This is a genomic window from Nisaea acidiphila (genome assembly GCF_024662015.1).
GTDB classification, from domain to species: Bacteria; Pseudomonadota; Alphaproteobacteria; order Thalassobaculales; family Thalassobaculaceae; genus Nisaea; species Nisaea acidiphila.
Map to the genome: position 1 here is coordinate 566,305 of NZ_CP102480.1, position 115,343 is coordinate 681,647.

100 protein-coding genes (1 of these 100 running past the window's edge) are annotated in these 115,343 nt (G+C 62.2%); 37 read left to right on the forward strand and 63 right to left on the reverse strand.

Annotated features, from left to right (window positions below):
- From NUH88_RS02785 to NUH88_RS02805, 5 genes are all read right to left on the reverse strand, one after another.
- On the reverse strand, positions 1 to 129 hold the 5' portion of the coding sequence (locus tag NUH88_RS02785; RefSeq protein ID WP_257769825.1) for an ABC transporter ATP-binding protein. 1,026 nt of this gene lie to the left of the window's left edge; only the first 129 of its 1,155 coding nucleotides appear in the window; its start codon is at positions 127 to 129; its stop codon lies off the left edge, out of view.
- 84 nt (positions 130 to 213) lie between these two features.
- Entirely contained in the window at positions 214 to 3,072 is a 2,859-nt protein-coding gene (locus NUH88_RS02790; protein WP_257769826.1) for a FecR domain-containing protein, read from the reverse strand.
- A 56-nt stretch (positions 3,073 to 3,128) separates the two neighbouring features.
- Positions 3,129 to 4,493, reverse strand: coding sequence for a hypothetical protein (locus tag NUH88_RS02795; RefSeq protein WP_257769827.1), 1,365 nt, complete (start codon positions 4,491 to 4,493; stop codon positions 3,129 to 3,131).
- 203 nt (positions 4,494 to 4,696) lie between these two features.
- Positions 4,697 to 5,734 (reverse strand): NADPH-dependent curcumin/dihydrocurcumin reductase, encoded by a 1,038-nt coding sequence (gene curA / locus NUH88_RS02800; RefSeq protein ID WP_257769828.1) that lies wholly within the window; start codon positions 5,732 to 5,734, stop codon positions 4,697 to 4,699.
- Positions 5,735 to 5,843: 109 nt separating this feature from the next.
- Positions 5,844 to 6,734: an EamA family transporter gene (locus tag NUH88_RS02805; protein ID WP_257769829.1), complete on the reverse strand. Its 891-nt coding sequence runs from the start codon at positions 6,732 to 6,734 to the stop codon at positions 5,844 to 5,846.
- Between the two features lie 88 nt (positions 6,735 to 6,822).
- Between NUH88_RS02805 and NUH88_RS02810 the strand changes: the two genes are divergently transcribed.
- On the forward strand, positions 6,823 to 7,284 hold the full coding sequence (locus NUH88_RS02810; protein ID WP_257769830.1) for an Lrp/AsnC family transcriptional regulator: 462 nt from the start codon (positions 6,823 to 6,825) through the stop codon (positions 7,282 to 7,284).
- Here NUH88_RS02810 and NUH88_RS02815 read toward each other — a convergent pair.
- The 3 genes from NUH88_RS02815 to NUH88_RS02825 are packed head-to-tail and all read right to left on the reverse strand — an operon-like array spanning position 7,281 to position 10,838.
- A complete protein-coding gene (locus NUH88_RS02815) occupies positions 7,281 to 7,910 on the reverse strand; it encodes an ATP-binding cassette domain-containing protein (protein ID WP_257769831.1) in 630 nt (209 codons plus the stop codon). The two genes, NUH88_RS02810 and NUH88_RS02815, sit on opposite strands and share 4 nt — an antisense overlap.
- Entirely contained in the window at positions 7,907 to 9,592 is a 1,686-nt protein-coding gene (locus NUH88_RS02820) for an ABC transporter permease (protein ID WP_257769832.1), read from the reverse strand. The genes NUH88_RS02815 and NUH88_RS02820 overlap by 4 nt, the downstream gene beginning before the upstream one ends.
- A gap of 25 nt (positions 9,593 to 9,617) precedes the next feature.
- Positions 9,618 to 10,838, reverse strand: coding sequence for an ABC transporter substrate-binding protein (locus NUH88_RS02825; protein WP_257769833.1), 1,221 nt, complete (start codon positions 10,836 to 10,838; stop codon positions 9,618 to 9,620).
- Positions 10,839 to 11,107: 269 nt separating this feature from the next.
- Here NUH88_RS02825 and NUH88_RS02830 point away from each other — a divergent pair, with 269 nt between their 5' ends.
- The 4 genes from NUH88_RS02830 to NUH88_RS02845 all read left to right on the forward strand — a co-directional run bounded on the left by NUH88_RS02830 (position 11,108) and on the right by NUH88_RS02845 (position 15,460).
- Positions 11,108 to 11,923 carry an IclR family transcriptional regulator gene (locus NUH88_RS02830; protein ID WP_257769834.1) on the forward strand — a complete coding sequence of 272 codons (816 nt, stop codon included), beginning with the start codon at positions 11,108 to 11,110 and terminating at the stop codon, positions 11,921 to 11,923.
- Positions 11,924 to 11,970: 47 nt separating this feature from the next.
- Complete coding sequence (locus NUH88_RS02835; RefSeq protein ID WP_257769836.1) at positions 11,971 to 13,524, forward strand: class I adenylate-forming enzyme family protein; 1,554 nt, start codon at positions 11,971 to 11,973, stop codon at positions 13,522 to 13,524.
- Positions 13,525 to 13,781: 257 nt separating this feature from the next.
- Entirely contained in the window at positions 13,782 to 15,173 is a 1,392-nt protein-coding gene (locus NUH88_RS02840; protein WP_257769838.1) for a DEAD/DEAH box helicase, read from the forward strand.
- 77 nt (positions 15,174 to 15,250) lie between these two features.
- Positions 15,251 to 15,460, forward strand: a complete 210-nt coding sequence (locus tag NUH88_RS02845) for a cold-shock protein (RefSeq protein WP_257769840.1) — start codon at positions 15,251 to 15,253, stop codon at positions 15,458 to 15,460.
- Positions 15,461 to 15,521: 61 nt separating this feature from the next.
- Here NUH88_RS02845 and NUH88_RS02850 read toward each other — a convergent pair whose 3' ends face one another.
- From NUH88_RS02850 to NUH88_RS02860, 3 genes are all read right to left on the reverse strand, one after another.
- Complete coding sequence (locus NUH88_RS02850; protein ID WP_257769842.1) at positions 15,522 to 16,577, reverse strand: dipeptidase; 1,056 nt, start codon at positions 16,575 to 16,577, stop codon at positions 15,522 to 15,524.
- Between the two features lie 394 nt (positions 16,578 to 16,971).
- Positions 16,972 to 18,969 carry a TRAP transporter permease gene (locus NUH88_RS02855; RefSeq protein ID WP_257769843.1) on the reverse strand — a complete coding sequence of 666 codons (1,998 nt, stop codon included), beginning with the start codon at positions 18,967 to 18,969 and terminating at the stop codon, positions 16,972 to 16,974.
- 92 nt (positions 18,970 to 19,061) lie between these two features.
- On the reverse strand, positions 19,062 to 20,222 hold the full coding sequence (locus NUH88_RS02860) for a TAXI family TRAP transporter solute-binding subunit (RefSeq protein WP_257769844.1): 1,161 nt from the start codon (positions 20,220 to 20,222) through the stop codon (positions 19,062 to 19,064).
- A 283-nt stretch (positions 20,223 to 20,505) separates the two neighbouring features.
- Here NUH88_RS02860 and NUH88_RS02865 point away from each other — a divergent pair, with 283 nt between their 5' ends.
- Positions 20,506 to 21,288: a DUF2189 domain-containing protein gene (locus NUH88_RS02865; protein WP_257769845.1), complete on the forward strand. Its 783-nt coding sequence runs from the start codon at positions 20,506 to 20,508 to the stop codon at positions 21,286 to 21,288.
- Here the strand turns inward: NUH88_RS02865 and NUH88_RS02870 are convergent.
- A complete protein-coding gene (locus tag NUH88_RS02870; RefSeq protein ID WP_257769846.1) occupies positions 21,285 to 24,485 on the reverse strand; it encodes a response regulator in 3,201 nt (1,066 codons plus the stop codon). The genes NUH88_RS02865 and NUH88_RS02870 overlap by 4 nt on opposite strands.
- A 221-nt stretch (positions 24,486 to 24,706) precedes the next feature.
- On the opposite strand from NUH88_RS02870, the gene NUH88_RS02875 reads away from it, so the two are divergent.
- On the forward strand, positions 24,707 to 25,192 hold the full coding sequence (locus tag NUH88_RS02875; protein ID WP_257769847.1) for a VOC family protein: 486 nt from the start codon (positions 24,707 to 24,709) through the stop codon (positions 25,190 to 25,192).
- A 3-nt stretch (positions 25,193 to 25,195) separates the two neighbouring features.
- Here the strand turns inward: NUH88_RS02875 and NUH88_RS02880 are convergent, their stop codons facing one another.
- The 6 genes from NUH88_RS02880 to NUH88_RS02905 all read right to left on the reverse strand — a co-directional run bounded on the left by NUH88_RS02880 (position 25,196) and on the right by NUH88_RS02905 (position 31,037).
- On the reverse strand, positions 25,196 to 25,735 hold the full coding sequence (locus tag NUH88_RS02880; RefSeq protein WP_257769848.1) for a cysteine hydrolase family protein: 540 nt from the start codon (positions 25,733 to 25,735) through the stop codon (positions 25,196 to 25,198).
- A gap of 19 nt (positions 25,736 to 25,754) precedes the next feature.
- A complete protein-coding gene (locus NUH88_RS02885; protein ID WP_257769849.1) occupies positions 25,755 to 26,960 on the reverse strand; it encodes a CaiB/BaiF CoA transferase family protein in 1,206 nt (401 codons plus the stop codon).
- Positions 26,961 to 26,967: 7 nt separating this feature from the next.
- On the reverse strand, positions 26,968 to 27,603 hold the full coding sequence (gene upp / locus NUH88_RS02890) for a uracil phosphoribosyltransferase (protein WP_257769850.1): 636 nt from the start codon (positions 27,601 to 27,603) through the stop codon (positions 26,968 to 26,970).
- A gap of 109 nt (positions 27,604 to 27,712) precedes the next feature.
- Positions 27,713 to 28,627, reverse strand: coding sequence for a DMT family transporter (locus NUH88_RS02895; protein ID WP_257769851.1), 915 nt, complete (start codon positions 28,625 to 28,627; stop codon positions 27,713 to 27,715).
- A 103-nt stretch (positions 28,628 to 28,730) separates the two neighbouring features.
- Positions 28,731 to 30,230: a glycerol-3-phosphate dehydrogenase gene (glpD, locus tag NUH88_RS02900; RefSeq protein WP_257769853.1), complete on the reverse strand. Its 1,500-nt coding sequence runs from the start codon at positions 30,228 to 30,230 to the stop codon at positions 28,731 to 28,733.
- Between the two features lie 12 nt (positions 30,231 to 30,242).
- Positions 30,243 to 31,037, reverse strand: coding sequence for a DeoR/GlpR family DNA-binding transcription regulator (locus tag NUH88_RS02905; RefSeq protein WP_257769855.1), 795 nt, complete (start codon positions 31,035 to 31,037; stop codon positions 30,243 to 30,245).
- Positions 31,038 to 31,404: 367 nt separating this feature from the next.
- On the opposite strand from NUH88_RS02905, the gene NUH88_RS02910 reads away from it, so the two are divergent.
- From NUH88_RS02910 to NUH88_RS02935, 6 genes are all read left to right on the forward strand, one after another.
- Entirely contained in the window at positions 31,405 to 33,141 is a 1,737-nt protein-coding gene (locus NUH88_RS02910) for an ABC transporter substrate-binding protein (RefSeq protein WP_257769857.1), read from the forward strand.
- 176 nt (positions 33,142 to 33,317) lie between these two features.
- Positions 33,318 to 34,400, forward strand: a complete 1,083-nt coding sequence (locus NUH88_RS02915) for an ABC transporter ATP-binding protein (RefSeq protein WP_257769859.1) — start codon at positions 33,318 to 33,320, stop codon at positions 34,398 to 34,400.
- 10 nt (positions 34,401 to 34,410) lie between these two features.
- Entirely contained in the window at positions 34,411 to 35,496 is a 1,086-nt protein-coding gene (locus tag NUH88_RS02920; RefSeq protein WP_257769860.1) for an ABC transporter ATP-binding protein, read from the forward strand.
- Entirely contained in the window at positions 35,493 to 36,356 is an 864-nt protein-coding gene (locus tag NUH88_RS02925) for a carbohydrate ABC transporter permease (protein WP_257769861.1), read from the forward strand. The genes NUH88_RS02920 and NUH88_RS02925 overlap by 4 nt, the downstream gene beginning before the upstream one ends.
- Position 36,357: 1 nt before the next feature.
- Positions 36,358 to 37,167: a carbohydrate ABC transporter permease gene (locus tag NUH88_RS02930; RefSeq protein WP_257769863.1), complete on the forward strand. Its 810-nt coding sequence runs from the start codon at positions 36,358 to 36,360 to the stop codon at positions 37,165 to 37,167.
- A 19-nt stretch (positions 37,168 to 37,186) separates the two neighbouring features.
- Positions 37,187 to 37,468 (forward strand): DUF2160 domain-containing protein, encoded by a 282-nt coding sequence (locus NUH88_RS02935; RefSeq protein WP_257769864.1) that lies wholly within the window; start codon positions 37,187 to 37,189, stop codon positions 37,466 to 37,468.
- A 135-nt stretch (positions 37,469 to 37,603) separates the two neighbouring features.
- On the opposite strand, the gene NUH88_RS02940 is transcribed toward NUH88_RS02935, so the two are convergent.
- Both NUH88_RS02940 and NUH88_RS02945 read right to left on the reverse strand, forming a co-directional pair.
- Positions 37,604 to 38,455, reverse strand: coding sequence for an alpha/beta fold hydrolase (locus NUH88_RS02940; protein ID WP_257769866.1), 852 nt, complete (start codon positions 38,453 to 38,455; stop codon positions 37,604 to 37,606).
- A gap of 89 nt (positions 38,456 to 38,544) precedes the next feature.
- Positions 38,545 to 40,098: a trimethylamine methyltransferase family protein gene (locus tag NUH88_RS02945; RefSeq protein ID WP_257769868.1), complete on the reverse strand. Its 1,554-nt coding sequence runs from the start codon at positions 40,096 to 40,098 to the stop codon at positions 38,545 to 38,547.
- A gap of 268 nt (positions 40,099 to 40,366) precedes the next feature.
- Between NUH88_RS02945 and NUH88_RS02950 the strand changes: the two genes are divergently transcribed.
- Both NUH88_RS02950 and NUH88_RS02955 read left to right on the forward strand, forming a co-directional pair.
- Positions 40,367 to 40,954, forward strand: coding sequence for a carboxymuconolactone decarboxylase family protein (locus NUH88_RS02950; protein ID WP_257769870.1), 588 nt, complete (start codon positions 40,367 to 40,369; stop codon positions 40,952 to 40,954).
- Between the two features lie 77 nt (positions 40,955 to 41,031).
- Positions 41,032 to 41,856 carry an ion transporter gene (locus NUH88_RS02955; protein WP_257769871.1) on the forward strand — a complete coding sequence of 275 codons (825 nt, stop codon included), beginning with the start codon at positions 41,032 to 41,034 and terminating at the stop codon, positions 41,854 to 41,856.
- A 130-nt stretch (positions 41,857 to 41,986) separates the two neighbouring features.
- Here the strand turns inward: NUH88_RS02955 and NUH88_RS02960 are convergent, their stop codons facing one another.
- Together NUH88_RS02960 and NUH88_RS02965 are read right to left on the reverse strand one after the other, a co-directional pair.
- The gene (locus tag NUH88_RS02960; protein ID WP_257769872.1) at positions 41,987 to 42,262 is read right to left on the reverse strand and encodes an HU family DNA-binding protein; all 276 of its coding nucleotides are present in this window, start codon (positions 42,260 to 42,262) and stop codon (positions 41,987 to 41,989) included.
- Between the two features lie 320 nt (positions 42,263 to 42,582).
- Positions 42,583 to 43,434, reverse strand: a complete 852-nt coding sequence (locus NUH88_RS02965) for an amidohydrolase family protein (protein ID WP_257769873.1) — start codon at positions 43,432 to 43,434, stop codon at positions 42,583 to 42,585.
- Positions 43,435 to 43,560: 126 nt separating this feature from the next.
- Between NUH88_RS02965 and NUH88_RS02970 the strand changes: the two genes are divergently transcribed.
- Both NUH88_RS02970 and NUH88_RS02975 read left to right on the forward strand, forming a co-directional pair.
- Positions 43,561 to 44,346 (forward strand): enoyl-CoA hydratase, encoded by a 786-nt coding sequence (locus NUH88_RS02970; protein WP_257769874.1) that lies wholly within the window; start codon positions 43,561 to 43,563, stop codon positions 44,344 to 44,346.
- A gap of 22 nt (positions 44,347 to 44,368) precedes the next feature.
- Positions 44,369 to 44,797 carry a PaaI family thioesterase gene (locus NUH88_RS02975; protein ID WP_257769875.1) on the forward strand — a complete coding sequence of 143 codons (429 nt, stop codon included), beginning with the start codon at positions 44,369 to 44,371 and terminating at the stop codon, positions 44,795 to 44,797.
- Between the two features lie 7 nt (positions 44,798 to 44,804).
- Here the strand turns inward: NUH88_RS02975 and NUH88_RS02980 are convergent, their stop codons facing one another.
- The 3 genes from NUH88_RS02980 to NUH88_RS02990 all read right to left on the reverse strand — a co-directional run bounded on the left by NUH88_RS02980 (position 44,805) and on the right by NUH88_RS02990 (position 47,188).
- On the reverse strand, positions 44,805 to 45,359 hold the full coding sequence (locus tag NUH88_RS02980) for a PAS domain-containing protein (RefSeq protein WP_257769876.1): 555 nt from the start codon (positions 45,357 to 45,359) through the stop codon (positions 44,805 to 44,807).
- An 88-nt stretch (positions 45,360 to 45,447) separates the two neighbouring features.
- Entirely contained in the window at positions 45,448 to 46,344 is an 897-nt protein-coding gene (locus NUH88_RS02985; RefSeq protein ID WP_257769877.1) for an alpha/beta fold hydrolase, read from the reverse strand.
- 1 nt (position 46,345) lies between these two features.
- Positions 46,346 to 47,188 carry an alpha/beta fold hydrolase gene (locus NUH88_RS02990; protein ID WP_257769878.1) on the reverse strand — a complete coding sequence of 281 codons (843 nt, stop codon included), beginning with the start codon at positions 47,186 to 47,188 and terminating at the stop codon, positions 46,346 to 46,348.
- Positions 47,189 to 47,385: 197 nt separating this feature from the next.
- Between NUH88_RS02990 and NUH88_RS02995 the strand changes: the two genes are divergently transcribed.
- Positions 47,386 to 48,480, forward strand: a complete 1,095-nt coding sequence (locus tag NUH88_RS02995; protein ID WP_257769879.1) for an isocitrate/isopropylmalate dehydrogenase family protein — start codon at positions 47,386 to 47,388, stop codon at positions 48,478 to 48,480.
- Positions 48,477 to 49,130 (forward strand): GntR family transcriptional regulator, encoded by a 654-nt coding sequence (locus NUH88_RS03000; RefSeq protein WP_257769880.1) that lies wholly within the window; start codon positions 48,477 to 48,479, stop codon positions 49,128 to 49,130. Before NUH88_RS02995 ends, NUH88_RS03000 begins: the two co-directional genes overlap by 4 nt.
- A gap of 41 nt (positions 49,131 to 49,171) precedes the next feature.
- Here NUH88_RS03000 and NUH88_RS03005 read toward each other — a convergent pair whose 3' ends face one another.
- Positions 49,172 to 49,636, reverse strand: coding sequence for a hypothetical protein (locus tag NUH88_RS03005; RefSeq protein ID WP_257769881.1), 465 nt, complete (start codon positions 49,634 to 49,636; stop codon positions 49,172 to 49,174).
- Between the two features lie 116 nt (positions 49,637 to 49,752).
- Positions 49,753 to 50,736: a glucosaminidase domain-containing protein gene (locus NUH88_RS03010; protein ID WP_257769883.1), complete on the reverse strand. Its 984-nt coding sequence runs from the start codon at positions 50,734 to 50,736 to the stop codon at positions 49,753 to 49,755.
- 194 nt (positions 50,737 to 50,930) lie between these two features.
- Between NUH88_RS03010 and NUH88_RS03015 the strand changes: the two genes are divergently transcribed.
- Positions 50,931 to 52,451, forward strand: coding sequence for a BCCT family transporter (locus NUH88_RS03015; protein ID WP_257769885.1), 1,521 nt, complete (start codon positions 50,931 to 50,933; stop codon positions 52,449 to 52,451).
- 99 nt (positions 52,452 to 52,550) lie between these two features.
- Here NUH88_RS03015 and ureG read toward each other — a convergent pair whose 3' ends face one another.
- From ureG to NUH88_RS03055, 8 genes are all read right to left on the reverse strand, one after another.
- A complete protein-coding gene (gene ureG / locus NUH88_RS03020) occupies positions 52,551 to 53,177 on the reverse strand; it encodes an urease accessory protein UreG (RefSeq protein ID WP_257769887.1) in 627 nt (208 codons plus the stop codon).
- A gap of 11 nt (positions 53,178 to 53,188) precedes the next feature.
- Positions 53,189 to 53,911 carry an urease accessory protein UreF gene (locus NUH88_RS03025; RefSeq protein WP_257769889.1) on the reverse strand — a complete coding sequence of 241 codons (723 nt, stop codon included), beginning with the start codon at positions 53,909 to 53,911 and terminating at the stop codon, positions 53,189 to 53,191.
- Positions 53,862 to 54,383, reverse strand: coding sequence for an urease accessory protein UreE (gene ureE / locus NUH88_RS03030; protein WP_257769890.1), 522 nt, complete (start codon positions 54,381 to 54,383; stop codon positions 53,862 to 53,864). Before ureE ends, NUH88_RS03025 begins: the two co-directional genes overlap by 50 nt.
- A 25-nt stretch (positions 54,384 to 54,408) precedes the next feature.
- On the reverse strand, positions 54,409 to 56,121 hold the full coding sequence (ureC, locus tag NUH88_RS03035; protein ID WP_257769892.1) for an urease subunit alpha: 1,713 nt from the start codon (positions 56,119 to 56,121) through the stop codon (positions 54,409 to 54,411).
- A gap of 1 nt (position 56,122) precedes the next feature.
- Positions 56,123 to 56,449, reverse strand: a complete 327-nt coding sequence (locus NUH88_RS03040; protein WP_257769894.1) for an urease subunit beta — start codon at positions 56,447 to 56,449, stop codon at positions 56,123 to 56,125.
- A 9-nt stretch (positions 56,450 to 56,458) separates the two neighbouring features.
- A complete protein-coding gene (locus NUH88_RS03045) occupies positions 56,459 to 56,761 on the reverse strand; it encodes an urease subunit gamma (protein WP_257769895.1) in 303 nt (100 codons plus the stop codon).
- A gap of 25 nt (positions 56,762 to 56,786) precedes the next feature.
- Positions 56,787 to 57,650, reverse strand: a complete 864-nt coding sequence (locus NUH88_RS03050) for an urease accessory protein UreD (protein ID WP_257769896.1) — start codon at positions 57,648 to 57,650, stop codon at positions 56,787 to 56,789.
- A 242-nt stretch (positions 57,651 to 57,892) separates the two neighbouring features.
- On the reverse strand, positions 57,893 to 58,543 hold the full coding sequence (locus NUH88_RS03055) for a glutathione S-transferase family protein (RefSeq protein ID WP_257769897.1): 651 nt from the start codon (positions 58,541 to 58,543) through the stop codon (positions 57,893 to 57,895).
- Positions 58,544 to 58,706: 163 nt separating this feature from the next.
- Here NUH88_RS03055 and fabI point away from each other — a divergent pair, with 163 nt between their 5' ends.
- Both fabI and NUH88_RS03065 read left to right on the forward strand, forming a co-directional pair.
- Positions 58,707 to 59,471, forward strand: coding sequence for an enoyl-ACP reductase FabI (gene fabI / locus NUH88_RS03060; protein WP_257769898.1), 765 nt, complete (start codon positions 58,707 to 58,709; stop codon positions 59,469 to 59,471).
- Positions 59,472 to 59,776: 305 nt separating this feature from the next.
- Positions 59,777 to 61,678: a PAS domain-containing sensor histidine kinase gene (locus NUH88_RS03065; RefSeq protein WP_257769899.1), complete on the forward strand. Its 1,902-nt coding sequence runs from the start codon at positions 59,777 to 59,779 to the stop codon at positions 61,676 to 61,678.
- Here the strand turns inward: NUH88_RS03065 and urtE are convergent.
- The 5 genes from urtE to urtA form a co-directional block, all read right to left on the reverse strand.
- Positions 61,675 to 62,370, reverse strand: a complete 696-nt coding sequence (gene urtE / locus NUH88_RS03070; RefSeq protein ID WP_257769900.1) for an urea ABC transporter ATP-binding subunit UrtE — start codon at positions 62,368 to 62,370, stop codon at positions 61,675 to 61,677. The genes NUH88_RS03065 and urtE overlap by 4 nt on opposite strands.
- Before the next feature lies 1 nt (position 62,371).
- Positions 62,372 to 63,136: an urea ABC transporter ATP-binding protein UrtD gene (urtD, locus tag NUH88_RS03075; protein WP_257769901.1), complete on the reverse strand. Its 765-nt coding sequence runs from the start codon at positions 63,134 to 63,136 to the stop codon at positions 62,372 to 62,374.
- Positions 63,133 to 64,311 carry an urea ABC transporter permease subunit UrtC gene (gene urtC / locus NUH88_RS03080; RefSeq protein WP_257769902.1) on the reverse strand — a complete coding sequence of 393 codons (1,179 nt, stop codon included), beginning with the start codon at positions 64,309 to 64,311 and terminating at the stop codon, positions 63,133 to 63,135. The genes urtD and urtC overlap by 4 nt, the downstream gene beginning before the upstream one ends.
- Before the next feature lie 4 nt (positions 64,312 to 64,315).
- Positions 64,316 to 65,977, reverse strand: coding sequence for an urea ABC transporter permease subunit UrtB (gene urtB / locus NUH88_RS03085; protein WP_257769903.1), 1,662 nt, complete (start codon positions 65,975 to 65,977; stop codon positions 64,316 to 64,318).
- A gap of 85 nt (positions 65,978 to 66,062) precedes the next feature.
- The gene (gene urtA / locus NUH88_RS03090; RefSeq protein ID WP_308220104.1) at positions 66,063 to 67,307 is read right to left on the reverse strand and encodes an urea ABC transporter substrate-binding protein; all 1,245 of its coding nucleotides are present in this window, start codon (positions 67,305 to 67,307) and stop codon (positions 66,063 to 66,065) included.
- 714 nt (positions 67,308 to 68,021) lie between these two features.
- Between urtA and NUH88_RS03095 the strand changes: the two genes are divergently transcribed.
- The 3 genes from NUH88_RS03095 to NUH88_RS03105 are packed head-to-tail and all read left to right on the forward strand — an operon-like array spanning position 68,022 to position 71,615.
- The gene (locus tag NUH88_RS03095; RefSeq protein ID WP_257769905.1) at positions 68,022 to 69,713 is read left to right on the forward strand and encodes a methyl-accepting chemotaxis protein; all 1,692 of its coding nucleotides are present in this window, start codon (positions 68,022 to 68,024) and stop codon (positions 69,711 to 69,713) included.
- The gene (locus tag NUH88_RS03100) at positions 69,700 to 70,539 is read left to right on the forward strand and encodes a CheR family methyltransferase (protein ID WP_257769906.1); all 840 of its coding nucleotides are present in this window, start codon (positions 69,700 to 69,702) and stop codon (positions 70,537 to 70,539) included. Before NUH88_RS03095 ends, NUH88_RS03100 begins: the two co-directional genes overlap by 14 nt.
- Positions 70,536 to 71,615 (forward strand): CheB methylesterase domain-containing protein, encoded by a 1,080-nt coding sequence (locus NUH88_RS03105; RefSeq protein ID WP_257769907.1) that lies wholly within the window; start codon positions 70,536 to 70,538, stop codon positions 71,613 to 71,615. Before NUH88_RS03100 ends, NUH88_RS03105 begins: the two co-directional genes overlap by 4 nt.
- 6 nt (positions 71,616 to 71,621) lie before the next feature.
- Here NUH88_RS03105 and NUH88_RS03110 read toward each other — a convergent pair whose 3' ends face one another.
- The 3 genes from NUH88_RS03110 to NUH88_RS03120 are packed head-to-tail and all read right to left on the reverse strand — an operon-like array spanning position 71,622 to position 76,181.
- Complete coding sequence (locus NUH88_RS03110; protein WP_257769908.1) at positions 71,622 to 74,828, reverse strand: chemotaxis protein CheA; 3,207 nt, start codon at positions 74,826 to 74,828, stop codon at positions 71,622 to 71,624.
- A gap of 4 nt (positions 74,829 to 74,832) precedes the next feature.
- Positions 74,833 to 75,762, reverse strand: coding sequence for a chemotaxis protein CheW (locus NUH88_RS03115; RefSeq protein ID WP_257769909.1), 930 nt, complete (start codon positions 75,760 to 75,762; stop codon positions 74,833 to 74,835).
- Positions 75,759 to 76,181, reverse strand: coding sequence for a response regulator (locus NUH88_RS03120; protein WP_257769910.1), 423 nt, complete (start codon positions 76,179 to 76,181; stop codon positions 75,759 to 75,761). Before NUH88_RS03120 ends, NUH88_RS03115 begins: the two co-directional genes overlap by 4 nt.
- Before the next feature lie 218 nt (positions 76,182 to 76,399).
- Between NUH88_RS03120 and NUH88_RS03125 the strand changes: the two genes are divergently transcribed.
- Complete coding sequence (locus NUH88_RS03125; RefSeq protein WP_257769911.1) at positions 76,400 to 77,089, forward strand: DUF7666 domain-containing protein; 690 nt, start codon at positions 76,400 to 76,402, stop codon at positions 77,087 to 77,089.
- 3 nt (positions 77,090 to 77,092) lie between these two features.
- On the opposite strand, the gene NUH88_RS03130 is transcribed toward NUH88_RS03125, so the two are convergent.
- The 10 genes from NUH88_RS03130 to NUH88_RS03175 form a co-directional block, all read right to left on the reverse strand.
- Entirely contained in the window at positions 77,093 to 78,829 is a 1,737-nt protein-coding gene (locus NUH88_RS03130; protein WP_257769912.1) for a hypothetical protein, read from the reverse strand.
- A 439-nt stretch (positions 78,830 to 79,268) separates the two neighbouring features.
- On the reverse strand, positions 79,269 to 80,606 hold the full coding sequence (locus tag NUH88_RS03135) for a porin (protein WP_257769913.1): 1,338 nt from the start codon (positions 80,604 to 80,606) through the stop codon (positions 79,269 to 79,271).
- Positions 80,607 to 80,713: 107 nt separating this feature from the next.
- Positions 80,714 to 81,697, reverse strand: a complete 984-nt coding sequence (locus NUH88_RS03140) for an ABC transporter ATP-binding protein (protein WP_257769914.1) — start codon at positions 81,695 to 81,697, stop codon at positions 80,714 to 80,716.
- Positions 81,694 to 82,701, reverse strand: a complete 1,008-nt coding sequence (locus NUH88_RS03145) for an ABC transporter ATP-binding protein (RefSeq protein ID WP_257769916.1) — start codon at positions 82,699 to 82,701, stop codon at positions 81,694 to 81,696. The genes NUH88_RS03140 and NUH88_RS03145 overlap by 4 nt, the downstream gene beginning before the upstream one ends.
- Positions 82,701 to 83,897, reverse strand: a complete 1,197-nt coding sequence (locus tag NUH88_RS03150; RefSeq protein WP_257769917.1) for an ABC transporter permease — start codon at positions 83,895 to 83,897, stop codon at positions 82,701 to 82,703. The genes NUH88_RS03145 and NUH88_RS03150 overlap by 1 nt, the downstream gene beginning before the upstream one ends.
- A gap of 4 nt (positions 83,898 to 83,901) precedes the next feature.
- Positions 83,902 to 84,912: an ABC transporter permease gene (locus NUH88_RS03155; RefSeq protein WP_257769919.1), complete on the reverse strand. Its 1,011-nt coding sequence runs from the start codon at positions 84,910 to 84,912 to the stop codon at positions 83,902 to 83,904.
- 102 nt (positions 84,913 to 85,014) lie between these two features.
- Positions 85,015 to 87,063: an ABC transporter substrate-binding protein gene (locus tag NUH88_RS03160; RefSeq protein WP_257769920.1), complete on the reverse strand. Its 2,049-nt coding sequence runs from the start codon at positions 87,061 to 87,063 to the stop codon at positions 85,015 to 85,017.
- 293 nt (positions 87,064 to 87,356) lie between these two features.
- Positions 87,357 to 90,293, reverse strand: a complete 2,937-nt coding sequence (locus NUH88_RS03165) for a response regulator (RefSeq protein WP_257769922.1) — start codon at positions 90,291 to 90,293, stop codon at positions 87,357 to 87,359.
- Positions 90,294 to 90,463: 170 nt separating this feature from the next.
- Positions 90,464 to 90,949, reverse strand: coding sequence for a bacterioferritin (locus tag NUH88_RS03170; protein ID WP_257769924.1), 486 nt, complete (start codon positions 90,947 to 90,949; stop codon positions 90,464 to 90,466).
- 125 nt (positions 90,950 to 91,074) lie between these two features.
- Positions 91,075 to 91,686, reverse strand: a complete 612-nt coding sequence (locus NUH88_RS03175) for an HD domain-containing protein (protein WP_257769926.1) — start codon at positions 91,684 to 91,686, stop codon at positions 91,075 to 91,077.
- Positions 91,687 to 91,860: 174 nt separating this feature from the next.
- Here NUH88_RS03175 and NUH88_RS03180 point away from each other — a divergent pair, with 174 nt between their 5' ends.
- Entirely contained in the window at positions 91,861 to 92,730 is an 870-nt protein-coding gene (locus tag NUH88_RS03180) for an HAD family acid phosphatase (RefSeq protein ID WP_257769927.1), read from the forward strand.
- 67 nt (positions 92,731 to 92,797) lie between these two features.
- Here the strand turns inward: NUH88_RS03180 and NUH88_RS03185 are convergent, their stop codons facing one another.
- Positions 92,798 to 94,240: a sensor histidine kinase gene (locus NUH88_RS03185; RefSeq protein WP_257769928.1), complete on the reverse strand. Its 1,443-nt coding sequence runs from the start codon at positions 94,238 to 94,240 to the stop codon at positions 92,798 to 92,800.
- Complete coding sequence (locus NUH88_RS03190) at positions 94,237 to 94,632, reverse strand: hypothetical protein (protein ID WP_257769929.1); 396 nt, start codon at positions 94,630 to 94,632, stop codon at positions 94,237 to 94,239. The genes NUH88_RS03185 and NUH88_RS03190 overlap by 4 nt, the downstream gene beginning before the upstream one ends.
- A gap of 371 nt (positions 94,633 to 95,003) precedes the next feature.
- Here NUH88_RS03190 and NUH88_RS03195 point away from each other — a divergent pair, with 371 nt between their 5' ends.
- From NUH88_RS03195 to NUH88_RS03210, 4 genes are read left to right on the forward strand one after another with little or no spacing between them, the layout of a single operon-like run.
- Complete coding sequence (locus tag NUH88_RS03195; RefSeq protein ID WP_257769930.1) at positions 95,004 to 95,690, forward strand: haloacid dehalogenase type II; 687 nt, start codon at positions 95,004 to 95,006, stop codon at positions 95,688 to 95,690.
- A gap of 3 nt (positions 95,691 to 95,693) precedes the next feature.
- Positions 95,694 to 96,353, forward strand: coding sequence for a GntR family transcriptional regulator (locus tag NUH88_RS03200; RefSeq protein WP_257769931.1), 660 nt, complete (start codon positions 95,694 to 95,696; stop codon positions 96,351 to 96,353).
- Positions 96,354 to 96,367: 14 nt separating this feature from the next.
- Positions 96,368 to 97,198, forward strand: coding sequence for a GNAT family N-acetyltransferase (locus tag NUH88_RS03205; RefSeq protein WP_257769932.1), 831 nt, complete (start codon positions 96,368 to 96,370; stop codon positions 97,196 to 97,198).
- A gap of 13 nt (positions 97,199 to 97,211) precedes the next feature.
- A complete protein-coding gene (locus tag NUH88_RS03210) occupies positions 97,212 to 98,378 on the forward strand; it encodes an NAD(P)/FAD-dependent oxidoreductase (RefSeq protein ID WP_257769933.1) in 1,167 nt (388 codons plus the stop codon).
- A gap of 4 nt (positions 98,379 to 98,382) precedes the next feature.
- Here NUH88_RS03210 and NUH88_RS03215 read toward each other — a convergent pair whose 3' ends face one another.
- From NUH88_RS03215 to NUH88_RS03240, 6 genes are all read right to left on the reverse strand, one after another.
- Positions 98,383 to 99,762, reverse strand: coding sequence for an alpha,alpha-trehalose-phosphate synthase (UDP-forming) (locus NUH88_RS03215; RefSeq protein WP_257769934.1), 1,380 nt, complete (start codon positions 99,760 to 99,762; stop codon positions 98,383 to 98,385).
- Entirely contained in the window at positions 99,759 to 101,561 is a 1,803-nt protein-coding gene (locus NUH88_RS03220; protein WP_257769936.1) for a glycoside hydrolase family 15 protein, read from the reverse strand. Before NUH88_RS03220 ends, NUH88_RS03215 begins: the two co-directional genes overlap by 4 nt.
- Positions 101,548 to 102,324, reverse strand: coding sequence for a trehalose-phosphatase (otsB, locus tag NUH88_RS03225; RefSeq protein ID WP_257769938.1), 777 nt, complete (start codon positions 102,322 to 102,324; stop codon positions 101,548 to 101,550). The genes NUH88_RS03220 and otsB overlap by 14 nt, the downstream gene beginning before the upstream one ends.
- A gap of 130 nt (positions 102,325 to 102,454) precedes the next feature.
- Positions 102,455 to 103,114, reverse strand: a complete 660-nt coding sequence (locus NUH88_RS03230) for a PAS domain-containing protein (protein WP_257769940.1) — start codon at positions 103,112 to 103,114, stop codon at positions 102,455 to 102,457.
- An 87-nt stretch (positions 103,115 to 103,201) separates the two neighbouring features.
- Entirely contained in the window at positions 103,202 to 104,788 is a 1,587-nt protein-coding gene (locus NUH88_RS03235; RefSeq protein WP_257769941.1) for a globin-coupled sensor protein, read from the reverse strand.
- A gap of 325 nt (positions 104,789 to 105,113) precedes the next feature.
- On the reverse strand, positions 105,114 to 106,064 hold the full coding sequence (locus tag NUH88_RS03240) for a homocysteine S-methyltransferase family protein (protein ID WP_257769942.1): 951 nt from the start codon (positions 106,062 to 106,064) through the stop codon (positions 105,114 to 105,116).
- Between the two features lie 313 nt (positions 106,065 to 106,377).
- Between NUH88_RS03240 and NUH88_RS03245 the strand changes: the two genes are divergently transcribed.
- From NUH88_RS03245 to NUH88_RS03255, 3 genes are all read left to right on the forward strand, one after another.
- On the forward strand, positions 106,378 to 106,968 hold the full coding sequence (locus NUH88_RS03245) for a TetR/AcrR family transcriptional regulator (RefSeq protein WP_257769943.1): 591 nt from the start codon (positions 106,378 to 106,380) through the stop codon (positions 106,966 to 106,968).
- Positions 106,969 to 107,056: 88 nt separating this feature from the next.
- Positions 107,057 to 108,241, forward strand: a complete 1,185-nt coding sequence (locus NUH88_RS03250; protein WP_257769944.1) for an efflux RND transporter periplasmic adaptor subunit — start codon at positions 107,057 to 107,059, stop codon at positions 108,239 to 108,241.
- Between the two features lie 12 nt (positions 108,242 to 108,253).
- Positions 108,254 to 111,379 carry an efflux RND transporter permease subunit gene (locus tag NUH88_RS03255; RefSeq protein ID WP_257769945.1) on the forward strand — a complete coding sequence of 1,042 codons (3,126 nt, stop codon included), beginning with the start codon at positions 108,254 to 108,256 and terminating at the stop codon, positions 111,377 to 111,379.
- Between the two features lie 9 nt (positions 111,380 to 111,388).
- Here the strand turns inward: NUH88_RS03255 and NUH88_RS03260 are convergent, their stop codons facing one another.
- Positions 111,389 to 112,006, reverse strand: a complete 618-nt coding sequence (locus NUH88_RS03260; RefSeq protein WP_257769946.1) for a TetR/AcrR family transcriptional regulator — start codon at positions 112,004 to 112,006, stop codon at positions 111,389 to 111,391.
- Between the two features lie 134 nt (positions 112,007 to 112,140).
- On the opposite strand from NUH88_RS03260, the gene NUH88_RS03265 reads away from it, so the two are divergent.
- Positions 112,141 to 112,884, forward strand: a complete 744-nt coding sequence (locus NUH88_RS03265; protein WP_257769947.1) for an SDR family oxidoreductase — start codon at positions 112,141 to 112,143, stop codon at positions 112,882 to 112,884.
- A gap of 78 nt (positions 112,885 to 112,962) precedes the next feature.
- Positions 112,963 to 113,613 carry a polysaccharide deacetylase family protein gene (locus NUH88_RS03270; RefSeq protein WP_257769948.1) on the forward strand — a complete coding sequence of 217 codons (651 nt, stop codon included), beginning with the start codon at positions 112,963 to 112,965 and terminating at the stop codon, positions 113,611 to 113,613.
- Between the two features lie 6 nt (positions 113,614 to 113,619).
- On the opposite strand, the gene NUH88_RS03275 is transcribed toward NUH88_RS03270, so the two are convergent.
- The gene (locus NUH88_RS03275) at positions 113,620 to 114,027 is read right to left on the reverse strand and encodes a GFA family protein (protein WP_257769949.1); all 408 of its coding nucleotides are present in this window, start codon (positions 114,025 to 114,027) and stop codon (positions 113,620 to 113,622) included.
- Positions 114,028 to 114,179: 152 nt separating this feature from the next.
- On the opposite strand from NUH88_RS03275, the gene NUH88_RS03280 reads away from it, so the two are divergent.
- Entirely contained in the window at positions 114,180 to 115,226 is a 1,047-nt protein-coding gene (locus NUH88_RS03280; protein WP_257769950.1) for a DUF2817 domain-containing protein, read from the forward strand.
- The last annotated feature ends 117 nt before the right edge of the window (positions 115,227 to 115,343 follow it).

Here is a 115,343-nt window from a genome sequence, read left to right on the forward strand (position 1 = left end):
GACACCGGAGACAGCTTCGAACAGCCCGAAGCGCTTGACGATCCCACGCAGGCGCACGACCGGCTTATGCCGCTCGGGGTGCTCCCACGGTTTTTCCGCATATGCATCGACAATCGCTCGCTCGGACATTGCCCCCGCCCCGGCCCTGACGCTTGATTGCGTCCACGGTCAGGTGTCGGAGCGGCGCTGTCAATTGTCCGCGTTGCGATCCTGTTATTTCTTGCCGCCGAAGACGCCGGCCGCATGGTAATTCGTGCCTGTGATTTTGAAGTCGCCGCCGAGTTCTGGAGGCGGAGTTCCTCCAGCAGGCCCAAACGTCGCGCCATTCATGATCAAAGTCTGCGTCAGGCTGGTATTGCTCGTGCTATCCGTAATGGTGAAACCATTCTGGGAAGCTTGTGTGAACGTGGCATCCACACTACCCGGCCCCGTAAACGAATTCGGATTGTTTGTCGTATCAAAATTGAAGCTCAGCAGATCGACATCCGCAGTGGAAGCACCGAACGTTATCTTTGCGGAGAAATCTCCTGTTTGGAGAGACGTCGCGCCACTCGAATCAATGACTGTTCCAATCACGTTGCCCGAATATGTGGCATTTCCGGAGGTCACACCTCCCAAGTCGCCGATTGTCGTTGCAACCCCTGCCACCCAGGTCGCCATATGCAGAGTTGCATTCTGGTCATCCATGCGTAACCCCCAGAATCCCCATTTCAGGTAATCACAAGAAGCGCATAGATCGAACGAGGCCGAGTTGTCTCCATGTGTCGCGAACACACCCTCAATGTTCGCCTCCGAGCCTGTTGAGATCGTCCCTGCTGTCAGTTGAGACGCGAATACATCATCAGAGATGTAGCCAGAGACAGAACTGCTGGTTGATGTGCTTATCGTTGTCCCCGTGTTTCCCGCGAGAGAAACAGAGACGTCGATCGTGTCGTTTGACGAGGAAACCGTGAAAAGGCTCGTGTTGCCGGTAGCCGTCGTCGTCGTGAACGCCTCGGCTGTGCCGCCGACCGTCCCGGCGCCGGCGGTGAATCCCGTCACGGTGTTGCTTGCGAAGGTCCGGTCGGAACCGGAAACCGTGACCGTGCCGGACTTGAGAACGGGAACGACGGGGTAATAGGTCGTCCCGACCCCGGTCTGATCTACCATCCCAGCAGGCACACTGTTCGATGTGTCGGCATCCTCGATCGTCGACAGGACGAAATAGTCCGGTGACGTACTGCCGAAGAAATCCCGGCCGCCGGAGGTATCTGCCGAAAACGCCCCTCCCTTGTAGAATTCCGGCGCAGCAGTTCCGGCCTCGTCCGACATGCCGTATCCGAAGCCGGACACATGCAGACCGCCCGCATTGTTCCCGACCCGCCCGATCACCACGCTGCCGATCGAAGTCCCACCGCTCGCATTGAACTCGAAAGAGCTGGAAACGAAGGGCTTGGTCCCGGCCGAGCTGTCCCAATAGATAACTCCGGCCGGCTCCTTGTTGGTGGCGAGACCGCTGACCTCGCTCCGAGCGAACGGCAGACTGTCGGCGAAAAACGGGTCGCTTGCGAGCTTGTACTTGGTCGCGCCGCTGGAGAACGCACCGGTGTAAGCCTGACCGACCGCGATGATTTCCTTTTCGCTGTCGACATCCAGCATGTAACCGACGAATACGGGGTCGTTCTCGTGTTCGATTTTGCCGCTGAGCGACGATGGCGTCGTACCGGCAATCTGCGACGAGCAATCGAGGCTGCTCGGACAGCTCGTGATCGAAGTCGGTGCGCTCGCGGTCGGCGCGGCGTAGAACAGCCGATAACTGCCCGCCGTCGACGAGCCGGTCAGGATACCGCCGACATCCTGGTCGCTGCCGGAAACGCTCACCGACGAAAGCCGCCGGTCCGTCAGAGGCGTGATGCCGTTCGTCACATTCGCGCCTTGGGTCGCGAAGGAGCTGTTACCGCGGAAGGCAAAGCCGGAGTAGGACCGCGAGAACGACGTCGGCGGAGTGGTCGTTTCGGTCGTGGTTTCGATAGGTTCCACGGGCGCAACAGGCGCAACCGGCGCCACTGGAGCCGGCGCGACCGGAGTCTCCTCGACTTCAGGCGTCGGGGTAACCATCACAAAATCCTGCGGCCGGTCCGCTTCCGGCCGCGGTGGCGGAACTTCAAGGACATCCCGGTCCTGTTCGACGCTTTCGCCATTCGTCAAACCTCCGGAAGGGGCATCGAAGCGGGCCGGTGCCAGCTCCTCCTGCTGTCGCTCGAAAGTGGCAAGCTCGGCAACTTGCGTTTCGATCTGTGTCGCCAGTTCCCGACCGGAACCGGCGGCCTGCTGAGCCGTCTGGCTCTGGACCGCGACTTGACCCGCTGTCTGGCCCTGGTTGGGATCGGCGGACTGGCCGGAGCTCTCCGGCGTTCCCCCGTCGGCCGCTGCCCCCGACGATCCCGCCTCGAATGCCTGAAGGCGCTGGTTCAGCGCTTCGGGAGACCGGCGTTGCGGCTCGGACGGGGCTGAACCAGCGCTTGCCACGGAAATGAAGGTTCCGGGCGTCGTGGTCGTTTGCACCGTGCCGTTGACCTCGAGGGTCATCTCCTGCCCGAAGAGGAAATCGACCTCTATTCCGCCCGTCGGCTCCACGGAGATAACCGCGATCCCCCCGCGGATTCCCATGGTCCCGACCGGTGTCTTGAATTGGACCGCCCTCTTCTTGCTGATCCGGCCACCGACAAAGCGGACGATCCCCTTCGTCAGACTGACCGCCATCTCGCCGGTCCGAGAGTCCGGATCGTAGACGAAGCGGTCGATCACCAGATCGGATTTCGGACCGATCGTCATCGAGGAACCGTCTTCGAAGAGCAGTTGCGCCCGGCCGGTCGGATCAGTAACGACCTTCTCCTCGTAGTACATCTTCGTTCCGGTATCGAGGAGACGCTCATCCGCATTCGGCGGCGTACCGAGTGCGCGCGTCGTCGCACCGGACGCAACCCCGACCTGGCGGTTCGAAGCCGTGGCGGAGCCGTCCGCCAAGACGGTTGCGAGCACCGTCAATGCGGTCGTCTTCAGAGCCAGATTGAGAAGGCTGTTCTTCGCCATGTTCACTTCCTCTCTTCCGAGGCGCACCGGTCAGGCCGCACCTGTCAGTCCCCGCGTCAAAACTGGACCGCCACCCCCATGGAGAATGCCCAGTTATCGTATTCGTAATTCGAAATGGTGGAGTCGACCTGCTTGAAGAGACCGCTCGCGACGAGCGAGACATTGTCACGCACGCGCACGCTCCCCACGAGCTGGACCTGCCATTCGGTATCGTCCCGCGTCACGTCCGGATCGATGGAATCGAGCGGCTCGTCATAGGGTACCGCGGCGAGTTTGCCGATCGCCGACAGGCTCCACGGACCTGTATGTTCGGGAAGCGGAGATTCGAATATCCGGGTTACGCTCGCGGAACCTTCATAGCGCCAGTATCGACGGCCTGCCGCATCGGAACTGTCCCGCGTTACCGCACCGGTGAATGACATTCGCGTGTTTGATGACAGAATGTGGCTGACGGTCACCCCGCCGTATCCTCGCGGCCCGTTCAGCTCTTCCTTGTTTGTCGGATAGGTCGCGGTGTTGTTGTAGTTCCGGCGCGTCATATAGGTCTCGAAAAAGAGACCCGTTTCGGAACTGATCACATAATTGCCGTCAAAACCTGCCCCGTAGGACGTGTAATAACGGCTGTCTTCGAGGTTTACGATATCGGCTCGTACAAAAGGCCGGATATCGAGCCCCCTCAGAAAATCGGGATCCATCGTAAATCTCGGTCCCGAGCGAAATTGCAGGATCGATGTGTCCAGCTGGTCCTGAGTGACCTGGTTGGACAGATAGCCGACCACCTCGTTCTCAAGCTGGATCCGCGGCTCCACGCCGTAATCGTAGAAATGCAGGAGTCTCGCCGAGACGAATTGGTCGACATCCGCCTGATCGGTGAAAGTGCTGTCCAGATCCGCATCCAGGCCAAGCACGCGAACCTTGCCGCTTGCGGGACCCGCATTTGCATTGCTCTGGTGCCGCAGGCCGGCAAAAACGGATCCGCGGAAACGATGTGGAGACGTCTGGTCATCGATCGCCTCCAGAAACTCGGCGACACGGGACTTCACCAGATCCGGCGCTTTCGGGTCATCCCGGACCTGTTCCAGATACCCCTTCGCGACCTGATAGGATTTCAGCCGGAAATAGAGAACCCCGAGCTCCATCTTCACCCGGGGTAATTCCGGGTCGATCAGCAGCATTCGTTCAAGTGTGGCGATCGCGCCTTCATAGTCACCGAGCCGGATGGCGAGCAGCGCGAAAGCGAAAGATTTGTCGAGGTCCCCGGGGTCCTCGAACATCGTCCGGAAAGCCGCATCGTAGGCTTTCTCGATATCCGAGCGGTCGGGCGCCGGGGGCGCCGCATACTGAGCCTCTGCCGGATGGGAGGAAAGCAGGTCAAAAAACAAGAGCGCCAGAACGACGGTGAAGAATACGCCGAACTTCATATGGCAAGCGCCTCAGCCGTACACGCGCTACTCGCCGCGATCGTCAGTTCTACCTTCATTAGCCCCATCATCGCCCCACGACAGCACGCGATCGTAAATTGGCCGCAAATTAAAATTAAGTACGACCGACCGCCGACGCCGTGGCGAACCCCACAAGCCTCAATACTCCCCTAGCCAGACTATTACAGAATTTCCCTTACGGTTTATGACCGCGTTGGGTCTTGGCCTACCTTGACCACGAGTTTGCCGAAATTGCCGCCTTTGAGCAGGCCCATGAAGGCCACGGGTGCCCGGTCCAAACCGTCGACTATGTCCTCGCGGTACGTCACATGCCCATCCGCGATCCAACCGGCCATGTCGCGCGCGAAATCCGGATAATCCGCGGCAAAGTCGTAAACAATAAATCCCTGAATTCTAATACGTTTTGTCAGAATCGCCCGCATCAAAGCGGGCACCTTGGTCTCCATTTCGGGAAAGCTTGTCGCGTTGTAAAACGCGATTGTCCCGCATACCGGCATGCGCGCGAAGGGGTTGAAGAGCGGGAACACGGCGTCGAAAACCTTGCCGCTGACATTCTCGAAATATACGTCGATCCCGTCCGGGCAGGCCGCCGCGAGTTGGGCTGCAAAATCAGGGGCGCGATGGTCGATGACCGCATCGAATCCGAGCTCGTCCTTCACAAAGGCGCATTTCTCCGGACCGCCCGCAATACCGACCGCGCGGGCGCCGCGGATCTTCGCGATCTGCCCGACGACGGATCCAACCGCGCCCGAGGCCGCTGCGACCACGACCGTCTCGCCTTCTTTCGGCTGGCCGATGTTCTTCAGTCCGGCATAGGCTGTCAGGCCCGGCATCCCAAGCACGCCGAGAGCGGTCGAGATCGGTGCCGCCCCCGGGTCGAGCTTGCGCAACCCGGTCCCGTCGGAGAGGCCGAAGCTCTGCCATCCGATACGGTTCAGCACGACGTCGCCAACCGCGTAATCCGGGTGATTGGAGACAACCACCTCGCCGACCGTCTCGCCCTCCAGAACGCCGCCGATCGGCACAGGAGCGGCATAGGATTTCGCGTCGCTCATCCGCCCCCGCATATACGGGTCGAGCGAAAGGTAGATCGTTCGGATCAGCAATTCGCCCGCCCCGGGCTCCGGCACCGGAGCTTCTTCCATACGGAAATCGGCGGCCTTCGGTTCGCCTTCGGGCCGCGAGGCCAGCAGCCAGCGACGGTTCACGAGATCGGTCATGGGTTTATCTCCCCTTCAACTACCCGAACTCTGGATAGCCTTTGGGGCAAAGCGGGGTCCAGCGCTGAACCGTGATATCTCTCCTGCGATCGCCCGAAGAACGGACGCTCTAAGCCGCGTCACTCTGACGATGGATGACGATACCGGTCATGACGAGTGCGAGGCCGGCGAGATCCAGCGACGACGGGAACTGCGCCAGCACCAGCGCCGCGATCACCGTTGCCGTCGCCGGCAGCAGCGCCAGAAGAAGCGCGAAGGAAGCCCGCGGTAGCCGCGCCATGGCGAACTGGTCGCAGATATAGGGGATGACGGAGGAACAAAGGCCGACACCGATCCCGGCCAGCACCAGTTCCGGCACAGTGAGGACGGCCCAGGCCTCGGAGAGCCCCACCGGAAGCAGAAAGATGAACGCCACTGCCATCGCCGCGCCGAGACGCTCGACGCCGTTCCCGGCGCCTTCAGAAGCCAGCCTGTGCCCGAGAATGACGTAAAGTCCGAACAGGGCCGCGTTCAGGGCGGACCAGAAAAGCCCCACCGGATCGCTCTGCCAGCGCACATCGATCAGCAGCAGCACGCCCAAGACCGTCAGCATCAGCGCCGCCAGATTACGAAGGCTGCGGGTGCCGGCAAGGGCGATGGCGATGGTGGCGACGAACTCCATCGCCGCCACAAGGCTCATCGGCAGGCGGTCGAGGGCGAGATAGAAGGAGGTGTTCATAACCGCGAGGCAAAGCCCCATCGCCAGCAGGATCAGGCGCATGCGCCGGTCCGCGCGGGCGAAGACGCGCCAGGGCCGGGTCATCGGAGCGAAGATCAGCGCCGCGGACCCGATACGGAACCAGGCTACGCCGAGCACGCCGACATGGGGGAACAGGAGCACCGCGAAGGACGGTCCGAGATAATGAAAGACGGCACTGATCATGAACCAGAGATGCGGCGGAGGCGCGACCGGCAATGCGCGGCGGAAGCCCGTCCGGGAAATCTTCTCGACATCTGACATGCCGAAAGATTGAAACCGCTCTGGCCAATTCTCTATAGTCGATGATAGGTTTATGAATCTTTTTTCCTTTTGTAATTAGGAAAAACTGTTGAGACGACTTCGATACGAAAACGGCCCTCTTGACCGGACCGACGAACAGCTTCTTCTCGCCCTTTCGGAAAATGGCCGGGCAAGTATCGCCGACCTCGCCCGCCGTGTCGGGCTCTCCTCCCCGAGCGTGTCCGAGCGGCTGAAGCGGCTCGAGGAAGCGGGTATCGTCACCGGTTATGCGGCACGGATCGACGCCGCCGCGCTCGGCTGCAGAATCGGCGCCTGGCTGCGCATCCGGCCCATTGCGGGAAAGCTGAAAGAGACTGCCGCTATCCTCGAGGCGGCGCCGGAGATCGTCTCCTGCGACCGCATCACCGGCGATGACTGCTTCCTTGCCAAGGCTCAGGTCCCGGATATCGCCGATCTCGAGCCGCTAATCGACAAGATCAACCAGGTCGCCTCGACCAACACGTCGATCATCCAATCGACGATTGTCGCGCCGCGCCTGCCGTCTTTCTAGAAGGTCAGCTCCACCACAGGCCCGCCCGCCGCTTCGGCGTCCTCCGGATCGTGGGTCACCAGAACCGTCGGCAGTTGTGCTTCCCGCAAACGATCGAAGGTGAACGTCCGGATATCGGCCCTGAGATGTCTGTCGAGCTTCGAGAAAGGCTCGTCCAGAAGCGCGGCGCGCGGCTCCGAAAGCAGCAGCCGCAACAGGGCGACGCGGGACGCCTGCCCGCCGGATAAGGTCGCAGGATCCCGCCCGGCAAACCCCTCCAGGCCGAACCGGGCCAGCGCGTCGGCAGCCCGCGCGCGGCGCCCGGAGAGGCCCGGCGGCATCCCGAACAGAAGATTGCCGCCGACGCTCAGATGCGGAAACAGCATCGGATCCTGAAACAGCAACCCGACATGCCGCTGTTCCGGAGCCCGGTCCGTGATGTCCTCGCCATCGAGCAGCACCCGGCCCTCGGCCGTAAACGGCTGGGTCAGGAAGCCGGCAATGTAAGAAAGCAGCGTCGACTTGCCGGAACCTGACGGCCCCATCACGGTCAGCACCGTGCCCGGGCGCACGCTCCGCTCCAGCGACAGCAACTCTGTGTTGCCGAGCCTGATCCGGACCCGGTCGAGGGCCAGCCCTTCGCTCATTGCGTCTCTCCCAACATGCCGCGACGATGGCGCCAGACCAGACGCGGCACGGCGAGCGCCAGTCCGAAACCGAGGATCGGCAGCACCGCCTGGGTCAGGGCCCAGGCCCCGATCAGCCTGCGGTCGCCGCCGGCGGCGAGTGCGATCGCCTCCGTCGTGACGGTATCGATCCGCCCGGCGCCGAGAAGACGGGTCACGAGATACTGCCCGATGCTAACGGCGAGGCCGACCGCGAGCGCCGCAAGCGCCGGTGTCAGAAGCATCGGCAGCGTGACTTTCCAGAATACCGCACCTTCGCCTTTGCCGAGGGTTCGTGCGAGACGGCTCCAGGCGGGGTCGAGACGACGGTAGGATTCCGACAGGGTCAGGTAGACATAAGGCAGCACGAAGACGACATGTCCGGCCGCGACGAGCCCCCCACCCGGCATGAGACCGGCGAGCTCCGCAAGCAACACCAGCCCGAACAGAAACCCGATCTGAGGCACCAGCAACGGGACATAGAAGAGAAACTCGAGCGGCCGGCCCGCCCTCTTCCCGGCACGGCGCTCGTTCTCCAGCATCGCGAGAACGAGCGCAAGGGAGAGTCCGGCAGCAACGGCAGCGATCCAAATCGTCGCCCAGACGGGCTCGGCCGACGTCTCGGCAACTTTCTGCCAGTGATCGAAAGTCCAGCGGCGCGGCAAGGCGTCGGGAAAACGCCAGACCCGCGTGAAAGCGCTGAGGGCGAGCGCGACGACACCGAGAGCGGCGGCGAGCAACAGCGCCGGAAACAATGTCCGACCGGCGACCCGCAGCCCTCCTTCTGCGAAGGTGCGCTTGCCGCTTTCCAGCCAGCCGCGCCCCGTCGCCATGAGGAGCCGCTCAATACCAACCCAGAGCGCGATGGCGCTTGCGGTCACGCCGAATTGCAGGACCGCACCGGCGGCCGCGAGCAGGCGGTAATCCAGCTCGGGATCATTCGACCAGCGCAACACCTGGACGGCGAGCAGCGGCGGCGCGACCGGACCGAGAATGAGGGCGACATCGATATTGGCCGAGGAATAGGCAATTACCGCGTAGACCGGCAGGCGCAGAAGCGGATAAAGCGCCGGCACCACGGTCTTGAACCATGCCGAGATCCGGCCGTATCCGAGCGCACGCGCCATATGCATGTTTTGCTCTGCGCGGATCTGCGCCAGCGGCGCCAGCGCCATGAGCAGCAGGAACGGCACTTCCTTCATGACAAGGCCCGCCATCAGGGAAAGCCCGAGTTCGTCCTGCACGATCAGCAGATCCGGCGGACGCTGCCAGCCCGTCGCCCAGGGAGAGAGCAGCCGGGCGAGAAAGCCGGACGGCGCGATAAGAAAGGCGAGCGCGAAGGCCGCCGCCGCGTGCGGCACCGCGAGCAGAGGTGCGATCGCCTTCCGCAGCCAGCCGAAAGCCCGAGTCTCGAAAAAGACCGCGAGGAAAAGCATCGCCAGCCCGAGCGAGACCCCGGCCGTGACCAGTCCCGAGGCGAGCGACAGCAGGACCGAGCCGCCAAGGCCGGGCCAATCGAACAAGCGCCGCCAGACGTCGAGGCCGAAATCGGCATGACCCAGTACCGGCAGGTACCCGAAGGACGGCACCAGCGCGCCGAGCGCCCCGGCAAGCACCGGTCCGGCGAGAATGGCGGCGACCAGATACGGAGAAGCTCTCAGCATGGATCCGGACAGGTTGCGATAAACGTCACCGTACTGCGTAACGCCGGTTCCATTCCTCCTCAAGCGCGTCGGTCCAGCTCGGGTACGGTTCCGCCAGCATGCTGCCGAGCCGGTCCGCCGGGAGCGCCGCAGGCCCAAGATCCATCGATCGGAAGGCCTCCGCCTCGTCGGCCGTCAGCGCGTCCAGTGCCAGGACCGTCGCCGACCCCCAAAATTCCGGATCCTGCTTGCGCAGCTGCGCCTCCGGCGAGAGCAGGAAGTTGGCCAGAACGCGCGCTCCCTCGCTGTGCGCGGCATTGAAGGGAATGGCGACAAAGCTGACATTGCCAATGGTCCCGACATCGAAGACGTAGTTCCGAACGGTCTCCGGCAGCTCGCCGCTCTCGATCCCCGCCGTCGCCTCCGACTGGCTGAAGGCGAACGCGATCTCGATCTCTCCGTCGCTCATCAGGCGCCGCATGGCGCCGGCGTTTTCCGGAAAGCTCCGCGCCTTGCGCCAGAGCAGCGGATGCAGCGCATCGAGATAGTCCCAGAGCGGTGCCGTGACCGATGCGAAATCCGCCTCGCCGGCCGGCCGGTAGAGCGCATCGCGGTTTGCCGCACGCTCCAGGAGAACCTGTTTCAGGAAGGTCGTTCCGAGAAAGGACGGCGGCAGCGGATAGGTGAAACGCCCTGGATTTTTCTTGGCCCATTCGAGCAATGCCGCGCTGCTGCGCGGCGGCTCGGGAAGGGCTGCCTCGTCGCGATAGAAAACGAGCCGCGCCCGCGACCAGGGCATCTCCAGGCCGTCCACCGGCACGCCGAAATCGAGCGCGAGATCGGGGTTGTTGGCCTGATCTGTCAGCGCGAAATTCGGCAGTCCTTCAGTCCATGGCTCCAGAAGCAAGCCGTTGCGTTTCATCGCGGCGAAATTCTCGCCGTTGATCCAGATGAGGTCGACGGCCCCGCCTTCGATACGGCCAGCGGTTTTCTCCGCCAGGACCCGGGAGACGGCCTCGGCCGTGTCCGTCAGTTTCACATGCACGACTTCCAAGTCGTAACGCTCGGCGACCTGCTCCCCCGCCCAGGCGATATAGGCATTGATCCGCGTGTCGCCGCCCCAGGCGTTCCAATAGACCGTCTGTCCCTTGGCGGCTGCGACAATCTTGTCCCAATCCGCTTTGGAGCTGCCGGCCGTTGCCGGAGTGAGGAGCGGCAGAAGGAAAACAGTCAGCGCGAGGAGGGCGAGGCGAAGCAGGACGGGCACGGCAGAAACTCCATGAAAGCCACCAGGGCAAATGCGGCGCGCACGCTAATACAGCTTTCCGCCCACCAGAAATGACATCGCCGCGAGGGTGGGGGAAAACGCACATTCGGCAAGGGCCCCGGGCCGGTTCAGTTTCGACACGCGGAACAGCGTTCCGCAAATTGACCTCTTCACGCCCTCCATGGCATATTTCACGAAACCCGCCCGAGACCAGAGGCGGGGCCGCGGTCAGGGGCCGCGGCATGGAAAGAAGGAAACGGCCAGACACGATGTCCCGCGACAACGATCCGACAGAAGACGGAAAAGACCGCCAGTTCGTTACCGCCCTTGCCCGCGGCCTCGAAATTCTGCGCGCCTTCGAACCTGGCGACGGCGGGCTCGGCAATCAGGAACTGGCCGAGCGCACCAAGCTTCCGAAGCCAACCGTCTCGCGGCTGACCCATACACTGAAGACCCTTGGCTACCTCACCTTCGACGACTCGACCGGGCTTTATCAACTTGGGCCAAGCGTGTTGTCGCTCGGCTACTCCTTCCTCGCCAATCTCGACATCCGCTCGCGGGCCCGCCCGCTTATGCAGGAGATGGCGAACGACGTGGATGCCGCCATCTCGCTCGGCACACGCGACCGGCTGACGATGCTCTATCTTGAGACCTGCCGGGGCGACGGCGCGTTGACGCTGCGCCTGGATGTCGGCTCCCGCATCCCTATTGCGGAAACGGCGATGGGCCGGGCATTCCTCGCCGCCCTGCCGGAAGAGGAGCGCGGTTATCTGATGGACCATATCGAGCGCAAGGACCCCGAGCGGTTTTCCTTCCTGAAAGACGGTGTCGATCAGGCGGTCGAGGACGTCGCGACCCGCGGTTTCACCCTCTCGCTGGCAGACTGGCATAAAGACGTGCACGCGGTCGGCGTGCCTGTGGTCCTGCCGGACCGCTCGGCGGTGTTCGCCCTCAATTGCGGCGGCCCGCGCTTTCTTCTGACCAAGGAGCTGCTTGAAGAGGACCTCGGCCCGCGCCTGGTTCGTCTGGCAGAGACCCTGACCATGGGCGGACAAAGCTTCCGCGTTGTCGCCGCCAATCCCTGAGACCCTGATCGGGCAGCTTGCCCGCCCCGCACGCTTACGGACCGGAAATGACCAGTACTTTCGAACGCAGCTTTCCCGAAGGCTCGTACCTGCACGCGATCGTCGACCGCCGGGCGGAGGACTCCGCGGACCGTCCGCTGCTGACAGATGACACGGTAAGTCTCGACGGCCAGGGCCTGAAGGCGGCGGTGCTGAAGGCTGAGACGGCATTGCGCGACTACGGCGTGCGCGGCGGTGACCGGGTTCTTCTGGTCAACGAAAACTCCGTCGCACTGCAGGTCATGATTTTCGCGCTGTCGCGGATCGGGGCATGGACCGTTCTCATAAACGCGCGTCTGACCGAAGCCGAGATCGCCAAGATCGCGGAGCATTCCGGCGCGCGCACCACGATCTTCACGACCGGCGTCTCGCCCGATGCGGCGGCGCATGCGGCGAATGCCAACGCGGTTCCGTTCGATGCCGGGCAAATCGGCGATCTGATGATCGCGCCGCTGAACGAGGCGGCCCAGGCGGAACCGCTCGATGCCGACGGCACCAAACAGGTTGCGGCCCTGATTTATACCTCCGGCACCACGGGCCAGCCCAAAGGCGTCATGCTGACCCATGGCAACCTCCTGTTCATCGCCGAGGCCTCAGGCAGCATCCGCAAGATCGGGCCGTCGGATTTCGCCTATGGCGTACTCCCGACCTCGCACGTTTTCGGCCTCGCCTCGGTCTTTCTCGGCACGCTCGCCCATGGCGGCCATCTGCGCACCGTCTCCCGCTTCGTGCCGATGGAAGCCGCGCGTGCGCTCGAGGAAGACGGCGTCACCATCTTTCAGGGCGTGCCGGCCATGTATGCCCACCTGCTCGAACTCTCGGCAAAGCGGGGGGCACCGCTTCCAGCGCCGAAGCTGCGCTATCTTTCGGCCGGCGGCGCCCCCCTTGATCTCGCCATCAAGGAACGCGTCGAGAAAATGTGGAACCAGCCATTGCATAACGGCTACGGGCTGACGGAGACCTCCCCGACCGTCACCACGACGCGGATGGAAAGTCCGGTATCCGACGAATCTGTCGGCCCTGTCCTGCCTGGGGTCGAATGCCGTATCGCGGATCAGGAGACCGGACTGCCGCGCAAGGCGGGAGAGGTCGGGGAAATCTGGGTGCGTGGCGCAAATGTCATGAAAGGCTATTACCGCGACCCGGAGCAGACCGCCAAAGCGGTGACCTCGGACGGCTGGTTCAAGACCGGCGATCTCGGCCGCATGGACGGAGACGGCAACCTCTATGTTGTCGGAAGACTGAAGGAACTGATCATCCGTTCCGGGTTCAATGTCTATCCGGCGGAGGTCGAGGGCGTGCTCGCCGCGCATCCGGATATCGCACTCTCCGCCGTCGTCGGACGCGTTGTCGGCGACAACGAGGAAGTCGTCGCTTTTGTGCAGCCCATCGCAGGCCGGATCATCGAGAAATCCGAGCTCGAAGCACATATGCGAGCAAACCTCGCGCCCTACAAATGCCCGAGCCATTACGTTTTTCTTGAGGCGCTTCCAGCAACGGCGACAGGCAAAATTCTGAAGGCCCAGCTTAAGAAAACAGCGGAAAATCTCAGCATCGTGTGAGGCGTTCACGGATCCGTGAACAGCGTCCCTCAAGCCCGCCGGGTGAAATCAAGTCCTTGACTTCTCGGACATTAACCACCATTCCTATGGCGATGTGGCGGTGATCGCGCGACGGCTTCGGTAACGGTAGCTTTCTGTCACCCCGCAATTGGATGAAACTCCGTTGGCTCCAGGTGCGCGTGGAAGACGGCAAATACGATGCCCTGTCTATGGTTTCACGACCCGATAGCGCCCGTTGCGATGGACTTTAAGACTCAGTGACTTGTAAGACTTTCTCCGAGCTCGCCCTGTGCGAGCCGCTCCTGCGTTCCCTACAGGACGCAGGGTTCGAAACCCCGACCCCCATTCAGCAGCAATCCATTCCCCTGGTTCTCGATCGGCGCGACCTGCTCGCGATCGCCCAGACCGGGACCGGCAAGACTGCAGCCTTCTCGCTGCCGATCCTGCAGCATCTCTGGGAAAGCGATAAGGATGGCCGCAGGCGCCTGCCTGCGAAGACGGTCCGGGTATTGATTCTGGCCCCAACCCGCGAACTCGCCGTTCAGATCGGCGAGAATATCGCGACCTTTACCCGCCACCTGAAGATGAAACAGGTCGTCATCGTCGGCGGCGTCAGCTTCGGCCCGCAACGCGCGGCCCTCGGCCGCGGCGCCGATGTGCTCGTTGCAACCCCCGGCCGCCTTCTCGACCTCGTGCAGCAGAACGCCGTCATTCTTGACGCGGTCTCTCACCTCGTGCTCGACGAGGCTGACCGGATGCTCGATATGGGCTTCGTCCACGATGTCCGGAAGATCGCCCGGCTGGTTCCCGAGGCGCGGCAGACCCTGCTCTTCTCGGCCACAATGCCGCCGAAGGTTGAACAGCTTGCCCAGTTCCTGCTCGATGAGCCGGCACGGGTCGAAGTGACCCCGGAAGTGGTGACGGTCGACCGCATCAAGCAAACAGTCCACCATGTCGAGGCGCCGGCGAAAAAGAACCTGCTGCTGCAGGTCATGTCGGACCCGGATTATGCCAAGGTGATCATCTTCACCCGGACCAAGCACAAGGCGGACCGGATCTCGAAGATGCTGACCGCCTCCGGCATCGAGTCCGAGGCTCTGCACGGCAACAAGACCCAGAGCGCCCGCCAGCGCGCGCTCGGCCGCTTCAAGCAGGGTGCGGTCCGTGCCCTTGTCGCGACCGATATCGCGGCCCGCGGCATCGATGTCAGCGACATCTCCCACGTGATCAATTTCGAGCTCCCGAACGAGCCGGAAAGCTACGTCCACCGGATCGGCCGGACGGCGCGGGCCGGCACCGACGGCAGTGCGCTCTCGCTCTGCGCGCCGGACGAGTTCGCGTATCTGAAGGATATCGAACGTCTGATCGGGCAGCGCATCGAGGTTGTGGGCGGCACCGCACCGGAAGGCTCGGCCGCGAACGATGGCGGCCAGCCGAAAAACGGCCGAGGAAACGGCGCCCGCAAGAGTCGCGGTCGCAAACGGAATGGAAAGCCGTTCGCAAAGGGTCCTTCGGACAAGCCGCCGCAACAGCAGCAGCGCGCACCGAAAGGCAAGCCGCAAAACAACAAGACACGGCCGCAGAAACCGGCTGCCGGAGGAGACGGGAAGCTCCGCCGGAAGTCCAGGGATCGCCGCGAGGCCGCGTAGGAGAGAGATACAGTCACCGCCGCCCCGGGGCACCGGGGTGGCCCCCAAAATGGCATTGCATTACGAAGGAGACGACTATGCCGACAGGGACAGTGAAGTGGTTCAACACCACCAAAGGCTATGGCTTCATCAAACCGGATGACGGCGGGTCCGATGTGTTCGTGCACATCACCGCTCTGCAGACCGCCGGCCTGACCGATCTGCCGGACGGCACGAAGATCACCTACGAGCTGGAAGAAGATTCCCGCCGCGGCCGGTCTTTTGCCGCCGACCTGAAGGTCGACTAACAGACTTTTCGTCCCGGACCTCCGCCAAGGGGGTCCGGGATCTCCTCTTCCGGCTGCGGGCTCAGATCCCGGTACGCGCCAAGAGTGACAGCCAGTTCTCCGCAGCGATCTTGCGGATCAGTTCCTCGCCATATCCCGCCAGACGATACCGGTCGATGAGATGCGGCAGGCCGGTCACGTCGCCGATCCCGTCCGGAACGGTGCAGCCGTCGAAGTCGGATCCGAAAGCGACCCCGTCCTCGCCGAGCTTTTCCAGCAGATAGTCCGTATGGGCGACGATCTGATCCAGATCCGTCGCCGCATTCTGTTGGCCGTCGGTCCGCAGGAACCCGACATGGAAATTAACCCCGACGAGGCCGCCGCTGGCCCTGATCGCCTCAAGCTGCGCGTCTGTCAGATTGCGCGGCGACGGGCAGATCGCATGCACGTTCGAGTGCGACGCGACGAGCGGCTTGGTCGAAAGGCGCGCGACGTCCCAGAACCCCTTCTCGGTGATGTGCGAAAGGTCGACCATTATGCCCATCGTGTTACAGGCCCTGATCAGATTCTCGCCCGCCTCGGTCAGGCCGCTGCCTGTATCCGGCGAAGACGGGAAACTCATCGGCACACCGTCCCCGAAATCGTTCTTCCTGCTCCAGACCGGTCCAAGCGAGCGCAGGCCCGCCTGGTAGAGGCCGTGCAGGTTCGAGAGGTCCGTCTTCAGGCATTCGACGCCCTCGATATGCAGGATGACCGCGAGCTTGCCGTCGGACATCGCCCGCCGCGCCTCGGCTATCGAATGAGCGATCACGACGGTTCCCCGGGAGCGTTCCTCGAGCGACCGCGCCATATCGATCATGCGCTGCGTGAATGGCTCGGCCACAGCTTGCGATACGGGGGCGAAATTGGCCGGATCCCGCGGCGAGAGTTCCAACTCTTCGCCTTCCGAAATCCGGGACGGCGTGAACATCGCGAAAAGACCGCCGCAGAAGCCGCCCTTGCGCGCCCGCGGAAGATCGATATGTCCCCGTTCCCCCTGCTCGAAGAAGCTCCCGGCACCGCCCCCGGTCTTCCCGAGCACCAGTCGGAGAAGCGTGTCGTTATGGCCGTCGAAAATCGGAATGAGAGTATCGGTCAATTTCAATCCAGGCAGATCACGTGAAGCACGGAGGGAACTGGGCGGGGACCGCCCTGGCGCGATGAGATGTCCCCCACCGGCCTTGGGAATCGGAGCGGCATCTTCGCGCCCGCCCGCGCATATTTCCACCCTCATTTCGGATCAGGCGGCGGGCGCCCGGTCATATCAGCGGATCTTGCCCGGAAAATGCGCGGAAAACGAAACGAAGCGACATCAGAAAGTCATGTAAAAGCAACGGCTTCGTTACGCGACTCACTTAGAGAAACCCTGCGGCGCGGTAGACGCGGCGGATGGCATCGGAGGCGCAGGGTTCACCAGCACAAGCGATGCCTTTCGTTGCGGAAAGGGCGGGTCAACGAAGACCCGCCCCCCGCCGCACCAGATTGCGACGACCTCAGCCGACCGCACTTTCCCGACGCCGGTTCATCCGGGCATAGATCAGGACTGGCGCCCCGAGAAGCGCGCCGATCAGCCCCATCTGAAGATGCGATACTCCTGGGATCACATCGCCCGGGGCCGCGAAGAACAGGCCGCCAAGCAGCAACAGGATCTTGGCGCCGAGCGCCACCGGCCCCGTTCCGATCCGCCCGAAGCCGGCAACATAACCCTGCAGAGCGCTGCCGATCAGGTAGACGCCGAAGACCGCCGTCGCGAAAACGACCGCGACTTCAACCCAGCTGCCTTCCCCGATCAGTGCCGGGTTCAGTACGAAGAAGAACGGCACGAAATAGATGATGCTGCCGAGGCGCATCGCTTCAACGCCCGCGGAAAGCGCATTCGTGCGCGCCATCGTGGCCGCGGCGAAGGCACCGAGGGCCACAGGCGGAGTGATGTAGGAGACCATGCCCCAATAGAGGATGAAGAGGTGGACCGCCAGTTCGTTGAGGCCGGCCTTCACAAGCGCCGGCGCGAGAACCACCGCCAGGAAGATGTAGCAGGCGGTGACCGTCATCCCCATACCGAAGATGAAGCTCGTGATCGCGCCCATGATCAGCAGCATGAAGACGGAGCCGCCGGCCAGGAAGATCAGGTCGTTCACCAGGGTACCTGCGAGGCCCGTCGCCGAGAAAGCGCCGACGATGAGACCGATGCCGAGCAGCACGGCCACGAGCTCGGTCAGACCGCGGCCGATGCTGTAGATCAGATTGAAGAAGCCTTTTATGTCGAAGCGATGCTTCTTCGAGGCCTGATTGATCACCAGCAGCAGGGCGGTGGCGAAGAACGGTGCCCAGGTTTCCTGGCGCAGGAACATCATCAGGAAGATGAGCAGCGCGAAGACGAAGAGGTAATACCAGCCTTCTTTCATCGTCTCCCAGATCGACGGCAATTGCTCGCGCGGGATGCCCTTGAGGTTATGTCGCGCGGCATAGGCGTCGATCTGCACGAAGAGGCCGAAATAGTAGAGGATGGACGGCACCGCCGCCGCGGCCGCGATTTCCAGGTACGGCCGGCCGAGGAACGAAGCCATGACGAAGGCCGTCGTGCCCATCACAGGCGGCATCAGCACGCCGCCCGTCGAGGCGCAGGCCTCGGTGCCCGCCGCGTACCGGGCCGGGAAACCGGTCTTCTTCATCGCCGGAATTGAGATCGCACCTGTCGTCAGCACGTTGGAAATCACGCTGCCGGAGAGCGAGCCCATGAAGCCGGAGGCGAAGATCGCGACCTTTGCGGCGCCTCCCCGCAGACCGCCGACAAGCGCCAGCGCCAGGTTGTTGAAGAAGGCCCCACCGCCGGTGTACTGCAGCGCCGCGCCGAAGATGATGAAGCCGATCACCAGGTTCCCGAAGGCCCGCATCGGAATGCCGAAAGAACTCTCGGAGGAAATGATGTGATAGGGGATCACGTCCAGAAACGGCTGCGCAAATCCGGAAATCGGTCCCGGCAGAACGTCGGCAAACGTCGGATAGAGCGAGAAGACGAAAACGATCAGGAAGATCACCAGACCGCCCGCGCGGCGGGTGGCTTCCAGGATCAGCAGCCAGAACAGGATCGAGATCCAGCGCGCCGTTTCCGGCGGGGCATATTCCCAGCCCTCCTCAAGACTGAGATCGGCGGTGTAGGCGAAATATCCGGCCACGCCGGCGCCAAGTGCGGCCAGGAACCAGTCATACCAGGCAACCGAGGCACCCGGCTCTCCTTTCAGCGGAAAGGAGAGGAATGTCAGCGACAGGAACAATCCCGCCAACAGGAAGAGATAGCGTCCCTCGAGGATGACGACACCGGCGAAGAACTGGAGATTGAAGAGCTGGTTGATGGACAGCAGGACCGCTGCCGCCGTGAACAGAACGAACACCCATTTTGCGATGCCATGCAGAGACCGCGTGCGTTGCTTTTCGCCTGCCTCGGCGTCTTGATCGTCCACACCGGACGACGGGGAAATCTGCTCACTCATCGGAGCGCCTCAACCTGAAAATCTTGCTGACGGGAATCGGTAAGGGACGGCGCGACCGGCGCCGTCCCGAGACCGTAAGGTGGAGTGCGGCCTTAGAAAACCGCGTTGAAGCCCTTGGCTTTCAGAGCGGCATGACGCGCGGCCCGCCATTCGGCGTTCCAGGCATCGTCCGACGCCCCCTTGGCAAGGAAGTCCTTCCAGGCCGTCGCAAGCACTTCCTGGCGCTCGATCAGCTTGTCGTTATGGGCCTGCTCTTCAGCGCCCCACTTGCCGATCTCCTTGTAGTAGCGGACGGCACCGGCATGGTACGGCACGACCCATTTCAGGTTCTGCTTGTCCAATGCCCAGCCGTTGATGCCAGGCGCCTTGCCGGCATAATCGTCGAATAGCTCAACCATCGCCTTCGTCATATTGTAGACGAGGTCCTCTTCCTGTTCCGGATAGGCAACCAGAACCGGATAGGGATAGGCAGCGGTCGGAACCGGGGACTCTTTCTTGATGGTCGCGCCGACGCTGGCCATGGTCGGCTGGAAGAACGGCGCGATACCGGACATACGATCCAGACCGGCCTTGTTGCCGGCATCGATCGGCGGCCAGAGCAGCCCGCGCGGGCTGGCTTCCATCTCGTAAGCCTTGCCGGAGCTGGTGGAGGCGAAAGCTGCATCGACCTGTCCGTTCACCATGCCGGCCCAGGAAGCGCCGAAGCCGCCGAACTCGACCTTCTCGACATCGTCCCACGTCAGCCCGCCATAGGCGAGATAGGCTTCGGTATTCACGTTGAGGGACGGCGAGCCCTTGACCCACGCAACCCGCTTGCCCTTGAGATCGCTGTATTCCTTGACCCCGATATCGCCTGCGACACCGACCGCGAGACCGATGGCACCGTTATTCATCATCAGCGTACGGATTTTCTGCGGGCCCCAGCGCTTGGCGCCGAAATCGAACGCCCCTTCCTGCGCCATGAAGCTCGCGCCGACGCCGGTCGCGGAGAACTGAACCTTGTTCTGACGCAGCGGCTCGGTCCGGGAAACGTCGTTCTTGCCCGGCAGGACACGAAGGTTGACGCCCAGTTTTGACTTCAGCGCGCCACCGATCGCGACCGACTGGTTATAGCCGGCGGTACCGGTTCCGTACGCCGTCCAGGCAAGCTGTTTCGGCAAGTTGGCGTCCGCAAGAGCAGTCCCGCCGAGAGCGACCGAAAGGACCGCTCCGGCAAGCGCGGCGCGCCGGATTGAATGCAAAGAAATGCCCATGAAATTCCTCCTCTAGGCTCCCTGACGACCCGGTTTCGCATGGTTCATGCGGTCCGGACCCCTTGCAAAGAGCGGCTTATAGCGTCCGCCGCTCATTTGCGAAATTGCGTTTCGCAAACACAATATCCGTTAACGACCCTCGGTCAAGAAGTTGCTCGCAACTGGCGCTGACGAACTGGAACGAAACCGTTCTGGCGTGCGAACGGACGGTCGCGTGAAGCGCTTTCGCAAATCGGCCCGGCGGCGTAGACTCGCCGAAAAAAGATGTTGGGGAGGATGAGCAGTGACAGCAGACACCATATATCCGCCAAAAATAGTGGTCAGGGCCGCCACATTCGCGGATATCGGAGCGGCTCTCTCCGCCGGCTGGGGCGATTTCCTGGCAACGGCCCGTTTCGGCCTGTTTTTTGGCGCCTTCTTCGCGTTCGGAGGAATCGGGATCCTGGCCATGGCCTGGGCGCTCGACCTCTCCTACCTCGCCTACCCGACGGCGGTCGGCTTCTCCCTGATCGGCCCCTTCGCCGCAGTTGGTCTCTATGAGGTAAGCCGCCGCCACGGCGCCGCCCAACACCTCGTCTGGAGGGATATCCTCGGCGTGATCTTCGCCCAGCGGCGGCGTGAACTCGGCTGGATGGCCTTTGTGACCATGTTCATGCTGATCATGTGGATGTACCAGGTCCGCGTGCTGCTCGCGATCTTCCTCGGGTTCCAGTCCTTCACCAGCTTCGAGGGATTCCTGCAGGTCATTTTCACGACGTTTGACGGGCTGATGTTCCTCGGCCTCGGTCACATCTTCGGCTCCGTGCTCGCACTGATCCTCTATTCCGCGACAGTCATCTCGTTCCCGCTGCTGCTTGAGCAGGAACACGATTTCATCACCGCAATGATCACGAGCTTCAAGGCCGTCACCATGAGCCCTGTCGTGATGATCGGATGGGCCGCAGTGATCGGCTTCACACTCTATATCTCAATGATTCCGGCATTTCTCGGACTGATCGTCACGCTGCCAGTGCTCGGACACGCGACCTGGCACCTCTACAAGAGGCTGATCAGCTTCGAGGCCTAACTCTTCGTGGTGAGATAGGCCTCGATATAACCCATTTCGGTTTCGATGAGGGCGAGCAGCGTTTCCAGCTCCGATGACAGATCGCCGGAAAGCGAGTCCGCTTCCTTCAGGCTGCTCTCGACCTTCTGCGCCTGCTCGTAAACATCGTTCAGGCGCAGGTTCCCAGAAACGCCTTTGATCTGGTGCGCATAGCGCGAGGCTTCCTCGAGTTCCCCCGCCGCGACATGTCCGTCAATCACAGTGCGGGCTTCGGAAAAACTCTCGCGGAACTGGCCGAGAAACCTGCCGACCATGGACTCGTCCCCGATCATCTTCGCGATCGGCTCATAGCGCTGTGCAAGCTCTTCCGGAGACATAACGGCACTCTCTTCAACTTCGGTTTCTCCGGATCTCGCCGGACGTTCTTTTTGCGCCTCTGCAATCCCGCCGTTCCCTGACGCAGGATGCATTTTAGTGCCGCCCATCGTGCACCAGCGGGCAAGGGCGGTGAACAGTTTTTTGTTGTCCACCGGCTTGGCGACATGATCCTGCATGCCGACCGCGAGACATTTCGCCCGCTCGTCGGAAAGCGCGTTGGCCGTCATCGCGATGATCGGCAGATCGTCGAATTCGGGCTCTCCACGAACGATCTCCGTCGCCGCGTAGCCGTCAAGCACAGGCATTTGAATATCCATCAGAACGGCATCGAAGGCGGCACGACCGGAAGACCGCAGAAGACTAACCGCAACGGCACCGTTCTCGGCCTGGCTGACCGCTATTCCCGCCTTCCCGAGAACGGCCGTCGCAATTTCGCGATTAATCTCATTATCCTCGACGAGAAGTACCTTGAGGCCGGAGAGACTCTCCGGCCGAGCGTCGGTATGAGTGCCGCGTCCGGCGGAAAAGTCAGAGCCCGCGAGCGCGGCCACGATACCGTCATGTAATGTTGAGGAACTGATCGGTTTGGCCAGCATGCCTCTCGCACCGGACGCACGGGCTTTCTCCCTGATCTCTTCACGTGCCTCGGCGGAGAACAGCAGGATTTTCGGCGGGACATTTCCGGCCGCCTCGTCATTCTCGATTATCTGCCGGCAGGCACTGAGCCCGTCGAGCTTCGGCATGATCCAGTCCAGAAGCACAATATCGAACGGCCCTTGCTGCCGCGCGGCGGCAACAGCCTGTTCACCGTCCACGACCTGCACGCAACCGATCCCCATTGCGCCGAGCATTTCCGCCACAACGAACCGTGCAGTGTCGTTGTCGTCCGCGACAAGCGCGCGCAGCTGCTCGGGAAGCTCGGCTTCGTCCGGGCCGACGCCGATCTCCAGCGGAACGCAGAAATGAAACGAACTCCCCTCACCGGGTGTGCTCTTAACCCAGATCTCGCCTCCCAGAAGATCCGCCAGCGACGCGCTGATCGAAAGCCCGAGGCCGGTTCCCCCGAACTTGCGCGTCGTCGAGGTATCGGCCTGGGTGAATGAACTGAAGACCTTGGCCGCCTGCTCCTCGGTCATGCCGATGCCGGTGTCGCTGGCCTCGAAATGCAACAGGGCTTTCCCGTTTTCGACGCTTTCGGTCCGGACAGAGAGCGTGATCTTGCCACGGGGGGTGAACTTCACTGCGTTGCTGAGGAAGTTCAGGAGAATCTGACCGATACGGACCGGATCGCCGCGCAGGCTCCCCGGCGTGTTCGGATCTATGAACGTCTCGAACAACAGCCCCTTTTCCGCAGCCCGCAGGGATATGATGTCGTCGATCCGCTTGATCTCGTTCTGGATATTGAAATTGACGGTCTCAATCGTCATTTCGCCGGCCTCGATCTTCGAGAAATCGAGAACGTCGTTGATGATCGCGAGAAGACTCTCTGACGAAGCCTCGATCTTCCGCATATAGTCGCGCTGCTGATCGTTGAGCGGTGTATCTGCGAGCAAACGGCTGAGACCGATCACACCGTTCAGCGGTGTCCGAATTTCGTGACTCATATTTGCGAGAAACATCGACTTCGCGCTATTTGCGAGTTCGGCTTCTTCGCGCGCCCGGCGAAGTTCCTCCTCCTGCGCCTTGAGCTCGGAGATGTCGACCCGCAGACCGACGCGGCCGCCGTCGCTGGTACTGTTCTCGATGATGCGCACCCAGCCACCGTTGAAATACTGGTCGACGCGCGCGACATCCTTCGAGCGATGCCGCGCTAGGCGCTCCTGGATCCACTCCTCCTCGTCCTGGTCCGTTATTGCGTGAAAGCCCGACCTGACCCCGGCCCGCAGCGCTTCCTCGAACGGGATCCCGACCTTCGCTTCCATACCAAATTGCCGGAAGAAATCCGCATATCCCTTATTGAACAACATCAACCGGTCATCAGAATCGTAGTAGGAGAAGCTGTCCGGAAGCGCTTCGATAGCTTCGTTCAATTGTCGGTTCAGTTCATCGGCCCGGCGTTCCGCATTCTTGAGCTGCGTAATGTCCAGGCCAATCCAGACCACCGCGCCGTTGGAGAGCCTCTCCTCATGGATCATTAAATGCCAGTTGCCCCCGATCTCGGTGGCGTAGGAGAATTGCGGCAATTGATGCTGGGCGGACCGTTCCGCGATCCACGCTTCCTCGCGGCCGGCCGCGGCCGCGACTGTTCCCTGGTAGGCGACGGCACGAAGCACCTCGTCGAACGCCGCGCCGGGAACAAGCATGTCCCGGATCCGGTCGTTTAGCTCGAGATAGGCGTCGTTGCAGACGACGAGTCTGTCGTCCGGCCCCCAGAGAACGAAGGGATCCCGGATCTGCTGGATCGCTTCCCTCAGAAGGTGCGCCTCGCGGCGGGCAAGCATCTCATCGGTCACATTGGACGCAAACCCGCTATACCCGAGAAATTGGCCTTCGGAACCGAATCTCGGCTTGCCGCTGGTCCGCATCCAGATCTCGCCATCCGGAAGCGTCCTGTGGAAAACCAAATCCTCAAACGGGCGCCTGGCCGCCAAATCTTCGAGATGTGCCTTCCAGACTTCAGGCGACAGGTTCTGCCCGCCGATCTCCGCCCGCGACTTGCCGTAGTGCCATTCCGGAGGCCGGCCAACGAGCCGTTCCACGGAGCGGGACATGTATGTGAAGCAGTGGTTTTCGTCGGTTTCCCAGAACCAGCCGTTCGATACGTCGGCAAAAGTCTCAAGACGCTCTTGCACCTCGTGGCAATCGTCTGGGCCTGACTTTGCCTGTTTATCTCGGTTCATTCCCTCGACCGCGCGAAAAAGCTGTGAAACAGCAGCGCAGTTAAAGTAATCGCGCATTCTTAGCGGATAGTTAATTTTAATAAACCCACCACCGAAGTCGGGTATTGTTTCTCCAATTCAAAAGTCTGTTCGTAGGAGACAACTGGAACATGGGACCAAATTGATCGATCTATTGAACGAACAAGCGACATACGACAGACACTGAGCGAAGGGAGGACATCATGATCAAAGGGCTGCACCACAACGCCTATCGCTGCCGGGATTCGGAAGAGACCCGCGCCTTCTACGAAGATTTCCTGGGCCTGCCCCTGGTGCATGCCTTCGAGATCAAGGAAACGAAGAGCGGCCGCGCAACCAGCACGCTGCATTCCTTCTACAAGATGGAAGACGGGTCCGCGCTGGCCTTTTTCGAGGCCCCCGACAGGCCTTTCGAGTTCAAGAACCAGCACGATTTCGACCTGCATATCGCGCTCGAAGTCAGCATGGACGACCTGAAGGCGATGTACGAGAAAGGCAAGGCCGCCGGCATCGAGACCCGTGGCGTGGCCGATCACGGCTTCATCGACTCAATCTATTTCCGCGATCCGAACGGCTATGTGATCGAGCTGACGGCGAAACGCGAAGGCCATGACGAGGCAATGGACGGCAGCGACGGCCATGCGCATGCCGCCTTGAAGGATTGGCAGGCGAAAAAGGCCAGCGCCTGATCGTCAGTCGAGCCTGACTTCCGCCGCGGGGATGACGGTCGCCGGACCGATCGGCGAGAGAAAGTTCGACCAGATCGCATTGTGGTGCTTGATGATGCTCGGAGCATCGAGATGCGGCCGGTTGGCGGTCGTGTGTGTGTCGGACGGGACGACGGTCCGGATCTTCCGCGCAAGTGCCGCGCGCACCGTCGTATCGATACAATAGTCGGACGCGCAGCCGGTCACGATCACTTGTGCCACCGCCTCCCGCTCCAGCACTTCGGCCAGATCGGTTCCGAGAAAGGCATCGCACGACGTCTTGCGCACGACCGGATCACCCGGACGAACATCAAGCTCCGGCAGCATGTGCCAGCCCGCCTCGTCTGGATGATGAGGATCCCCCTCCGGCCCGTCATGCTGGACGAAGATCACCGGCATGCCCCTGGCTCGCACTTTTCCCGCAAGGTCGTTAATACGGGCGACCGTCCCGAGCGTGTCATGACGAGCGCTGTAAGGCGTGAAAGAGCCGAGCTGCATGTCGATCACGATCAATGCGGTTTGCATCGCCCCCCCTTTCCCTTTCTCAGATTGCGCCGCCGGACCTGAGATCCGCGATCTCCTCGTCCGAATAGCCCAGATCGGCAAGGATCTCCTCGGTATGCACGCCGAGTTCGGGCGGCGGGGCATCGACCCTCGGTGCGGCACCGTCGATCTTAACACCCGGCACCACGACGCTGACATCCCGTCCGGTCCCCGGGACCGCGTCGAAGGTTTCCATCAGTCCCCGGTTCGCGATCTGGGGAGACGCGAGGACTTCCGGCACCGTCAGTACCCGTCCCGCAGGTACTCCGGCCGCGTTCAGCCTGGTCTCCCACGCGGCTGCCGTATCGGCTCCGAGCGCTTCCGTCAGCAGGTCCGCAAGTTGGGCCCTGTTCTCCAGCCGCGCAAGACGCGTCGCGAAGTGCGGATCCGCGATCAGATCCTTCCGCCCGACGATGCGGCAGACCGCCTCGAACTGTTCCTGCTTGTTAGCGGCGATGTTCAGCAATCCGTCGGCGGTCGTGAAGGTTCCCGACGGACTCGAGGTCACGTTGTCGTTGCCGACCGGCTTCGGCGGATTGCCCGCGATCAGGTAGTTGGAAACCGCCCAGCCCATCGTTGCCAGAACGGCTTCCAGCATGGCGACGTCGATGAAACGCGGCTCCGTCCGGTGCTTCTCGGCAAGCGCCGCGGAGACCGCCATCGCCGCGGTCAGGCCACCGATCGTGTCGGCCACGGGAAACCCCACCCGGTACGGCGCGGTGTCCGGTGCGCCGGTGATGCTCATGATGCCGGAAAGCCCCTGCACGATCTGGTCATAGGCCGGCAAATCGCGCATCGGCCCGTCCTGGCCGAAGCCGGAGATGGCGCAATAGACGAGATCTTTGCGGACCGTCTTCAGGATCTCGAAGCCGAGCCCGAGCCGGTCCATGACGCCGGGGCGGAAGTTCTCCACCACGACGTCCGCCGTGCCGACGAGCCGCAGTAAGGCTTCCTTTCCGGCAACCGATTTCAGATTGAGGGTGATCGAGCGCTTGCCGGCATTCTGCGCCAGAAAGGAGACCCCCATCAGGGCCTCGTTCAGCTTCGGGTCGGAGCCGAGCTGACGTGCGAGATCGCCGCTCCCCGGCACCTCGACCTTGATCACCTCGGCGCCGAGATGGGCGAGCTGGTGGCAGCAGAACGGGCCCGCCAGCACGTTGGTCAGGTCGAGGACCCGCCTTCCCCCCAAAGGCTTCGGAGCTGTCATCTCCGACTTACTTGGTGCCGTACATCCGGTCCCCGGCATCGCCGAGCCCCGGCATGATATAGCCGTGATCGTTCAGTTCACGGTCGATCGACGCGGTGAAAATCGGCACATCCGGCAGCGCCTTCTGGAAGGTTTCGATACCTTCCGGCGCGGCCAGAAGGCAGACGAATTTGATGTTGGTCGCCCCCGCCTCGCGCAGCCGCTCGATCGCGGCCACCGCGGAATTGCCGGTCGCCAGCATCGGATCGACGACGATGAAAAGCCGTTCGTCCCGGTGCTCAGGGAGCTTCAGGTAATACTCGACCGGTTTCAGCGTCTCCGGATCCCGGTAAAGGCCGATATGGCCGACACGGGCGGATGGAACCAGATCGAGCATGCCGTCAAGCAGGCCGTTGCCGGCACGCAGGATGGAGACGAAGCAGAGCTTCTTCCCCTCGAGCCGGGGCGCCATCATGGTCTCGATGGGGGTCTCGATCTCGATCCGCTCGAGCTCAAGATCCCGCAGCACCTCGTAGCAGAGCAGGTGCGCGATCTCCTTCAGGAGATGGCGGAACTTGGAGGTGGCCGTATCGGCCTTGCGCATGATGGTCAGCTTGTGCTGGACCAGCGGATGATCGACGACGGTGACGGGTTGTGCGCTCACGGAAACTCTCTCCTCAGGCTCCGGCGGCAAATTGCAGTCCGGCCGGACATTCAATCTTTGCCCAGTCATACGCAGTCGCCTGAAAAGGGCAAGCCCGTGCTGGCGGAATCTAGCTCTTGGTCCGGTTCGCGAGCGCGATACCGCCGAGAACGAGGACGAGAGCCGCCGCATGAAACCAGGCGAAGACCTCGCCCAGGATGACGACGGCGAAGGCCGCGGCGAAGATCGGTACCAGATTGACGAAGACCCCTGCCCGGCCGGGGCCGATCAGGTCGACGCCGCGCAGGAAGAAGATCTGCGCCAGGAAGGACGGGAACAAGGTGACGAAGAGCACGATCCCCCACCCCTTGGGCGTCGGCCACTGGAAATCGCCGAGATAGACCTCGATCGCGGCGAGCGGCAGCGCGGTGACGAAGGCGGCGCCCGCCATCACCGTGAACATGGCAATCCCGGATACGTTCGGACGCTTGCGCAGCGCCACCGTGTAGCCGGCATAGAGGGCGCACGCTCCGACCATCAGCAGATCGCCCCGATTGAACTGGAGTGCGGCGAGCCTTTCCAGTTCGCCCTGAGAGGCGATAAGCGTGATCCCGACCATGGTCAGCAGGACGCCCCCGGCCTGCACGAGGGAGACCCGCGTGCCGTAGACCGTGAGTGCACCTAGCAGCACGAAGACAGGGATCGCGCCCTGCAAAATCCCCATATTGATCGCGACCGTGGAATGGGCCGCGACATAGAAAAGACCGTTGAACAGCGTGAAACCGCAGGCCCCGAGAGCGAGCAGAAACCAGATCCTCTCGCGCATCACCGGCCATTCGGCCAAAACCTTCTTGCGCGAGACAAATCCCATCAGGACAACGACACCGGCCCAGCGCAGCAGAACGAGCGCCATCGGCGAGATTTCGCCGATCGCCATTCTGCCCGCGATCGCGTTGCCGCCCCACATCATCGTGGTCAGCGCGAGCAACACATACGCGTTCCCGTAGAAGGCGGCTCCGATGCCACCCGCTCTCGGCCCGGTCATCTCTGGGCTCCCTCCCAAGGGATTGATTTGCCGGCCGGATGGCCGGGGAAGCAGCATGCGGACGGCAACCGATAGCGGCAAGAAGATTACATGCAAAGCAGCGTCACGCTGCGCGGGAGGCTGCCTCCGACATGAAGCCCTGAAGCGCTGCGGCCTGATCCTTGTCGAGCCGGAGGCCAAGCTTGCTGCGGCGCCAAAGCACGTCCTCGGCCGTCACCGCCCATTCCCGGTGCATCAGATAGCGCACCTCGGCCTCGGTCAGGCCGGCGCCGAAATCGCGGCCGAGATCGGCCATGCCCGCCGCCTCGCCGAGAACCTCCGGCACGAGCGTCCCGTATTGCCGGGTGAGCCGGAGCGACGTGCCGTCGTCCAGGAACGGATAGCGCGCACGCACGGCATCGAGCTGTTCGGAGAAGTCCAGCGCCGGGAAGTCTCCGCCCGGCAGCGGCTCGGTCCCGCTCCAGACCGGTCCCTTCGCACCGAGCACGGCCTCGATCTTCGCCATCACCGAATTGGCAAGGCGCCGGTAAGTCGTCAGCTTGCCGCCGAAGATATTCACCAGAACGCCGGTCGCGGGATCGCCTTCCTCGCGCAGAACGTAATCCCGCGTCGCCTCCTGCGCTTTCGAGGCGCCGTCGTCGAATAGCGGCCGGACGCCGGAATAGGTCCAGACGATGTCCTCGACCTTGACCTGCCGCTTGAAATACTCGCCCGCGGCGCGGCAGAGATAGGCTTTCTCCTCCTCGGTGATCGCAACCTCGCCCGGGTCGCCGTCGAAATCCCGGTCGGTTGTCCCGATCAGGGTGAAGTCCTGCTCGTAGGGAATGGAGAAGAAGATCCGGCCGTCTGCATTCTGGAAGATGTAGCAGCGGTCGTGATCGTAGAGTTTCGGCACCACGATATGGCTGCCCTGGACGAGCCGGACATTGTGTGCCGCATTCCAGCCCGCAGCCTCCGAGAGCACCTTGTCGACCCACGGACCGGCGGCATTGACCAGCAGGCGCGCCTCGACATCGCGCTCGGTCCCGGTCGCCAGATCGCGCAGGGTCACGCGCCAGTGACCGACCTCTCGCACGGCCTTCACGACCCGGGTACGGGTCATGATGTCGGCCCCTCGGTCGGCCGCATCTCGCGCGTTGAGCGCAACCAGCCGGGCATCGTCGACCCAGCAGTCGGAATATTCGAACCCCTTGCGGAACATGTCCTTCAGCGGAGCCCCGGCCTCGTCCCGCGTCAGGTCAAGCACCCTCGTCGGCGGCAGGAGTTTGCGCCCGCCGAGATGGTCGTAGAGGAACAGCCCGAGCCGGAGCAGCCAGGCCGGGCGCAGGCCCTTGTGATGCGGCAGCACGAAGCGGAGGGGGCGCACGATATGCGGCGCCATGGCCCAGAGCACCTCGCGCTCCTCCAGCGACTCGCGCACCAGACGGAACTCGTAATGCTCGAGATAGCGGAGTCCGCCGTGGATCAGCTTGGTCGACCAGGAGGAGGTGCCGCTCGCGAGATCGGACATCTCGGCAAGGCAGACAGAATACCCGCGGCCGGCCGCATCGCGCGCGATGCCGCAGCCATTGATGCCGCCGCCAATGATGGCGATATCGTACATAAGCGTTCCTTCTTAACTCTGGTCGTTGGCGGCCGACGGGTCGAGTGGCGGCAGCGCGATCGCGACACCGTGCGCGCTGCAGATCTCCCGCACGCTCTCCGGAACCTCGCCGTCCGTGACGAGCACATCGATCTCGCTCAGATGGCCGATCCGCACCGGCGCATTGCGGTCGAATTTCATGTGATCGGCGACCAGGATGGTGCGCCTCGCATGGGAGATGATCTCCTGTGCCACCCGGACCTCGCGATAGTCGTAATCGAGGATCGTGCCGTCCTCGTCGATCGCGGAGGCCCCGATCACCGCGTAATCCACCTTGAACTGGCGGATGAAATCGACCGTCGCCTCGCCGACAATGCCGCCATCCGAGCGGCGCACCAGCCCACCAGCGATGATTACTTCGGTCGAGGCCGACTCGCGCAGTATGTTGGCGACGTTGATGTTGTTGGTGATGACCATCAGCCCTTCGCGGTCACGCAAGGCGAAAGCCACCTGCTCCGTCGTGGTGCCGATATTCAGAATTACCGAGCTGTTGTCCGGGATAAGTGCAGCAGCGCGTTCTCCGATCCGGCGTTTTTCCTCCGCCGCGAGCGAGCGGCGCGCATCGTACGCGTAGTTGATCGCGCCGGAAGGATAGACCGCGCCGCCGTGCACCCGCTGCAGCAGACCGGCGTCGCAGATCTCGTTCAGGTCCTTGCGGATGGTCTGCGGCGTGACATCGAACTGAAGCGCGAGATCGTCAACCTCGACACGCCCGACTTGGCGGGCCTTTCTGAGGATATCGGTCTGCCGCGGCGAAACCGGATCCATCTCGCATCCTTTCGTTTAAGTTCGTTATCGAAGATTCGGAGCAGGAACCAACACTCGAATGCGAAAACGAAACCGCACAAACACGTAATTCGCCCGCAAACTCACCCTATATTCGTTTTCTTTCGATTGCCTGACAAGCCCACAGTCCTCAAACCCCCAAGGAATACGAGTGTATGAGGCTGCTTTCCCGAACTCAAACCAGGCCAATTAGTTGAAAAAAGGGTGATTCTCTGAGAGGGCAACCCGCCCGTCCAGTCCCTCCAAACCTGCAAGCCAAGACTTTCGCATCAGATTCGATTGGCATCGCTTGACCTTCGCTTTTTTTCGCTTGATAGTCGCCCAAGCTTTCAAGCTGGGAGGAAAAGCAATGAAAAAAGCTCTGATGGCCGCCGTTGCGGTCACGGCGCTGCTCGCTTTGCCGGGCGCTGCCGTGGCGGGCATGGCCGAGGCCGAAAAATGGATCGACAATGAGTTTCAGCCCTCCACTCTCTCAAAGGACGCGCAGAAGTCCGAGATGGAGTGGTTCATCAAGGCGGCCGAGCCGTTCCAGGGCATGGAAATCAACGTCCTGTCCGAGACGATCCCGACCCACGAATATGAGTCGAAGACCCTCACCAAGGCGTTCGAGGAGATCACCGGCATCAAGGTGAACCACCAGCTGCTCGGCGAGGGCGAGGTGGTGCAGGCGGTTCAGACGCAGATGCAGACGAACCGGAACCTCTATGACGCCTATATCAACGATTCCGACCTGATCGGCACCCATTCGCGCCTGCAGCTCGCGGTCAACCTCACCGACTGGATGGCCGGCGAAGGCAAGGACGTCACCAACCCGACGCTCGATGTCGACGACTTTATCGGCAAGTCCTTCACCACCGGCCCGGACGGCAAGCTCTACCAGTTGCCGGACCAACAGTTCGCGAACCTCTACTGGTTCCGCTACGACTGGTTCAGCAAGCCGGAGCTGAAAGCCAAGTTCAAGGAAATGTACGGCTACGAGCTCGGCGTTCCGGTGAACTGGTCGGCCTATGAGGACATCGCAGAATTCTTCACCGATCACGTGAAGGAAATCGACGGCGTCCGCGTCTACGGCCACATGGATTACGGCAAGCGCGCGCCCGACCTCGGCTGGCGCATGACCGATGCCTGGCTCTCCATGGCCGGTGCCGGCTCCAAGGGCTTGCCGAACGGCCGTCCGATCGACGAATGGGGCATCCGGATGGAGGAAGGCTCCTGCAATCCGGCAGGCGCATCCGTCACCCGTGGCGGCGGCACCAACGGCCCCGCCGCGGTCTACGCGATCCGCAAATGGGACGAGTGGCTGCGGAAATACGCTCCTCCGGGCGCGGCCGACTACGACTTCTATCAGTCGCTTCCGGCCCTGAGTCAGGGCAACGTCGCCCAGCAGATCTTCTGGTACACCGCCTTCACCGCCTCGATGGTGGCGCCGAAGAGCGAAGGCAACAACACCGTCGACGAGAATGGCAATCCGCTCTGGCGCATGGCTCCGTCACCGCACGGCCCGTACTGGGAAGAAGGACAGAAGCTCGGTTATCAGGATGCCGGATCCTGGACGCTGTTCAAGTCCACTCCGGTCGATCGCCGCAAAGCTGCCTGGCTCTATGCCCAGTTCGTGGTTTCCAAGACCGTCTCGCTGAAGAAGAGCCATGTCGGTCTGACCATCATCCGGGACAGCGACATCAACCACGCCTCCTTCACCGAACGCGCGCCGAAGCTCGGTGGCCTGGTCGAGTTCTATCGCTCCCCCGACCGGGTGAACTGGACCCCGACCGGCGTGAACGTGCCTGACTATCCGAAACTGGCCCAGCTCTGGTGGCAGCAGATCGGTGACGTCAATTCCGGCGCGTTCACCCCGCAGGAAGCGATGGACCGTCTCGCCAGCGAGATGGACCAGGTGATGGCCCGCATGGAACGCGCGGACAAGGGCGCCAACACCTATGGCGGCTGCGGCCCGCGTCTGAACCCGGAGAAGGATCCGTCCGAATGGCTCGGCAAGGGCGGCGCGAAAGCCAAGCTCGCCAACGAGAAGCCGCAAGGCGAGACCGTCTCCTATGACGAACTGGTGAAGCGCTGGGCGCAGAACTGATCTCATCTCCCTAGCTCGGAGACTTCACTCCCGGGGCCGTATCCCTCGATCCGGCCCCGGACTTTTCTCTGGACCCTGGCGCGGTTCCTGAAGATCCGCTTCCGGGCTAGAATTCCTTAGATATGCGGATACTGCGGGATGGCCCGCGACGAGATCCGCCGACCTCTCGACAGGCCATGGCACTTACACTCAAAGGCGTATCCAAGCGTGTCGGAAACGCGGTGCATATTCACCCGACCGACCTGACGCTCGAGCCCGGAAGCTTCAACATCCTGCTCGGCTCTACGCTTGCCGGAAAAACCACGCTCATGCAGCTGATGGCCGGGCTTGAACGCCCGCTTGAGGGCGAAGTCTGGTTTGGCGAGAGGAATGTCACAGGCACGCCCGTGCAGCAGCGCAACGTGTCGATGGTCTATCAGCAATTCATCAATTACCCGAACATGAGCGTGTACGAGAACATCGCCTCGCCGCTCCGGGTGGCGCGCGCGCCGGAGGCGACGATCCGCGAACGGGTCGGCACCATGGCGGAGCTGCTGCGCCTCACCCCGATGCTGGACCGGCTGCCCGGCGCGCTTTCCGGCGGTCAACAGCAGCGCACCGCGATCGCCCGTGCGCTGGTCAAGGATGCCGATCTCGTCCTGCTCGACGAGCCGCTCGCCAATCTCGATTTCAAGCTGCGCGAGGAACTCCGGGACGAACTTCCCCGTCTCTTCGCCGACCGCAACTGCATCGTCGTCTATGCGACGACGGAGCCGACCGAGGCGCTGCTCTTCGGCGGTCAAACCGCGACGCTCTTCGAGGGCGCGGTCACCCAGTTCGGCCCGACCCGCGAGATCTACCGCAAGCCCAACAACCTCGTCAGTGCCAAAGTCTTCTCCGATCCGCCGATCAACGTGATGGGATGCGAAAAGAAAGGCGGCCAGTTCGAAGACAGCGACGGTACGCACTGGACCGCCAAGGGGGCAACCGCCAACCTCGCCGACGGAGCCTATACACTCGGCATCCGCCCGCATTTCGTGACCCCGGCGGCAGCCGGCGCGGACCCGGTCCCGGTCTCCGGCCGCGTCCTGGTGACCGAACTCAGCGGCTCCGAAAGCATTATCCATTTCGCGCGCGGCGGAGAGACCTGGGTCTCTCAGTCGCACGGCATCCACGCCTTCGAGGTCGGCACCGAGGCGCGACTCCATGCCGACCTTTCGCAGGCAATGTATTTCGCCCCGGACGGCAGCTTCGCCGCTTCCGGCACCACGCAGAGCTAGGAGACAGAGGATGGCAAAGATCACCCTCGACGATCTCCGGCACGCTTATGTGCCGAACCCGCAAGGTCCCGACGATTACGCCCTGAAGCAGCTCGATATCAGCTTCGAGGACGGCGGCGCCTATGCCCTGCTCGGCCCGTCCGGTTGCGGCAAAACCACCTTGCTCAACATCATTTCCGGCCTGCTGACGCCGAGCCACGGCAAGGTGCTGTTCGACAGCAAGGATGTGACCGGGCTCGCGCCGGACCAACGCCATATTGCGCAGGTCTTCCAGTTTCCGGTCGTCTACGACACGATGAGTGTCTACGACAATCTCGCCTTCCCGCTCCGCAACCGCGGCGTCGCGGAAGCCGATGTCGACAGGAAGGTGCGCGAGATCGCGGCCATGATCGATCTAGAGGACACGCTAGAGAACCGTGCCTCCGGTCTCACCGCAGACGGCAAGCAGAAGATCTCCCTCGGCCGTGGCCTGGTGCGCGACGACGTCAATGTCATCATGTTCGACGAGCCGCTCACGGTGATCGACCCGCACCTGAAATGGCAGCTCCGCTCGAAGCTAAAGGAACTGCACCAGCGCGTGGCGCGGACGATGATCTACGTCACCCACGACCAGACCGAGGCACTGACTTTCGCCGACAAAGTGGTGGTAATGAATGTCGGCCAGGTGGTGCAGATCGGAACGCCCGTCGAGCTCTTCGAGACCCCGGCTCATGAATTCGTCGGCCATTTCATCGGCTCGCCCGGCATGAACATCCTCGACTGCGAGGTGAAGGGCGGAAAGGCGTTCTTCCGAGGTCAGGAGGTCGAGACCGCCAATGCCGGCGCGGTGAAGGACGGCGAGAGCGGCCCGCTCCGTCTCGGTGTACGCCCAGAATTTGTCAGCCTCGCCGAGCGCGGCATCGAGGCCGAAGTGGTGAAGGTGAGTGACAGCGGCCGCTACCAGATCGTCGAGACGCGCGTCGGAGACGCGCCGGTGAAGCTGCTGGTGAACGAAGGCGTCGAGATCCCGACAGGCAGGACCGCCCTTTCCTTCCGCGCCGACCGGACCCGGATCTACCGCGACGGCTGGCTCGTAGCCTCGGGAGAGACGCGATGAACAAGCTGCAGAACAACAAGGCCTGGCTCTTCGTTCTCCCGGTCTTCGCGCTGGTCGCCTTCAACGCGATCATCCCGCTCATGACCGTGGTCAACTATTCGGTCCAGGAAACCTTCGGCAACAACGAGTTCTTCTGGGCCGGGGTGATGTGGTTCGAGGAGATCCTGAACTCCGAACGGTTCCATGCGAGCCTCGGGCGGCAGGCGATCTTCACCGCAAGCATCCTCGCCATCGAGATGCCGCTCGGCGTCGCCATCGCGCTGACCATGCCGCGCAAGGGGCCCTGGGTCTCGGTCTGCCTCGTGCTCATGGCGCTGCCGCTGCTGATCCCCTGGAACGTGGTCGGCGCGATGTGGAACATCTTCGCGCTGCCCGATATCGGTTTCCTCGGCTACACGCTGAATTCGCTGGGCATCGACTTCAACTTCACGCGCCAGCCGGAAGACGCCTGGTTCACGCTGATCCTGATGGATGTCTGGCACTGGACCTCGCTCGTCGTGCTGCTCGCCTATGCGGGCCTGAGCTCGATCCCGGATGCCTATTACCAGGCGGCGAAGATCGACGGCGCTGGAAGCTGGGCGATCTTCCGCTACATCCAGTTGCCGAAGCTGAAACGGGTGCTGACCATCGCCTTCCTGCTGCGCTTCATGGACAGCTTCATGATCTATACCGAGCCCTTCGTGCTGACCGGCGGCGGGCCCGGCAACTCGACCACCCTGCTCTCCATCGATCTGGTCAAGATCGCGCTCGGCCAGTTCGATCTCGGCCCGGCGGCGGCGATGTCGCTGATCTACTTCCTGATCATCCTGCTCCTGAGCTGGGTCTTCTACACCGTGATGACGCGGAACGAGGAACAGTGAGATGAACGCGAACAAGACCGCCGGACGCGTGGTTCCGACCCTCTACATCCTCTTCCTGCTGCTGCCGATCTACTGGCTCGTGAACATGTCGTTCAAGACGACGAACGAGATCCTCGGCAGCTTCACGCTCTATCCGCAGGAATTCACCCTCGACAATTACATCACCATCTTCACCGACCCGACCTGGTACATGGGCTATGTGAACTCCATCGCCTACGTCACCCTGAATACGGTGATCTCGGTCGCGGTGGCGCTACCGGCCGCCTATGCCTTCTCGCGCTACCGCTTCATCGGCGACAAGCACCTGTTCTTCTGGCTGCTGACCAACCGCATGGCGCCGCCGGCGGTTTTCGCCCTGCCCTTCTTCCAGCTCTATTCGGCCGTCGGCCTCTTCGACACCCATATCGCGGTCGCGCTGGCCCACACGCTCTTCAACATCCCGCTCGCGGTCTGGATCCTTGAGGGCTTCATGTCGGGCGTACCGCGCGAGCTGGACGAGACCGCCTATGTCGACGGCCATTCCTTCTGGAGCTTCTTCCTGAAGATCTTCGTGCCGACCATCGCCGCCGGCATCGGCGTCGCCGCCTTCTTCTGCTTCATGTTCTCCTGGGTCGAGCTGCTGCTGGCGAAGACACTGACCGCTGTGGATGCGAAACCGATCGCGGCGACCATGACGAAGACGGCGAGTTCGTCCGGCTACGAGCTAGGGCTACTTGCAGCCGCCGGGACGCTGACCATCATTCCCGGCGCCTTCGTGATCTATTTCGTGCGCAACTACATCGCCAAGGGCTTCGCCCTCGGGCGGGTCTGACGGACGGGAGGAGACAACCATGCTGCTGAGCTGGATGGCCTGGACCTGGCCCACCGCCGCCTTCTTCGCCTTCATCGCCTGCTGCCTTGCGACCATGACGATGCTGGAGCTGCGCAATCCCGGAGGCGCCCCGCGCGACGGCGTGCTCGGCCTGACGACGACCCGCGGCGACCGCCTCTTCATCTGGCTGCTCGGCAGCGCCTTCATCTTCCTGGCCTGGCTGGGGCTCGCCGGGACCGTACTCTGGGGGCCGCTCGGGATCGCGCTAGTCTATGGGGTGCTGGTGTTCCGGTACGTGTGAGTCCCGTCCCTTACCTAGCTTAAAAGGTCGTCATTCCCGCGAAAGCGGGGACCCAGGGATCCAGGTCACGGCCCTATGCTCTCTGGGTCCCCACTTGCGTGGGGATGACGACAGAAGAAATGCAGGACCCAACAGTCAAACCCGATCGCCTCCGACAAAACCGATCACCAGCTCACTGATCCGCTCCGGCTGATCCTCCATTGCGAAATGACCGCACTCGGGCAGTAGTTGCAGGGCCGAGCCGAGGATCGCGGCGTGCAGCTTGTGGGCCCAGTCGGTGACCTGCCAGGAGTCCTGCTCGCCCCAGAGGATCTGCACCGGCAGGTTCGAGAGCTCGCCGAGCCGGTCCGAGATCTCCGACGTATGCCGATGGTCGTAATGCGCGACCTGGTGCTGAAAGAGGCTCGCCTGCCCTACCGGGCCGGAGATCAGTTCGACATAGATCTCAAGCGCATCCGCCGCAAAGCGATCCTTGTTGACGACGGTGCTGAGCAGCCAGTCGCGGAAATGCGCGCGATGCTCGGCATCCGGCGCCTTGATCAGCGCATCCAATCCCGCCTGCATCTGTTGCTTCGTCCGCTTCGAAGGCCAGCTGTCGAAACTCACAGTGTCGATCAGTGTCAGAGTCCGCGCTCGCTCCGGATGGAAAATGCAGAAGCGCTGAGCCACCCCGCCGCCGATATCGTGAGCGACGATGTGCGCGCTTTCGAGCCCCCACACATCCATCAGGCTTTCAAGGATTGGAACCTGACCGGAGACGGAGGTATCGACCGCCGGATCGGCCGGACGCTCCGAGGCCCCGAAACCGAGCAGATCGAAGATATGCACCCGATATCCGGCCTGCACGAGGACCGGAGCCACATTGCGCCAGATATAGGAGGAGGACGGCGTACCGTGGATGAGCACCACCGGTTCGCCGGCGCCAAAGGACGCGCAGGCAATTCGCTGCCCGCCGATCAGGACATTCTCGTTCGCGAGAGAAGACATGAATTCACCTTCCCGAAATATGGGATTTCGGATCGTTTCTATCATTCCCGCCGCGTCGCGTGGAAGCGACAATGCCCCGGTGTGCGCATTCAGGGCTCGCCCGAACCGATTTCTGCCTTCCGCCGGGCAACATAGGCTTCCAATGCCTCCCGCCGTCCCGGATCCAGCGGCGGCGGCTCGTATCGCTCCAGCACCTGCTGCCAGATCTCCGTCGCCCGGCTGCTGGCGTCCCGCCCCCCGGCGAGCTCCCAGTTCTCGTGGTTCTGCCAGTCGCTCACCAGCGGTTCGTAGAAGGCGGTCTTGAAACGGTCCATGGTGTGCGCGGCGGCGAAGAAATGCCCGCCCGGCGCGGTCTCGCGGATCGCGTCGAGGGCGAATTCGGCGTCTGAAAAATCCACCGGCTCCAGGAAGGCGGCCATGTTCTGCAGGATCTCGACATCGATCACCAGCTTCTCGTAGGAGGCGACGAGCCCGCCCTCGAGCCAGCCGGCGGCGTGATAGATCATGTTGCCGTGCCCCATCACCGCGCCCCAGAGCGCCATCTCCGTCTCGTAGACCGCCTGCGCATCGGCCACGTTGGAGGCGTTGCAGGAACTGGTGCGGTAAGGCAATCCGTAGCGCCGGGCGAGCTGTCCGCCGGCGAGATTGGCCCAGGCGTTTTCGGGCGTGCCGAAAGCCGGCGCGCCAGTCCGCATATCCACGTTCGAGGTGAAGCATCCATAGACCACGGGCGCACCGGGCCGGACCGCCTGGATCAGCGCGATGGTGAGCAGCGCCTCTGCATTCTGTTGCGCCAGTGCCGCCGGAAGCGTTACCGGCGTCATCGCGCCCATCAGGGTGAAGGGCGTGACGATCACCGCCTGCCCCATCTCCGCCAGCGCCGTCGCGGCATCCGACATCTCCTTGTCGAGCTTGCGCGGCGAGTTGACGTTGATGTTGGTGATCGCCGACGGGCTCGCGGCCAGATCCTCGACCGTCAGACCGCGCGCGATCGCCTGCATCTCCATCAGGTCGCGGACCCGCCCGCTGCCGATGGACATGCCGCAGAACATCTTGTCGGTCAGGGTCAGATTGGCGAGATAGGTATCGAGGTGGCGCGTGTTGGCCGGAAGGTCGATCGGCGCCAGCGTCTGATTGCCGAACATGGTGATGACGTTGAAGCTCTGCGCCAGCTTCATCAGCTCCTGATAATCGGCGAAATTCCCGGGACGCCGTCCGCGCACCGCGTCATGCACGTTGGGTGGGCCGGACACCATGCCGAAATTGATCACATTGCCGCCGATATCGACGGCCTTCTCCGGGTTCCAGGGTGTCAGGGTGAAGCGTTCCGGCGCGTGCGCCGCCAGTTCCTCCACAAGCACCCTGTCCATGCGGACGATCCCGCTGGCGTCGTCCGTCTCGGCGCCCGCCGCTTTCAAATGCCGCCGGGCAGCCTCGCTCATCACCTCGATGCCGATCTCCTCGAGTATCCGCATCGAGATGTCGTGGACCTTCCCGAGCTGATCCGGCGACATCGGATTGAGTGGAGGGAACGTATTGACGATCCGGCCGAACGGTCTCTGGCGGTCGAGGATCGTGGTTTTGGCACCGCGTCTGCGACCGCCGCCGGAACGGCGCCCGGACCGGCCTTCCAGGCCTGGCATGGCTCTCTCCTGCCTCGTGGCGGCCGCGCCGCCGTCTGTTCCCGGAGCGGTCATTGCCCTGCCGCCCCTCCCGGGAAAACCCGGAGCGCTTTAAGTATCGCCCGCGAAACCGGACCGACTATCGTCTTTATCGGACCGATGGGGCGACAATCGTGACGCGCTGGAAGCATTCCCGGTCAACCGCTTCTGGAAAATGATGTCCGGGCATGTATCATCGCTTTCCCGCCTCCGCGCGCGCCCGCGCCGCATTTTCGATCAGGAATTCACCATGCCCCGTCTGCCCAAGATGACTCCCGAGAAACTCGCCCCGGCCCAGGCCGACCTCTACGAGGCCATCACCGGAGGGGTCCGGTTCAAGTCCGGTCCCGGGATCGACATGATGGAATCGGACGGCACCCTGCGCGGCCCGTTCAATGCCTGGCTGCACATTCCCGAAACCGGACAGGCGGCGCAGCAGCTCGGCGTAAAACTGCGCTTCGAGAGCTCGCTTTCGGGTCCCGCCCGCGAGACCGCGATCCTCACCGTCGCCCGGCACTGGCGCTCGCAATATGAATGGTGGGCACACGAGCAGATCGCCCTGAAAGAAGGCATGACGCCGGAGGAGATCGCCGCGGTAAAGGCCGGCGAAGGACCGGACGGAAACCCGGAACTCGCCGCCATCCGGGCCTTCGTGGCCGAGCTGATGGAAACCGGCGACGTCACGGACCAGACCTACGAGACCGCGCACCGCCACACAGGCGACAAGGGCATGGCCGATCTCGTCACGCTCGCCGGCTATTACGCGATGATCTCCGCCAATCTCAACGTGTTCCGCGTCGCCGTGCCGGACGGCGAGACGCCGCCCTTCGAGGACTGACCCTTTTCCTCCGGCCGCCGGATCATTAAATAGGCCCCGCAAGATAAGATAGCGGCCGGATGGGGAGTGTTTCGGACATGGAGAACGGACAGGGGCTTCGCGCGCGGTTGCGCCATCTGGTCGACAGCAACGGATTTTCCAATCTCGTCACAGTCCTGATCGTTCTGAACGCAATCATCCTCGGGCTCGAGACCTGGCCAGTTGCCATGGAGATGGCGGGCCCGCTGCTGCGGGTCGTGGACCGTGTCCTCCTGGTCTGCTTCTGCGCCGAGTTGCTGATGAAGATGATCGGCCAGGGCCGCGACTTCGTGCGTCAGCCCTGGAACTGGTTCGATACCATCGTTGTCGGTATCGCCCTCGTGCCCAGCACCGGAGCCCTCTCCGTTCTGCGCGCCCTGCGCGTGCTAAGGGCGCTGCGCCTGCTCTCCATGGTGCCGCGCATGCGCATGGTGGTGGAGGCCCTGCTGCGCTCCCTCCCCGGCCTCGGCTCGATCGCCGGGCTCCTGCTGCTGGTCTATTACGTCTTTGCCGTGATGGCGACGAAGCTGTACGGCGGCGCTTTCCCCGAGTGGTTCGGCAATATCGGCGCCAGCATGTACAGCCTGTTCCAGATCATGACCCTGGAGAGCTGGTCCATGGGGATCGTCCGCCCGGTGATGGAAGTCTTCCCCTATGCCTGGGCGTTCTTCGTGCCGTTCATTCTGGTCGCGACCTTCACGATGCTGAACCTCTTCATCGCTATCATCGTGAACTCCATGCAATCGATCGCCGACGACGTGGCGCGCGAGCGGTCGGAGACCGCCACGGAGGAAATGAAGACCTTCACGCACGCCGACCATATGGAACTGCTGAACGAGCTGAAAGCCCTCCGCACCGAGATCCAGGAGCTGAAGGACCGCTAGGTTCGCGTCCAAAGCGCGAGCACAAAAAAACCGCCTCGCGGGCGGCTCGGGACTCTTATCTTGGAAAACGATCCGGGTCTTGGAAAACGATCCGGGCGCGGCAAACGCGCGCCCGGATCGAGTATCAGGATCAGCCGTTGACGGCCGACTTCAGGGCCTGACCAGCCTTGAATTTCGCCTGCTTGGAAGCAGCGATCTTGATGGTCTCGCCCGTACGCGGGTTCCGGCCCGTGGTGGCAGCCCGCTCAGAGACGGAGAAGGTGCCGAAGCCGACGAGGCGGACATCGCCACCCTTTTTCAGCGTGTCGGTGACCGCATCGATAACACCGTTGACCGCCGCTTCTGCCTGAGCCTGGGTGAGGCCGGTTTTGGAGGCGACCGCCGCGCTGAGTTCGGATTTATTCATGAACTGATCTCCCGTTATTGGATGGGCGGCAGTCTCTGGGATTCTCAATCCGCCTGCAAGCCCCGGAATCGCTTGGAAATATGAGTTTTCTCACGAGTTTCGCCGCAGTTTTTAGTCAAGCCTCGCCATCAAAAATTTTATCCCATTAAATCAAAGCGTTACGAAAATAGACGTTAAATTTCATGCCACCAAATCATCCATTCGCTGTAGGCCGCGAGAGCAAAAAAACCTCATGAAAACTGTGTTCTGGAGCTTTCCGGCAGCTCATCCGACGCCGATTCCGGTAGAATCAAGATCAAAGCAATTCGCCTATAATCCCATCAGATCGGAAAGTCATAGAGCCAGGCGGGATTCTCCAGGAAGCATTTGCGGGCGATTCCAGCGTCCGGAAACCAGGTTTTCGCCGCATGAAACAACCCGCCTGTGTCGACATCGCGTGAGGGTACGGATTCGGCCGGATCGGGAAGAGGGTCCGTATGCAGCGGCGTGTGCGGCCAGTCGCTGCCCCAGAGAATTCTGTCGGATGCCACCTCCGCAATCTCGTTCGCGAGGTCGGCGAACCAGGCCGCGTCGTTTCCGCGCGTCAACCGGTCGGTCCCCGAGAGCTTGATCCAGGCGCCCTCGCCGACCAACCTCAGTAGAGCTGCCCTCTCGGATTCCCGCGAGTCCGGCGGGAGAAATCCGAAATGATCCAAAACGAGCGCGCCGGATAGGTTTTGCTGCTGCTTCGTCAGGAAATCGAAGTCCCGCGGCGCGCAGAACACCTGAATGTGCCACCCGCTCCCGGCGAGCGCGGCGTCGATCTCCACCAATGTTTCTTCAAGCGGCCGCCCTCCGGTAGGGTTGGACAGGGTATTCAGCCGCAGGCCCCTGACGCCGGAGGCGTGCAAGCCTGCGAGCACCGCATCATCCAGGTCTTCCGGCTGGAGGACGGCAACTCCCCTGGCTCTTCCCGACATACTCGCGAGCGCATCGAGCAGGCAGGAATTGTCGGTACCGTAAACACTTGGCTGCACGATCACCGCGCGACAGACAGGCGTTCCCGCGAGACTTGTCCAATAGCGTTCGGCCTCGGCCGGGGCGGGCGCATAGCGCCGCTCTGGATCGAAAGGATAGGCTTCCGCCGAGCCGAAAATATGCATGTGGCAATCGATTGCGGCCGCCAGCGTCATCTTCCCACAATCCTTTCGAGATTTCCCGAACCCGAACACCGCAGGGTGAAATTGGCGATTATCGCGTCCGGCTTTTCACCATATTGTCTGCGGCCATCGGAATATGAAATGCCCCGGAGCCCCCACATGACCGACAAGATCCTGACCAGCCAGGACGGGAACATCGCCCGCATCGTCTTCAATCAGCCGGAAAAGCGCAATGCGGTGTCTCTGGAAATGTGGGAAGCCGTCGAACAGGCCCTCGACACTTATAAAGAGGACGACAGCGTTCGCGTGCTGATCCTCTCCGGCGCGGGCGGCAAGGCTTTCGTCTCTGGCGCCGATATCTCGAAATTCGAATCCGAACGGGCCAGCGCCGAGGGCGTGGCGCATTACAATGCGACGACCAAGCGGGTCTATGACAAGGTCGCCGGCTTCCCGAAGCCAGTGATCGCGCAGATCAACGGATTCTGCGTCGGTGGCGGCGTGGCACTCGCGGTTTGCTGCGACCTGCGCATCTGCGGGGAAGGCTCCCAGTTTGCGGTCCCCGCCGCCAAACTAGGCCTCGGCTATCCCTATGAGGGACTGCGGCGGCTGACCGGCGTGGTCGGCCCGAGCTTCGCCAAGGAAATCTTCTATACCGCGCGGCGATTCAGTTCCTCGGAGGCCTATGACATGGGCCTTGCAAATCGCGTCGTTCCCGACGCCGAGGTCGAGTCCTATTGCACCGAGTATGCGGAAACCATCGCCGGCAATGCGCCGCTGACCGTCAATTCGGTCAAGGCGATCGTCAACGAGGTGATGAAGGACGAAAGCGCGCGCGATCTCGAAATGTGCGCGCAGCTCGTCACCGATTGCTTCGCGAGCGAGGATTACATCGAAGGCCGCCGGGCCTTCATGGAAAAGCGCAAGCCGAACTTCACCGGCAAGTAACAACTTTCCCAACAGGTAAATTATGGACGAGACCCGCGCCCGGGCCCGCTTTGAAAGCGCGCTTGCCGATTATCGGCAGGAATTCGAGACCTTTTTCCTCGCCCGCCTGCTCGACCTCGGCTTCGAGTATGAGGAGGAACTTTGCAGAGTCCGGTTTCCCGTCGAGGAATTCCTCTTCAATCCCCAGGGCAGTCTCCACGGCGGCGCGATCGCGACCGTTATGGATATTTCCATGGGACATCTCCTGAAACACATGACCGGGACGGGTGGCGCGACTCTGGAGATGAAGGTGCAGTATCTGCGCCCCCTCACCTCCGGAACGGCCTGTTGCGAAGGCCGTGTGCTCCGGCGCGGACGCTCGCTCTGCTTTCTTGAGTCCCGGCTTTTCGACGAGAACGGCAAGCTTGCGGCTGTCGCAACGTCGACATGGAAGCTGCCCTCCGCCGGTTAGTTCCCGGCTAGGGAATATCGGCCGCCCGAAAAGTTGCCATGTCCGAGTTCCGGCGCTCCACGGGGCCGATCCGGTCGACCCACCTTGAAAAGGTCATACCGAGCAATCCCGTGGCAGGCCCGCCGTCCCTGTCGGCAAGCGGCAGAAGGATCCGCTCGCCGAAAGCGAAGCGGTTCACGGAATTGTAGACTTGGCCTTTCATGCAAACGACGAGCTCCTGCTTCACGACAGGTCGCCAGCGGCCGGTCACGAACTTCCGTCCCTGTTCCGAGAGCAGATCCCCCAACGTCTGGCCCTTGAGATTGCCGTGCCCGAAGGTCTCCGCGATCTCGGTTCCCGCAAGACGATAGCGAAAGACATCCGGCTCTTCGAAATCGACCAGATAGATCTTCGTGAGCAATGACCTGATCTCGCTTGGGTCGATATCCTGACGGCTCGGCAAGACGCGGCCAGCGCGTTTGCTGCACCAATAGTCGAACAGCTCCAGAGACTGCGGTTCCTCCAGAAAGTCCGAGACCTTGCCCGGTGCTCCCTTCCGATCTTCCGCTATCACGGAATCCATGCAGTTCCTTTCCGCTCGCTGCAGATTTTCGCCAACAAAACCAGCGCCTTGACCGCTTGAATATCACCATACGACATACATTATGCCGTCACGTGTCGTCCATCAGAAACGGCAGCAACTGCTCAAGCACCGTGCCCGGCGCTTCTTCCGGAAGGAAATGCCCGCAGGGAACCGCACCGCCGGTGACCTCCCCGTCACACCAGTTCCGCCACGTGTCGAGAGGATCGGCCGGGCCGCCGGGACCACCGAAACCGCGGACGCCTCCATAAAGAAAGAGCAATGGGCAGGCAAGCTTCCGTCCGGCCTCCCGGTCGTCCCTGTCATGCGCAACGTCTATCCCCGCGCCAGCCCTGTAATCCTCGCAGGTCCCCGCGATCACAGCCGGGTCCCGCATGGCTTCGAGATAGGCCCCCATCGCATGCGGATCGAACAGGAACTCCGGCGCCGCCCATTTGCGCATCAGATAGCCGTAGAAGAAATCCGGATCGGCGCCGATCAGCGTTTCCGGTACTGGCGCCGGCTGCGCAAGGAAGGACCAGTGGAACCCACCGACGGCGCCGGCAAGATCGAGCTTCTCCCACATCTCGAGCGTCGGAATTACGTCGAGCGAGCAGAACCGGGATACCCGCTCCGGGTGATCCATCGTCAGGCGGAAACCGACCCGTGCGCCACGGTCGTGACCGACGACCGCGAACCGCTCGTGACCGAGCGCAGCCATCACCTCGACCAGGTCCCGCGCCATCGCCCGCTTGCTGTGGGGAGCGTGGTCGTGGGACGGGGCGGGTTTTCCGCTGGCGCCATAGCCGCGCAGATCCGGCACAACGACGCTGAAGCGTTCGGCGAGCGTCGGTGCGATCCTGTGCCAACAGGCCCCGGTCTGCGGGAAACCGTGAATAAGGAGCACCGGATAACCGGTTCCCGCCGTGCGGACGAAAATCTCCGTATCCGCTACCGTGATCGTTTGCGTCTTGAAGCCTTCAAGCATTCTATTCTCCGTCTTTCCCGCCATCGCGCGCGAGTGCGGCGATAAATCCTGCGATCTTTCGAACCGTGATCTCCGGCGCTTCCAGGTGCGGCGCATGCCGGCAGTCGGGGATTAGAACCGTCTCGACCAGTCCTTCGACACGATCCGCGACAATCCGAACCTGCGCCTCGGTTCCGTACTGATCCTCCGCTCCCTGCAAACAAAGAATCGGAACCTCGATCCGGTCGAGACAGGAACGGATGTCCCAGGATTCGAAGCCCGGGTCGAGCCAGGCATCGTTCCAGCCACGGAAGGCGGCATCGACATTGTGGTGATATTTGGCAAGTCGCCCCCGCAGATCCGTCTCGGCATAGGCCGTGCGTGCCTCCGCGATCGATTTGAGCCCCATCTCCTCGGTAAAGAAATGCGGCGCCATGAGAACGAGCCCCCGCACGCGCGGATCGCGCACTATCCCGCAATGGAGTGCGGCGATCGAAGCTCCGTCGCTATGTCCGATCAGAACGATCTCGTTCGCACCCGACGCCGCGAGCACCTCCGGCAGCACATCGACCGCTTCCCGTGTCATATAGTTCAGCGGCCTCGGCAAGTCGCAGGGCTCCGACGCTCCGTACCCGGCGCGCGAATAGGCAAACACCCCGCATCCGGTCGCAGTGGAAAGCGCTTCAGGAAAGCCTCTCCAGAGCGCCACGCAGCCGAGGCCTTCATGCAGCAGAATCAGGGTTGGTCCGCTCCCCGGCGCGGGTCCATGCGCAATGGCTTCGAGTTCACGGCCGCCGGCCGAAATCCGCCCGCTGCGCTCCCCGCCGGACCAAAGAGCGGCCCTCTCATTCAGTTTGCCGGTCATCTGTCCCGTCCACGCCACAGTTGGGCAAAATGGGAGCATGGCCCGGGTCCGGGTTCAACCGCCGGAGGCGCAAGAGTGATTGATGCCATATGCACGAACGGACTGCTGCCGCAACGACGCTTGCCGCGAACGCCTACACTGAAAATAATGCATGCATTAATGCATACGTTAATTGATGCCGATGAAATGAGGCTCAGATGAAAAGCAACCGCGTCTATCGTATCGCGCTGTTCGACGGGGACGGAATTGGCCCGGAGATCATGGCGCCGACGCGCCAGCTCCTAGAAGATGTGTCTAAACGGATCGGGCGCAAGCTCGAATTTGAATCTCTGCCCGCCGGAGCGCAGCATTTCGCTCGGACCGGAGAGGCGCTGCCGGCGGATTCCATCGCCGCCGCACGCGATGCGGACGCCATCCTGCTATCTGCCATGGGCCTTCCCGACATTCGAAAGGAGGACGGGACCGAGATCACTCCGCAGATAGATATCCGCTTCGCCTTGGGGCTCTATGCAGGCGTCCGTCCGGTGAAACTATTCCCCGGTCAGCCCACGCCCCTCGCCGACAAACGAATCTTCAATACCGACTTCGTGCTCATCCGCGAGTCCACCGAGGGGCTTTTCGCCCACATGCACGAGGGTCAGGTCGTGGATAACGAATACGCGACCGAGACACTCCGAATCACCCGCGGGACCAGCGAGAAGCTGTTCGATTTTGCTTTCCGTCTCGCCGCGCGGCGGGCGGAGAAACTCGGTCGTCCGGGCAGGGTCACCTGCGTCGACAAGGCCAATGTGTTCCGGGCCTTCTGGTTTTTCCGTTCGATCTTCGAGGAGCGGGCAAAGGCCTTCCAGAACATCTCAGCCGACTGCGCCTATGTCGACGCTTTCGCCATGTGGATGGTGCAACGGCCCTGGGAGTTCGACGTTGTGGTCACGGAAAACATGTTCGGCGATATCCTTTCCGACCTCGGCGCCGGGATCATGGGGACACTCGGTCTCGCCCCCTCGGCGGATATCGGCGACAGCCATGCGGTCTTCCAGCCATGCCACGGCAGCGCACCAGACATCGCGGGCAAAGGTCTCGCCAATCCGCTCGCCATGTTCCTTTCCGCATCCATGATGCTCGACTGGCTTGCCGGGGAGCACGAGGACCCCGCGCTTGCCGAAGGCGCTCAGATGATCGACGCCGCGGTCGCCGCGATGCTGGACGAAGGCTCATTGCTCACCCGCGACCTCGGCGGCACTGCCGGCACAGAGGAACTGTCGAACGCAGTCCTGCGCCGGACCGCCGCATGACCGCCGGAGCCAAAGCCTACCGCGCCATGAAGGAGATGATCCTCGACGGCCGCCTGAAGCCGTCCGCCTCCTATCTGGAAACCGAGCTCGCCGAATGCATCGGCGTCAGCCGGACCCCGGTGCGCGAGGCCGGGCTCCGGCTCGAGCGCGAGGGGCTCGTAACGGTTCGACCGAGGCGCGGTATTCAGGTGTTGCCGGTCTCCGCGGAGGATATGGCGGAAATCTATCAATTACTGAGTGCGCTGGAACCACTCGCCGCGGAACTCGCAGCCAAACGCGGGCTCACCGAAGCCGAGGCCGAGGCCATGGAAAACGAGACCGCGCGGATGGAAAAGGCTCTCGAAGACGGCGACCTTGTCGCTTGGGCGGAGGCTGACGACGCTTTTCACGCCCTGCTCGTCGAAGCTTCGGGCAACTCACGCCTGATCGAGGCGACCAGCCGTTACAGGACGCAGGTCCACCGCGCCCGAATGGCCACATTGACCATGCGTCCACGCCCGCAACAATCGACCGAAGACCATCGTGCCCTGTTGTACTGTCTGCTCAAGCGCGATCCCGCCGGCGCCCGGGAAGTGCATTTCAGACACCGGCAGGCTGCGGGAAACATGCTCACCGAGCTCCTGTCCCGCCACCATCTCGACAATCTGTAACTCACCATCAGAGCGGAAGCCGCCCCCGGGACCACCCGCTCCTAGCTTTCCCAACTGATATAGAGCCCGATATCGCCGATCATTCCGCCGGGATATCCGAGGACACGCGCAATCAGACGGAATCCGCGGCCTTCGTTCAGCAGCTCGAACGCATCGCTCAGGCTCTTCGCATAGCCGCAGAGATGCTCGCGCCAATCGGACTCGCCGTTATTTATGCGCCGGCCATGATCTTCCAGGTAACTGGCCGGAAACCGGACGAGCTCAAGCTCGTAGAGACCCGCATCGACGGCTTTCTGAGCCAACCGGTTGTAATGAAGACGATCCTCTTCCGTGAAATGCCGCCGCATGAAGTCTTCATATTCCTTACGCTTTTCGGCATCGAGGGCACGCTCCTTTTCGGCTTTGGCCCGGGCTTCCCGAAGCGCGTGTTCCGCCATCTCCTCGCGCACTTGGCTCGCCGTACGTCCTTCGCCGGGTTTGGGAACGTTGAACTCTCTATCGGTCATCGCGATGCTCCATTTCCCAAGCGCGACCCTCGATCGGACCGCACCCTATGGTAGCGGATCAAACCGACTTAGACGCCCCTGAAAGAACACATCGGGAAAATGGTTCTCTCAAACGCTTAGCTCTCCCCACGCCAGACAGGGAGCAATTCATAGACGGTGCCTTCGAGGAGCTTGCTTCGATCAAGTATGGAGAGACCGTTTGCGCCGATGATCTCGAGGATCTCCTTCACATACTCGGCACCGCGCTCCGAGTAGCGCGAAAGGGCCACCGCGAGGGTCTTGCCGGACGGATTCGCACCCTGCCGCCGCAACGCCGCACGCGTCTCGCGAAACTCTGAATAGGCCCGGTGTGTATTGAGATTTTTCAGATAGCTCCGCACCGAGTTAAGAGGCGTGCGGAATGCAGCAACCTTGTGATCCCCTTTCTCCGCCCTCTGCTCCTCGGGCACCATTCCCTTCCGGCCGAAAGTCCATTGACCGAACAGGGCATTGCCTTCGATGGCAAAGCGGGAGGTTCCCCAGGCGCTCTCCGTCGCCGCCTGAGCGAGCGCGAGCGACGGAGGAACGATATCGATCCGGCGCTCCAGCGCGTTCAGGATCTTGGTGACCGAAATCACGTCCCCTCCCACCGGCACACCGTATCTCTGTGCAAAACGATGCAACTCTTTCAAATCATCGGCGTGCGGAATTCGAGACTCGCGAATGCGATCTCTCAGACTCAGAAACTCAGCGCGTTCCGACGCCACTTCTTCATTCGCGATGAGCACGAGTGGCAAGACCATGCGGAAGAACATCCGCTTTTTCCGCTCGACCGTGATCTCGTTCACGGTCACTTCACCAAACCGCTCGGGTACTCGAAGCAGCACCAGGCGGGGAACGTCAATCTGCCCGGCAAGCCAAGTCTCGGGCGTGTAATTCAACTCCCGGGTCAATGGCGCCAGCTCATCGAATGCGACAAATTCGACCCGCTCGACCGACCGGCCATCATATCGCGATGCCAAATTGTCGACCGGCTCCATGATCGGTGCCGTGCGGTTGAACGCATTGCAAATGACAAGCACGACAAGCGCGGCGGCAAAGGCCAACACGAAACGACCCATTCTGAAACCCCATCCGTTGGGCGAGCATTTCCGGAAAGCCTTTCGGACAGAGCCCGACAGTCCGGTTCAATGGCCAAAGATAGTGTGGATTACGCCGAAACTAAGGCCGGAAAAGGATATCCCCTAAGACATGGCCCCGATGCCGAATACAGCATAGCATGATGCCGATTGCGGATCCTCGTGCGGGAGCGAAGATGAGCGGCGATACGGCGGACACGACGACGACCGGGAAGCTCAACATCAAGCTGGTCGTAGCACTTGTCGTCACGGGCGGGACCGCGATCTGGGGCATCGCCGACACACAAGGTCTCGCGGATCTGGCTCAGCGCGTGGTCGGTTTCTATTTCACCAGCCGCGGCTGGTTCGTGATGCTGACCGTCAGCGCTTTACTGATCGCGGCAATCGCGCTCGCGCTTTCCCCGTACGGCACGATCGTCCTTGGCAGGGACGACGACAAACCTGAATTCTCGACCCCGGGCTGGCTCTCCATGCTGTTCGCGGCGGGCATGGGCGTCGGCCTGCTCTATTGGGGATCGGCCGAGCCGATCACGCACTATCTCCTCGGCATCGAATATATGGACAAGGGCCTGGCGGCGAGCCGCGCGCTCTTCATCACGAATTTCCATTGGGGCCTGCATGCCTGGGCGATCTACGCCATCCTCGGTCTGATCATCGCATACTTCAGCTTCCGGCGCGGCTATCCGATGCTGCTGAGCAAACCGATCGAGGTCGTCTTCGGACACCGGCGCTGGACCGCGGCGGCGGGCTGGCTCTGCGATGTCCTCGCGATCGTCGCGATCGCCATCGGTCTCGGCGGCTCCGTCGCCATGGGAGTCTTCCAGGTCCAGAGCGGCATCGAGAGCATTCTCGGCATGGAACCCGCCGGCCTTGCGCTTGCCCTGCCTGTCTTCGCCGTTCTCTGCGCCGTCTATGTCCTTCCACTGCTCGTCCCTCTCGACCGCGGCATGTCTCTGATGTCGGAAACAGCGATGCTCATCGCCGGCGGATTGATGATCTTCGTTCTGCTCGCCGGTCCGACCCACTACATCATGAACGCCATCGTGGAGCAGATCGGGGCCTATTTCGGCGGCGTCCTACAGCACGGTTTCGAAACCTATACGTTTTTCGACGAGCGGATCGGCGGCTGGTTTCAATCCTGGACGCTGACCTACATGGTCTGGTGGCTGGCTTGGGCCCCCTTCGTCGGAGTCTTTGTCGCCCGCATCTCCCGGGGCCGGACGATCCGGGAATTCGTGATCGGTGTGATTTTGGCCCCGACCGGGTTCTCCATGGCCTGGTTCGGCACCTTCGGCGCCGCCGGCTTTTACGACATCCTGCTTCGCCCAACCGGGATCCTCGCGGTGACGGAGAAAGATCCCGCCTATACCAGCTTCTTTCTGCTGCAGAACCTGCCGCTCTCCACGTTGACAAGCATCGCAACCATCGTGGCGGCCTTTCTGTTCATAGTGACCAGCGTGGTGAGCGCGGCCTTCGTCCTCGGCATGTTCTCCAGCGGCGGCGACCTCAATCCGAGCCGAAAAGTGAAATTGGCCTGGGGCGTCGTCCTCGGCGCGCTCGGGCTGGTAATGATCCTTTCCGGCAGCATCGACGCCGTGAAATCGATCATCGCGCTCGGCGCCATACCTTTCGTCTTTATCGTCCTGCTGCTGCTTGTCTGCTTCCTGAAAGCCCTGAAAGCGGAGCGCCCGAAATGAGCATTTTCCATTTCTTCGACATGCTCGGAAACGTGACGACCTTCGCCTTCATAGGTGCACTGATCTATCTCTATCTCCGCAAGGAGAAAGAGGATTGACTCAGGCTGCGCTCGGCTTGCTCTGCAGGCCGCCCTTCTCGCGAATGAAAGCGGCGATTTCGGCAACGCCCCGGCCGTTCTTCAGCTGCGTGAAGACGAAAGGGCGATCGCCGCGCTGACGCTTGGTATCCTCCGCCATGACGCCGAGATCGGCGCCAACCAGCGGTGCGAGATCGGTCTTGTTGATCACCAGAAGGTCGGAGCGGGTGATACCGGGGCCGCCCTTGCGCGGGATCTTTTCGCCGGCCGCAACGTCAATGACGTAGATCGTCAGGTCCGCCAGTTCCGGGCTGAATGTGGCCGCGAGATTGTCCCCGCCGGATTCGATCAGCGCCAGCTCCGCCGTCGGGAAGGACGTCCCCATCGTGTCGATGGCCGCAAGGTTGATCGAGGCGTCCTCGCGGATCGCGGTGTGCGGGCAGCCGCCGGTCTCCACCCCCATGATCCTCTCCGCCGCGATCGCGCCGGTGCGGGTCAGGATCTTCTGATCCTCCTTAGTGTAGATATCGTTGGTGATCACGAACATGTCCGTGTCCCGGCTCATCTCCCGGCAGAGCATCTCACAGAGCGCCGTCTTGCCGGAGCCCACCGGCCCGCCGATCCCGACCCGAAGCGGTCCCGTCGTCATCTTTTCCTCCTTCACGATCTGAACAGCCGGCCGTCCATGGCCTCGTGCTGCAGTGAACTCCACTCCGCCATCAGCGCGGCGCTGCCGATATCCTCAACTCCGAGCCCCCGGCTGTCACGCCAGACGGTCTCGACACCGCTTTCGAGCGCGGCGATCACCTTCTGCCCGTCCGTCTGGCCGAGAGGAACGGCGCGCACCGCTGCCGAGACAAGATTATGCACGAAGGCCTGCAGAAACAGCGGCCCCGCGAGTTCGAGCCCAATGCCCGAGGCGGCGGTAACGGCACCATAGGCCACGGCCAGCGGCGGGGCCGGCGGCAAAGCCAGGGCCTCGAACTCCGGCCAGGCCGCGCACACTGTCTTCAGGAAGGCTGCTCCCTGCGAGGTCGCTTCCAGCCTGAGCTCCGCGGTCGGAATCAGGGCCAGGGCGAGTTGCGAGAGTTCCGCCAGTCCTGCCGCGTCCCGTTCCGCCGCATGGCGCCAGGCCGCAGAAAGCAGGATCGCGTCGTTCCGTCCGGTACCAAACTGGAGAAGTCCTCCGATCCAGTCCTCAAGCGTCGCCGCGTCGCGCACCAGATCCGCCTCGATCGCCGCCTCTATCCCGTGGCTGTAGCTGTAGGCCCCGACCGGAAAGGACGGGGAAAGCCACGACTGCAGGCGGAGCGCGGCGCGGATACCTCCACACTCAGCCATGATGATGGGAATGGCCGTGACGGTGGTCATGGTCGTGGTCATGCGCGTGATCGTGTGAATGGGCATGTCCGTGATCGTAGGCCCCGCCTTCCGGTTGAAACGGTAAAACCGTCTCCGTGACCGTCGCGCCGAGCCCGCGCAGCATGTCGGCGATGACATGATCCGGGCGCAGCAGGATCGCCCCTTCTGAAATCTGCGCCGGCAAATGCCGATTGCCGATATGCCAGGCGAGCCGCAGCAGGTGATGCGGCGACGACGCCTTCACCTCCATCACCGCCTCCGGCGCCGCGGCAACACGAATCCAGCCACCGCTTTCCAGCTCCAGTCCGTCTCCGTCCGCGAGCGCCACCGCACGCGGCAGATCGAGCAGAACCGCATTGCCGCCGTCCGTATCGAGCCGGATGCGGCGCCGGTGACGATCGTCGAAGGCGAGCGTCACCTGATCCGCCTGGCCGGCCGCATTCCAACTGCCCGCCGGCGCGTGCGCAACAGCGCGTCCGAGGTCCTTCGTCACAGTCATAGCCTCCGCCATGCGCCGTTCAATACATGAAATAGCGCTGCGCCATAGGCAGTTCCGTCGCCGGCTCGCAGGTCAGAAGCTCGCCGTCGGCGCGCACTTCGTAGGTCTCCGGGTCGACCTCGATATCCGGCGTCGCATCGTTCAGGACCATCGATTTCTTGGTGATCCCCGCCCGCGTGTTGCGCACGGGAAGAACCTGTTTCTCCAACCCGAACCGTGCGCCGACACTGGCTTCGATCGCCGCATCGCTGACAAAGGTGACGGAACTCTTGTGCAGGGATCGGCCGAAGCTGCCAAACATCGGCCGATAGTGCTGCGGCTGCGGCGTTGGGATCGAGGCGTTCGGATCTCCCATGATCGAGGCGGCGATAGTACCGCATTTCAGCACCATGTCCGGCTTCACCCCGAAGAAGGCCGGCGACCAGATCACCAGATCCGCCAGCTTGCCGACCTCGACGGAACCGACATGGGCGTCGATGCCGTGCGCGATCGCCGGATTGATGGTGTATTTGGCGATATAGCGACGGGCGCGGAAATTGTCGTTGTCGCCTTTTTCGTCCGGTAGCCGCCCGAACTGCTTCTTCATCTTGTCGGCCGTCTGCCAGGTCCGGATCAGCACCTCGCCGACCCGGCCCATCGCCTGACTATCGGAGGCAATGATCGAGAAGGCGCCCCGGTCGTGCAGGATATCCTCCGCAGCGATGGTCTCGCGCCGGATCCGGCTTTCCGCGAAGGCAACGTCTTCCGGGATGCTCTTCGAAAGGTGATGGCAGACCATGAGCATGTCGAGATGCTCATCGATCGTGTTCACCGTGAAAGGCCGCGTCGGATTGGTCGAGGACGGGATGACATTGTCGAGGCCACAGACCTTGATGATGTCAGGTGCATGCCCGCCTCCCGCGCCCTCGGTATGGAAGGCATGGATGGTGCGCCCCTTGAAGGCGCCGACAGAGTTCTCGACGAAGCCGGACTCGTTCAGCGTATCGGTATGGATCAGGACCTGGACGTCCATCTCGTCGGCAACGGAGAGACAGGTATCGATCGCCGCCGGTGTGGTGCCCCAGTCCTCGTGCAGTTTGAGACCGCAGGCTCCGGCCCTGACCTGCTCGCGCAAACCTTCCGGCTGGCTCGCATTGCCTTTGCCGAAGAAGCCGAGATTCATCGGGAAAGCGTCCGCTGCCTGAAGCATCCGCTCCATGTGCCACGGGCCCGGCGTACAAGTCGTTGCGTTCGTGCCGGTCGCCGGTCCTGTGCCTCCGCCCATCATGGTCGTGACGCCGGAATTGAGCGCCTCGTCGATCTGCTGCGGACAGATGAAATGGATATGTACGTCCAGGCCACCGGCGGTGATGATCTTGCCTTCGCCCGCGATGGCTTCCGTGCCCGGTCCAACAATGATGTTCACGCCGCTCTGCACGTCCGGGTTACCGGCCTTGCCGATGGCGAAAATACGGCCGTCCTTGATCCCGATATCGGCCTTCACCACGCCCCAGTGATCCAGTATCAGGGCATTTGTGATCACCGTATCGACAGCACCGTCTGCCCGAGAGACCTGGGACTGCCCCATGCCGTCGCGGATCACCTTGCCGCCGCCGAACTTCACCTCTTCGCCGTAGAAGGTCCGGTCCTCTTCGACCTCGATGATGAGGTCGGTATCGGCAAGCCGCACCTTGTCGCCCACGGTCGGGCCGAACATGCCCGCATAGTCCTGCCGCGAAATCCTGTATGGCATGTCAGGCGCCCTCCCCGGACTCGTCCAGCGGCCCCATGACCGCCTGATTGAAACCGTAGACCTTGCGCTCGCCCTGGAACGGCACGAGATCGACTGTCCTTGTCTGCCCCGGCTCGAACCGGACAGCCGTTCCCGACGGAATGTCCAGACGCCGCCCCCGCGCCGCTTCCCGGTCGAAAGAAAGCCCCGGATTGGTTTCGGCAAAATGATAATGGGAGCCGACCTGCACCGGCCGGTCGCCGGTATTCGCAACCTCGACGGTGATGGCTTCGGCGCCCTCGTTCAGAACGATCTCGCCCTTGGCAGCGATGATTTCCCCTGGGATCATGGCACCCTCCTAGCGGATCGGATCATGGACGGTGACCAGCTTGGTTCCGTCCGGAAAGGTGGCTTCGACCTGGACCTCGTGAATCATCTCCGCGATCCCGTCCATCACGTCGGCCTTTTTCACCACCGTCGCGCCGGCCGCCATGAGGTCGGCGACCGACCTTCCGTCCCGCGCGCCTTCGACGACATAGTCCGTGATCAGCGCGATCGCCTCCGGGTAATTGAGCTTCACGCCCCGCTCCAGCCGGCCGCGAGCGACCATGGCCGCAACCGAGACCAGCAGCTTGTCCTTTTCCCTCGGTGTCAGATTCACCTCAGTCTCCCCTCCGAAAGCCCATTCAAATTCGCCAAATAACGGGCAGCTGCACCGGCAATCCCAGCCACCGCGCCCGCGCCTCGCCCCAGAATGCGCCGACCGCGTCCCTGAGGCGCATTGCGTCCGCGCCGAGCCAGCGCATCGCGAGAAGGTGGTCGTCGACCGCCGTCACGCCCGAGCGGACCGCCGAGCCGCCGTCCGAAAGTATTTCTCGCGCCCAATCAAGATCGTCTGCCGCGTTCCGCCGGGAAAACAGCGCAGTCGCGAAACAGGTCACTCCACGCATCGCGGAGGCCGGGCCCGCAGCCCCCGCCGCATCGCCGAGATCAAATCGATCAGCCCAGACCAGCTTGCCGTCACGCCGATAATCCCAGTGCTCACGGTACCGTCCGCAGGTCAGCGTCTCGCCCATGGCGGACCGCCCGAGTACCGAAATCGCTCCCGCCAGCATCGTGGCCGAAGACGAGACGTCGAAGCGGACCTGCTGGCGAAAGAGCGCGCGGTCGAAGACGATGGTCCCCTGGGGTAGCCACTCGAAAGCGGCATTCTCGCCGACATCGAACGAGAACCGGTTTTCCGCCTCGCTGCCTGTCGAGCGATAGACCTTTTCCGCCGCCTGTGCCGCGAGCGTCAGTTTCGTGTGCCGCCCGAGGTTTACCTCTGTCTGGTAATCGTCGCCGCCGACAATCCCGCCGGAGAGATTGCCGATCACGGCCGTCAACGTCTCGCCGACGCCCGGCCTTGGGATGAACAGGCGCAAGGGCTGCGCCGAATAGAGTTCCGATACGGCCGGGCGGCCGTCATCGTCGGTTACGGAGAGGCGCGCGACGCCACGGGTCGTGTTCCGCGAAAGCGGTTCGGAAAGTGCGGCAGCCACGGCGCTCACGGCCGAGCTCCCCGCCCCGGTACGTTCCGAGATTTTCGCGATTTACCGCCCAACTGGTGCCCCCGTTTTTTTGTTTGTTACGGCAAGCTCCGTGCCAGAGCCGGAGCCTCCCGGCGGAAACCGGAAACTGCCCCGGAAATCAAAGCGCACAACGCCGATACCCGCAACCGGTCGCTCCCGTTGCGGACGACGATCGCCCACCGCACGGGCAATCCCTCTGAAAATGCTTAATCCTTGAGCAATTATGCCGGGTCCAAAACGCGCCGGGAGAACCAGTTCTGTAGCAGCGGGCGGTAGCGCGAGAGTTCATCAGCTACGGCCGGAAAGCGCCCCAACGCAGTCCGATAGGCCTCCGCCCGTGCCGGGATCGCGACCTGCAACCCCATTTCCGGGATCAGCAGCTCGAGCCAGGTGAAAGTGATCGGAAACCCGCAATCTCCGAGGGTGAGCCAATCTTCCGGCGGAGCGCTCTCGAGCAACAGATCCAGACCGTCGAGCCGGTCCGCCAATTCTTCCTCAAGCATCTCTTTGTCGAAGCCTTCGCGCACGGCCCGCCGGATGAACGGAAACATCTTTCTCACCGCAGGCTCCAGCCGCGTGTCGTGATAGCGCGAACGTTCCCGCACCCGAGCCCGCTCGGACGGCTCCCGCGGCAGCATGGGCGGTTCGGGGCGGGTCTCGTTCAGATATTCCGCGATCGCCTCCGAATCCGAGAGGAGCACGCCGTCGTCCCGGAGCGCGGGAAGGTTTCCGGCCGGCACGATTGCGCGATACTCGGCCGAGCCATAACCGCCCGGCGGAGCGATCTCCTCCCATTCAAGTCCCTTGTGGCGCAACAGGATGCGCAATTTCGCGCAATACAGACTTGGCGCGTAAGCATAAACGCGGAGCATGAGCCGGCCCTCCCGCGGGGCAAATCAACAACGATATCTTTCAGTCAGACAGCCAAACACTCAAGCTTGCTCTGCGTCCGCGCAGGCGGTCAGAAGAACGTCACTTTACATTATTGTGCGTTGCATCATAATTCTTCGCAGTCGCAGCATTCGAGGGCCTGCAATGTTTTCTCTTGAAGGTACGACCGCGCTGATCATCGGCATCGCGAACGATCAGTCCATCGCCTGGGGATGCGCGAAAGCGCTGAAGGACAGGGGTGCGAAACTCGCCGTTACGTACCTGAACGAGAAGGCGGAACCTCATGTACGCCCGCTTGCCGAACGATTGGAAGCGGATATCGTCCTGCCGCTCGATGTCCGGGACGAGAACCAGATGGACCGGGTCTTTGCAGAGATCGAGAACCGCTGGGGACGTCTGGACACGCTCCTTCACTCGATCGCCTTCTGCCCGAAAGAAGACCTGCACGGCCGTGTCATCGATTGCTCGGCGCACGGTTTCTCCACCGCGATGGATATATCCGTCCATTCCTTCCTGCGGCTGATTCGGCGCTCCGAACCCTTGATGCAGAATGGCGGCACTTGCATGACGGTCAGCTTTTACGGCGCCGAACGCGTGGTCGACCATTACAACATCATGGGGCCGGTTAAGGCCGCGCTGGAATCCGCGACCCGGTACGTCGCCGCCGAACTCGGGCCCAAAGGCATCTCGGTCCATGCGCTCTCTCCCGGCCCTCTGAAGACCAGGGCGGCCTCGGGAATCGATTATTTCGACGAACTGATGAACCAGGCGGCGGAGCGAGCTCCCACCCACCGCCTCGCGACGATCGATGATGTCGGCGCGTTCGCAACCTTCCTGGCCAGTCGCGAAGCTGCCAATGTCACCGGCGGCATCCATTACATTGATGGCGGATACAGCGTCGTCGCATAGGGTGACAGCGACTGCCGCAGCTTCTAGACTTCTGTGCTACAATCGTAAATCCGTTCGCGCTGGAGTATCCGGGATCTGGCTCTCGCCGCGATGTCAGGTCGGCGTAAGAAACCTGTTGTTAAGAGTGAGTTTTGTACATTGTCTTCCGTGATCGTCCGACAAGCAGTGGCGAAAGGGGACGAACGGTCCGTGAATTCGATTTCTGACCACATCCTGAGCGGACCTTCGGTTTCAGGCTCAGTGTGTCCGAACAGCATTCCGCAAAGTCAGGTGCCGTCGGCTATCGCGCCGGAACAGTGAGCCGCATGCCCCCGAGTTCAGAGCAGCCGCGCCCGGCCATCAGCGTCAGCGTTCATCTCACCCGCCTGGTCATCCTCGTCGCTGTCACTTTGGGCCTCGTTGTAGGCGTGCTTGAAGTGACGCTCGAGTATTTCAGGCTGCGCGCCACCCTGCTTGAGCATTCGGAGCAGGTCACCAAGGCGTTCCAGAATATCGCCGCGCGCGCCATCGCAGACCGGGACATGGGGCTCGCCGCCCAGGTAACCGACGGGCTATTCGAGTTCCGTTCCATCGTTTCCGTTGAACTAAGCGACGAGACGGGAAACGTTCTTGGGTGGAAAGAGCGGGACCAGGGGGACCGCTACACTCACTGGCTCCCGTTCGACATTCCATCCAATCAGGACACCATCGTTCTGCGTCTCTCCCCTCCCGGCAGCGGAGGAGAGACCAAGGGCTACCTGAAAGTGGTCGCCACCTCCGAACGCGCCACGCAGATCTGGGCGAACCAGCTCGGGATGGTCCTGATCAGCGTGCTCGTCGGCACCCTGGTTTTCGCATGCATTCTGCTGCTGATTTCTCACCGTTATCTGACCCGGCCGATGATGGAGCTGGCGCAATATTTCCGCAGCCTCGACGTTAGCGATCCCAAGAACAGTCCGCTACCGAACCCCGACCATTTCCGCTTTCGCGAATTCAGGGGCATTGCCGAGGACGGCGTCCGTATGATGCGCGATATCGCGCGCAATTCCGAGGTCCGGGACCTCACGGCGAACGAGCTCTACCGCAGCCAGAAGCGACTTCAGGACTTCGCCGAGATCTCGTCCGACTGGTTCTGGGAATCGGACCGGGACGGCGGGGTGACCTACACTTCGCCCAGTTTCACGAAAACCCTCAACAAGAAGACCGGCGAGATATACGGGCGGACGATCGCAGAGACCACGACCGAAGACACGAAGTCCCCCAAATGGCATAAGCTCGCCGAGATCCAGCGCCAGAGGCGCCAGTTCCGCGATTTTCGCTACGATATGGAAGTTCAGCCGGGAGTGGTGAAAACCGTGAGCATCAACGGTCGCCCCTTCTATGACGAGGACGGCACCTTCATCGGCTATCGCGGCACCGGAGCGGACGTCACCAACGAGCGCCTGATCGCCCAGGCCCGCAACGAGGCCCTCCAGAGGGCCGAACAGGCGAGCAGGACCAAATCCGAATTCCTTGCAACAATGAGCCACGAATTCAGAACGCCGCTGAACGCCATTATCGGCTTCAGCTCACTTCTCTCCATGCCGGAAATCGTGAAAGCTTCCGAGGATCGGTTGACGGATTATTCGACCGCGATCAATGAGAGTGGTCAGCACATGCTAGCGCTCGTCAACGATATCCTGGACATCTCGGCGATCGAGGCCGGAAAGAGAGTCCTGAACTATGAGGCGGTGGGAATTGACAGCCTGATCTCGCATTGCCTGTCGCAGGTAGAGAGACAGGCCGGAGCGAAAGACATCAAGCTTGAAACGGCTCTCACATCTGGGGCCGGGCCGATCGTCTCGGACGAAAGATCCCTGAGACAGATCCTGCTCAACCTGCTCTCGAACGCCGTCAAATTCACCCCGGCGGGCGGAACGGTGCGCCTCAGCGTGGAAGAAACACCGGGCGAGTTCGTCTTCCGCGTCGCGGATAACGGTGTCGGAATTCCACAAGAGCGGCTCCCGACCATCGCCGAGCCTTTCTCGCACTCGGCAATGCATCCCCATGTCGCGAAGGAAGGAACCGGTCTCGGACTGTCCATCGTGCGCTCGCTCTCGGTCCTGCTCGACGGGTCGTTCGAAATCGATAGCGAGGCCGGCCTCGGAACGACGGTCACAATTCGCCTCCCCCGCAATACCGCCGAAGCTCCGGATAACGCGGCGAATAAGCAGGCGACGTCCGCCTAGACGGTTAGGTGGCCGCGGACATCGGTCTCCGAGAGTTCCGTCTTCGCGCCGGCAAGCACGATCTCACCGCGGTCCATCACCGCAATCTCATCGGCGAGATGTTGGGCGAATTCGAAATACTGCTCGACCAGGATCACGGCCATGTCGCCACGCGCGGCGAGCAGGGCGATAATGCGCTCGATATCCTTGATGATCGAGGGCTGAATACCTTCGGTCGGCTCGTCGAGCACGAGCAGACTGGGCCGCAGAACCAGCGCGCGCGCGATGGCGAGCTGTTGCTGCTGACCTCCGGAGAGATCGCCGCCACGCCGTTTCATCATCTGCTTCAGCACGGGAAACAGCTCGAAAATCTCGTCCGGCACGGATCGCTTTGACCGCGGCAAGGCGGCGTAGCCCGTCTTCAGGTTTTCCTCGACCGTCAGAAGCGGGAAGATCTCCCGCCCTTGCGGCACGAAGGCCACGCCCGCGGCGGCTCTCTTGTGCACCGGCAAGGCAAGCAGATCGACATCGTCCCAATAGATGCTTCCGGCGCTGGGCGTCTCCAGACCTGTTACGGCGCGCATCAGGCTGGTCTTGCCAACCCCGTTGCGCCCGAGCACGCAAGTGATCTTGCCCCTCTCGGCGGCAAGATCGATTCCCCGCAGCGCATGGCTCGCGCCGTAATGCAGGTGCAGTCCCGAAACCTTCAGCATCTCAGCGCCCCAGATAGACTTCGATCACACGCGGATCGCTCTGCACCTGTTCCATCGGCCCTTCCGCGAGGACGGATCCTTCATGCAGAACCGTCACCTTCACGCCAAGCGCATGGACGAAGGCCATGTCGTGCTCGACCACGACAATCGAGCGCTCTCCCTGCAGGTCGCGCAGCAGCTCCACCGTCCCTTCGGTCTCGGCATCGGTCATTCCGGCCACCGGCTCGTCGAGGAACAGCAATTCGGGGTCCTGTACCAGCAGCATGCCGATCTCGAGCCATTGCTTCTGTCCGTGCGAGAGCTGACCGGCGAGCCGGTCCCGCTCCGCCGTGAGACCGATCCGTTCAAGCGTGGCGTCAATCTTGTCGCGGCGCGCGCCGTCCAGCCGGTCGAAGAGACAGGCGAAGGTCCGCCGGTCCGACTTGATCGCGAGCTCCAGGTTATCGAACACCGTGTGATTCTCGAACACGCTCGGGCGCTGGAACTTGCGGCCTATTCCGAGCTCGACCACCGCTGCCTCGTCGTGTTTGCCGAGATCGATATCGCCCTTGAAAATCACCCTTCCCTCGTCCGGTTTGGTCTTGCCGGTGATGACATCCATCATCGTCGTCTTGCCGGCCCCGTTCGGCCCGATGATCGCGCGCATCTCGCCCGGATCGACGGTGAAGCTCAAATTGTTCAGCGCCTTGAAGCCGTCGAAGCTGACGGTTACGCCGTCCACATAGAGCTGCGACTCCGAATAGGAGGCTTTGCCTGTAACGGTCATTCTCCGGCCTCCTTCGCAAGCGGAGCCGAGGAGGCGCCGCCACCTCCCCCCGCTTTCGTCTTCATCCAATCGACCGCGGCCGGGATGCTGCCGACGAGGCCTTTCGGGAAGAACAGGGTGACCGCGATGAACATGCCGCCGAGCGCGAAGAGCCAGATCTCCGGAATGAGACCGGTCAGCACGGTCTTAGCGTAGTTCACCAGCACGCCGCCGGCGATCGCCCCATAGAGTGTGCCACGGCCGCCGATGGCGACCCAGATCACCGCTTCGATCGAATTGGCGGGTGTGAACTCGCCCGGGTTGATGATGCCGACCTGGGGTACATAGAGCGCCCCTGCGAGCCCAGCGATCATGGCGGAGAGCACAAAAACGAAGAGTTTGAAGTTCTCCACCCGGTAGCCGAGGAAGCGGACCCGGGGCTCGTCGTCCCGGATCGCGGCGATCAGACGGCCGAGCTTCGAGGCGACGATAGCGCGGCACATCAGATAGCAGCCGCCGAGCGCGATGCAGGTCGCGGCCAGCAGCGCCGCCCGCGTCGTATCGGCCTGCAGGTCGAAACCGAGCAGGTCCTTGAAGTCGGTCAGCCCGTTATTACCGCCGAAGCCCATGTCGTTGCGGAAGAAGGCCAGCATCAGCGCGTAGGTCATGGCCTGGGTGATGATCGAGAGATAGACCCCGCTGACCCGCGAGCGGAAAGCGAGCCAGCCGAAGACGAAGGCCAGCAGTCCCGGCACGAAAAGCGCCATAACGACCGCGAAGGGGAAGATGTCGAAGCCGTACCAGTACCAGGGCAACTCCTTCCAGTTCAGGAACACCATGAAATCCGGCAGAATCGGGTGGCCGTAAACGCCACGCTCGCCGATCTGCCGCATCAGATGCATGCCCATGGCATAGCCGCCTAGCGCGAAGAAAGCGCCGTGGCCGAGGCTGAGAATGCCGCAGAACCCCCAGATCAGATCGATCGAGAGCGCCAGCATGGCGAAACAGAGATACTTGCCGAGCAGACTGACGAGATAGGTCGGGACATGCAGCGCCGAGCCCGGCGGCATGGTCAGGTTCAGGAGCGGAACCAGGATCGCGATGGCGGCGAGAACCGTGAGCAAAATAACGCTCGCCAGCCTGCCCTTTCCCTGGGCCTGGGGTTGCGGCGCGTAGAGGCGTTGCAGCAGGGACATCGGATCAGCTCTCCACTGCGCGGCCGCGCAGGGCGAAGAGGCCCCGCGGACGCTTCTGGATAAAGAGGATGATGGCGACGAGCACCAGGATCTTGCCCAGCACCGCACCCGCCCACGGCTCCAGCAGCTTGTTCACCACGCCGAGCGACATCGCCCCGGCGAAGGCGCCCCAGAGGTTGCCGACGCCGCCGAACACGACGACCATGAAGCTGTCGACGATATAGGCCTGACCGAGGTTCGGGCTGACATTGTCGATCTGGCTGAGCGCGACCCCCGCGATCCCGGCGATACCCGAGCCCAGGCCGAAGGTCATCGCATCCACGCGTCCGGTCGGAATGCCCATGGCACGGGCCATCTCCCGGTTCTGGGTCACGGCGCGCATCTGCAGGCCGAATGCCGACTTCTTCAGCACCAGCAGCACCGCGCCGAGGACGCAGAGCGAGAACAGGATGATGTAAAGGCGGTTATAGGTCAGCGTAATGCCCGCTACGGATTCCATCGCTCCCTGCATCCATTCGGGCGAGCCGACCTCGCGGTTGGTCGGGCCGAATACGGAACGTACCGCCTGTTGCAGGATCAGGCTGATGCCCCAGGTCGCAAGCAGGGTTTCCAGCGGACGGCCATAGAGGAAACGGATGCACCCCCGCTCCATCGCCACGCCGACCAGCGCGGAGACGAGAAACGCCGCCGGAAGCGCGACAGCCAGAGACCAGCCGAACAGCTCCGGTGCCGCAGCGCGGAAGCCTTCCTGGATCACGAAGGTTGTATAGGCCCCGAGCATGACCATTTCGCCATGCGCCATATTGATGACGCCCATGACGCCGAAGGTGATCGCCAGCCCCATCGCCGCGAGCAGCAGGACTGAGCCGAGGCTAATGCCCTGATAGAGATGCTCGACCGTCCGCCAGAACTGCAGGCGCCGCTCCATGTCAGCGAGAGCGTCTTCGGCCGCGGCGCGGACATCCGCGTCCGGTTCTCTCCAGGTCTCGCCATCCTTCAAGAGAAGCCGCGAGAGCATCACGCGGCTGTCGGGGTCGGTGCGCCCGGCCAGCACTCCAACCGCGCCGAGCCGGTCTTCCGCCTTGTCTGACTGCAATCGGATCGACGCCTGCGCCAATACCAGTGCGTCTTTTACGGCGGGGTCCTCTTCCTTGGACAGCGCAGTCTCCAGGAGCGGAAGCATGCCGAGATCGTCCGATTTAAGGAGCCCCTGTGCGGCCTCCAGACGGCGTTGCGGGTCCGGGCTCATGAGGGTCAGCGAACCCATCGTGGCCTTAACGGAAGAACGTAGCTTGTTGTTCGTCTTGACCCGTTTGACGTCCCGGGAGCCGGCAAGACCGATTTCAGCACCCGTTACCGGATCGATGAGCAAGAGTTGTCGGCCTTCCGCCTTGCGCCCGATCACGACCTTCTTGTCACTCTTGCGGGTATAGAGGTCACGTCCGACGAGAGCCTCGAGAATCCCGATCACTTCCGGCGCACCGGTCGCGATCATCCGATCGACGACCTCCTGCTTCTTCGAGAGCTTGGCCGTGCCGAGCTCCGTCACGAGGCTTTCAAGCTTCTCGGCCGCCTGTACGGCGATCGGCGCCAGCAGCGCCATCGCGATAAAGAGGACCATCAGGAAACCGGAAAATCCGCGGTCAATCCTGCGACGTGCGGGCATGAAGACACCCTTCCCAAAAACTGCGCGCTGATGCGATGTGCGCCGGAGCGCGGCGATGGCGCCGCGCTCCGGTCGCGATATGTGCTTAGAAGCGCGGCTTCTCGCAGTTGCCGCAGACCCACGGATAGGTCCAGTCCGCGGTCAGCTTGGCGCTTTCCGGGATGAAGTCGGACCAGGCATCGCCAACCACGACGTCGTCGGTGGCGGAGACGATCTCGAACTGGCCGTCCTCAAGGATTTCGCCGATCAGCACCGGCTTGGAGAGGTGATGGTTGGTGTTCATCACCGCCGTGCCGCCGGTCAGGTTCTTGACGGTCTGGCCGTACATCGCCTGACGGACCGCATCGACGTCGGTGGTACCGGCCTGCTCGACCGCCTGCACCCACATCTTGAAGCCGATATAGTGGGCTTCCATCGGGTCGTTGGTCACGCGCTTCTCGTCCTTGATGAAGGCATGCCACTTCTCGATGAAGTCGGCGTTCTCCGGCGTATCGACGGACATGAAGTAGTTCCAGGCAGCCAGGTGACCGACCAGCGGGCCGGTATCGAGACCGGCAAGCTCTTCTTCACCGACGGAGAAGGCGACCACCGGAATGTCCTCGGCCTTGATGCCCTGGTTGGCCAGTTCCTTGTAGAACGGCACGTTGGCATCGCCGTTGATCGTGGAGACGACCGCGGTCTTCTTGCCCTGGCTGGCGAATTCCTTCACCTGGGCGACGATGGTCTGCCAGTCGGAATGACCGAACGGCGTGTAGTTTTCCATGATGTCGGCATCGCTGATGCCTTTGGCGTTCAGGTAGGAGCGCAGGATCTTGTTGGTCGTGCGCGGATAGACGTAATCGGTGCCGAGCAGGACGATGCGCTTGGCTTCGCCGCCCTCTTCGCCGAGCAGATAGTCGACCGCCGGGATCGCCTGCTGGTTCGGCGCGGCGCCGGTATAGAACACGTTGCGGGAGGATTCCTCACCCTCGTACTGCACCGGATAGAACAGCATGCCGTTCAGTTCCTCGAAAACCGGCAGCACCGATTTGCGGGACACCGAAGTCCAGCAGCCGAAGGTGACCGCGACGCCCTCTTTCGAGATCAGTTCGCGTGCCTTCTCGGCGAAGAGCGGCCAATCGGAGGCCGGATCGACGACTACGGGCTCGAGCTTCTTGCCGAGCAGGCCGCCTTTGGCATTCTGATCTTCGATCAGCATCAGCATGGCATCTTTCAGCGTGGTCTCGCTGATCGCCATGGTTCCGGAAAGCGAATGCAGGACGCCGACCTTGATGGTCTCCTGCGCCTGGGCAATCCCCATGCCCGCCGTCGCGGCAAGGCCCAAGGCCATTGCCGCAAGGGCGCTTTTCCACTTTGTGAGCTTCCCCATGATTTAGTTCTCCCAAGTCCAGGGTTGTTGTTGCACCGCACACGGAACAGCAAGTGCTGTGCCACCCTGAGGGGGTCCCGCAAAACCCGTAACAAAAGTGACTTTTAACAGAACCTTAAAAGGCTTTCTTACGACGCTATGTTGCCGGAGACATTCGGAGGAGCGACGCATAGTTGCACCAATAATGTGCAGTGCCTGTTTTTTAACCTCTTGTTATAACTTCCAGGCCCATTGACCTGGCGCGCGGCCATGAACATTTGAAAGTGGGACTTCGTCCCCTAAGCGGGGTTGTTGTTGCACCACTCGACCCTGGCCCGTGCGCCTAAAAGCGCACGGGTAGGGCGCGCTCGATTGGTCGCATCGCTCCATCGTCCCGCAAACGTCCGGTCACCGGCCTCATGCGGCCTTAAAAGCGATCAGGCCGAGAGACAGAGGTCGATTTCTCCCGCGAGATCCGGCACCGGACGAGAGAACAGTCCGCTCCGCATCATTGAGCACCACCGGAAGCGACGTAACGTCCTGTGCGGCCAGCACTAATGCGCGTCTTTCAAGCTCTTACCGGCCAATTAAGAAGCTGCATCTCATGGAGCGGGGAGATATACTCGTTTTCAATGTAAATTCGCCCGACAGAACGCAGGGCTGGGTGGGCCGTTAGGGAAACAGGGGGCCGCATTAATGTCTTTGAATATGTCCACGAAGTTGACCGCACTGGTTCTCTTCATGGCAGCCGCGCTCTGCGGTTTTGCCGGTTTCGCAATCTGGACCATGTCCGACGTGAAATCACAGGTGGAGCAGATCACTTCCACCGATACGCCCATCGCGACCCTGGTCGGCTCAGCGGTAGAAAGCCAACTGCAGCAGGAAATGGCCCTCCATATCGCGCTCTCGGTTGCCGCGCAGGGCCGCGGCGCTTTTGCCGACGAATATCTTGAACAGTTCGCGACCTACGGCTCCGCCGTCGATACCAAGCTGGCGGAGATCAACAAACTCCTGAAGCCCGTCGTCGAGGCCGGCGGCGACCGCGGTCTGGAATATGCAGAGGTCCAGAAATTGCTGGCCGAAATCGAGGTGGAGCATGACGAGATCACCAAGACCGGCCAGACCGTCATCACCCAGCTCAAGGCGCTGATCAAGGCTGCCTCGGGACGCATTCCGCGCCTCTCCCATCTCAGCACCCACACCAGCAAGATCGAGGAGATGCAAACCCGCCTGAACACCCATGTCCACCAGCTTCTGGACCGGGTCAACGGCATGTCGAGTGCTTCCGTGGAAGCCATCAACGCAGCCGAGCAGCGGGCGATCAGCAGCCTGACGATCGCCGCCGTGATTGCCGTCTCCCTGTCTCTCATCGTCGGCATTCCGCTCGCCATCGGAATCCGCCGCCGTCTCAACGCCGCCGTCGCAGCGGTGGATCGTTTCGCAGCCGGCGACCTGACGGCGGATGTCCCGGTCAGCGGCTCGAACGACGAAATCGGCCGTGTCATGAAGGCGATCGATGCGATGCAGAAGAACCTGCAGGATATGCTGGGCACGATCCGGACGGTGTCGGGCGGTGTCACCAGCGGCAGCAGCGAGCTGCGGCAGACCGCCCAGCAGGTGTCGGACGGCGTCAACGATCAGGCATCCAGCGTGCAGGAGACCTCCGCGGCTATGGAGGAGATGACTGCGGGCATCCGGCAGAATGCAAAGAATGCCGAAGAAACCGAGAAGGTTTCAGAGCGGATGGCAACCGAAGCCAGCCGCTGTGCCGACGCCATGACTGCGACCGCGGCCGCCATGAAGGACATTTCCGACAAGATCCTCGTCGTCGAGGAAATCACCCGGAAGATCGAGCTTCTGGCGCTCAACGCATCCGTCGAGGCCGCGCGTGCCGGTGAGCATGGTCGCGGCTTCGCGGTCGTGGCTTCCGAGGTTTCCCGTCTCGCCGAGATCTCGAAGCAAGCGGCAAGCGAGATTCAGGACGCGTCCGCCGATGGCCGCGAAGCGGCGGAGAATACGAACCGCCTGCTGAACGACCTGCTACCGGAAATCACCCGGACCAAGGATCTTGTTCAAGGTATTACCGCAGCGAGCGAGGAGCAGTCGGTCGGCGCCGACGAGATCAATGTGGCCATTCACCGCCTGAACACGGTGATCCAGCAGAACGCGGCCGCCGCACAACAGATGGCGGCGACATCCGGCGCCCTCGCCGGACGCGGCCGGGAACTGCAGGACTCCGTGTCCCGGTTCAAGCTTAATGGTGTCGCCTCCCCAGCTATGGCGGAGGCCGCTCCGGCACCGGCGAAAGCCAAAGCGAAAGCGAAGTCCGAAAGCGAGGACGACGCGCAGGAAGACAAGATCACGTCTGGCGACTTTGGAAAATACTGACCTGATCCAGGCGGAGTTCGAGGAACTCCGCCGGCTGGCGCACCACAAGTTCGGAATCATCGTTCCAGCGAATGCGGAAAGTTTTCTGGACTCGCGCCTGCGTGGCTTCATGAGCATGTCGGGCCATGGCTCGATCCCCGAACTCCTGCGTGACGCCCGCAGCGACGGGCGAGAAGACCTGCTGATCAACGTGGTCGAGCATCTTTCGACCAATCACAGCTACTTCTACCGCGAGCCGGCGCATTTCGAGTTTCTCACCAAGACCCTGTTGCCGGAGCTGCAGGAAAGCCTGCGCAAGTCGCGCTCGCGGGATATCCGCGTGTGGAGCGCCGCCGCCGCGGCCGGCGAGGAAGCCTATTCGGTCGTCATGGCGATGCGGGAATATTTCGGTCCGCATTACCAGGATTTCGACGCCGGCGTATTGGCTACGGACATCGCCACGGCGGCGCTGCGCCGGGGGACTCTCGGCGAATACAGGTCCGACCAGTTCCGGCATATGCCCCCGCTCTGGAGGGAGAAATACCTCGAGTATCTGGGAGACGATGCCTACCGGGTAGTCAAGCCGGTGCGCGACGACGTCATGTTCCGCTGGCTCAACCTGACCGAGTCACTCGACATGTTACGCGGACGCTATCATCTGATACTCTGCCGTAACGTCATGATTTATTTCGACGATATGACGCGGGAGAACCTGGTGCGCAATCTCGCCAATCTGCTGGCGCCCGGCGGATATCTCTTTATCGGCCATACCGATAATCCGGATCATGCCCGGATCTATCTCGATCAGGTGCGGCCGGCGATCTTCCGCAAGAAAGCGAAATCTTGAGCGCTCCTGCCGACATTCTCGTCGTCGCCCTCGACCCCCTCCTGCGCAAGGTCGTGACGGAGAACGTGACGCCTTTCGCGGAAGGCGCAACCGTATTGGCCGTCTCCCAGACCCGTGCCACGCCCGAACGCCTGGGAGCGGCCGCAGTCGTCGTCCTTGCCGCGAGGGACAACGACTACACCGGGCTGAGACCGGTTTTCGATCTGGTCAAGGCGGCGGACCGTCCGACGCTGCTCGTGACCGCAGGCGAGAGCTCCGAGGCCCGCGCCGCCGCCGCCGATCTCCGGATTCCCGGCGCTCTGCACATCGCGATCCCTGAGCTCGATATCCGCGAAGAGCTGCGCGCGATAGCCCCGAAACTGGAGGCCGCGCTCAAGCAGGCACGGCGGGACCGCGCACGCGCCGGGCCGGCGCCAACAGCCACGCCACCCCGCCCCGCTTCCCCGGCGCCCGCAGTGGAGAAGCCGCGTCCGCCGGAGGATCTCGGCGCGCCCTATCTCGGCACGGTGATCTGTATCGGCGCGTCGACCGGCGGAACCGATGCATTGCTGACGGTGCTTTCCGGTCTCGACCGGAACTGCCCGCCGGTCGCCATCGTCCAGCATATGCCGAAGGATTATGTCGCCGATTTCGCAAGCCGGCTGGACCAGTCCTGCCGCATCGATGTCGAGATCGCGCATGACGGCCAGGCCTTGCGGCCCGGGCTCGCCGTGGTCGCGCCGGGCGACCGTCAGTTCCGGCTGCGCAAAGGGAATAAAGGCATCTGGACCGCACTCGGGGAAAGCGAACGGATTGGCGGGCACTGTCCGGCCGTGGATGTGATGATGAAATCCGCGGCACAGGAACTCGGGAAGAAATCGGTCGGCGTCATTCTGACCGGCATGGGCCGCGACGGCGCCGAGGGTTTGCTTGCGATGCGCCAGGCCGGCGCGCGGACGGCGGCCCAGGACGAGGAAACCTCCGTCGTCTACGGCATGCCGAAAGTGGCGTTCGAGGAAAAGGCGGCGGACACCGTCCTGCCGCTAAAGAAAATCGCCAACTGGATCTCCGGCGTCACCCTGCAATTGCCGAAATAGCGGGCGTCAACCCCCTGCAATCGCGATCAGTGTTTCCGGATCGAGGACCAAGAGCGGCTGCCCCTCGCCCATAACCGTCGCACCCGCCAGAACGTCCACCGCGTTCAGCGCCGGATGAAGCTCCTTCATGAAGACCTCTTGGCGGCGCTTGACCCGCGAGACCGCGACCCCGACACGTCGTTGCGGCGTGCCGATGATAACCACCGGCATGGCGGACTGGCTGGCCGCCTCTTCCGGCGTCTCCCAGCCGAGCATGGTCTCTATCGAGCGGACCGGCAGGAAGCCGTCGCGATGCTGGATACCGGCCAGTTCGCCGACTTCCTGGATCGCGCTCCGGCGCACCTCGATCACCTCGACGATCGCCCGCTCGGGTAAACCGAGATCCCGTTCCCCGTCCGTGACGACGACGATCCGCTGCAAGGCGGCCGAAACCGGGAAGCTCAGGTAGAATTTCGTACCCTCGCCTTCGACGCTATCGATATCGATGGCCCCGCCGAGACGGCGGATGGTGGTCAGCACCACATCCATGCCGACGCCACGCCCGGACGTCTCGGTGACCGCGGCGGCGGTCGAGAAGCCGGGCGCGAAGATCAGGCGCTGGATTTCGCGCTCGGACATGCGGGAGGCGTCCTGATCGCTGATCAGGCCGCGCTCGATAGCCTTCCCGCGGATGCGGGATGTGTTCAGGCCACGGCCGTCATCCGCGATCATGATCTGTGCGACATTGCCGTTCTGGGTCGCTTCGAGGGTCAGCGTCGCCTTTTCCGGCTTGCCCGCCTGAACGCGTTCTTCCGCCCCCTCGATGCCGTGATCCATCGCATTGCGGATCATGTGCACAAGCGGCTCCATCAGCGCATCGACCATCGACTTGTCGATCTGTATATCGCCGTCCTCGATTTCCAGATTGACCTGCTTGCCAAGGCTGCGGGAGAGATCGCGGACCAGACGCGGCATCCGGCCGAGCACGATGCTGATCGGCACGACGCGAAGCTGAAGGGTGACCGAATGCAGCATGCGGAGCGTGGTTTCGGCCTTCGCAATCTGGTTCGCGAGAACCTTACCGGCTTCGTCGATGTGACTCGCCGCGAGATTGAGACGCTCCGCCTTTCGCGCACCGGTCTGTTTGGCCACCGACCGGAGTTCAGCGATCGTGCTGGCGAAACCGGCTTCCGAAGCCCCCTGCTCGATACGCGAGATGCAGAGCCGGAGTTCGGCGACAGTGTCGAGATAGTTATCCACCAGTTCGGAGGAAACGCGGAGCGATCCGCCCCCGACATTGCGGCTCGGCGCACCGCCTTCCGTGCGTTCCGCCGGAACATTGGAGTCCTGCGCAACAGGCTGCAGCTGGGATTGCTGAGCGGCGGCGGGCTGGGCTGATGCCGCAGCCGGCGCGGGCTGTGGAGGAGTCGCTTGCGGAGACGGCGGCACCGGTCGCTGCGGCGCGCTCTGCCCGACCGTCCAATCGTCACCGATATGCATGACATTCGCCGCCTCTTCGGCGGCCGGCGCGGCCGCGGGCTGGGGAGACGGCTGCGGCGGAGCGGGCTGAGCCTGCGGGGCCGCCGGTGCGCTTTGCACCGCATTGCTGGCGAGCACATTCCAGGATTGGATCGCCTGGGACGCACCGCCGATCCCCTGCAGAGACATCATCAGTGGTTCCGGCGAGCCGCTCACACCGATCAGGAACTGATAGAGATCCGGATCGATATCGACCAGAACACGGTTCGACATCACCCGTTCCTGATCGATCCGGGCCATCACCTGCATCGTGTAGTCCGGCCCGTCCGGCAGCATGGCCTGGATCTCAAGCAGTTTGGCATTCGGCTCCTTCAGGAAATCCGCGATCTGCTGCCGCGCCGCCGGGGAGAGCGAATTGAAGATCTCATCGCCGAGCGAGGTTCTGAGCTCTGCGACCGCCGCTTCCGCATTGGTCAGCAGCAGCGCCATCTGGTCGCGCAGGCGGTCGTAGGTTTCCCGGCGCATGTCGAGCGAGGAAACGTTCAGCCCCTCGATCCCGATAACCTGGCTCTCGCGGCGGATCTCGTCGAGCACATCCATTGCACCCGGCCGCTCCCGCCAACCATCCTGAATTGTCAATTCGCTCGCAAGGCGGGCCAGAGCCGAGATGCGCATCACGCCGAGCGCGCGTGCCAGCACGCCGACCAGTTCCCAGTCACGCGATGCACCGCCGCCGACCGAGAGCCGGTCGACCACGTCCCGGGCTTCCTTGGAGATATGCGGCGACATGGAATCGTCCACATCTTCCATGGAGATCCCGGCGCCGGCGAGCTCGGAAAGGACCCTCAGCCGGTGCACGAAGAGACAGAGACCGCGGGTCAGCTCCGTCTTGTCCAGTCGCTCCGCATCCCGAAGCTGGTCCGCGATCTCGTCCAGAACGGCGGAGATCCCGAGATAGCCGACATCGTTGGCCACTTCCCGGATCGCGAATATCGAGCTGGAGATCCCCTGCATATCAAGGGATTCCAGCTCGGGGCTCTCCAGTGCCTCGGCGAGCTGGCCCAGCTCGCTCTTCACCACCTCGGCAAACGGTTCGACCGTGGACGGCTGGAATTCAGCCTCGGAAGGGTCGGCCGGCTCCTGGGAGACCTGCATCGACATCTGACCGGACGGCGCGGCCTCTTCCTCGCTGCTGGCCTCGAGAGGCGGTGCCGGAGGTGAAGGTGGCGGCGGCGGTGGCACTGACGGTTCCGGCGCGACAACCGGCTCCGGTGCAGGCGTTGGCGCCATCACGGGCTCCGGCGTCGTAATTGGCGGCACCGCTTGTTGCATCGGCGCGACCGTCCCACCGCTCTTGAGCTGTGCCTTGGCCCCCGAAAGCTGGGAAACGAGCTGCATGTCGGCCGGTGCGTCGACATGGTCGGCGACGCAGGCTTCTCGGATTTCGATCAGCGTGTCGGCCGTCTGCAGCAACAGATCGCGCGTCGCCTCGTCCGGCTGCGCCTCGCCGTTGCGGAACAGATCCAGCAAGTCTTCCGCATGGTGCGCCACCAGCTCGATACCGGTCAGCCCGAGCGAAGCGGACACGCCCTTCAGGGAATGCATGGCGCGGAAAAGCGCGCTCATGGTTTCCGGATTCATCAGATCAGCCGCGCTGCCGGACAGCAGGCTCTCGATCTGACCCAGATAATCCTCGCTCTCCTGCTCGAAGAGCTCCCACATTTCCGCGCCGGGGCCGTCGTCGAAACCGCTCATCCGATCATCCCCTGCCGTCGGATCGGACGAAATCGGGCACCATCTGCGAGATCAGCGCCGAAAGATCGATCACTTCATGGAACGCACCCTTGTGGGAAATCACCCGCGCCTGGCTCTCATCCGTCGCCGGGCCGGGCGGGCTTTCGTCCGAGACGATCCCGAGCACCTGTTCGGTCGCGATCGCCCATTTCTGGTCGTAGTAATTCACGATGATATGGATCGTTTGGCTCTCGAATCCGTCCGGGGTCAGCCGCAGGACCGGCAGCACGCTACCGCTCACCTCGATCACGGAATCGAGCCGGACACCCGGGCGCTTCGGCAGCGGTGTGGTGCCGACATCGTCAATCGCACGTTCCACGAGGCTTGAGTCGACCGCATAAAGATGCCCCTTCACGGTCAGCGCCATGAAGGTCTTTCGGGCCTTCTTGACCTCTTCCTTCTCGTCCGGAACGAGTTTCAGGGCGCGCTGGTCGGCGAGCAGCGGCAACGTGCTCTGGGCATTGAACCAGCGGTCCGGATCGACCGCCTGGACAATCTTGCCTTCCTCGTCGAGATAGGCGTGCTGGGCCTGATCCGAGGATGTCAGCCCCTTGGTCGGATGCGCGGGGTCGAAATTCCGGATCCCGATGATCTTCTGCACAGCAAGACCGATGACCGCATGGCCCCGCTGCAGCACGATACACATCGGCAGTTCAGTCACAGGATCGTGGACGCCCGGGCGCACCACTACAAGCGGGATCGGCTCCTTCCGAAGCACCATCACGCCGATATATTCCTCGTGCTCGTCCTCGCGGTCGCCCTCGATCGGCTCCATATCCTCGATCTCGACCACCTCGCGGACGCTGGAGAGCATCACGCCGTAGCGGCGGTCGCCGGACTGGAACAGCAGGACCGGGATCTTCTGGGTCTCGAAAACGCTTTCCGCCACGCTCATGCCGGCATCTCCCCACGGGGGCCGTTGCCCATCACGCGATGGATCGTCTCGACCAGCAGATTGCCTCCGCTCGCATCCACATCCTTGCTCACGGACCCCGACGGCTTACCGATCACCGCGTCTGCGCCGACCAGGCGCGCTTCCACCGCCTTTGGCGATGCCGGGTGGGTCAGCGAGGAAAGCACGATCACCTTGGCCGGCGAGAGGATACGCAGCCGGCGGAGACATTCGATTCCGTTCATGACCGGCATCTCGATATCGAGCGTAACCACGTCCGGATTCAGCTCGCGTGCCATATCGACGCCCTCCCGCCCGTTCTCGGCTTCCCCGACAACCTCCATTCCCTCCGCACGGGAAAGGATGGTCTTGATCGTCAGGCGCACCAGACGGGAGTCATCGACAATCAGGACCTTGGCCATCAGAAATCCACTCGCGAACGGGTAGAAACCATCTTCGAATCAATGGCTTCATGGTTCCATAACGCTCCCGGTTTGCCTACCTGCAAATTTGCCGCGACAGGCTCGCAAAGGCATCCGGCATCTCCGACGCAACGATCAGATTCCGATGGCGCATCAAGAGGTTGCCCTTTGCCGCGCACCGTAGGACGATACGTGCGTACCGGGAGAAGCATTCGGACATGCAGAACATGACAGACCAGAACGGATCCGCAGAACTGCTCGCTTGGCATTTCATCGACGAGAACATGCGCGACGGTCGGCCCGTCCCGCCGGACGGCGAACGGCTTGAGCATGGCGCCCCAGCCGCGCTTTGCGAATCCGGCCTGCACGCCTCCGAACGCGTGCTTGACGCCCTTATCTATGCTCCCGGCAATACGATCTGCCGTGTCGAGTGCGACGGTGTTGCCGGCCGCCAGGACGACAAGCTGGTCTGCGGTGCACGCACCATCCTCTGGCGCGTCGAGGGCGAGGAGTTGCTGAGAGAATTCGCCCGCAAGGTCGCGCTGGACGTCGCCGATCTCTGGGAGATGCCCGACGGGGTGCGCAAGTTCCTCGAATCCGGAAACGAGAATCTCCGCGTTGCCGCCCGCGCCGACGCGCGTGAGCTGTCGCGCAGCTACGTCAGTGCCGACCAGGTAACGGCGGCCGCGGCGGCCGAGGCGGCACGCGCGGCGGCGGCACGCACCCACGCGGCTCGCGCGACCGCGCTCGCCGCGGCCTGGGCCGCGAACAAGGCGCGCGGCGACAATGAAAGCTGGGCGCGCTATGACAGCCTCCTCGAAGAACTGGTCGAGGCCGCGCGGACCTCTTCCGCGGACGATGACGAGTGGGGCGATTTCGCCGATGAGTTCGAAATGGAGATCGGCTGACCCTCAGCCGAAGAAGCCGCAGCGGTTCAGCTGCTCGTGAAACCGGCGGAGCGTGTTTGCCTGATCCTGCGGATCGGGGATCTGCGATACCAGCTCGGCTTCGAAATTCGGACGTTTCAAATGATTGACGATGATCTGCCGGGCGAGGTTCGAGGCCTTGCCTTTCGGCAGCATTTCCGGCTGCACCATGCTCACAAGCATGAAGGCGCGGATATGAAGCGGTTTGTCTGACTTGTCGATCTTGTCCAGGATCTTGCCGTCAACAATGTAGGATGCCAGAAGGTCGTCGATCCGGCCGGTAAGTTCCTCCTTGCGCGGCTCCGGCAAGGCGGATTCCTTGATCCTGTTAAAGATCTGCGTGACCTTCGCCATCTTCTTGTTCGGCGGCAATTTTTCCCGCACCAAATGGTTCAGAGTCGGCGTGCCGACCAGCATCGCGTCGAGATGGCTATCGATATCTGACCGCAGCAGATCCTTGCCGAGCTTGCTTTCGAGCAGCGTCAGCAGGTAGGCCGCCTTGCGCGCCGGGTCGGCCAATGCCGGCAGCATGGAGGCCGCTGCCTCCTTCATGCCTTTCTGCCCGCCCTTGTTGATGATGGTGGATTGCCGTGCGGTGACAGCTTCCGCCATGTCAGGCCCGCCGACCACATGGCCGTCCGGGATCAGCTTGTGCAGCAAGCCCTGGAAAACTTCCCGCTCTTCCTCCCGGTCTCCCTTCGAAAGCGGGCTGATGCTTTCCACCTGCCGCCGGACCCGGTCCACCAGAACCGCCTGCGTCTCCGGGAGTTTGCCAGCGGCGATCAGCTTGCAGAGCTGGATGTTCGTATAATCCGGATGCTCGGGCGTGAGGTTTTCCGGTTCCTCGCCGAGCGGTTCGCCGCTGGAGAAGCAGATCATTGCGACAAGTGCGCTGCCCGTATCGCGCTGATGGCCGAGCATGTCCTTCAGAACCTCGGCGTTCTGCATGATGTCGGAGATGAAAATATCGAGGTCGAGCATCGCGTCGGGATCGTCGCAAATCACCGCCCAGTCGACGGTTTGCGCAAGCTTTCCGAGATAGCTTCGGTTCTCAACCAGTTCCGTCGCGATGGCGGATCGGATCAGATAGCCGCGATCCTCGCCGTCCTTCAACGACGCCTTGAGCTCCGCAACGGCTTCGTTGAAGCCCGCATCGCGGATCCGCGGCATGGGGCGCTGCAGGGTTTTCTGCGCCGCCGCGTTGATATGGTCGACGAAAGCGAAAAGCGTCTCGCGCCGTTCGTTCGCGTTGGTGTCCTCAAGTTTAGCCGCCTGGAAGGTCGAAACCTTGGCGACGGCGGAGAAGATCAGTGTGCCGTCGTCGAGCAGCCGCTTCATCTCGCGCGCGGAGTGCAGCGCTTCGCTCGCGGTGATGTTGTTCTTATCCAGATAGGTGCGAAAGAGCCGATTGATCGTCAGACGCCCTTCGCCCTCATAGAAGTCCGAGACCTCGTAGCAGAGCGGTGCATCGTCGATATTCTGGATGAAGACCTTTTCTTCACCCTTTGGCTTCAGCTTTTCGAAGAGGATGTCTTCCGGCTTCAGATCGTGGATCGACTTGCCGGTATCCTTGATAACGCGCACGCCCTCCGTCCCGGCCCGGGACATGACCTTCAGTGCTTCCGCCTGACCCTCGTCCTTGCTCGTGGCTGTTGCCACGATGGACCAGGACCCGTCGCGGAGCGATAGAATCTCGAAGACTGCGTTAGAGCGACCGAACACGTTCTTTTACCCGCACTGACATTCTGTCCAATTGAGCACCGACCGTTGCTGCATCATTCTGACCCGCAGATTGATCGATTATCGCGCGAATTTTTAACTAATGGAATCTTACTCAAGTTCGATGCCGAAACAAGCTCCAATGCGAAATGTCTGATTTCGCGAAATAAAAACCGTTCCGGATCGCGGCTCGAAAGGCCTTCAGGACGCGTGGCAGGCGGTCAACAGAGTTAATTTAACGTTGGTTCCCTATCCGTTCCGGCCGCCGAAGGGGCCACTGGCTCATCCTCGCGATAAATAACGAAGGCACCTTCCTTGCCCGAGAATAGCCCCGGGCCGGACTTCAGATCGCGTTTGGCGTGAGACGTTGTTCCGGCCTTGAAGCCGGCCCCGGAACAGGCGCCGAGGCCGACACAAAGGAGAATGGCACAGATCAGGCGCATCAGAATTTCACGCGCGTGCCGACGGTCCCGACATAAATGCCCTCAAGATCCGAGTTCCCCTGCCTGTCGAGGTCGAACATACGCAATTGCGCATAGAATTCCGCCCCGAATTCTTCATAGAGCTGGACGATTGCGAGACCGGCCGAGAACCCCTCGTCCCCGAGGGCCGCGATGTCCTCGCTGTAGGTCAGGTCCACACCGAATCCGGTCGCACCGATACTGAAGTAGTCCTTGTCCATTGCCAGCTTGCCATAGAGGTTGAACGGCTCCCGATTGTCGTTCCGCTCATCCATACCGCCGGAAAAAGTGGCGCTGATACCGCTCGGATTGTGAAGCACGGAGAAAGACCCGGCGACCCTGTAGTCCACACCGGAGGAGTTAGGGTCCGCGAGAGAGATCGCACCGAGCGTGGTGAAGTTGCCGTAGTCCACACCGGTCCAGTCACCGTAGTCGCCGCCCCAGGTCAGGGCGATATCGTATCGCTCGTCCGAACCGGCGGAAACCGAGCCCTGAATCCCCGGACCGAAATTGACGGTGTCGTAACGCACCCGGTCCTGCCGGTTACTGTCGAAATTGAAGAAAGCGTCGCCCACGGTTGTGCTTGTCAGGGCTCCGTTCTGGGTGAATTTCAGCCCGCCAACGATATCGGCGACACCGGAATACATGATCGGTCCGGCCACCAGAGAAAGATCGTATTCGGCCGTATCGTCCCCGGCCGCCGATCCCTTGCCGAAGGACAGCTTTCCGTAATCGTCGTTGCGGATATAGACGTCGGCCTTGCGGACCGAAACGTCGTCGCTCGCCCGTTCGCTGTCCTGGCTGACATTGTACGAATTGTTCGCGCTGAAACCGATTTCCAGCACCGAGCCGATGGTCGTTCCATCCACCTTCGCCGTGCCGCTGAAACCGACCCTCGAATTCGAGGTGTCGTTATCGACGAAATAGACATCCGTCGCGTTTCCGTCGTCGGCGACGTTCAGCGCCCGGTTGACCTGCCCGTAGATCGAGAGTTTGACCTTCTCCTGTCCGGAACTGATCGTCGGATCCCCGACGCCGCCGGCCTCCACGGCCTGCTGAACCTCGTCGGCTGCGCTCTTGGCGGCTACGGCGGTATCGCGTACTTCGGTCGTTGTTCGCTCCAGCCCCTCGACGCGCTGCTTCAGAGCCTCGATCGTTTCGGCCTGACGCTGCAGTTGCTGTTGCTGCGCTTCGATCAGGGTTTTGAGGGACTCGAGGACCTGCGGATCTACCGCGGCGCTCTGTGCATCGGCCCGAGCAACGGAAAAGACAAGCAAACCAATTGCGACGGCGAATTTCAGGCAAGGGGAAGAGAACATCCGACACTCCTGATTTAAGCGCACAAACAGGCTATGTCTTTTCAGTATCCTCTGGTGACGCCCCCCTGCATCAAGTCAAAGTTGAATATAACGATGGGTAGCAATCTCTATTCCGCGAAATGGCATGCGGTGAAATGCGACGGCGAATGCTCCCGCCAAACAGGCGCATCGACAGAACAGCGCGCCGCCGCCATCGGGCAGCGGGTGTGAAATCGGCAGCCGGACGGCTTGTTCAGCGGCGACGGGATCTCCCCTTCCAACTTCTGCGCCTTGCCGCGGTCGTCCGGATCGAGTGACGGGATCGCGGAGAGCAGAGCCTTTGTGTAGGGGTGCTTCGGTGCCGTAAACAACTCGCGGCTCGGCGCCATTTCGACAATCGCTCCGAGATACATCACCGCCACGACGTCGCAGGTATGAGCGACCACGCTCAGGTCGTGACTGATGAAAAGGAAGGTGATGTCCATCTCCTTCTGAAGCGACTTCAGAAGGTTCAGGATGTCCGCCTGGATAGAAACATCGAGCGCCGCGACGCTCTCGTCGGCCACCAGAAACTTCGGCTGGCAGACCAGGGCCCGGGCGATGGAAATCCGCTGACGCTGACCGCCTGAGAAGGCATGCGGAAAGCGCCTCAGATGTTCCAGGTTGAGACGGCACTTGGCGGCGATCTCACGAACCCGCTCATCGGTTTCCGCGCGGTTCTTCGTCAGCTTCATCACCTCGAGCGGCTCGGCGATGATGTCGCGCACGGTCATGCGCGGACTGAGCGCGGCATAAGGGTCCTGGAAGATCAGCTGGGTCCGCTTACGGTAGTCCTTCAGTTCGGACTTGCTGAGCTTGCCGACGTCGTAATCGACATCCTCGTCCTTGTAATAGACCTCGCCTTCGGAAATCGGCGCGGCCTTCAGGATCGCGCGGCCGAGCGTGGTCTTGCCGGACCCGCTCTCCCCCACGAGCCCGAAGAACGAGCCGCGCGGAATCTCAAGGCTGATATCGTCGACCGCTTTCAGCACGCCTCCCTTGCCGAAGAGGTTGCCGCCGACGCCGTAATGCACCGAGAGGCGATTGACCTGAATATGACTCTGCACGGTCACGACACTGCCTCCATACCGGATTCAACGAGAGCGCAGGCGGCCGAATGGCTGCCCGAGACGGCAACCGCTTCCGGCCGCGCGGCGTCGCAGGTGCCGGGAACGAATTGCGGGCAACGGGTATGGAACACGCAGCCTTGCGGCCGTTCGAGCGGGCTCGGGATATCGCCAGGGACCGGGGTCAAAGGTTCGTCCAGATCTTCCAGTTTCGGCAGCGCGTTCAGCAAGCCGCGTGTGTAGGGGTGGGCCGGCGTGCGAATGACTTCGCGCACGCTGCCCGTCTCCATCACCCGGCCGAGATACATCACCGCAACCCGGTCGGCGGTCTGCGCGATCACGCCGAGATCGTGGGTGATAAAGAGGATCCCCATGCCGAACTCGTCGACCAGATCCTTCATCAACTCGATCACCTGCGCCTGGATCGTTACGTCCAGCGCGGTCGTCGGCTCGTCGGCGATCAGCAGCTTCGGTTTGGTCGAAAGCGCCATCGCGATCATCGCCCGCTGGCGCATGCCGCCGGAAAACTCGAAAGCGTATTGGTCGATGCGCTTGGACGGCTCCGATATCCCGACCCGATCCAGCATCTCGATCGAAAGCTCACGCGCTTGCTTCTTGTTCATGGAGCTATGCAGAAGGAGCTGTTCGACCATCTGGTCGCCGACGGTGATCGCCGGCGCGAAGCTCGCCATCGGCTCCTGGAAGATCATCGAGATGGCGCCGCCGCGCACGACGTTCAGCTCTTTCGCCCGCCTCAGGGAAAGCACGTCCACGGGACCGTCATCGAGATTGAGTGTGATGCGGCTTTCCGGCCCGTAGACCGTATTGCCCGCATTGAGCTTCATCAGCGATTTCGCCGTCACCGATTTCCCGGAGCCGCTCTCGCCGACGAGGCCGAGCACCTCGCCCGGCGCGATGTCGAAGGAGACATTGTCGACGGTGGTGATCAGACCTTCGTCGGTCTTGAACTGCACCGTCAGGTTCTGAACGGAAATGAGCGGTGCCGTCATCACTTGTGATCCGAATAGGGGTCGGCCGCATCGCGGAGCCCGTCACCGACGAAGACGAAGGCGAGCACCATGCCGACGAAGAAGACGACCGGGATGAAGTACCATTGGTAATTCAGCAGCACGTCCGCGCTGGTGACGTTCTGCAGCATCACCCCGAGCGAGTTGACCGGCTCCTTCAGGCCAAGGCCGATGAAGCTGAGCGCGGTTTCCGAGAGCACCATGTACGGGAAGGAAATCACCAGATCGACGATGATATAGCTGGTAAAGCTCGGCAGCAGGTGCCGGCCGATAATGTGCCCGGCCGAAGCGCCGCAAAGCCGGGCCGCGAGCACGTATTCCTGGTTCCGCTCGGTCAGCAAATGGGTCCGCACGCGGCGCGCCAGAGTGGGCCAGCCGATGAAGCCGAGAATGATCGAGATGAAGAAGAACCTGGCCTCCGAACTCCATTCGTCCGGAACGAAGGCGGCAAGCGCCATGAAGAGCGGGATCGCTGGCACGGTCCGGACGGCGTCCGTGACCATCTGCAGCACACCGTCCGTCACCCCGCCGAAATAGCCGGAAACACCGCCGATGATGAGGGCGAGTACGAAACTGATGAAGACACCGATCGTACCGACCGCCAGCGACGTGTAGATCGCGTGCAAAGTCCGGGAGAAGATGTCTTTGCCACCGTGATCGGTACCGAAAAGATGGATCCCGCCCTCCTCGATGCCGAAGAGATGGGTCGTCATTCTGAAGCCCGGGATGTTGATGTCGAGCATCTCGCCCGGCAGGTCGATCTGAACGCTGAACAGCCGGTATTCCCAGCCTTCCGGGAAGAAAGTAACGTAGCGCCTCTTCTCCGTGTTGACGGTCGTCACCCAGCGGAAATTCGTCTTGATCGAGCGGGTGCGCTCCAGCGTGTGCAGGAACGGACGCGCCGAACAGCCATTGTGGTCGCAAAACATCGGGATCTGCGGCGCGCCGTTCTGATACTCCTTGTCCCGCCCCGCGATCGTCGGATCGTAGGGCGAAAGGAAGGGGGCGAAGAGGCCCATCAGAACGATCGCGAGCAGTACGCAGCTCGCCACCATCGCCGCCCGGTTCTTCTTGAACCGGGCCCACACAAGCTGGGCCTGACTCGCGGTGAAATAGGCTTCCTTGGATTTCTGGTCGACGCTTTTTTCGGGAGCGCCGGAAACGGTTTGATCGACCATCGTCTCAGCCTCCCATCACGCTTTTCCGCACGCGCGGATCGATAATCGAGAGCAGAACGTCGGTGAGGAAGTTCAGCGACACGATGGAGGCGGTCAGCATGAAGATGATCGCGCCAGCAAGCTGCTGGTCGTTCGAGCGTGCAAGACCTTCGAGAAGAAGTGCGCCCGCCTCGGAGAGGGTCAGAATGACCGCGACGATCGGCAGCTCGTTGAAGACGCGGTTCAGATCGAAGCCGAGCGAATTGATGATCGGTCCGAGCGCATGCCGCGCCGGGTAGCGCCAGAGCAGCTTGCGGCCATGGACACCGCGGGCCCGAGCGGCCGTTACATAGAGCTTACCGTATTCGTCGGACATCAGTGCGCGCACGGTCTGCAGCGCGAAGGCCGTGGCCGACCAGCCCAGGATGAAAATCGGCAGCCAGGCATGCGAAAGGAAATCCAGGATCCTGTCCCAGGACCATGGGGCGTCCCGGAATTCCTTCGAGAACATGCCGGTCATCGAGTCGCCGAAGACCATGGTGGAGAACAACATGATCATCAGCGCCAACAGGAAGTTCGGCAGCGCAAGGCCGAGATAGGAGACGAGGCGCAGGCCGTTATTGAGCGCCGGGCTTGCCACGGTGGCGGATATGATCCCGACCGGCAAGGCGATCAGATAGGCAACCAGGAGCGCAACGAAACATATCCCGAGCGAGATCCAGATCTTCTCGCCGAGCAACTGATTGATATTGACGCGCAGGATGCAGCTGTCGCCGAAATCGCCTTTGAAGAAGACGTTTCCGACCCAGGTCGCCCAGCGCTGGATATAGGGCTTGTCGAGACCGAGGCGCTGCTCCTCGGCGCGGATATCCTCGACGCTGATCTGCTCGCCCTGGGTGTTCTTCCAGGCGAGATAGCGCTCGGCGCAATTCGCCGGCACCAACTCCATCAGCGTGAAAACGATGAACGAAACCAGCAACAGCGTGACCACGGCCATGGCCGCACGCGTCGCCGTGAATTGAATGAATCTCAGCATATCCCCGCCCCCGTCGGTCTTAGATCGACCGATCTTTTGAGGTCATCGATCTAAAACCGACGCAGGCGGGACCGGGGCTGGCCCGGTCCCGCAGCGTGGAGATCAGCCCTCGTCAGCAAGGAACCATTGCTGCGGACGATAGGGGTAGGTCCGATAGTATTCGTAGGACCAGGTCTTGAACTCCGGGAAGTTCTTCAGGCCGTTCCGATGGTAGATCGGGTTCGGCGCCTGGACCGTGCCGATGAAGAGCAGGTTCTCGGTCATGTTCTGCACCAGGCGCTGACCGATCTCGTTGCTCTCCTTCGTGCCGACCGGAGCCGACTGGAACGCGTCGATATCGGCGAGGAGCGCATCGACGAATGCCGGGGGCTTCACGCCGCTCGCACCCTTGCTGTCGACATATTCGGCCCAGAGCATGCCGTTACGGCCACCGAAATAGTTTTCGAACGGCGGCTGGAACAGCTCCGAGTTTCCGAGAACGATCGCCAGCGGCTGCCCCTTCTGCCACATCATGACGTCGAGCTGGTTGGAGGACTGGGCCGAGCGATACTCGTCCGGGGTCACTTCCTTCACCGTCGCCTTGACGCCGACATCGGTCCAGTTCTGAGCGACCAGTTCGACCAACTGGCCGGAAATGCCCTGCGTCGCGAACTGCAGGTTCAGGACCAGCGGGGAGCCGTTCGGAAGGTCACGGGCACCGTCACCGTCCTTGTCGACCACACCGATCTCATCCAGCAGCTTCTTGGCCAGATCCGGATCGAACTGGGCGTAATGCTTCTCCCATTTCGGATCGACGAAATCCGGGGTCGGGGAGAAGGCGATATACTGCTTCGGCTGTCCGAGATCGAAGAAGGCGACTTCGTTGATCTCTTCGCGGTTCATGGCCACGGACATCGCCTGGCGGAACTTGAGATTGCCGAAAACCTTCCGCTTTTCCTCGTCCGTCGAGGTCACGTTGAAGGCGAAGGTCGGCATCGCGATGGTCGGCTTCAGGTCGACCGTGTAGCCGCCCTTCTCCTGGTTCTCCAGCATGATCGGCGCCGACGGCAGCTGCAGCGACTGCGACTTGTAGTCGATCTCGCCATTGACCGCCTTCAGGATGCGCACCTCGTTCTCGTTGATGTGCACTTCGTCGATCTCATTGATGTACGGCAGCTGGTTGCCCGCCGTATCGACCATATGGAAATACGGGTTGGCCACCAGATGACGGCCTTCCGTGCTCTCCGCGACGACGATGTGGGATTCCAGCGTCGGATAGACCGCCTTCGGCGCCTTCGCGACCTTGTCAGGATGCGCCAGCATCAGCGACGGCGTGTCGGTCCAGTCGGAATTACCGTAGTAGGCGGAGATCACTTCGTAGCCGCTATCGAAGCCGAGCTTCTTGGCGTTGGCATCGGCATCCGAGCTGTATTTCGGATGATACATGCCGAGGAAATGCTTCGGCATGAACGGCTGGGAATAGTGCGTCGCGAAGTGGGCGAGCAGGCCCGGCTTCGGCGCCGGCAGATTGAAGACCACGGTCTCCGCATCCGGCGTATCCACGGTCATCCGCTCACCGGCGACGAGGACGTAATCCTTCGGCTTTTTGATGATGTTCTCGTCGAACACCATGTCGTCGTACCAGAACTTCACGTCCTCGGAGGTGAAGGGCGAACCGTCGGACCATTTGTGGCCCTTGCGGAGTTTGAAGGTCAGCTTCGTGAAGTCGCCGTTCCACTCCCAGCTCTTGGCGACGTTCGGCACGATGGTCGCGAGATCATCGCTGTAGCGCACCAGGCTGACGTGGCGCACGGAGAGCAGGTCGGAAGTACCGGCTTCCGGTGCGTTAGACAGACCGTCCAGAACGCCGCCATAGGTGCCGATCTCGGCATAGGGCACGACCACGAGCGGCTCTTCCGGCAAGCGCTCGGCGAGCGACGGCAGTGCGCCATTGCCCTGGATCTTGCCGTTCAGATCGGCCGATTTCGGATTGGCCGCGAAGCTGAGCTTACATCCGGCAGCACCTTCGAACTCGGCGAGTTCGTACTGCTGCGGGAAGGCACCGGCCTTCACGCCTTTCATGTCGGCGACAGTGATTTGCGGACAATCGGCAAGCGCCGAGCCCGCGAAGGCGCAGAGAGCTACGCCAGCGAAAAGAAACGATTTTCCCATGAAGTCCCCCAAGGATTTTCCTTGCCGAATCTCTCCACCCAGAGATTCGGACTGAACGACGCTATTCGCCGTTCATTAATTTTGCAATGCAGTACGATGACGCTTTTATGACGCTCGCGCGAGTCCGAATTGTTGCCGAACATGTTCGCTCGCACGCCCATAGGTGATTCGTTCGCGCAATTCCGGGCGTTTTTAGTGTGCAGCGCAGCAATTCAAGGAATAGCGCGTCGGCGCGCCTCGTCGCAGCCTGTTATGCCGCTGGGCGCGGCAGGTTCCGGAGACGTTGACTGCGTTCAGCGCTCCAGAGCGCGCATCGACTGCGCATGAGCGGCGCGGAATCTTTCCAGCATGTCGGCCCCCGGGTGCCCTGAGCCGCCGGCGACAGCATCCTCAACCTCCGCCGCCGCATCGGCAATTTCGGACAGTCCGAGCGACGACGCGGCGCCTTTCAGCGAATGCACCAGCCGCCGCGCCTCTTCCGCAGCTCCGCTCTCAAGCAGCTCGCAGAGCTGAGCGGGACTGTCGCCAAATTCGTTTCGGAATTTCGCCTGCAATCTCATGACAGTATCCCGCGGAAGCATCAGCCGCTCGGCCGTTTCGTTCAGTTCGGAACCGACCGGGTCCCCCGGCTCGGACACCGGTTTGCCGAACGGCGCGGCGCTCAAAGCGAAGCGGTTGATCGTCGAGATCAGTTCCGCAGCCTCGAACGGCTTACCGATATGCGCCACCATGCCAGCTTCGCTGCATCGCTCACGTTCTTCCGCGAGCGCGTGTGCCGTCATGGCGATGACCGGCAAATGCGTGTAGCCGAGCTCCTCGCGGATTTTGCGGGTTGCGGTCAGCCCGTCCATTTCAGGCATTTCGATATCCATCAGGACGGCCGCGTACCGGTCCGGTCCCTCGCGCTCCAGGGCTTCGAGGACCTGCAGACCGTTCTCGGCGACGTCGGCCGTTATTCCGGCATTTTCCAGAACGCCAAGAGCCACCATGCGATTCAGCTCAACATCCTCGGCAAGCAGAACATGGATGCCCGTGCCCGTCGCAGTGGGATTTTCGCCTGCCGGCCGAAGGCGTTTGCGAACCGGCCGACGGTCCGATCCGGTTTCGAAGAAGGCCATCATCTGGTCGATAAGGAAGGAGGTGTTGATCGGCTTGTTGACGCAATGCTCTACACCGAGGGTTCGGAGCTCGCCCGCTATACTCTGCATGTCTTCGGCAGAGACCATGATAATTGCCGGCACCCGAGCCCGAGCGGCCTCCTCCTGGATGCGCCGGATCGCCTCGACGCCGTCGACCCCCGGCATGCGCCAGTCCATAAGAACCACCGAAAAAGGCGACTGATCCTGCGCCTTGCGGTACAGCTCGACTGCTTCCTCGCCACCGGAAGCCACATCGACCTTGAAGCGCAGGCTGGTGAGGGTTTCTCTCAAAGTCTCGCGGACGATCCGGTTGTCGTCGACGACGAGCACTTTGGTCGCCCGGGGGTCGATGCCCTCGAAACTCCGCCGCGGCGCAGCGCCTTCGACCGGCAAGTAGGGGACGTGGAAATAGAATGTGCTGCCTTCACCCGGCGCACTCTCCACTCCAATGCTTCCGCCCATGGCCTCGACCAGTTCCCTGGAGATGCTGAGCCCCAGTCCGGTACCACCGTGGGTGCGGGTGACGGACTGATCCGCCTGAGTGAACGGCTTGAAGAGATTGTCCACCTGCGCGGCAGACATCCCGATTCCGGTATCGCGAACGGAGCAGCGCAACCACTCCCGCCCGTCTTGCTCAATGCGCGAAACATCGATCAGGATCTCGCCGCGCTGGGTGAATTTCGCCGAATTTCCCGCAAGATTGATCAGCACCTGGCCAAGCCGAAGCGGATCGCCCAAGAGCACGGACGAAATGGTCCGGTCGACCGTGATCACCAACTCGTTGGCGTTCTCCTCGATTTTGGTGCTGACGACGGTTGCGAGATTTTCGAGTACCTCGTCGATATCGAACTCGATTGCCTCGATCTGCAGCTTGCCTGCCTCGATCTTGGAAAAGTCCAGAATGTCGTTGATCAAACCCAGAAGCGAACGGCCGGCGCGGGCGACACGCGACATCTGCCCGCGCTGATGATCCGAAAGCTCTGTCTGCAGGGTGAGATCGGTCAGGCCGATGATCGCGTTCAACGGCGTTCGAATCTCGTGGCTCATTGAGGCAAGAAATTGCGCCTTCGTCTTTTCACCCGCTTCCGCGGCAACCCGCAAAGCGGCCTGCTCATCGGCGAGTTCGGCGAGATTGGCGTTAGATTCCCTGAGCTGAGCCAGAACGCGGGCCTGCTCGCGGTCGAGCGCCAGGATCTTCCAAAGGCTGAGAGCGCCGGCCGCACCGACGAAGATCAGCACGATGAATGCGGCATACCAGTTTTCCCGGTTCTCCGACGCGACCAGGCCAGGCTCGACAAATCCAACCAAACGCCAGACCGACCCGGGGATCTCCACACTGGCTCGAACTTCCCGCAATTCCTCCTTGGTGAGTTCTATCTCCCGATGCGCGGCGATCATGTCGCGCGCTCCGTCCGCAGTGACTTCGATGAGATTTTCACGATCGCGATGCACCAGGGCGAGATGGTGCCCCGGACTCTGGTAAGAGCCGATCAGCGACTGAAGCACGAGCGGATAGAAGCTCACAAAGAAGACGCCGTTGAGCTTTCCGTCGCTGCGCCACGGCGCCATGATATCGAAATGGTAGTTGTTGGCCTGCGGATGAATGACCGTCTCGTAGGTCGCATGGTTGGAGCCGGCGAAAAGCCGCGCGACATAGCTCTGGATGTTTTCCTGGCATTGACGCCCGACGAACCCCTCCAGGTCGTCGACAAGGTCCGTCCCGTCCCGATTGGCCAGGGTGAAAGTGAAATAGCTCGGAAACCAGCGGCGCAGACTCGTATCTATACGCTGGCGCAGATCCTCGTCATCAACATCCTCGGCATACGCGGTGAGCAGTTCCTGGTTATCGTAGGCGAAGGCTTCAACAAGCCTCTGACGCCCGGTAACGAACTGCTCGACCGCGTTCGCAGCTTCACGCGCTTCGGATCTCAGGATCTGGGTGTGCCGCTTTTCGTTTTCCGCATTCTGGAGGTAGGCAAAATAAACTGATGCGCCGGCCACCAGCAGCACGGCCCCCAAAACAAGCGCGATCGTCGCCCGCGTTCCGGACCTGCCGAAATCGCCCGGCGCGTCATTCGAGGAAGTTGTCATGGGTCGCGTATGCCGTCTGAGAATGATGCCGTGCTCTGCCTATAACGGAGTGGGCGAGACGTGGACAGGCCCTGCCTCGCCTTTCCGCACTTCGGCATGCAAATCACTCAGAAGCCTACACAAACATCGCTAACCGAACCTTAAGACCGGGAACGTGCTGAAATACCCCGTCAGCCTTCCTCGCCGCCCGGCACGGAAACATGCTTGGCGATGTAGGCCGGCTCGCCCATGCGGCTGATCAGATCGAGCTGAAGTTCGAGCCAGGACATATGGCCTTCCTCGTCGAGCGCGATTTTCTCGAACAGGACGCGGGATCCGATATCGCCGTCTTCCTGCGCCTGCGCGGCGGCTTCAGTATAGAACCTGATGGCTTCCTTCTCGTCGTCCAGATCCGCCTGGAACATATCGTTCAGGCTCTGGGCGCGGGCCGGGCTCTTGTAGAACTTGATCTCGGCATCGCCCTTCAGGAACATGATGCGTTCGATGAACGCGTCGGAGTGGCCGAGTTCTTCCTGCATTTCCTCGCGCATCTTCGCGGCCATCAGATCGATACCCCAATCCTCGAGGACGTGGGCGTGGAGCTGATATTGGTGCGCCGCGGTCAATTCCATGCTGAGCGCCTTCTGCAGGTTGGTCAGGGTCTTCTTTTTGGCCATTTCGGCAATTCCTTCCAATGTTTCGGGTAGGCTTACAGAGACCAATGCGACGGCGCCCAAAATGTTCCATCCGGCCCCGTGCATTCCAAGTGGAAATGGCGATCCGCCTGCCGTCCCACCATTGGTCAGATTGTCGCTGGCAACCCCAGAACCTCTCCGGTCCGGATCACCGCCGGGTCATAGGCCTTGCGCGCGAAAACCGTCCGGACATCCTCGACGAAGCTTTCCAGAGAGTCGCTCTCGTAAGCCGGATCGAAGCTTGACTGGTCCCAGCGCTCGCAAAAATCGGCGCAGCTCGCGAAACAGGGATGATCCTTGAAGCGGTCCCGGGCATTCCGGTCCCAGCCATAGTGATGGCCGTAGTAATAAGACTGGAAGAGCCCATGGTGTTCGACCACCCAGGAGACTTCTTCGCGCACGAAGGGCCGCAGGATTTCCGCCGCCATGCGGTCATGATTCTGCGGCGCCAACCGGTCGCCGATATCGTGCAGCAGAGCGGCGACGACCCAGTCGATATCCGCCCCGTCGCGTCGCGCCCGCGTGGCCGACTGGAGCCCATGCTCCAGCCGTGTAATCTTGTAGCCGGCCAGCGTGTCTTCCGCCTGCGCCGCGAGTTCCGTAAGCAGCCGATCGGCGGTTCCGGCACGATACGGCTCTTCGAGCCGGTCCAGAAGCTCGTAATCTTCCTTCGTACCGTCCTTCATCTGCGTGAAGGACACCGTTGCGCTGTCCGCCATCCCGTTCTCCCGACGCTCGCCAAAAGCAGCCACACTACGCCAAACAGTCACCGGCGCAAGCCGCGGGCTGAGCGATGAAATTAAACCCGCTGGTAAAATATTGCAGATATGTGACAGCATGCGTCCTCCCGGAGCGGTTGACCCCGCATCCGGCCCGGATAGCAAAAGGGGTACATGATGCAACGCCATTTCAGAACAACGGCGCTGGCCGGCGCGGCCGCCGCCTTCCTCTCATTCGGAGCCGCCACCGCGGCGAGCGCAGAAGACATCGCCGGCCATGACGGACTGAATGCGACCTACTGGGTGCAGAATGCGGTCGAATACAAGGCGAACGCCTATGCGCTCTATCAGCTCGCGATGGTGCGCCTCGACCAGGCCCTGGCCGACAAGAGCTGGACCGCCGCCCTTGAACAGACCGGCGATTACCAGTCCAAGCCGCCGGCTGTCATTCTCGACATCGACGAAACCGTGCTCGACAACTCGCCCTACCAGGCCTGGATCGTCGAGAAGGACAAATATTACAGCTCCAAAACCTGGGGCCCGTTCGTCGAGACCCAGACCTCCCGGGCCATTCCGGGGTCCCTCGAGTTCACCAAATACGCCAAGTCCAAAGGCGTTAAGGTGATCTACGTCTCGAACCGGAAAGCGCCCGGCGAGGACGCGACCCGCGCCAACCTGAAGAAGTTCGGCTATCCGGTCGACGAGGACACGGACGTCGTCCTGCTGCGCGGCGAGAAGGAGGAATGGAAGTCCTCCAACAAGACCCCGCGGCGCGAAGCCGTGGTTGCCGAGTACCGGGTACTGCTTCAGCTCGGCGACAATCTCGGCGATTTCACGGACGAAAACGTGAAAGGCTCCCCGTCCGAGCGTCTGGAGACCTACAAGAAGTACCAGGCTATGTGGGGCAAGCAGTGGATCATGTTCGCGAACCCGACCTACGGCTCGTGGGAAGGCGCCGCGATCAACAACAACTGGAAAGCCTCCAGCTCGGAGAAGCGCGCCATGAAGCACGCGATCATGGACGAGTGGGAAGGCCCGAAATAATTACTCGGGGCCTGTCAGCCCCGACCTGACTCAGGTACAGCCCGGCCCTCTGGCCGGGCTGTTTTCATTAGGCCCCCGCGCTTTCGATCTGCGGCACCGGGGCCTCAACTGCTTCTGATGTCACCCGGGACTCCGGGAAATGCACCGTGACCGTGGTTCCGACATCTTCCTCGCTCTCGATGGAAACGGATGCCCCGTGAAGTTCGGCGAAGCGGCGCGAGAGGGGCAGCCCCAGTCCAGTGCCCTCATGCGTGACGGAACTGTTCCGGCGCAACTGTGCGAATGGCTGCATCACCTTCGGGATATCCTCTTCGGCAATCCCGACACCGCTGTCTCGGACGCCAAGATCGAGACCGCCATCCTTCGAGCGAGCAGCGAATAGAATAATCTCGCCGCCCTCTCCGGTGAACTTGATCGCATTGCTCAACAGATTGATGAGGATCTGAAAAACAAGGCGCTCGTCCGCGATCAGATCGGGCAAGTCCTCATCCGTTTCGCTCTGCACCGTCAGCCCCTTCTGCACGGCGCGCTGCAATAGCAGGCCCGACGCGCGCTGCAGACTGCGCGAGACATCGAGCCGGGTTTCATTGATCTCTGTCTCGCCCGCCTCGATCTTGGTCAAGTCAAGGATATCGTTGATGACGTTCAGGAGGTGCAGCCCGGCGCTATGGATGGCCGCCGCATATTCGATCGTCTTTTCGCTTGTCACCCAATTCTGATCGCCGCTCTTCACGATCTCGGAAAACCCGACGATCGCATTCAGGGGGGTGCGCAGTTCATGACTCATCAGCGCCAGAAATTCGGTCTTCGCGCGGTCCGCGGCCTGCGCGGCGGCCTGGGTCTCGCGGAGCAGATCGAGTTCGTCGTTGCGCAGCTCGATCATCTCCTCGAGATCCTCCTCACGCGTTTCGATCAGGCGCAGGAGCGCCCGCTGACGCAGAAAAAAGAAGACGACGACCAGCAGCGTTCCGATCGCAAGCGCCGCAGCAAGCTGGTACGCGATCAACGCCCGTTGCTCGCTGGTCTGGAACTCGACGAAATCCTTCTGAAAGGACTGCCAGATACCCTGTTCGATCTCTCCGGTTTCCCGATTGATCGACCGCATGTTTGCGGCAAAAACCGGGAGCGAGGCCGCCGCCGCGTCAGGCGAAGAAGACTTTTCCAGGATCGCAAGGTTGGCCCGGATCAGGGGAACCACCTGATCCGCCACGGGATGATCGTTCGAGAGCGCGCTCGCGGCAAAACCGATCGCAGCCTTGCCAAGGCTGATACCCTGCTGCCGGTCCTCTTCGCGCCCCGTCTTCAAATAGGTCAGATAAGCTTCATAGGAGCGGCTGCTCAACAGCGAGACCTTGAAGGCATGGCGGATCGCATCCGCGCGCAACATGGTCTGGTCCGATTCCGATACCCGGATTGGGATCCGTTCGATCTCACGAATAAAATACAGACCGACAATGATCAGGAGTGCCCCGAAGGCCAGCCCGAAAGAGAGATAGCCGCCTCGTGTCACCGGAACTCGACCTCCTGGATCATCCAGAGCCAATTGGGAAGCCGCAATCTGAAGGCTTCCTCTTCGGGGTCGAAATCGACATAGACAATCCGCGCCGGACCTTTCTTCTCCAGCCCGAACCGTTCCCCGCGCAAACGGGTGACAAACAGGATCCGGTACTGCTCCCACTCGGTTTTATCGAACTCGATCCGGTAGTCGTCGATGGCTGAAATCTTGATCGACCTGACCGACGGGTCTCCGAACTTCGCGACCAAGCGATCGAGAAGCACTCCGGCATACCGAACCCTCAGTTTCTCGTAAGGATTAAAAACCCTCTCATGCACGACGCCGGCAGAATCGATCTCCTCGACGGTGAGGTCGTGCGTCGCTCCGTCGAAGGTCTTTCCCGTCAATCTGATTGTCTGCGCAGCCGCATCGCCATGCGAATTCAGCGTGCAGAAAAAAAGAAGCATCAATCCCGCAAGTACACGGACGGCCGTGCGTAGCCAATGAGGTCGCGTACGACCGCGCACCAAATTCATCCTCTGGGACTCCTTGGGAAGCTGGATCCGCACTGCCGCGAATACAAACTCCCGATTACCAGAATACAAGGCACTATACCCCTTTGGCCGAGAGGATCTGAACATTCAATTTGCTCGAAATACGCTGTGGTTCGTTACAAAATCACAAAAGCGGTCCGAAATTCACCACATCGTATCCAGAACTTGTAATATTGTCGACAATCTGACATCTTCAGCATCAAATCTCCTTAACAGAGCCGAACATGCGCCACTCCCCCTCAGAAATTCGCTATGTTTCCTTCGATTGCTACGGGACCCTCACCGACTTCCAGGTCGGCCCCTTGACGCGGAAGAGGCTCGCCGGACGCGTTTCAGCAGATTCGATCGACAGGTTTCTGGAGGACTTCACCGCATACCGCTTCGACGAGGTGCTGGGAGACTGGAAACCCTACCCGGAAGTTCTGCATCGCGCGCTGGAGAGAACTTGCCGGCGCTGGAATATTCCCTTCATGGAGCAGGATGCGGAGGCCATCGTTGAGGCAATCCCCGGCTGGGGACCGCATTCAGATGTGCCGGCGCCGCTCGCGCGTGTCGCTGAAAAACTGCCGCTGGTCATACTCTCCAACGCGGCGGACAGTCAGATCCAGTCGAATGTTGCCCTGCTCGGCGCGCCGTTTCATGCCGTGCTGACAGCCGAGCAGGCACAGGCTTACAAACCCCGCCTCCAGGCCTTCGAGTACATGTTCGATACGCTCGGCTGCGGACCGGAGCACTTCATGCATGTCTCCTCGAGCCTGCGCTACGACCTGATGTCCGCAAGCGATCTCAGGATTGGCCGCCGGGTTTTCGTCGAGCGTGGACACGGGCCCGGGAACCCGGCTTACGGCTATCAGCAAATCCCGGATCTGAGCGGCCTGCCCGGGCTGCTCGGCCTTGCGGGAACGGACTGACCCGTGGCACGCGCGGAACGGATCGAACGGGTTACCCTGCCGCTGCAGATCGCCGAGAGGCTCCGCACCGACATTCTCGCGGGCACATATCCCGGCGGCGCTCAATTGCCGGAAATGGAGCTGGCGATCACCTTTGGCGTCAGCCGCGGACCGCTGCGCGAAGCCTTGCAAAGGCTGGTCCAGGAAGGCCTGCTCCGGAGCGAACCGCATCGCGGCGTCTTCGTCACCGAAGTCGGCGAGGAGGATCTGAAGGACCTGTTCTTCGTCCGGGAGACACTGGAAACAGCGGCACTCCGGAAAATCTTCGAGGCGGGCACCCAAAACAAGGTTTCGCGCGACCTGATCCGGATTGCCGAACGGATGGACCGTGCAATGAAGGCTGGCGACAAAATCTCCGGCGGCGATCTCGATTTCGAATTCCACAGAGTCCTGGTCGATGCCGCGCAAAGTAAAAGGCTCTCGCGCACCTATGCCTCCGTCCAGACGGAAACACGCCTCTGCCTGCACAGGCTCATGGGCGGCTATCGAAGTAGCCGTGACCTTGCAGCCGAACATTTTCGGCTCGCAGAACTGATCGAAACGGCCGACCTCCCGGATACCCTCAAGGAACTAAAGAACCATCTTGGCGATCCGGCCCGGCATCTCAAAAACACGCCTACCTAAGAACGGAACTGACAGTGACGGATATTTCTCTCGATCCGGTCAGGATGACGGATCTCGATGCGATCATGGATCTCGTCGCCGGCGTGTCCTGGCCCCACAGGCGCGAAGACGTCGCTCAATTCATGCGCCTCGGCGGCGGCCGACTGGCAAGAGACGGAACGGACGGGCGCCCGCTCGCGGCCGGCCTCTACTGGACTTTCGGCGACGAACTGGCACGGATCGGCCTTGTCATCGTCGCTCCGGAATGCCAAGGCCGCGGTATCGGGCGGAAACTGGTCGAGCAACTGCTCGCGGATGTCGCACCGCGCCCCGTCGTCCTGCTCGCGACGGAGGCCGGCCAGCCGCTCTATGAGAGACTCGGCTTCACCACTTTCGACCGGTCGCGGCAATATCAGGGCACATTCACCGGTCAGCGCGCAGACGATCCCCGCATCGCCCCCGCGAGCTGCAGCGATCTCGGACGGATCGCCGAATTCGACGCCAACGCGTTCGGCGCCGTGCGGCGTAAAACGCTCGAGGACCTCGCATCCGCAGGGCACGCCGTCATGATGACCGAAGATGGGCGGCTCACCGGTTATGCGATCTCCCGTGCCTTCGGTCGCGGCAATGCCATCGGACCGATCGTCGCCGGATCCGAAGCCGATGCGATCGCCCTGTTTCGCGCCCTTGCACGCCCGGGTTTCGTCCGGGTCGACTGCCCCGAGGACGCCACCTCCCTGGTTGCGCATCTCACCGGCGCCGGTCTTGCCGATGTCGGCGGCTCGCCGGTCATGTCACTCGGCCCCTGGACTCCGCCGGCGGGTCAGCTTCGGGTCTACGGGCTCGCCAGCCACGCTCTCGGCTAAAAAGGAAATCGAGATGGATCGCATCGCAATTATCGGCCGCGGCATGATCGGCAGCGCGGCCGCCCGACACCTCGCCGGCATGACCGACGGCATCGTTCTGGTAGGGCCGGACGAGCCCGACGAATACGCCGCTCATGAGGGGGTGTTCGCGAGCCACTACGACGAAGGACGGATGACCCGGATATCCGATGCCGATCCGGCCTGGTCAATCACCGCCAAGCGCTCCATCGAGCGCTACGGCGAGATCGAGGCCGAGAGCGGCATCCGGTTCTTCACGAAATCAGGCTATCTCGGCATCAGCACGGCGGGATCGGATTATCTCGACCGGGCGAAGGAAACCGGCCTCAAACACGGCGCGGATCTGACCTCGTTGGACGCGGACGGTATCCGCGGCCGTTATCCCTTTCTCTCGGTGGCGGACGGCACGAGAGGACTGCAGGAAGTCGGGGATGCCGGCCATGTCAGTCCGCGCGCCATGGTCGCGGCTCAGACCGAGGCCGCCCGAAGACGCGGCGCCGAGATCGTGCAGAGGCAGGTTGCAGCCCTCCGCCCCGTGCCAGGCGGCGTCGAGATCGAGACCGACGACGGTTCGGTTCGCCAGGCGGAGCGGGTGCTGGTCGCCACCGGCGGATTTACCGATGCCTGCGGTCTCTCGCCGGAAGATCTGAAACTCCGTGTATTCGGGCGCACTGTCCTGCTCGCGCGGATAGAAGGCGCGCTCACCGAGCATTTCGCCGCCATGCCGACCATGGGACATGCCGAGAGCGGCGCCTATCTGCTACCGCCGATCCGCTATCCGGACGGCCACTCCTATATGAAAATCGGGATCGGTTCAGTAGAGGACCCGGCCCTGCGTACCCTCGAAGACATGTCCAATTGGTTCAAGTCGGACGGTATCGAAGAGAACCGCACCCGGTTCAGAAGCTTCCTTCTGGACCTGATGCCGCGCCTCGTGGAATGCCGGAGCTGGCAGAGCAAGAGCTGCGCGGTCACCTGGACCGCGACGGGCCTGCCCTATATCGACTTCGTGCAGGACGACCGGATCGCGGTCGCGGTCGGCGGGAACGGCAAAGGGGCGAAATCCTCGGACGACTGGGGCTGGATCGCGGCCCATGTCGTCAGCGGCACGGAGTTCGAGCATCCGGTCGGGCGTGACCGTCTGCGGATCCCGGCGCGTTAGGCCATCAAGACCGGCGCGGCGCCGAAGCGAGGGCCTCGAGGAAACGGCGGCGCCAGCGCTGCAGATCGTTCTGGCGCAATACAGACATCATGGACTGGTAGCGCTCGACGCGGTCGCCCAGCGGCATGCGGAGGGCGGTCTGCAATCCCTCCATCATCCCCTCCTCGTCGAACGGATTGACGATCACGGCACCGTCCATTTCCGCCGCTGCGCCGGCGAACTCCGACAGCACGAGCACGCCCGGGTCCGCCGGGTCCTGCGAGGCGACATATTCCTTCGCCACCAGATTCATCCCGTCCCGCAGCGGCGTCACGCAGCCGACGCGGGCGATCCGGAAAAACCCGGCCAGCACCTCGCGGCGGTAGCTCTTGTTGAGATAGCGGATCGGGACCCAGTCGAACTCCGCATACCTCCCGTTGATATGCCCGGCAATACCTTCGAGCTCCTGGCGGATCTCCCGGTAGATCTGCACGTCGCCGCGCGACGGCGGTGCGATCTGCATGAACGTGACGCTGCCTCGGTTTTCCGGATAATTGGCGAGCAGGCGCTCGTAACTCGAGAAGCGCCGGTCGAGTCCCTTGGAATAATCGAGCCGCTCCACCCCGATCACGAGCTGCTTGCCGCCCAGCGAGCTGACGAGCTGGCGCGCCCTGTTGGAGCGAACCGCTTTTTCCGCCGCTTCGGCCATATCGTCGGGCCGGATCGAAATCGGAAAGGCCTGGACCCTCACCGACTTTCCGAAAGCGTGCGCCGTGCTGCCGCGGACTGTCCCACCGGGAAGGCGGCGGACATATTCGAGCAGGTTGCGCGCATCGTTTTCGGTCTGGAAGCCGACGACGTCATAGTCGAACAGCGCCTTTACGATCTCCTCGTGCTCGCTGCAAGAACGCAACATGTCGGGTGGCGGAAACGGGGTATGGAGAAAGAACCCCATACGGTTCCGAAGCCCCATCCGCTTGAGCTCACGCCCGAGAATGAAGAGATGGTAGTCGTGCACCCAGATACGGTCCTCCGACTCCAACAGCGGCTCCAGATGGTGGGCGAAGAGTTCGTTCACCCGGCGATAGCCCTCGGCATGCGCACGGGAGTACTGCATGACGTTCAGTCTGTAATGCAGCAGCGGCCAGAGCGTGGAATTGCTATAGCCGACATAGAAATCGTTATAGTCCTTGCGCGAGAGCGGCATGGTCGCGCGCGAGAAACGTTCGCCTTCTTCGACCTTGACCCGGATCGGTCCGCTATTCTCGATTTTGCCGTTCCAGCCGAACCAGAGCCCGCCGGTTTTTGCGAAAGCTTCTTCCACCGCAACCGAAAGACCGCCGGCTGAAGCCTTGCCCTCCTCGATCGGCGCGACCCGGTTGGAAACGACAATGAGACGGCTCAAAACGCATCCTCCCATTTCTGGCTGAGTCGCATGGCGCACTTGATCATGCCGACCATGGAATAGGTCTGGGGAAAGTTCCCCCAGAGCTCGCCAGTCGCGGGATCGACATCTTCGGAGAGCAGTCCGAGCTTGTTGCGGCAGGCCAGAATGCCGTCGAACATCTCCCGCGCCTCCTCCTCGCGTCCGGTCGCCGCGAGCGCTTCGATGAACCAGAAGGTGCAGACATTGAAAGCGGTTTCCGGCACACCGAAATCGTCGGGGGCGACATAGCGGAAGAGATGATCGCCCTTGCGCAGCTGCTTCTCGATCATCGCCACCGTGCCGACATAGCGCGCGTCGGTGCCGGAATGGAACCCGAGCTCGTTCATCAACAGCAAGCTCGCATCCATCTGATCGCCGCCGAAGGTCGAGACGTAACTGCCGAGCTCCTCGTTCCACGCCTCCTTCATGATGCGCGCGCGCATGTCGGAGGCATGCTGCCGCCAGGTCGCGGCCTCGGCCGTGTGCCCGATCCGATCGGCGATCCGCGCCAGCCGGTCCGCCGCCGCCCAGCACATCAGCGCCGAGAAGGTATGGACCGAAGCAATGGTCCGGAGTTCCCATATCCCGGCATCCGGCTTGTCGAATTTCTCCACCGCCATCTGCCCGAGCTTGGCGAGCTCGCGATAGAGTTCCTCGTTTCCGGGACGCCCGATGCGACTGTCGAAGAACGTTTGCGCGGCGGCGAGGATGACGGAGCCGTAGACGTCGTTCTGGATCTGCGTATAGGCGGCGTTGCCGACCCGGACCGGCCCGTTTCCGCGATAGCCCGCGAGCCCGTCGACCGTGTATTCGTCCAGCTTGTGTGCGAGGGAAAGACCGTAGAGCGGTTGCAGATCCTCACTTCCCACATTGATCGCGATATTGCTGATGTAATTCAGATAATGCTCAAGTGTCTTCGTCGCCGAGAGACGGTTGAGCGCATGGACGACGAAATAGGCATCGCGCAGCCAGCAAAGCCGGTAATCCCAGTTCCGCTCGCTGCCCGCCGCCTCCGGAACAGAGGTCGTCATCGCCGCCACGATCGCGCCGGTTTCCTCGAAGGTGCTGAGTTTCAGTGTGATCGCCGACCGGATGACGACGTCCTGCCATTCGAACGGGATGGAAAGGGCCCGGCTCCATTCGCGCCAATAACTTTCTGTTCGCTCCCGGAAGGTACGGGCCGTTTCGGACAATCCGCTGGTCAGGCTCTCGTCGGGTCCGAGAACAAGGCTCAGCGGCTTGTCGAGAAGGAACCAGGTTTCCTCCAGCAGGTATGAGATCGTCGCGTCCGTCGTCAGACGCATCGTATGGTCCGGCCCGACGAAACGAATATGGTTGGAGCCCCGGGTGATCGTCGGGCGTCCCGAGCCATAGTCGGTTGTCGGACGGATGCGGACCCGTATTTTTGGGCTGCCGGCCAGCGGCCGGATCTGCCGGACGATCATGGTCGGATGGAACATCCGGTCGAAATTCCGGAAGCGCGGACAGAAATCGACGATCTCGAGGCAGGCGCCCTCGCGGTCCGTCATGGTTGTCACCAGCACCGCCGTATTCGGCTCGTAGCGCTGGCTGGAGTCGACCATGCCGTCGATCTCGATGCTCCAGAAGCCGCGCTCGGCGGCTTGCCGCTCGGCGGCTTGCCGCTCGTCGGCGAGCAGCGAGGAGAAGAAGGGATCCCCGTCGAAGCGCGGGAGACAGCACCAGCGGATCTCGCCCGTCTCGCCGATGAGAGCACTGATCGCACAGTTTCCGATCATTCCGAGTTCAAGCGTGCTCATGTAGCGGTCCCTTTTCGCGATCAAGAAGCTGTTCCAGCCAGTCATGCACGGCCGCCGGAGAAGAAAGCCTGTAACGTGCCGCTGTCTTGGCGTCGGGCGGGCCGACATGGATCGAGATGCCACCCCGTGCATTACAGGCGCGGAAACCGTCCTCGTCGGTGACGTCGTCGCCGATAAAACATGGGATGCGCCCCGCGAACGGCGGCTGAGAGAGAAAGGCCTCGACGGCCGCTCCCTTGTTGGCCGTCGACGGCTTCACTTCGACGACCATCTTGCCCTGCAGCAAGGCGAGCGCATTCCCCGAAGCGGCGACGATACTGGCAAGAGCCCGGTGCACGTCCGGCCCAAGGTCCGGCGCCGCCCTGAAATGCACAGCAATGGCCTGCCCCTTGTCCTCGACCCTCAACTCAACGTGTTCTGAGGCAAGTTGCTCGGCACGGGCGCGGATCGCTGCAAGCGCGGAGTTTCGGCTCTCCTTGACCGTCGCCTTGGGTTGCGTCCCCCCCCGAATCTCAAGCCCGTGAACGCCCGCGGCCGGAAGGTGCGGCAGGTCGAGATGACGGTCCAGATCCTGGAGGCTGCGGCCCGTGACCAGAGCCAATGCTCCGTCCGCAGCGCGGCAGAAATCGGCGAGCAGCGACGGAAGTCCGTCAGAGACCACGATGGCGTCGGGACGATCGGCGATATCGACCAGCGTGCCGTCAAAATCGAGAAAATAGGCCCAGTCCGCTTGCGGCGGCGGTGGCAAAAGATCGACGATCATGACCTCGCGGAATGAATTGGTGGCGGCTTTGATCCTTCGACGGCGAGTGTAACAAAGCCCGTCGCCGTGGCAACCGGCCCGCCATACCGAGATCGTAAGACGGGGCAATCGGGAATCCCTGCGCCTCGCCCTACCTGTTCCGATAGATCAACGCTTGCGCGGCAAGATTGGCGTCTTCGCCGAGGATTTGCGGCTCCACCGGAACGTTCCCGACCATGAAGCCGGCGCATACGCCCGCCCCTGTGCCGTACGGGAGGATAAGGCGGCGCCAGGCCCGCGGAGACAGCCAAGCCGGCGATATATGTTCCGAGTATATCGGCCGACCGGTACGGTAGACCGCCAGATAGCAAGCCCGGTAGAGCAGTGCCGACGATGTGCCTGTCTTCCGCGCGAGATCGGAGACGGTCTGCCCGGTCCAGTCGTTACGGGCGAACTCCGCGATGCCGGTGCCATAGACCCGATAGCGCGCATCGAACCCGTCATCCAGAACATCGAGCATCATGATGTTGCCGATGGCCTCACGCAGCTCGAGAATGTCGAGATCCTTGCGGTCAGGCAGGTGACCGAGCTGCTGCCTCTTGTTCAGCCAGTAATCCAGGAGAACCTGCAGCTTCGGCTCCGGCAAATCCCGCCGTTCGTCAGCGAACCAGAGTTCGGTGCAGCGCGGATCTATCGACTGAAAGGGCCGACCCGCGATGATGTGCTGCGCTGACGCATCAATCCGCTCCGGAGCCGGATCGTTGAATTCGGGCTCTACATTCTGCTCGACCCGACCGTGTTGCTCGGCCAACCCGCTTCTCCTCGTTTCCGCCATGAGGTGCAACAGAAGCGTATAATGGGCCAACCCATCCTAATTTTCCATGAATGACTGGCTGCGTCAGACGAGCTTGAGATTGGCCTGGATCGGTGTTTTGCCGACGACCTCGAAAGACTCACCGCTGGCGAAGGAGCCGGAGACGACCTTGCCTCTGGCACCGATCTCGATCCGGGCCGTTTCCATACGGACGGAAAATCCCTTCGAGGAGTGCTCTTTCATATTCCCTTCGAATACTTCTCCGCCGATCTCGAGAGAAATCGGGTCGGTGCGTTCCTGCCGCTCTTCGCTCCGGCGGTCCGCACGCCGGATCTTTTCGATGAATGCTGCTCCTTCCTCCTGCAAATCCTGCGACTGTTCGGTCACGTAAGCGGAAGATTGGGAGACCTCTTCGGCCATAGCGGCCGATTTCCGGACGCTCTCCTCGACGAGACTGATGGCCTGCAGCGCATCGGCCGTTCCGCGATGGGCTTCGGCAGCGCTCTGGGATATCTCACGGGTGACGGCGTCCTGCTCTTCCACGGCCGCCGAGATCGCCGAGGCTGAGTCCTCGACCCGCGACATGGAGGACGCGATATTCTCGATACTGGTCCGGGTGTCGGCCGCCACTTTCTGCATGCTGCTGACCTGCTCCGAGATCTCGTCGGTCGCGCTCGATGTCTGGTTCGCCAGCGTCTTCACCTCGGAGGCGACAACCGCGAACCCCTTGCCCGCCTCGCCGGCCCGCGCGGCCTCGATCGTGGCATTGAGTGCAAGGAGATTGGTCTGCTCTGCGATATCCTGGATCAGTCCGACAACACCGGAGATCTTGGCCGCCGCCTCGTTGAGGCCTTCCACGGTCTCCCGGGTATTCGTCACCGCCTTCGCCGCTTCGACCGCGATCGCCGTCGATTCCGAAACCTGGTGAGAAATCTCGCTGATGGACGCCGACATCTCCTCCGCCGCCGAAGCGACACTTTGCACGTTCTGGCTGGCTTGCTCGGCCCCGCGCGTCGCATTTGCGGCGCGGTCAAGGCTCTCGGTGGAGACGGCATTCATCTCGCCCGACTTTGAGGACAACGAACCGGCCGAATCCAATAGATTGGTCGACACCCCGGTTATCGATGCCTGGAACTGATCCGAAAGTGATTCAAGGCGGTTACGGAAATCGGCCGCCTGTTCTTCCAGGTAGACGGAAATCGCGAGTTCCATATCGAGCATCACGGCCTTGTCGATCGCCTCGACCAGAGAGGCCGCCTTTTCGGCAGCGCGCGATCCGCCCCATCGGGTCAGGCAGAATTTCATCGCAAGCCGATGAAGTGCCGTCAGGGCAGTCGCGTAACCGCCGATATACCAGCGGGGCTCAAGTCCCAAACGATTGTGCACTCTACCGATACGCTGAATTGACTCGAAATATTCCGACCCGAATTCACCGGAGAACAGCCGTTTCCAATGCTCGCTCTGCGCATCCTTGGCATGCCGCACCCGATCCTCGGAGACAAACATCTGCGCCAATTCCGGCACCGTCAGCACATGCTCGTAAAAGCCGTCGAGCACGGCCTCTAGGTTTCGCGCGAGAATGGGGCTGAATTCCACCAGCAAGTCGCGCGTTTTCTGGTCTATCCGCAGAAACGCGATCCTGTCACCGGTATTCAAGGAACTATGGCTCATATCCATTCCGCACCCCAATCCACACCGCAACGCATGGTTTCCATTAATGGTTATTAAAGTTTATCGATTAGTTAACCGAAACCGGAAATTCAAGGCAAAAAACCTTTTATTTTTTAATATCTTAGAACTAACTCAGATCAAAAACCAGATCCATATCAACAACTTATTGGTGTGGTATTGAGGCAATCTAATTCCCAAAAAGTGGATTTCATAACCTAGTACTCGCTCGAAATGGATTATTTGGTTAACAAAACACGGGCCGGTCGAAACCGGCCCGTGCAACGCAAGATGTGCCGAGCGGAACGGCAACAACCTGAAGATGCCGCTAAGCTGCGGATTTCACCCCATGCAGATGGCGCGAAACGCATCCGACATGCCGGTGATCGGTGCCACAGCAGCCGCCGACGACTTTCAAGGACGGCAGGACGCAGCTCATCTTCGCGTAGAGATCACCGAACTCCTCCGGGTTGCCGTCGTCCAGTTCCTCTGCGACATCAAGCTCGGCATGGCTGAGTCGCGAGGCGTTCGCCCTGATCCCGCCGATCCGGCCGATCCAGCTCTCGCCCGCATTGAGTGCGTGCCGAAAATGATCAGGGTGCGCGCAATTGACCATGTAGTAGAGAGGAGCGTTGCCTGTCGCGTCGTCCGTTCTCCCGATGGCGCTGCCCAGGCTCTCGCCACCAGGAAGACGGCCGTCGGTCTCGACAGTGTACGAAATCACAACCGGCACGCCGCATTCCGTTCCGGCCTTCGTAATACCGACAGCCTCGCCGACATTGGTCATCGTAATCGCAGAAATCATATCCACACCGGCCTCGGACATCACTTCGATCTGCGGCAAGTGCATTCGCCGCGCCTCATCGGCCGTCGGCACCCGGTCCGGCGCGTACCCGTCACCAAGCGGGCCAACCACGCCATTCACAAGAATGGGCGTTACCCGGTCCTGCCAGTCACCCCTGATCTCCTGGGCGAACGAAACGGCATCCCCGGCTAGTCGCAGCATGTCACCTTCGGTTTTGCCAAGTTTCGGCCCCCAGGCGGTAGCGGCACGCCACGAATTCGTATCGAGCACGTACCCTGTTCCGGCTGCCTCGGCCATTCCCAGGAACTCATTGAAGTAGCGCCGCATCGCTAACCGCGCATCGGCCTCATCCAGCAATACCAGGGCGGCGAATTCCGGCGCCTCGAAGCCTTGCTGAAAAAACAACCAGGTTTCGAACCCGCCATCGGTCAGGAACGGCTTCTTCGCATTTATTAAATTCTCGATCTTCTTCATCGAATGCTCTCAATATCTCCGTCATGGACCGGAAGCACTACAGCGCCCCAAGCCCCATCGGATAGTCGACCCGTGGTGCGGCGGAGCTCTTGCTTTCCCATGCCTTTATTTTCAGTGGGATACGCCACGCCGGCTGCGCGGGAGGACCTGCGCGGAAGCGGTTTCCATACCGGGGGTAAAGTTTTCCGGACCCGGGAGGCGGGCGGGGCACAGCAGAGAGTGACAAAGGTCATTTTTTGCAGCTGCGAAGGTTGACATCCGACTTTCCGTAATTATTTTCCAACCGGTCGGAAATTAATTACCCGGACAGAAAATGGTCGGACGCCCGAGAACCATAGACCGTGAAGCAGTGCTGGATGCCGCGCAGGCCGTCGCAGCGCGCGACGGCGCGGCCTATCTGACGCTGGAAGCGGTCGCGACCGAAGCCGGTATCAGCAAGGCCAGCGTTCTATACGACTACAAGAACAAGCAGGCTCTGATGAAAGCGGTGATCGAACGGCGGATCGCCGCCGAAGATGCCCGCATACAAGACATCCGGAAATGCCTCGGGGAAAAGCCGAACGCGGCGATCCTTGCGCGCCTGATCGCCGAGTCACGGGAACTTTCCGACGATGACCGCGCCGTTGCACTCAGCCTCTGCGCGAGCGTTGCCGGCGATGCCGAGCTTCGCGAACCCGTCCGGGCAATGATGGCCCAGCGCGTGGCGAGCGTCAGAGATACGTCGGAGGATGAAAGCGGCGCCATGCTCGCCTTTCTCGCCATCGAAGGACTGAAAGCCCTGGAATGGCTCAGTCTCTACGAATGGCCACCCGCGGAGCGCAGCAAGCTGATCTCCGAGATCCGCTGGCTCATCGATCAGAAACCAGAAGAGATCCCCTGCGAGGAAATATCGGAAGACAGCTGAACTTCCATTCCGGAACAGGATCCCAGAACCAACCAAATCGGACGGCGCCTTCCCCCCAGGGTCGCCGGACGTCATACAGGAGCCTTACATGCCTTCCGCAAAGCAGATTCGAAAATTTGCCGTTGCGCTTTCCGCCATCGCCTTTCTCGCCGCCTGCGATGAGGCTACGGACGGCAATCAGGCCGCCGCGCCGACGGCGCGCCCGGCCATGCCCGTCAGCACCGTGGTGACGGTCGCCGAAGACATCCCGGTCGTGAACGAACTTCCTGGCCGTATCGCGCCGACGGAGATCGCTGAGGTTCGTCCGCGGGTCTCGGGCCTGCTGATCGAACGCGTGTTCGAGCAAGGCACGATGGTGAACGCGGGCGACGTGCTCTACCGGATCGACCCCGCACCGTTCCAGGTCCAGGTCGACAGCGCCAAGGCCACTCTGGCGCGTGCCGAAGCGGTCCAGAAACAGGCGCGTCTCGAAGCCGACCGGCAGAAGGAGCTGCGGTCTCGCAAGGTCTCGAGCGCCCAGACGCTCGACAACGCGATCGCCGCTCTCGCGCAGGCCGACGCCGATGTCGCGGCGGCCCGGGCCGGTCTCGCGGCGGCGCAGCTCGATCTGCAATATACCGAGGTCAAAGCGCCGCTCAGCGGACGTATCGGGCGCGCCCTCGTGACCGAGGGTGCGCTGATCGCGACCACGAGCGAGGAACCGCTCGCCATCATCCGCCAGCTCGATCCGGTCTATGCGGATTTCACCCAGTCCGCGAAACAGCTCCGGGCGCTCCGCGCCGGGATCAAGGCCGGTAATGTCTCGCTGTCCGAAGACGGAGCCGCGACGGTCCGGCTTAACTTCGACGACGGCGCGTCTTATCCGCTGACCGGGCGCCTGTTGCTACAGGAAAGCACGGTGGATTCCGAGACCGGCCAGATCACGCTACGCGGCGAGTTCCCCAACCCGGACTTCTCGCTACTGCCCGGCATGTATGTCCGGGTGCGGATCGAACAGGGCATCCGCCGCAACGCAGTCGCGGTTCCCCAGCAGGCGATCCAGCGCGACACCGCCGGACGCGCCCGGGTCTATATCGTGAAAGAGGACAAGACGCTCGAACTGCGTAATGTCGAGCTCGGGGCGGCGACCGGAAACCGCTGGATCGTCGAACGCGGCGTCGCCGTCGGCGAGCAGGTCGTGGTCGAGGGTTTCCAGAAGGTCGGCCCCGGCGCCCCGGTGGCGCCGCAGCCCTGGGCTCCGAAGCAGAACCAGGCCGCGGCCTCCAATCAGTAAGGCACCCCGAACATGGCAAGCTTCTTCATAGACAGGCCCATCTTCGCCTGGGTCGTCGCGATCTTCATCATGCTGGCGGGCGTACTCGCCATACCGTTCCTGCCGGTCGCGCAATATCCCAATGTCGCGCCGCCGCAGATCACGGTCAGCACCAACTATCCGGGCGCGACGCCGGAGGACATGTATCAAAGCGTCACCCGACCGATCGAGGACGAGCTGAACGGCGTCCCCGGCCTGCTCTATTTCGAATCCACCTCCGACGCCTCCGGCCAGATCAGCCTGACGGTCACTTTCGAGCCGGGCACCGACGTCGCCGAGGCCCAGGTCGAGGTTCAGAACCGGATCAGCCGCGTCGAGGCGCAACTGCCTTCCTCCGTGACCCGCCAGGGTATGCGGATCGAACGCGCGGGCACAGGCTTCCTGCTGGTCATCACGCTCTCCTCGAGCGACGGTTCCATGGATCAGATCGCGCTGGGCGACTATCTCAGCCGCAATGTCGAGGGTGAGATCCGACGGATCGCCGGTGTCGGCAACACCCGCCTATTCTCGACCGAGCAATCCATGCGGATCTGGCTCGACCCGGACAAGATGCTCGGACTGAGCCTCACGACAGAGGATGTGCTCGGAGCCATCGAAGCGCAGAACGCACAGGTGGCGGCCGGTCGCATCGGCGCGAAACCGGTGGAGGCGGGCCAGCAGATCTCCGCCAGCGTGCTGGTCAAGGGCCAGCTCAAGACACCGGAAGAATTCGGGGCCATCGTACTCCGCGCCACGGTCGACGGCGCGACGGTACGGCTGCGCGACGTGGCACGGATCGAGATCGGCGGCGAATCCTACACCTCTGCCGCCCGGCTCGACGGCCAGCCATCGGCCGCTATGGGCGTCCAGCTTTCCCCGACCGGCAATGCGCTTGAGACCGCCAATGCCATCGAGGCGAAGATGGAGGAACTGGCACGCTATTTCCCGGACGGCGTCGAATACAAGATTCCGTACAACACGGCGCCTTTCGTCGAGATCTCTATCGAAAAGGTTCTCCACACCCTGATAGAGGCGGTCGGACTCGTCTTCGTGGTGATGTTCCTCTTCCTGCAGAGCTTCCGCTACACGATCATCCCGACGCTCGTCGTGCCGGTCGCCCTGCTCGGCACCTGTGCTGTGATGTATGCCTCCGGTTTCTCGATCAACGTGCTCACCATGTTCGCAATGGTGCTGGCCATCGGCATCCTTGTGGATGACGCCATCGTCGTGGTCGAAAATGTCGAGCGCATCATGAGCGAGGAAGGGCTCTCGCCAAGGGACGCGACACGCAAGGCGATGGGGCAGATCACCAGCGCCATCATCGGCATCACTTTGGTGCTGACGGCGGTCTTCGTGCCGATGGCCTTCTTCCCCGGCGCGGTCGGCGTGATCTATCAGCAGTTCAGCCTGACCATGGTGGTCTCCATCCTGTTCTCCGGCTTCCTCGCCCTTTCCCTGACGCCGGCGCTCTGCGCCAGCTTCCTGAAGCCGGTCGAGGCCGGACATTCCCACGCCAAGCGCGGCTTCTTCGGCTGGTTCAACCGTGGCTTCGACCGCACGTCCCGGGGCTACAGCTCCTTCGTCGGGCGGATCGCGGCGCGGGCCGGACGCTTCATGGTGATCTATCTCGCCCTCGTCGGCGGGCTCGGCTGGGCCTGGATGCAGTTGCCGAGCGCCTTCATTCCGAACGAGGATCAGGGCTATCTGCTGGTGAACATCCAGGCACCCGCCGAAGCGAGCGCCAACCGGACCCTCGATGTGATCGAACAGGTCGAGGACGCCTTCATCGGCCAGGAGGGCGTCGAGACCATCGTCGCCGTCTCGGGCTTCAGCTTCTCCGGTACAGGAGAAAATGCCGGTATCGCCTTCGTCCCTCTGAAAGATTGGGATGAGCGCGGAACGGAGAACTCGGCGGCGGCCATCGCCGGTCGCACCAACGGCCGGCTGTTCGGGATAGAGGACGCACTGGTTTTCGCCCTCTCCCCGCCACCCATCCGCGGCCTCGGCAATTCCAGCGGCTTCGATTTCCGCCTGCAGGATCGCGGCGGCCTCGGGCATACCGCATTGGTCGAGGGCACCGGGCGGCTGATGGCGGCGGCCCAGCAGAGCCCGATCCTGACCGGCGTCCGCATCACCGGCCTGCCCGATGCGCCGCAGGTCAATCTCGTGGTCGACCGTGAGAAGGCGAACACCTTCGGAGTGACCTTCGCCGATATCAACAACACGATCTCGACCCATCTCGGCTCGAGCTACGTGAACGACTTTCCCAATGTCGGCCGCATGCAACGCGTCACGGTCCAGGCGGATCAGGGCAACCGCATGCAGCCGGAGGACATTCTCGACCTCACCGTACGCAACACCCATGGCGGCATGGTGCCGCTCTCCAACTTCGCGAGCGTGGAGTGGGAAAAGGGTGCAGCTCAGGTGGTCGGGTATAACGGCTATCCGGCGATCCGGATCAGCGGACAGGCGGCGGCCGGCTATTCCTCGGGCGAAGCGATCGCCGAGATGGAGCGGATCGCCTCCGACCTCGGCCCGGGCTTCGGCTATCAATGGACCGGCCAGTCGCTGCAGGAGATCCAGTCCGGCGCCCAGGCGCCTCTGCTGATCGGCCTCAGCGTGCTCTTCGTCTTCCTGCTGTTGGCAGCGCTTTACGAGAGCTGGTCGATTCCGCTCTCCGTGATGCTGGTGGTACCGCTCGGCGCCATCGGCTCGGTCGCTGCCGTGATGCTGCGGGACATGCCGAACGACGTCTATTTCCTCGTCGGCCTGATCGCCATCATCGGCCTCTCGGCGAAGAACGCGATCCTGATCGTCGAGTTCGCCAAGGACCTTCGCGCCGAAGGGCAGTCCCTGCTCGACGCCACCATCGAGGCGGCGAGGCTGCGCTTCCGGCCGATCCTGATGACCTCGCTCGCCTTCTCTTTCGGCGTGCTGCCGCTGGCGATCGCGACCGGGGCCAGCGCGGCGAGCCAGAACGCGATCGGCACCGGCGTGCTGGGCGGAATGATCTCGGCGACAGTGCTCGCGATCTTCTTCGTGCCGGTGTTTTTTGTCTTCGTCATGCGGCTGTTTAGTCGCAAGAAGACCGAAGACGGTGTGCAGGACGCGGCGGAGTAAGACAAAGCGTCAGTCGGGGCGGCTCTCCTCGGGCCGCTCCGGCAGCACGGAGAGCGCGATATCGATGGTCCGCATCACGGTGTCGAATTCGGTATCCGCACGGACCATCACGGCCAATGCCAGAACCTGACTTGAGAAAAAATCCGCCAGTGCATCGGCATCGGCATCCGGCGGCAGTTCTCCGCTTTCGAGCGCCGTTCGGAACCTTTTGCGGAACGCGTCGCGCCGCCGGCGGTCGAACTCGCGGCTGAGCGCCACTAGGCCGCGCGGCATGCTGCCGCTGTCGACCAGCGAATTGACCACGAAACAGCCGCTCGGACAGTGCGGATCGCGGGCCATTTCGACGACCGTGACAAAGTACCGGCGCAGCACCTCGACCAGAGGCTCGGGCGACTCCACGAGATTCTCCATCAGGGACGCGCCCATATCGCAGAAGTAATGCGTCAGCGCCTTCGCGAACATCGCCTCCTTGTCGCCGAAGGCGGCATAGAGGCCGGGCTTCGCCATGCCCGTCGCCTCGGTCAGGTCGCCGAGTGACGCTCCCTCGAAGCCCTGCTCCCAGAACACCCTGGTGATCTGCTCGAGAGCTTCGTCCGGATCCGTTTTCCGAGGCCGTCCGCGCGCCATTTCCCGTTCCTTGCGACGTCAATCTGAAATTATGTACCGAATGGTAATTAATTCGATTGACCTGGAGAGCCAAGCTCCAATTTATGTACCGACCGGTATTTAATTTCCGGCATTCGCGATATTGGAGACTTCGCATGACCAAACTGAACGGAACCACCGCCCTGGTGACCGGGGCCAATCGGGGTATCGGCAAGGCCTTCGTAGAGGCCCTGATCGAAGCTGGTGCATCAAGAATCTATGCGGGCGCGCGCAAGCCCGAGACGCTCGACGCCCTTGTCGCGGCGCATGGCGACCGCGTCGTGCCGGTGACACTCGACGTAACCCGGCCGGAGCAGGTCCGCACCGCCGCCGAAGAGCTGACGGACATCTCGGTGCTGATCAACAATGCGGGAATTGCCCGTTTCGAGGGCCTCGTGGCCCCCGGCGATTCGGAGGCCGCACGCGCGGAGATGGAGACGAACTATTTCGGCCTGCTCAACATGGTACAGGCCTTCGCGCCGGTTCTGAAAGCCAATGGCGGCGGGGCGATAGTCAACCTGGCCTCGATCGTCAGCCACTTCAGCTTCCCCGGCGCCGGCTCCTATAGCGCTTCCAAAGCAGCGGTACATTCTCTGACCCAGGGGATCCGCGGGGAGCTTCGCGCCCAGGGCACATTGGTGGTCGGTGTCTATCCGGGACCGATCGACACGGACATGGGGGCCGCGATCGAAATGGAAAAGACCCCGCCCTCGGAAGTCGCGAAAGCCGTGCTTGCCGCCGTCGACGCCGGAACCGAAGACGTCTATCCGGACCTGATGTCTCAGGAAATGCACCGCTCATACTGGGCGGACCCGAAAGCGTTTGAACTCCACTTGACCGGGACGAGCTCCGCTGCCTGAACGGACTCGGGCGCCGCACCGCCGGCGCCCGCCACCCCGAACATTGACAGGACCGGGCATGGCTGCCCGAATAACGCCATGCTCGATCTTACCCTTACCTTCGATAACGGTCCGGAGCCGGAGGTCACGCCATTGGTTCTGGATATCCTCGCGCGCCACGGCCTCAAGACAACCTTCTTTGTCGTCGGCGAAAAGCTGGAAGAGCCGGCCCGCCTTGACCTTGCGCGCCGCGCCTATGCCGACGGACATCGCATCGGTAATCACACCTTCACCCATACGATTCCGCTCGGACAGATGGAAGACAGCGCGGCCGCCGTCGAGGAATTGCGGCGCACAGACGCCCTCGTCGCCAGAACCGGCGAGACGCGGAAACTCTTCCGCCCGTTCGGCGGAGGCGGCAAGCTCGGCCCCCATCTGATGAGCCCGTCGGTCGTCGATTTCCTGCATGACCGGGGCTATAGCTGCGTGCTCTGGAATGCGATCCCGCGCGATTGGGCGGATCCGGAAGGCTGGGTCGAGACCGCGCTTCAGCAGATCGCGGCGCAGGACCATACGCTGATCGTGCTGCACGACCTGCCGACCGGCGCCATGGACCGGCTGGAGGAGTTCCTCGACCGGGCCGAAGCCGCCGGCGTCACTTTCCGCGAAGACTATCCCGAAGAGTGCGTGCCGATGCTTGCGGGCAAGGATGTGGTACCGCTCGATCCGTTCGTTGCGGCCGTCGCCTGAACGGAGCTAGCGGTCGCTTGCCGGAAACTGCGAAACGCCGTCCGCGATTTCGTAATAATCGCCTTTGTCCGCACAATAGATATGGGCCCGGGTCCCGACACCGGTCGCGCCCTCAAGGACGCCGCCGGAGATCGAAATCGACTGCCCCTCGTCCCGGTCGAAGAAAATCGTCGAGCCGCATTCGCTGCAGAATCCGCGCCGGATGCCGGGGCTCGAACGGTACCATTTCAGACCGCGTGCCTCCGTCACCGTGAGCGCATCCTTGCGCACATCGGTCGAGGCCCAGAAATGCCCGGTCTGCTTGCGGCACATGGAGCAGTGGCAGGCCACCACCTGACCAAGGTCACCGACGACTTCAAAGCGCACAGCCCCGCAGAGGCACTCGCCTTCCCGTACTCTCTCACCATTCGCCATTTCCGGCTCCCTCGCCTGCCGTCAAACCGGGCGGGATGTTCGTTTTTTGTTCACACCCTGTCAACCTTCCTGTTGTGCCCTTTCGGCAATGGACAGGAACGGTCGGCAGACCTATTCGTTAACAATCGCGCGCACCTCCGGCCCGGCTTCCCATGACCGCTTTCCTCAGCCTTTTCTCCGACACTTACTTCACCGCCCGCCACCGCTTTCTGCGGGCTGCGGCCGCCAAGGGACACGAGATCGAAACCGCGATCCATCCGCTGAGCGGCGATTTCCCGGCCGAGGTCGCAACGGACACGGTCCGGATCGGTCCCGACAAGGCGCGCCACGTTCTCTTCATCAGCTCCGGCCTGCACGGCACCGAGCTGACGACCGGCTCCGGCATCCAGCTCGGCCTGATCGAGGAGATCGAAAGCTGGCTTCCCGGCGACATGGCCGCAATCTTCATCCATGCCGTCAATCCGCATGGATCGGCTTCCATGACGCGGACGGACGAGAACAATGTCGATCCGAATCGCAACAACCTCGTCTCCTTCGATCCGCTGCCCGATAACCCGGATTACGACGCCCTGCACGATGCACTTTGCCCCGCCGTCTGGGAGGATCCGGAACGGGATGAAGCCGAAGCCAGAATCGCTGCCTATATCGCCGAGAACGGCTTCGGCAAATTCAGCCGGAACGTTCTCGCCGGCCAGTACAGCCATCCGGACGGCCTGTTCTACGGCGGCTCGTCACGCAGCTGGACCATCGCCAATCTCGCCGACACCGTCGCCCGTCACGGCGCCGGCGCCGAGCGGCTCGCCATCGTCGACCTCCATACGGGGCTCGGCGAATACGGTGCCCTCGAGGTGATGCGCCGGGACGCGGCGCCGCGCGAGGGAGCGGCCTCCTCGAAAATACGGCATGTCGCCTGCGACGTTCTGGACGATGTCGCCTGCCCCGCACCGCCCATCAAAGTGATTCTCGAGTTCGGCACCTTCCCGATCGGCCAGGTCGTGAATTGCCACCGCGCCGATACCTGGCTGAAATTCTACGGTCATCCTCACACACCGCTCGGCCGCAAAATCAAGGCGGAACTACGCGATGCGCTGTTCTGCGACGATCCGGCCTGGCTGGAAGCAGTCTACAGTCAGGGCATCGCGGCGACGCGGGCCGTTCTCAACGAACTTTCAGACACTTCCGCCCCTACTGCCGACTAGCACGGTCCAGAACTGGTCGGAAACCGGACAGCCGCCGGCACGCGGGCGCGACCAAATTCCAACGCTTCATCGCATCCATTTCCGGGGACCGAAAACTTTCGTTTACGCCATCAGGTA

Coding starts and splice junctions, on each gene's coding strand:
- NUH88_RS02790 (WP_257769826.1), bottom strand. CDS start 3,072: ATGGCGAAGAACAGCCTTCTCAATCTGGCTCTGAAGACGACCGCATTG.
- NUH88_RS02795 (WP_257769827.1), bottom strand. CDS start 4,493: ATGAAGTTCGGCGTATTCTTCACCGTCGTTCTGGCGCTCTTGTTTTTT.
- curA (WP_257769828.1), bottom strand. CDS start 5,734: ATGACCGATCTCGTGAACCGTCGCTGGCTGCTGGCCTCGCGGCCCGAA.
- NUH88_RS02805 (WP_257769829.1), bottom strand. CDS start 6,734: ATGTCAGATGTCGAGAAGATTTCCCGGACGGGCTTCCGCCGCGCATTG.
- NUH88_RS02815 (WP_257769831.1), bottom strand. CDS start 7,910: ATGAGCGAAGGGCTGGCCCTCGACCGGGTCCGGATCAGGCTCGGCAAC.
- NUH88_RS02820 (WP_257769832.1), bottom strand. CDS start 9,592: ATGCTGAGAGCTTCTCCGTATCTGGTCGCCGCCATTCTCGCCGGACCG.
- NUH88_RS02830 (WP_257769834.1), top strand. CDS start 11,108: ATGTCCCGCGACAACGATCCGACAGAAGACGGAAAAGACCGCCAGTTC.
- NUH88_RS02835 (WP_257769836.1), top strand. CDS start 11,971: ATGACCAGTACTTTCGAACGCAGCTTTCCCGAAGGCTCGTACCTGCAC.
- NUH88_RS02845 (WP_257769840.1), top strand. CDS start 15,251: ATGCCGACAGGGACAGTGAAGTGGTTCAACACCACCAAAGGCTATGGC.
- NUH88_RS02855 (WP_257769843.1), bottom strand. CDS start 18,969: ATGAGTGAGCAGATTTCCCCGTCGTCCGGTGTGGACGATCAAGACGCC.
- NUH88_RS02860 (WP_257769844.1), bottom strand. CDS start 20,222: ATGGGCATTTCTTTGCATTCAATCCGGCGCGCCGCGCTTGCCGGAGCG.
- NUH88_RS02870 (WP_257769846.1), bottom strand. CDS start 24,485: ATGAACCGAGATAAACAGGCAAAGTCAGGCCCAGACGATTGCCACGAG.
- NUH88_RS02875 (WP_257769847.1), top strand. CDS start 24,707: ATGATCAAAGGGCTGCACCACAACGCCTATCGCTGCCGGGATTCGGAA.
- NUH88_RS02880 (WP_257769848.1), bottom strand. CDS start 25,735: ATGCAAACCGCATTGATCGTGATCGACATGCAGCTCGGCTCTTTCACG.
- NUH88_RS02885 (WP_257769849.1), bottom strand. CDS start 26,960: ATGACAGCTCCGAAGCCTTTGGGGGGAAGGCGGGTCCTCGACCTGACC.
- NUH88_RS02895 (WP_257769851.1), bottom strand. CDS start 28,627: ATGACCGGGCCGAGAGCGGGTGGCATCGGAGCCGCCTTCTACGGGAAC.
- glpD (WP_257769853.1), bottom strand. CDS start 30,230: ATGTACGATATCGCCATCATTGGCGGCGGCATCAATGGCTGCGGCATC.
- NUH88_RS02905 (WP_257769855.1), bottom strand. CDS start 31,037: ATGGATCCGGTTTCGCCGCGGCAGACCGATATCCTCAGAAAGGCCCGC.
- NUH88_RS02910 (WP_257769857.1), top strand. CDS start 31,405: ATGAAAAAAGCTCTGATGGCCGCCGTTGCGGTCACGGCGCTGCTCGCT.
- NUH88_RS02915 (WP_257769859.1), top strand. CDS start 33,318: ATGGCACTTACACTCAAAGGCGTATCCAAGCGTGTCGGAAACGCGGTG.
- NUH88_RS02920 (WP_257769860.1), top strand. CDS start 34,411: ATGGCAAAGATCACCCTCGACGATCTCCGGCACGCTTATGTGCCGAAC.
- NUH88_RS02925 (WP_257769861.1), top strand. CDS start 35,493: ATGAACAAGCTGCAGAACAACAAGGCCTGGCTCTTCGTTCTCCCGGTC.
- NUH88_RS02930 (WP_257769863.1), top strand. CDS start 36,358: ATGAACGCGAACAAGACCGCCGGACGCGTGGTTCCGACCCTCTACATC.
- NUH88_RS02935 (WP_257769864.1), top strand. CDS start 37,187: ATGCTGCTGAGCTGGATGGCCTGGACCTGGCCCACCGCCGCCTTCTTC.
- NUH88_RS02940 (WP_257769866.1), bottom strand. CDS start 38,455: ATGTCTTCTCTCGCGAACGAGAATGTCCTGATCGGCGGGCAGCGAATT.
- NUH88_RS02945 (WP_257769868.1), bottom strand. CDS start 40,098: ATGCCAGGCCTGGAAGGCCGGTCCGGGCGCCGTTCCGGCGGCGGTCGC.
- NUH88_RS02950 (WP_257769870.1), top strand. CDS start 40,367: ATGCCCCGTCTGCCCAAGATGACTCCCGAGAAACTCGCCCCGGCCCAG.
- NUH88_RS02955 (WP_257769871.1), top strand. CDS start 41,032: ATGGAGAACGGACAGGGGCTTCGCGCGCGGTTGCGCCATCTGGTCGAC.
- NUH88_RS02960 (WP_257769872.1), bottom strand. CDS start 42,262: ATGAATAAATCCGAACTCAGCGCGGCGGTCGCCTCCAAAACCGGCCTC.
- NUH88_RS02965 (WP_257769873.1), bottom strand. CDS start 43,434: ATGACGCTGGCGGCCGCAATCGATTGCCACATGCATATTTTCGGCTCG.
- NUH88_RS02970 (WP_257769874.1), top strand. CDS start 43,561: ATGACCGACAAGATCCTGACCAGCCAGGACGGGAACATCGCCCGCATC.
- NUH88_RS02975 (WP_257769875.1), top strand. CDS start 44,369: ATGGACGAGACCCGCGCCCGGGCCCGCTTTGAAAGCGCGCTTGCCGAT.
- NUH88_RS02980 (WP_257769876.1), bottom strand. CDS start 45,359: ATGGATTCCGTGATAGCGGAAGATCGGAAGGGAGCACCGGGCAAGGTC.
- NUH88_RS02985 (WP_257769877.1), bottom strand. CDS start 46,344: ATGCTTGAAGGCTTCAAGACGCAAACGATCACGGTAGCGGATACGGAG.
- NUH88_RS02990 (WP_257769878.1), bottom strand. CDS start 47,188: ATGACCGGCAAACTGAATGAGAGGGCCGCTCTTTGGTCCGGCGGGGAG.
- NUH88_RS02995 (WP_257769879.1), top strand. CDS start 47,386: ATGAAAAGCAACCGCGTCTATCGTATCGCGCTGTTCGACGGGGACGGA.
- NUH88_RS03000 (WP_257769880.1), top strand. CDS start 48,477: ATGACCGCCGGAGCCAAAGCCTACCGCGCCATGAAGGAGATGATCCTC.
- NUH88_RS03005 (WP_257769881.1), bottom strand. CDS start 49,636: ATGACCGATAGAGAGTTCAACGTTCCCAAACCCGGCGAAGGACGTACG.
- NUH88_RS03010 (WP_257769883.1), bottom strand. CDS start 50,736: ATGGGTCGTTTCGTGTTGGCCTTTGCCGCCGCGCTTGTCGTGCTTGTC.
- NUH88_RS03015 (WP_257769885.1), top strand. CDS start 50,931: ATGAGCGGCGATACGGCGGACACGACGACGACCGGGAAGCTCAACATC.
- ureG (WP_257769887.1), bottom strand. CDS start 53,177: ATGACGACGGGACCGCTTCGGGTCGGGATCGGCGGGCCGGTGGGCTCC.
- NUH88_RS03025 (WP_257769889.1), bottom strand. CDS start 53,911: ATGACCACGACCATGACCACCGTCACGGCCATTCCCATCATCATGGCT.
- ureC (WP_257769892.1), bottom strand. CDS start 56,121: ATGCCATACAGGATTTCGCGGCAGGACTATGCGGGCATGTTCGGCCCG.
- NUH88_RS03040 (WP_257769894.1), bottom strand. CDS start 56,449: ATGATCCCAGGGGAAATCATCGCTGCCAAGGGCGAGATCGTTCTGAAC.
- NUH88_RS03055 (WP_257769897.1), bottom strand. CDS start 58,543: ATGCTCCGCGTTTATGCTTACGCGCCAAGTCTGTATTGCGCGAAATTG.
- fabI (WP_257769898.1), top strand. CDS start 58,707: ATGTTTTCTCTTGAAGGTACGACCGCGCTGATCATCGGCATCGCGAAC.
- NUH88_RS03065 (WP_257769899.1), top strand. CDS start 59,777: ATGCCCCCGAGTTCAGAGCAGCCGCGCCCGGCCATCAGCGTCAGCGTT.
- urtE (WP_257769900.1), bottom strand. CDS start 62,370: ATGCTGAAGGTTTCGGGACTGCACCTGCATTACGGCGCGAGCCATGCG.
- urtD (WP_257769901.1), bottom strand. CDS start 63,136: ATGACCGTTACAGGCAAAGCCTCCTATTCGGAGTCGCAGCTCTATGTG.
- urtC (WP_257769902.1), bottom strand. CDS start 64,311: ATGTCCCTGCTGCAACGCCTCTACGCGCCGCAACCCCAGGCCCAGGGA.
- urtB (WP_257769903.1), bottom strand. CDS start 65,977: ATGCCCGCACGTCGCAGGATTGACCGCGGATTTTCCGGTTTCCTGATG.
- urtA (WP_308220104.1), bottom strand. CDS start 67,307: ATGGCCTTGGGCCTTGCCGCGACGGCGGGCATGGGGATTGCCCAGGCG.
- NUH88_RS03095 (WP_257769905.1), top strand. CDS start 68,022: ATGTCTTTGAATATGTCCACGAAGTTGACCGCACTGGTTCTCTTCATG.
- NUH88_RS03110 (WP_257769908.1), bottom strand. CDS start 74,828: ATGAGCGGTTTCGACGACGGCCCCGGCGCGGAAATGTGGGAGCTCTTC.
- NUH88_RS03115 (WP_257769909.1), bottom strand. CDS start 75,762: ATGAGCGTGGCGGAAAGCGTTTTCGAGACCCAGAAGATCCCGGTCCTG.
- NUH88_RS03120 (WP_257769910.1), bottom strand. CDS start 76,181: ATGGCCAAGGTCCTGATTGTCGATGACTCCCGTCTGGTGCGCCTGACG.
- NUH88_RS03125 (WP_257769911.1), top strand. CDS start 76,400: ATGCAGAACATGACAGACCAGAACGGATCCGCAGAACTGCTCGCTTGG.
- NUH88_RS03135 (WP_257769913.1), bottom strand. CDS start 80,606: ATGTTCTCTTCCCCTTGCCTGAAATTCGCCGTCGCAATTGGTTTGCTT.
- NUH88_RS03145 (WP_257769916.1), bottom strand. CDS start 82,701: ATGACGGCACCGCTCATTTCCGTTCAGAACCTGACGGTGCAGTTCAAG.
- NUH88_RS03150 (WP_257769917.1), bottom strand. CDS start 83,897: ATGGTCGATCAAACCGTTTCCGGCGCTCCCGAAAAAAGCGTCGACCAG.
- NUH88_RS03155 (WP_257769919.1), bottom strand. CDS start 84,912: ATGCTGAGATTCATTCAATTCACGGCGACGCGTGCGGCCATGGCCGTG.
- NUH88_RS03160 (WP_257769920.1), bottom strand. CDS start 87,063: ATGGGAAAATCGTTTCTTTTCGCTGGCGTAGCTCTCTGCGCCTTCGCG.
- NUH88_RS03165 (WP_257769922.1), bottom strand. CDS start 90,293: ATGACAACTTCCTCGAATGACGCGCCGGGCGATTTCGGCAGGTCCGGA.
- NUH88_RS03170 (WP_257769924.1), bottom strand. CDS start 90,949: ATGGCCAAAAAGAAGACCCTGACCAACCTGCAGAAGGCGCTCAGCATG.
- NUH88_RS03175 (WP_257769926.1), bottom strand. CDS start 91,686: ATGGCGGACAGCGCAACGGTGTCCTTCACGCAGATGAAGGACGGTACG.
- NUH88_RS03180 (WP_257769927.1), top strand. CDS start 91,861: ATGATGCAACGCCATTTCAGAACAACGGCGCTGGCCGGCGCGGCCGCC.
- NUH88_RS03195 (WP_257769930.1), top strand. CDS start 95,004: ATGCGCCACTCCCCCTCAGAAATTCGCTATGTTTCCTTCGATTGCTAC.
- NUH88_RS03210 (WP_257769933.1), top strand. CDS start 97,212: ATGGATCGCATCGCAATTATCGGCCGCGGCATGATCGGCAGCGCGGCC.
- NUH88_RS03220 (WP_257769936.1), bottom strand. CDS start 101,561: ATGAGCACGCTTGAACTCGGAATGATCGGAAACTGTGCGATCAGTGCT.
- otsB (WP_257769938.1), bottom strand. CDS start 102,324: ATGATCGTCGATCTTTTGCCACCGCCGCCGCAAGCGGACTGGGCCTAT.
- NUH88_RS03235 (WP_257769941.1), bottom strand. CDS start 104,788: ATGAGCCATAGTTCCTTGAATACCGGTGACAGGATCGCGTTTCTGCGG.
- NUH88_RS03240 (WP_257769942.1), bottom strand. CDS start 106,064: ATGAAGAAGATCGAGAATTTAATAAATGCGAAGAAGCCGTTCCTGACC.
- NUH88_RS03245 (WP_257769943.1), top strand. CDS start 106,378: ATGGTCGGACGCCCGAGAACCATAGACCGTGAAGCAGTGCTGGATGCC.
- NUH88_RS03250 (WP_257769944.1), top strand. CDS start 107,057: ATGCCTTCCGCAAAGCAGATTCGAAAATTTGCCGTTGCGCTTTCCGCC.
- NUH88_RS03255 (WP_257769945.1), top strand. CDS start 108,254: ATGGCAAGCTTCTTCATAGACAGGCCCATCTTCGCCTGGGTCGTCGCG.
- NUH88_RS03260 (WP_257769946.1), bottom strand. CDS start 112,006: ATGGCGCGCGGACGGCCTCGGAAAACGGATCCGGACGAAGCTCTCGAG.
- NUH88_RS03265 (WP_257769947.1), top strand. CDS start 112,141: ATGACCAAACTGAACGGAACCACCGCCCTGGTGACCGGGGCCAATCGG.
- NUH88_RS03270 (WP_257769948.1), top strand. CDS start 112,963: ATGCTCGATCTTACCCTTACCTTCGATAACGGTCCGGAGCCGGAGGTC.
- NUH88_RS03275 (WP_257769949.1), bottom strand. CDS start 114,027: ATGGCGAATGGTGAGAGAGTACGGGAAGGCGAGTGCCTCTGCGGGGCT.
- NUH88_RS03280 (WP_257769950.1), top strand. CDS start 114,180: ATGACCGCTTTCCTCAGCCTTTTCTCCGACACTTACTTCACCGCCCGC.